Origin of the sequence: Streptomyces sp. CA-142005 (assembly GCF_050942335.1) — a bacterium.
Lineage (GTDB): Bacteria > Actinomycetota > Actinomycetes > Streptomycetales > Streptomycetaceae > Streptomyces.
The window spans coordinates 3,551,621-3,664,224 of the sequence record NZ_CP192078.1; the positions used below are offsets into that span (position 1 = coordinate 3,551,621).

Annotated in this window: 95 protein-coding genes, 3 tRNA genes and 3 pseudogenes (1 of these 101 cut by a window edge); 51 read left to right on the forward strand and 50 right to left on the reverse strand. The window is 71.8% G+C overall.

The genetic code is table 11. The annotated features are described in order from the left end of the window. Window positions 1-15: 15 nt before the first annotated feature. Entirely contained in the window at window positions 16-1,176 is a 1,161-nt protein-coding gene (locus ACQPXS_RS16835; RefSeq protein ID WP_433450096.1) for an aldose epimerase family protein, read from the forward strand. Window positions 1,177-1,296: 120 nt separating this feature from the next. Then, a complete protein-coding gene (locus tag ACQPXS_RS16840; protein WP_433450098.1) occupies window positions 1,297-2,952 on the forward strand; it encodes a pyridoxal phosphate-dependent aminotransferase in 1,656 nt (551 codons plus the stop codon). A 30-nt stretch (window positions 2,953-2,982) separates the two neighbouring features. Here the strand turns inward: ACQPXS_RS16840 and ACQPXS_RS16845 are convergent. The 4 genes and pseudogenes from ACQPXS_RS16845 to ACQPXS_RS16860 all read right to left on the reverse strand — a co-directional run. After that, window positions 2,983-3,096: pseudogene (locus ACQPXS_RS16845) on the reverse strand (arabinan endo-1,5-alpha-L-arabinosidase); the annotation flags it as partial. Window positions 3,097-3,111: 15 nt separating this feature from the next. Next, window positions 3,112-5,022 (reverse strand): multicopper oxidase family protein, encoded by a 1,911-nt coding sequence (locus ACQPXS_RS16850; protein WP_433450100.1) that lies wholly within the window; start codon window positions 5,020-5,022, stop codon window positions 3,112-3,114. Window positions 5,023-5,407: 385 nt separating this feature from the next. Further along, on the reverse strand, window positions 5,408-6,058 hold the full coding sequence (locus ACQPXS_RS16855; RefSeq protein WP_433450102.1) for a DUF4360 domain-containing protein: 651 nt from the start codon (window positions 6,056-6,058) through the stop codon (window positions 5,408-5,410). A 129-nt stretch (window positions 6,059-6,187) separates the two neighbouring features. Continuing rightward, the gene (locus tag ACQPXS_RS16860) at window positions 6,188-6,646 is read right to left on the reverse strand and encodes an RrF2 family transcriptional regulator (RefSeq protein WP_365325518.1); all 459 of its coding nucleotides are present in this window, start codon (window positions 6,644-6,646) and stop codon (window positions 6,188-6,190) included. 76 nt (window positions 6,647-6,722) lie between these two features. On the opposite strand from ACQPXS_RS16860, the gene ACQPXS_RS16865 reads away from it, so the two are divergent. Then, complete coding sequence (locus ACQPXS_RS16865; protein WP_433450103.1) at window positions 6,723-9,677, forward strand: glycoside hydrolase family 35 protein; 2,955 nt, start codon at window positions 6,723-6,725, stop codon at window positions 9,675-9,677. Here the strand turns inward: ACQPXS_RS16865 and ACQPXS_RS16870 are convergent. The 3 genes and pseudogenes from ACQPXS_RS16870 to ACQPXS_RS16880 form a co-directional block, all read right to left on the reverse strand. Beyond that, window positions 9,664-11,184 carry an alpha-N-arabinofuranosidase gene (locus ACQPXS_RS16870; protein WP_433450104.1) on the reverse strand — a complete coding sequence of 507 codons (1,521 nt, stop codon included), beginning with the start codon at window positions 11,182-11,184 and terminating at the stop codon, window positions 9,664-9,666. The genes ACQPXS_RS16865 and ACQPXS_RS16870 overlap by 14 nt on opposite strands. Window positions 11,185-11,198: 14 nt before the next feature. Beyond that, on the reverse strand, window positions 11,199-11,498 hold the full coding sequence (locus tag ACQPXS_RS16875) for a hypothetical protein (RefSeq protein WP_433456273.1): 300 nt from the start codon (window positions 11,496-11,498) through the stop codon (window positions 11,199-11,201). Between the two features lie 74 nt (window positions 11,499-11,572). After that, window positions 11,573-11,707: pseudogene (locus tag ACQPXS_RS16880) on the reverse strand (extracellular solute-binding protein); the annotation flags it as partial. Between the two features lie 207 nt (window positions 11,708-11,914). Here ACQPXS_RS16880 and ACQPXS_RS16885 point away from each other — a divergent pair. From ACQPXS_RS16885 to ACQPXS_RS16895, 3 genes are read left to right on the forward strand one after another with little or no spacing between them, the layout of a single operon-like run. Then, window positions 11,915-12,562 (forward strand): toxin-antitoxin system, toxin component family protein, encoded by a 648-nt coding sequence (locus ACQPXS_RS16885; RefSeq protein ID WP_433450105.1) that lies wholly within the window; start codon window positions 11,915-11,917, stop codon window positions 12,560-12,562. After that, on the forward strand, window positions 12,559-13,785 hold the full coding sequence (locus tag ACQPXS_RS16890) for an MAB_1171c family putative transporter (RefSeq protein ID WP_433450106.1): 1,227 nt from the start codon (window positions 12,559-12,561) through the stop codon (window positions 13,783-13,785). Before ACQPXS_RS16885 ends, ACQPXS_RS16890 begins: the two co-directional genes overlap by 4 nt. After that, on the forward strand, window positions 13,778-15,181 hold the full coding sequence (locus ACQPXS_RS16895; RefSeq protein WP_433450107.1) for an FAD-dependent oxidoreductase: 1,404 nt from the start codon (window positions 13,778-13,780) through the stop codon (window positions 15,179-15,181). Before ACQPXS_RS16890 ends, ACQPXS_RS16895 begins: the two co-directional genes overlap by 8 nt. 324 nt (window positions 15,182-15,505) lie before the next feature. Here ACQPXS_RS16895 and ACQPXS_RS16900 read toward each other — a convergent pair whose 3' ends face one another. Genes ACQPXS_RS16900 through ACQPXS_RS16910 form a run of 3 tightly spaced genes read right to left on the reverse strand, consistent with a single transcriptional unit; the run spans window position 15,506 to window position 17,371 of the window. Further along, window positions 15,506-15,733 (reverse strand): hypothetical protein, encoded by a 228-nt coding sequence (locus ACQPXS_RS16900; protein WP_433450109.1) that lies wholly within the window; start codon window positions 15,731-15,733, stop codon window positions 15,506-15,508. A 19-nt stretch (window positions 15,734-15,752) separates the two neighbouring features. Further along, the gene (locus tag ACQPXS_RS16905; RefSeq protein WP_433450111.1) at window positions 15,753-16,601 is read right to left on the reverse strand and encodes an SMP-30/gluconolactonase/LRE family protein; all 849 of its coding nucleotides are present in this window, start codon (window positions 16,599-16,601) and stop codon (window positions 15,753-15,755) included. Then, window positions 16,598-17,371 (reverse strand): IclR family transcriptional regulator, encoded by a 774-nt coding sequence (locus ACQPXS_RS16910; RefSeq protein WP_433450113.1) that lies wholly within the window; start codon window positions 17,369-17,371, stop codon window positions 16,598-16,600. Before ACQPXS_RS16910 ends, ACQPXS_RS16905 begins: the two co-directional genes overlap by 4 nt. A 162-nt stretch (window positions 17,372-17,533) precedes the next feature. Between ACQPXS_RS16910 and ACQPXS_RS16915 the strand changes: the two genes are divergently transcribed. Beyond that, entirely contained in the window at window positions 17,534-18,091 is a 558-nt protein-coding gene (locus ACQPXS_RS16915; protein WP_433450115.1) for a hypothetical protein, read from the forward strand. Window position 18,092: 1 nt separating this feature from the next. Here ACQPXS_RS16915 and ACQPXS_RS16920 read toward each other — a convergent pair whose 3' ends face one another. Further along, window positions 18,093-18,923: an oxidoreductase gene (locus ACQPXS_RS16920; protein ID WP_433450116.1), complete on the reverse strand. Its 831-nt coding sequence runs from the start codon at window positions 18,921-18,923 to the stop codon at window positions 18,093-18,095. Window positions 18,924-19,016: 93 nt separating this feature from the next. Between ACQPXS_RS16920 and ACQPXS_RS16925 the strand changes: the two genes are divergently transcribed. Then, window positions 19,017-19,916 (forward strand): LysR family transcriptional regulator, encoded by a 900-nt coding sequence (locus ACQPXS_RS16925; protein WP_433450118.1) that lies wholly within the window; start codon window positions 19,017-19,019, stop codon window positions 19,914-19,916. On the opposite strand, the gene ACQPXS_RS16930 is transcribed toward ACQPXS_RS16925, so the two are convergent. Next, window positions 19,913-20,809 carry an ATP-grasp domain-containing protein gene (locus tag ACQPXS_RS16930; RefSeq protein WP_433450119.1) on the reverse strand — a complete coding sequence of 299 codons (897 nt, stop codon included), beginning with the start codon at window positions 20,807-20,809 and terminating at the stop codon, window positions 19,913-19,915. The genes ACQPXS_RS16925 and ACQPXS_RS16930 overlap by 4 nt on opposite strands. Before the next feature lie 137 nt (window positions 20,810-20,946). Here ACQPXS_RS16930 and ACQPXS_RS16935 point away from each other — a divergent pair, with 137 nt between their 5' ends. The 4 genes from ACQPXS_RS16935 to ACQPXS_RS16950 are packed head-to-tail and all read left to right on the forward strand — an operon-like array spanning window position 20,947 to window position 25,455. Beyond that, a complete protein-coding gene (locus tag ACQPXS_RS16935) occupies window positions 20,947-21,963 on the forward strand; it encodes a MerR family transcriptional regulator (RefSeq protein WP_433455838.1) in 1,017 nt (338 codons plus the stop codon). 21 nt (window positions 21,964-21,984) lie between these two features. Then, window positions 21,985-22,590, forward strand: a complete 606-nt coding sequence (locus ACQPXS_RS16940; protein ID WP_433450121.1) for an O-methyltransferase — start codon at window positions 21,985-21,987, stop codon at window positions 22,588-22,590. A 41-nt stretch (window positions 22,591-22,631) separates the two neighbouring features. Continuing rightward, window positions 22,632-24,119, forward strand: coding sequence for an acyl-CoA synthetase (locus tag ACQPXS_RS16945; protein WP_433450123.1), 1,488 nt, complete (start codon window positions 22,632-22,634; stop codon window positions 24,117-24,119). Next, a complete protein-coding gene (locus ACQPXS_RS16950; protein WP_433450125.1) occupies window positions 24,112-25,455 on the forward strand; it encodes a carboxyl transferase domain-containing protein in 1,344 nt (447 codons plus the stop codon). The genes ACQPXS_RS16945 and ACQPXS_RS16950 overlap by 8 nt, the downstream gene beginning before the upstream one ends. Window position 25,456: 1 nt before the next feature. Here the strand turns inward: ACQPXS_RS16950 and ACQPXS_RS16955 are convergent, their stop codons facing one another. Further along, window positions 25,457-29,092, reverse strand: a complete 3,636-nt coding sequence (locus ACQPXS_RS16955; RefSeq protein WP_433450127.1) for a S8 family serine peptidase — start codon at window positions 29,090-29,092, stop codon at window positions 25,457-25,459. 217 nt (window positions 29,093-29,309) lie between these two features. Here ACQPXS_RS16955 and ACQPXS_RS16960 point away from each other — a divergent pair, with 217 nt between their 5' ends. Continuing rightward, a complete protein-coding gene (locus tag ACQPXS_RS16960; protein ID WP_433450129.1) occupies window positions 29,310-29,609 on the forward strand; it encodes a CU044_2847 family protein in 300 nt (99 codons plus the stop codon). Between the two features lie 480 nt (window positions 29,610-30,089). Then, a complete protein-coding gene (locus ACQPXS_RS16965) occupies window positions 30,090-31,127 on the forward strand; it encodes a rod shape-determining protein (RefSeq protein WP_351798032.1) in 1,038 nt (345 codons plus the stop codon). 244 nt (window positions 31,128-31,371) lie between these two features. On the opposite strand, the gene ACQPXS_RS16970 is transcribed toward ACQPXS_RS16965, so the two are convergent. The 5 genes from ACQPXS_RS16970 to ACQPXS_RS16990 form a co-directional block, all read right to left on the reverse strand. Further along, on the reverse strand, window positions 31,372-32,679 hold the full coding sequence (locus tag ACQPXS_RS16970; RefSeq protein ID WP_433450131.1) for a protein kinase domain-containing protein: 1,308 nt from the start codon (window positions 32,677-32,679) through the stop codon (window positions 31,372-31,374). Between the two features lie 233 nt (window positions 32,680-32,912). Further along, window positions 32,913-34,208, reverse strand: a complete 1,296-nt coding sequence (locus ACQPXS_RS16975; protein ID WP_433450132.1) for a TIGR02679 family protein — start codon at window positions 34,206-34,208, stop codon at window positions 32,913-32,915. Further along, a complete protein-coding gene (locus ACQPXS_RS16980) occupies window positions 34,205-38,359 on the reverse strand; it encodes a TIGR02680 family protein (RefSeq protein WP_433450133.1) in 4,155 nt (1,384 codons plus the stop codon). The genes ACQPXS_RS16975 and ACQPXS_RS16980 overlap by 4 nt, the downstream gene beginning before the upstream one ends. Then, window positions 38,356-39,582 (reverse strand): TIGR02678 family protein, encoded by a 1,227-nt coding sequence (locus tag ACQPXS_RS16985; RefSeq protein ID WP_433450134.1) that lies wholly within the window; start codon window positions 39,580-39,582, stop codon window positions 38,356-38,358. Before ACQPXS_RS16985 ends, ACQPXS_RS16980 begins: the two co-directional genes overlap by 4 nt. Further along, window positions 39,579-41,189: a TIGR02677 family protein gene (locus tag ACQPXS_RS16990; RefSeq protein ID WP_433450135.1), complete on the reverse strand. Its 1,611-nt coding sequence runs from the start codon at window positions 41,187-41,189 to the stop codon at window positions 39,579-39,581. Before ACQPXS_RS16990 ends, ACQPXS_RS16985 begins: the two co-directional genes overlap by 4 nt. Window positions 41,190-41,310: 121 nt before the next feature. On the opposite strand from ACQPXS_RS16990, the gene ACQPXS_RS16995 reads away from it, so the two are divergent. Both ACQPXS_RS16995 and ACQPXS_RS17000 read left to right on the forward strand, forming a co-directional pair. Continuing rightward, the gene (locus ACQPXS_RS16995) at window positions 41,311-41,565 is read left to right on the forward strand and encodes a type II toxin-antitoxin system VapB family antitoxin (protein ID WP_433450136.1); all 255 of its coding nucleotides are present in this window, start codon (window positions 41,311-41,313) and stop codon (window positions 41,563-41,565) included. Then, complete coding sequence (locus ACQPXS_RS17000; protein WP_433450138.1) at window positions 41,562-41,975, forward strand: PIN domain nuclease; 414 nt, start codon at window positions 41,562-41,564, stop codon at window positions 41,973-41,975. The genes ACQPXS_RS16995 and ACQPXS_RS17000 overlap by 4 nt, the downstream gene beginning before the upstream one ends. A gap of 47 nt (window positions 41,976-42,022) precedes the next feature. Here the strand turns inward: ACQPXS_RS17000 and ACQPXS_RS17005 are convergent, their stop codons facing one another. From ACQPXS_RS17005 to ACQPXS_RS17020, 4 genes are all read right to left on the reverse strand, one after another. Then, on the reverse strand, window positions 42,023-43,705 hold the full coding sequence (locus tag ACQPXS_RS17005) for an SWIM zinc finger family protein (protein ID WP_433450139.1): 1,683 nt from the start codon (window positions 43,703-43,705) through the stop codon (window positions 42,023-42,025). Window positions 43,706-44,073: 368 nt separating this feature from the next. After that, window positions 44,074-44,150, reverse strand: a tRNA-Ile gene (locus ACQPXS_RS17010). A 177-nt stretch (window positions 44,151-44,327) separates the two neighbouring features. After that, window positions 44,328-44,400: transfer RNA gene (locus ACQPXS_RS17015), tRNA-Asn, on the reverse strand. A 6-nt stretch (window positions 44,401-44,406) separates the two neighbouring features. After that, window positions 44,407-44,479, reverse strand: a tRNA-Asn gene (locus ACQPXS_RS17020). A gap of 159 nt (window positions 44,480-44,638) precedes the next feature. Between ACQPXS_RS17020 and ACQPXS_RS17025 the strand changes: the two genes are divergently transcribed. From ACQPXS_RS17025 to ACQPXS_RS17040, 4 genes are all read left to right on the forward strand, one after another. Then, window positions 44,639-44,944 carry a YtxH domain-containing protein gene (locus tag ACQPXS_RS17025; RefSeq protein ID WP_433450141.1) on the forward strand — a complete coding sequence of 102 codons (306 nt, stop codon included), beginning with the start codon at window positions 44,639-44,641 and terminating at the stop codon, window positions 44,942-44,944. A gap of 72 nt (window positions 44,945-45,016) precedes the next feature. After that, window positions 45,017-46,456, forward strand: coding sequence for an FGGY family carbohydrate kinase (locus ACQPXS_RS17030; protein WP_433450143.1), 1,440 nt, complete (start codon window positions 45,017-45,019; stop codon window positions 46,454-46,456). A gap of 142 nt (window positions 46,457-46,598) precedes the next feature. Beyond that, the gene (locus ACQPXS_RS17035; RefSeq protein WP_351798022.1) at window positions 46,599-48,332 is read left to right on the forward strand and encodes an ABC transporter ATP-binding protein; all 1,734 of its coding nucleotides are present in this window, start codon (window positions 46,599-46,601) and stop codon (window positions 48,330-48,332) included. Further along, window positions 48,332-50,260 carry an ABC transporter ATP-binding protein gene (locus ACQPXS_RS17040; RefSeq protein ID WP_433450144.1) on the forward strand — a complete coding sequence of 643 codons (1,929 nt, stop codon included), beginning with the start codon at window positions 48,332-48,334 and terminating at the stop codon, window positions 50,258-50,260. Before ACQPXS_RS17035 ends, ACQPXS_RS17040 begins: the two co-directional genes overlap by 1 nt. Window positions 50,261-50,291: 31 nt before the next feature. On the opposite strand, the pseudogene ACQPXS_RS17045 reads toward ACQPXS_RS17040, so the two are convergent. Continuing rightward, window positions 50,292-51,591, reverse strand: a pseudogene (locus ACQPXS_RS17045) (RNA polymerase sigma factor). A 111-nt stretch (window positions 51,592-51,702) separates the two neighbouring features. Between ACQPXS_RS17045 and ACQPXS_RS17050 the strand changes: the two are divergent. Further along, complete coding sequence (locus ACQPXS_RS17050; RefSeq protein WP_433450145.1) at window positions 51,703-52,329, forward strand: hypothetical protein; 627 nt, start codon at window positions 51,703-51,705, stop codon at window positions 52,327-52,329. Next, window positions 52,326-53,240, forward strand: a complete 915-nt coding sequence (locus ACQPXS_RS17055) for a nucleotidyl transferase AbiEii/AbiGii toxin family protein (protein ID WP_433450146.1) — start codon at window positions 52,326-52,328, stop codon at window positions 53,238-53,240. The genes ACQPXS_RS17050 and ACQPXS_RS17055 overlap by 4 nt, the downstream gene beginning before the upstream one ends. On the opposite strand, the gene dnaG is transcribed toward ACQPXS_RS17055, so the two are convergent. The 4 genes from dnaG to ACQPXS_RS17075 form a co-directional block, all read right to left on the reverse strand. Next, window positions 53,237-55,141 (reverse strand): DNA primase, encoded by a 1,905-nt coding sequence (gene dnaG / locus ACQPXS_RS17060; protein WP_356302801.1) that lies wholly within the window; start codon window positions 55,139-55,141, stop codon window positions 53,237-53,239. The genes ACQPXS_RS17055 and dnaG overlap by 4 nt on opposite strands. Before the next feature lie 38 nt (window positions 55,142-55,179). Further along, a complete protein-coding gene (locus tag ACQPXS_RS17065; protein ID WP_433450148.1) occupies window positions 55,180-56,445 on the reverse strand; it encodes an NAD(P)/FAD-dependent oxidoreductase in 1,266 nt (421 codons plus the stop codon). 104 nt (window positions 56,446-56,549) lie between these two features. Next, on the reverse strand, window positions 56,550-57,824 hold the full coding sequence (locus ACQPXS_RS17070; RefSeq protein ID WP_433450149.1) for a deoxyguanosinetriphosphate triphosphohydrolase: 1,275 nt from the start codon (window positions 57,822-57,824) through the stop codon (window positions 56,550-56,552). A gap of 112 nt (window positions 57,825-57,936) precedes the next feature. Then, window positions 57,937-58,797 carry a sirohydrochlorin chelatase gene (locus ACQPXS_RS17075; protein WP_433450150.1) on the reverse strand — a complete coding sequence of 287 codons (861 nt, stop codon included), beginning with the start codon at window positions 58,795-58,797 and terminating at the stop codon, window positions 57,937-57,939. 163 nt (window positions 58,798-58,960) lie between these two features. Here ACQPXS_RS17075 and ACQPXS_RS17080 point away from each other — a divergent pair, with 163 nt between their 5' ends. From ACQPXS_RS17080 to ACQPXS_RS17090, 3 genes are all read left to right on the forward strand, one after another. Next, window positions 58,961-59,641, forward strand: a complete 681-nt coding sequence (locus ACQPXS_RS17080) for a SanA/YdcF family protein (RefSeq protein ID WP_433450151.1) — start codon at window positions 58,961-58,963, stop codon at window positions 59,639-59,641. Window positions 59,642-59,742: 101 nt separating this feature from the next. After that, complete coding sequence (locus ACQPXS_RS17085; RefSeq protein WP_433450153.1) at window positions 59,743-61,845, forward strand: molybdopterin oxidoreductase family protein; 2,103 nt, start codon at window positions 59,743-59,745, stop codon at window positions 61,843-61,845. A gap of 57 nt (window positions 61,846-61,902) precedes the next feature. After that, on the forward strand, window positions 61,903-62,736 hold the full coding sequence (locus tag ACQPXS_RS17090; RefSeq protein WP_433450155.1) for an arylamine N-acetyltransferase family protein: 834 nt from the start codon (window positions 61,903-61,905) through the stop codon (window positions 62,734-62,736). Between the two features lies 1 nt (window position 62,737). Here the strand turns inward: ACQPXS_RS17090 and ACQPXS_RS17095 are convergent, their stop codons facing one another. Further along, window positions 62,738-63,193, reverse strand: a complete 456-nt coding sequence (locus ACQPXS_RS17095) for a gamma-glutamylcyclotransferase family protein (protein WP_433450156.1) — start codon at window positions 63,191-63,193, stop codon at window positions 62,738-62,740. 139 nt (window positions 63,194-63,332) lie between these two features. Here ACQPXS_RS17095 and ACQPXS_RS17100 point away from each other — a divergent pair, with 139 nt between their 5' ends. From ACQPXS_RS17100 to ACQPXS_RS17110, 3 genes are all read left to right on the forward strand, one after another. After that, entirely contained in the window at window positions 63,333-64,985 is a 1,653-nt protein-coding gene (locus tag ACQPXS_RS17100; protein ID WP_433450157.1) for a M4 family metallopeptidase, read from the forward strand. A 282-nt stretch (window positions 64,986-65,267) separates the two neighbouring features. Continuing rightward, a complete protein-coding gene (locus ACQPXS_RS17105; RefSeq protein ID WP_433450159.1) occupies window positions 65,268-65,774 on the forward strand; it encodes a hypothetical protein in 507 nt (168 codons plus the stop codon). Between the two features lie 164 nt (window positions 65,775-65,938). Next, window positions 65,939-66,577, forward strand: a complete 639-nt coding sequence (locus tag ACQPXS_RS17110) for a class F sortase (protein WP_433450160.1) — start codon at window positions 65,939-65,941, stop codon at window positions 66,575-66,577. A gap of 30 nt (window positions 66,578-66,607) precedes the next feature. Here the strand turns inward: ACQPXS_RS17110 and ACQPXS_RS17115 are convergent, their stop codons facing one another. Then, window positions 66,608-66,949, reverse strand: coding sequence for a winged helix-turn-helix transcriptional regulator (locus tag ACQPXS_RS17115; protein WP_433450161.1), 342 nt, complete (start codon window positions 66,947-66,949; stop codon window positions 66,608-66,610). Window positions 66,950-67,048: 99 nt separating this feature from the next. On the opposite strand from ACQPXS_RS17115, the gene ACQPXS_RS17120 reads away from it, so the two are divergent. From ACQPXS_RS17120 to ACQPXS_RS17140, 5 genes are all read left to right on the forward strand, one after another. Then, window positions 67,049-67,912 carry an NAD(P)-dependent oxidoreductase gene (locus ACQPXS_RS17120; protein ID WP_433450162.1) on the forward strand — a complete coding sequence of 288 codons (864 nt, stop codon included), beginning with the start codon at window positions 67,049-67,051 and terminating at the stop codon, window positions 67,910-67,912. 144 nt (window positions 67,913-68,056) lie between these two features. Then, the gene (locus tag ACQPXS_RS17125) at window positions 68,057-69,274 is read left to right on the forward strand and encodes an NAD(P)/FAD-dependent oxidoreductase (protein WP_433450163.1); all 1,218 of its coding nucleotides are present in this window, start codon (window positions 68,057-68,059) and stop codon (window positions 69,272-69,274) included. Beyond that, a complete protein-coding gene (nirB, locus tag ACQPXS_RS17130) occupies window positions 69,274-71,880 on the forward strand; it encodes a nitrite reductase large subunit NirB (protein ID WP_433450165.1) in 2,607 nt (868 codons plus the stop codon). Before ACQPXS_RS17125 ends, nirB begins: the two co-directional genes overlap by 1 nt. Then, window positions 71,877-72,230, forward strand: coding sequence for a nitrite reductase small subunit NirD (gene nirD, locus ACQPXS_RS17135; RefSeq protein WP_433450166.1), 354 nt, complete (start codon window positions 71,877-71,879; stop codon window positions 72,228-72,230). The genes nirB and nirD overlap by 4 nt, the downstream gene beginning before the upstream one ends. A gap of 113 nt (window positions 72,231-72,343) precedes the next feature. Further along, window positions 72,344-72,751, forward strand: coding sequence for a hypothetical protein (locus ACQPXS_RS17140; RefSeq protein WP_365325589.1), 408 nt, complete (start codon window positions 72,344-72,346; stop codon window positions 72,749-72,751). 78 nt (window positions 72,752-72,829) lie between these two features. Here the strand turns inward: ACQPXS_RS17140 and ACQPXS_RS17145 are convergent, their stop codons facing one another. Genes ACQPXS_RS17145 through ACQPXS_RS17155 form a run of 3 tightly spaced genes read right to left on the reverse strand, consistent with a single transcriptional unit; the run spans window position 72,830 to window position 75,826 of the window. Beyond that, complete coding sequence (locus tag ACQPXS_RS17145; protein WP_433450167.1) at window positions 72,830-73,663, reverse strand: carbohydrate ABC transporter permease; 834 nt, start codon at window positions 73,661-73,663, stop codon at window positions 72,830-72,832. Next, the gene (locus ACQPXS_RS17150) at window positions 73,656-74,558 is read right to left on the reverse strand and encodes a carbohydrate ABC transporter permease (protein WP_433450168.1); all 903 of its coding nucleotides are present in this window, start codon (window positions 74,556-74,558) and stop codon (window positions 73,656-73,658) included. The genes ACQPXS_RS17145 and ACQPXS_RS17150 overlap by 8 nt, the downstream gene beginning before the upstream one ends. Further along, window positions 74,555-75,826, reverse strand: a complete 1,272-nt coding sequence (locus tag ACQPXS_RS17155) for an ABC transporter substrate-binding protein (RefSeq protein ID WP_433450170.1) — start codon at window positions 75,824-75,826, stop codon at window positions 74,555-74,557. The genes ACQPXS_RS17150 and ACQPXS_RS17155 overlap by 4 nt, the downstream gene beginning before the upstream one ends. 446 nt (window positions 75,827-76,272) lie before the next feature. Between ACQPXS_RS17155 and ACQPXS_RS17160 the strand changes: the two genes are divergently transcribed. From ACQPXS_RS17160 to ACQPXS_RS17170, 3 genes are all read left to right on the forward strand, one after another. Further along, entirely contained in the window at window positions 76,273-76,662 is a 390-nt protein-coding gene (locus tag ACQPXS_RS17160) for a DUF4232 domain-containing protein (RefSeq protein WP_433450171.1), read from the forward strand. A 220-nt stretch (window positions 76,663-76,882) separates the two neighbouring features. Beyond that, window positions 76,883-77,521, forward strand: a complete 639-nt coding sequence (locus ACQPXS_RS17165; RefSeq protein WP_433450172.1) for an HAD family hydrolase — start codon at window positions 76,883-76,885, stop codon at window positions 77,519-77,521. A gap of 97 nt (window positions 77,522-77,618) precedes the next feature. After that, a complete protein-coding gene (locus ACQPXS_RS17170; protein ID WP_433450174.1) occupies window positions 77,619-77,891 on the forward strand; it encodes a helix-turn-helix domain-containing protein in 273 nt (90 codons plus the stop codon). Between the two features lie 56 nt (window positions 77,892-77,947). Here ACQPXS_RS17170 and ACQPXS_RS17175 read toward each other — a convergent pair whose 3' ends face one another. From ACQPXS_RS17175 to ACQPXS_RS17200, 6 genes are all read right to left on the reverse strand, one after another. Then, a complete protein-coding gene (locus ACQPXS_RS17175; RefSeq protein ID WP_433450175.1) occupies window positions 77,948-80,242 on the reverse strand; it encodes an FtsX-like permease family protein in 2,295 nt (764 codons plus the stop codon). Beyond that, complete coding sequence (locus tag ACQPXS_RS17180) at window positions 80,239-80,925, reverse strand: ABC transporter ATP-binding protein (protein ID WP_433455840.1); 687 nt, start codon at window positions 80,923-80,925, stop codon at window positions 80,239-80,241. The genes ACQPXS_RS17175 and ACQPXS_RS17180 overlap by 4 nt, the downstream gene beginning before the upstream one ends. Window positions 80,926-80,991: 66 nt before the next feature. Beyond that, a complete protein-coding gene (locus tag ACQPXS_RS17185; protein WP_433450176.1) occupies window positions 80,992-81,405 on the reverse strand; it encodes a hypothetical protein in 414 nt (137 codons plus the stop codon). A gap of 316 nt (window positions 81,406-81,721) precedes the next feature. Continuing rightward, window positions 81,722-82,138 carry a TIGR03668 family PPOX class F420-dependent oxidoreductase gene (locus ACQPXS_RS17190; RefSeq protein WP_433450178.1) on the reverse strand — a complete coding sequence of 139 codons (417 nt, stop codon included), beginning with the start codon at window positions 82,136-82,138 and terminating at the stop codon, window positions 81,722-81,724. A 191-nt stretch (window positions 82,139-82,329) separates the two neighbouring features. Then, on the reverse strand, window positions 82,330-85,050 hold the full coding sequence (gene ppdK / locus ACQPXS_RS17195) for a pyruvate, phosphate dikinase (protein WP_433450179.1): 2,721 nt from the start codon (window positions 85,048-85,050) through the stop codon (window positions 82,330-82,332). 422 nt (window positions 85,051-85,472) lie between these two features. After that, window positions 85,473-86,693 carry an ROK family protein gene (locus tag ACQPXS_RS17200; protein WP_433450180.1) on the reverse strand — a complete coding sequence of 407 codons (1,221 nt, stop codon included), beginning with the start codon at window positions 86,691-86,693 and terminating at the stop codon, window positions 85,473-85,475. A gap of 131 nt (window positions 86,694-86,824) precedes the next feature. On the opposite strand from ACQPXS_RS17200, the gene ACQPXS_RS17205 reads away from it, so the two are divergent. From ACQPXS_RS17205 to ACQPXS_RS17215, 3 genes are all read left to right on the forward strand, one after another. Beyond that, complete coding sequence (locus ACQPXS_RS17205) at window positions 86,825-88,375, forward strand: MGH1-like glycoside hydrolase domain-containing protein (RefSeq protein WP_433450182.1); 1,551 nt, start codon at window positions 86,825-86,827, stop codon at window positions 88,373-88,375. Then, window positions 88,372-90,309, forward strand: coding sequence for an amylo-alpha-1,6-glucosidase (locus tag ACQPXS_RS17210; protein ID WP_433450184.1), 1,938 nt, complete (start codon window positions 88,372-88,374; stop codon window positions 90,307-90,309). Before ACQPXS_RS17205 ends, ACQPXS_RS17210 begins: the two co-directional genes overlap by 4 nt. 114 nt (window positions 90,310-90,423) lie before the next feature. Continuing rightward, entirely contained in the window at window positions 90,424-92,208 is a 1,785-nt protein-coding gene (locus ACQPXS_RS17215) for a CDP-alcohol phosphatidyltransferase (protein ID WP_433450186.1), read from the forward strand. Between the two features lie 18 nt (window positions 92,209-92,226). Here the strand turns inward: ACQPXS_RS17215 and dusB are convergent, their stop codons facing one another. Beyond that, on the reverse strand, window positions 92,227-93,357 hold the full coding sequence (gene dusB, locus ACQPXS_RS17220) for a tRNA dihydrouridine synthase DusB (protein ID WP_433450187.1): 1,131 nt from the start codon (window positions 93,355-93,357) through the stop codon (window positions 92,227-92,229). 225 nt (window positions 93,358-93,582) lie between these two features. Here dusB and ACQPXS_RS17225 point away from each other — a divergent pair, with 225 nt between their 5' ends. Together ACQPXS_RS17225 and ACQPXS_RS17230 are read left to right on the forward strand one after the other, a co-directional pair. Next, a complete protein-coding gene (locus ACQPXS_RS17225; RefSeq protein WP_433450189.1) occupies window positions 93,583-95,034 on the forward strand; it encodes an MFS transporter in 1,452 nt (483 codons plus the stop codon). A gap of 144 nt (window positions 95,035-95,178) precedes the next feature. Continuing rightward, a complete protein-coding gene (locus tag ACQPXS_RS17230) occupies window positions 95,179-95,364 on the forward strand; it encodes a hypothetical protein (protein WP_433450190.1) in 186 nt (61 codons plus the stop codon). Here ACQPXS_RS17230 and ACQPXS_RS17235 read toward each other — a convergent pair. Further along, window positions 95,361-95,606, reverse strand: coding sequence for a hypothetical protein (locus ACQPXS_RS17235; RefSeq protein WP_433450191.1), 246 nt, complete (start codon window positions 95,604-95,606; stop codon window positions 95,361-95,363). The genes ACQPXS_RS17230 and ACQPXS_RS17235 overlap by 4 nt on opposite strands. Before the next feature lie 24 nt (window positions 95,607-95,630). Beyond that, window positions 95,631-96,530 carry a helix-turn-helix transcriptional regulator gene (locus ACQPXS_RS17240; RefSeq protein ID WP_433450193.1) on the reverse strand — a complete coding sequence of 300 codons (900 nt, stop codon included), beginning with the start codon at window positions 96,528-96,530 and terminating at the stop codon, window positions 95,631-95,633. 102 nt (window positions 96,531-96,632) lie between these two features. Between ACQPXS_RS17240 and ACQPXS_RS17245 the strand changes: the two genes are divergently transcribed. The 3 genes from ACQPXS_RS17245 to ACQPXS_RS17255 all read left to right on the forward strand — a co-directional run bounded on the left by ACQPXS_RS17245 (window position 96,633) and on the right by ACQPXS_RS17255 (window position 99,057). Beyond that, the gene (locus tag ACQPXS_RS17245) at window positions 96,633-98,060 is read left to right on the forward strand and encodes an MFS transporter (protein ID WP_433450194.1); all 1,428 of its coding nucleotides are present in this window, start codon (window positions 96,633-96,635) and stop codon (window positions 98,058-98,060) included. 136 nt (window positions 98,061-98,196) lie between these two features. Next, window positions 98,197-98,421 carry a hypothetical protein gene (locus ACQPXS_RS17250; protein WP_351797945.1) on the forward strand — a complete coding sequence of 75 codons (225 nt, stop codon included), beginning with the start codon at window positions 98,197-98,199 and terminating at the stop codon, window positions 98,419-98,421. Between the two features lie 147 nt (window positions 98,422-98,568). Next, on the forward strand, window positions 98,569-99,057 hold the full coding sequence (locus ACQPXS_RS17255; protein ID WP_433450196.1) for a hypothetical protein: 489 nt from the start codon (window positions 98,569-98,571) through the stop codon (window positions 99,055-99,057). Here ACQPXS_RS17255 and ACQPXS_RS17260 read toward each other — a convergent pair. Further along, window positions 99,038-99,634: a TetR family transcriptional regulator gene (locus ACQPXS_RS17260; protein WP_351797941.1), complete on the reverse strand. Its 597-nt coding sequence runs from the start codon at window positions 99,632-99,634 to the stop codon at window positions 99,038-99,040. The two genes, ACQPXS_RS17255 and ACQPXS_RS17260, sit on opposite strands and share 20 nt — an antisense overlap. 25 nt (window positions 99,635-99,659) lie before the next feature. Next, window positions 99,660-100,670 carry an aldo/keto reductase gene (locus ACQPXS_RS17265; RefSeq protein ID WP_433450198.1) on the reverse strand — a complete coding sequence of 337 codons (1,011 nt, stop codon included), beginning with the start codon at window positions 100,668-100,670 and terminating at the stop codon, window positions 99,660-99,662. Window positions 100,671-100,816: 146 nt separating this feature from the next. Between ACQPXS_RS17265 and ACQPXS_RS17270 the strand changes: the two genes are divergently transcribed. Beyond that, window positions 100,817-101,863 (forward strand): chitinase, encoded by a 1,047-nt coding sequence (locus ACQPXS_RS17270; protein ID WP_433455842.1) that lies wholly within the window; start codon window positions 100,817-100,819, stop codon window positions 101,861-101,863. 13 nt (window positions 101,864-101,876) lie between these two features. Here ACQPXS_RS17270 and ACQPXS_RS17275 read toward each other — a convergent pair whose 3' ends face one another. Continuing rightward, window positions 101,877-102,443 carry a TetR/AcrR family transcriptional regulator gene (locus tag ACQPXS_RS17275; protein WP_433450199.1) on the reverse strand — a complete coding sequence of 189 codons (567 nt, stop codon included), beginning with the start codon at window positions 102,441-102,443 and terminating at the stop codon, window positions 101,877-101,879. A gap of 88 nt (window positions 102,444-102,531) precedes the next feature. Here ACQPXS_RS17275 and ACQPXS_RS17280 point away from each other — a divergent pair, with 88 nt between their 5' ends. Beyond that, window positions 102,532-102,951, forward strand: coding sequence for a nuclear transport factor 2 family protein (locus tag ACQPXS_RS17280; RefSeq protein ID WP_433450200.1), 420 nt, complete (start codon window positions 102,532-102,534; stop codon window positions 102,949-102,951). A gap of 106 nt (window positions 102,952-103,057) precedes the next feature. Here the strand turns inward: ACQPXS_RS17280 and ACQPXS_RS17285 are convergent, their stop codons facing one another. Then, the gene (locus ACQPXS_RS17285; RefSeq protein WP_351203141.1) at window positions 103,058-104,440 is read right to left on the reverse strand and encodes a glycine--tRNA ligase; all 1,383 of its coding nucleotides are present in this window, start codon (window positions 104,438-104,440) and stop codon (window positions 103,058-103,060) included. Between the two features lie 184 nt (window positions 104,441-104,624). Between ACQPXS_RS17285 and ACQPXS_RS17290 the strand changes: the two genes are divergently transcribed. The 4 genes from ACQPXS_RS17290 to ACQPXS_RS17305 all read left to right on the forward strand — a co-directional run bounded on the left by ACQPXS_RS17290 (window position 104,625) and on the right by ACQPXS_RS17305 (window position 107,751). Then, entirely contained in the window at window positions 104,625-105,584 is a 960-nt protein-coding gene (locus ACQPXS_RS17290; RefSeq protein WP_433450201.1) for a metal ABC transporter substrate-binding protein, read from the forward strand. 11 nt (window positions 105,585-105,595) lie between these two features. Beyond that, window positions 105,596-106,366, forward strand: coding sequence for a metal ABC transporter ATP-binding protein (locus tag ACQPXS_RS17295; RefSeq protein WP_356302682.1), 771 nt, complete (start codon window positions 105,596-105,598; stop codon window positions 106,364-106,366). Next, window positions 106,366-107,268 carry a metal ABC transporter permease gene (locus ACQPXS_RS17300; protein ID WP_433450204.1) on the forward strand — a complete coding sequence of 301 codons (903 nt, stop codon included), beginning with the start codon at window positions 106,366-106,368 and terminating at the stop codon, window positions 107,266-107,268. Before ACQPXS_RS17295 ends, ACQPXS_RS17300 begins: the two co-directional genes overlap by 1 nt. A gap of 63 nt (window positions 107,269-107,331) precedes the next feature. Continuing rightward, entirely contained in the window at window positions 107,332-107,751 is a 420-nt protein-coding gene (locus tag ACQPXS_RS17305) for a Fur family transcriptional regulator (RefSeq protein WP_351797925.1), read from the forward strand. A 188-nt stretch (window positions 107,752-107,939) separates the two neighbouring features. On the opposite strand, the gene ACQPXS_RS17310 is transcribed toward ACQPXS_RS17305, so the two are convergent. Genes ACQPXS_RS17310 through recO form a run of 5 tightly spaced genes read right to left on the reverse strand, consistent with a single transcriptional unit; the run spans window position 107,940 to window position 111,317 of the window. Then, a complete protein-coding gene (locus ACQPXS_RS17310; protein WP_433450205.1) occupies window positions 107,940-108,158 on the reverse strand; it encodes a YcxB family protein in 219 nt (72 codons plus the stop codon). Then, entirely contained in the window at window positions 108,155-108,277 is a 123-nt protein-coding gene (locus ACQPXS_RS17315; protein ID WP_433450206.1) for a hypothetical protein, read from the reverse strand. The genes ACQPXS_RS17310 and ACQPXS_RS17315 overlap by 4 nt, the downstream gene beginning before the upstream one ends. 31 nt (window positions 108,278-108,308) lie before the next feature. Then, window positions 108,309-109,640: a histidine-type phosphatase gene (locus tag ACQPXS_RS17320; RefSeq protein ID WP_433450207.1), complete on the reverse strand. Its 1,332-nt coding sequence runs from the start codon at window positions 109,638-109,640 to the stop codon at window positions 108,309-108,311. A gap of 40 nt (window positions 109,641-109,680) precedes the next feature. Then, window positions 109,681-110,529, reverse strand: a complete 849-nt coding sequence (locus ACQPXS_RS17325; protein WP_351797917.1) for an isoprenyl transferase — start codon at window positions 110,527-110,529, stop codon at window positions 109,681-109,683. Between the two features lie 41 nt (window positions 110,530-110,570). Further along, a complete protein-coding gene (gene recO / locus ACQPXS_RS17330) occupies window positions 110,571-111,317 on the reverse strand; it encodes a DNA repair protein RecO (protein ID WP_433450209.1) in 747 nt (248 codons plus the stop codon). 47 nt (window positions 111,318-111,364) lie between these two features. Between recO and ACQPXS_RS17335 the strand changes: the two genes are divergently transcribed. Further along, window positions 111,365-112,604, forward strand: the 5' portion of a protein-coding gene (locus ACQPXS_RS17335) for an AMP-binding protein (protein WP_433450211.1). The gene runs 179 nt beyond the window's last position; only the first 1,240 of its 1,419 coding nucleotides appear in the window; it begins with the start codon at window positions 111,365-111,367; its stop codon lies off the right edge, out of view.

Here is a 112,604-nt window from a genome sequence, read left to right on the forward strand (position 1 = left end):
TCGGGAGCCGCATCCATGGAACTGAACAGACGCACGGTCATCGCGGGAGCAGCAGCGGCGGGCATCGCCACCACCCTCGGCTCGGGCAGCGCCCAGGCCGCGTCCGCTTCATCAGGGAGTCGCAAGCCGGTGAAGGAACTGTTCGGCACGCTCGCCGACGGCACGAAGATCTACCGCTGGTCGCTGGAGAACGGCGGCACACGGCTGAGGGTCCTGAACTACGGCGGCATCGTCCAGACCCTTCAGGTTCCCGACCGCCGCGGCCACTACGCCAACATCGTCGCGGGCTTCGACGACATCGCCGACTACGTCGCCAAGAGCCCGTACTTCGGCGCCCTGATCGGGCGGTACGGCAACCGCATCGGCAAGGGCCAGTTCACGCTCGACGGCAAGAGCTACCAGCTCTCCGTCAACGACGGCGTGAACAGCCTGCACGGCGGCACGCAGGGCTTCGACAAGCACGTGTGGGACGTCGAGCCGTTCGCCGCGGGCTCCGAGGTCGGCCTCCATCTGCACTACACCAGCGTCGACGGCGAGATGGGCTACCCGGGCACGCTCAAGGCGAAGGTGACGTACACCCTCACCCGGCACGGTGAGTGGCGCATCGACTACGAGGCCACCACGGACAAGGCGACCATCGTCAACCTCACCAGCCACGTCTACTGGAACCTGGCCGGCGAGGGCAGCGGCACGATCGAGGACCACGAACTCCAGATCGCCGCCTCCCGCTACACCCCCACCGACTCGGGCCTGATCCCGACCGGCGAGCTGGCGAAGGTCGCGGGCACCCCGTTCGACTTCCGCCACGCCAAGCCGATCGGCCGGGACATCCGCGCCGGGCACGTCCAGCAGGTGCAGGCCAAGGGCTACGACCACAACTGGGTCCTGGACAAGGGCATCACGGCACGCCCGGAACATGTGGTCACCCTGCGCGACCCGCGCTCCGGCCGCACCCTGAAGATCGCCACCGACCAGCCCGGCCTGCAGTTCTACTCCGGCAACTTCCTCGACGGCACCCTCACCGGCACCGGCGGCCACACCTACCGCCAGGGTGACGCCCTGTGCCTGGAGACCCAGCACTTCCCGGACTCGCCGAACCACGCGAACTTCCCGTCGACCGTGCTGCGGCCCGGGCAGACCTACCGGACGACGACGATCCACGAGTTCAGCGCCTGAAACGGCACCAGGGCGTGAACCGCCTCACACCACGGGCGAGTTGAACGCCACTGCCGTCACCTCCGTATCCAAGGGTGGCCCGTGCTCCCCCGCACGGGCCACCCGGAAACGGAGGTCCCTTTGGCCGGCAACGTCACCTCGTTGTTCCGCGGCACCGCCGCGCACAGCCCCTCCATGGCGGCGCTGACGCGGGAGGGCGGCGACGGAACCGGCCCGGTGGACTTCTGCATCCCGTGCAACCCGTACTTCCCCACCCCGGCCATGTACGACGAGCTGGCGGCCCGGCTGCGCGAGATCATCACGTACTACCCGAGCAGCGCCGACACCATCACCGCCGAGCTGTGCGGCCTCCTGCAGCTGCCGCCGCAGTGCGTGGCGATGGGCAACGGCTCCACCGAGCTGATCACCTGGATCGACCACCTCCTGGTCCGCGAGTCCCTCGCGGTCCCCGTCCCGACCTTCGGCCGCTGGACCGACCAGCCGATGGAGACCGGCAAGCGGGTCGACATGTTCCCGCTCCAGGAGGCGAGCGGCTTCGCGCTGGACCTCGCCCAGTACGCGGACTTCATCCGCGCCCGGGGCACGCGGGTGGCGGTGATCTGCAACCCCAACAACCCCGACGGCGGCTATCTGCGCAAGCAGCAGGTGGTGCAGTTCATGGACGCGATGGCCGACCTGGACCTGGTGATCGTCGACGAGTCCTTCCTGGAGTTCGCCGACGCGGAGGCCGAGCCGAGCGTCGTGCAGGAGGCCATGCTCCGCCCCAACGTCGTGGTGCTGCGCAGCCTCGGCAAGAACTTCGGACTGCACGGCATCCGCTTCGGCTACCTGGTCGCCAACCCGGCGCTCGCGGGGAAGGTACGCGGGATGCTCCCGAAGTGGAACCTCAACTCCTTCGCCGAGCACGTGGTGTTCATGCTGAAGGAGCACGGCCCCGAGTACGCCCAGAGCCTGCAGCAGGTCCGCCGCGACCGTCTGGAGATGGCCAGCCACCTGTCGGCGCTGCCCGGTCTGACGGTCTACCCCTCCCAGGGGAACTTCCTCTTCGTCCGCCTCCCCGTCGGCGCCGAGGGCACGGTGGTCCGGGACCGGATGCTCACCGAGCACCGGATCCTGGTCCGCGAGTGCGGCAACAAGATCGGCTCCTCCAGCCGCTTCCTGAGACTCGTGGTGCGCCCCCAGGTCGACGTGCGTCGCCTGGTGTCCGGCCTGGAGCAGGTGCTCTACGGGTCCAGGAGGGGAGCCGCCGTACCCGAGCTGGGCACCGGGACCAGCTACAGCTCGGGTACGGCGGCGGTGGACCGGCTGGTCAGCGAGACCAACGGGAGCGGTATGCGGGTGCCGGCGGCGCCTCAGCCGATGCCCGCGGCACCTCAGCCGGCCCCCGCTGCGATGCCGGCGGCGCCTCAGCCGGCGGTTGCGGCCGCCCAGCCCTTGCCCGCGGCGCCGCAGCCGGCGCCCGCGCCGCTGCCGGCGGCATCGCAGCCCTTGCCCGCGGTGGCTCAGCCGATGCCGGCTCCGGCCCAGCAGCCGATGGCGCCGGTACCGCAGCCGGCGCCGGCGCTCGCACCACCCGTCCCGGTACCGGCGCCCGCCCCGGCACCGGCGCCCGCCGCGGCTGTCGCTGTCGCGCCCACTCCGCCCGGTGTCCCGGCTCGTGGCGGGCTCACGGCGGCCCAGGTGCGCGGTATGACGGCACCGGCGACCGACCTGACCCCGGCCCCGGCCACGGGGTGGCCCAATGCGCAGAGCTGGCCGAACGCGGCGGGGGCCTGAGCGAGGGGGTGGCTGCGGCCCCGTCGTGGCTCAGTGGGCGACTGGCCGGCCGGTGCTCCAGCTCAGCACGCTGATGCCCGGCTTGGGTGTGCCGTTGTCGTTGCCGTCGTAGGAGTGGAAGACGATCAGGTCGCCGTCGGTGTCGGTCGATCGATCCCGTCAGTGGCCGTGGCCGTGGCCGCCGCCGTGGCCGCCGTGGCCGCCGTGGCCGCCGTGACCGACGATCGTCCACGGGCGCATCAGGTCGTCGTCCTCGTGTTCGAGAATGTGGCAGTGGTGGATGTACGTCGCCGGCAACTCGGCGCCGCTGCCGGGAATCGACGCGATCCTGCCGGTCGGCGGGGTGAATTCCTGAATGATGATTCTGGTCACCATCTGCGCATGGGCCTTGACCGTGTCCTTGTAGGACAGCGCTTCGTCCGGGTCCGGCGGAACCGGTGGGCCGGTGAAGTATTTCGCCAGTACCGGCCGGTCCTCGGGTCTGCGGTCACCGTAAACCCACTTGTCGTAATCCGCCTGGTAGCGGGCCGCGTCGATCGGCTGCCGGTTCAGCACCTGGAAGTTGACGAGGTGGACATGCATCGGGTGGGCGTCGTGGTTGGGATTGATGTACTCCCAGATCTCGGTCGAGCCCGCCTTGATGAAGTCCTGGGAGGGCTCCATGAATGGCACCGCGTTGAACGTCATGGTGCTGAAGAGCTTGTGCTGGTACACGACCCATTCCCGCCGACGGGTGTGCGGTTTCGGCTCGATGGGTGCGACCTTCGGCAGCTTGAGTTTCCTGGGCGGCTTCGTCCTGTCCCCACCTCCGGACGGTGGCTTGGTGACCTGGAATTGCATGATTTCCGCGATCTCCGGTCCGCAGCCGGGGATGCCGGGGAAGTGGGCCTGCGTTCCTGGGTAGTTCGTCAATGTGACGTTAGTGCCCATGGGCACCCGGCTGAAGTCGACGATCAGGTCGTACCGCTCGGCTGGACTGATCAGGACATCGAGCATCTGCAACGGAGTCCGAAAGCCGCCGTCCGTGCCGATCAGCCAGAACGGCAGTTGGGGCTCAAGAAGTACCTTTCTGGGAACGTCGAACCTCAGCCGCCAGAAACGCTCGTTCGAAGCGTTGAGAATGCGCAGCCGGTAGCGTCGCTGCTCGACGGCCAGGAAAGGGTATGCCTTCCCGTTGACGACCGGGGTGTCCTCGCCTTCCCTCTGGGTCATGGTGTAGGCGAGTGAGCCGTCCTGGTTGAAGGTCCGGTCCTGCAGGATGAGGGGGACCTCGAACTCCCCTCGCGGCAGCCCGAGCCGGTCGTCGGCGGGGTCACGAACGAGGTAGAGACCGGCAAGGCCCGCGTAGACGTTGACGCTGGTCATCCCCATGCCGTGATCGTGATACCAGAGCATGCACGAACGGTCATGGTTGGTGTAGCCGTAGATCGCTTCGTTGGGTTCGGCCCGGCTCGGGTCCAGGGTGGAGTAGGACTCGGCGTGGACTCCGTCCGGGCTGAACGACTGCAGCGGCATGCCGTCGGACTGCGGTGCTGTGAAACCGCCGTGCTGGTGTACGACGTTCCACACGTTGACATTCGGAGGAAAGGGCGGCTTGCTCTTGTAGGGAGGCGGAGCGATCGGGGCGAGCTGGGAGTCTCCATTGCGAATGCCGTCGATCACGAACTGGAACAGGTGCGTGGTCGGCAGCTCGTTGCGCCATTTGACGACCGTCGGGTGGTCATGGGTCGCCTTGATGGTCGGCCCGAGATAGCCCATGCCGATCGCCTTGTCAGGATCGTGCGGGTTCGTGGCCCAGTAACCCCACACGGTCGCCGGCCCGAGATCCCGGTGGAAGCGCCACGAACCCTGCCGCATCGTGATCTCGTAGTAGTCGGCGCCCGGATAGACGGAAGGATCCGGGATGGCTGTCATCGGCCTGGGCAGCGGGTCGACGTACTTCTCCAGAGGAGGGGTGTTCGGCGCCGAGGTTTCCGCACAACCCGTCGGCGGGTGAGTCGTCGCCGCATACGCCCGTGCTCCCAGAACACCCCGTGGCAGCATGGATGCAGCCCCCATGGCACCGGCCATGAGGAAATTCCTTCGTTCCATCACCGTCTCCAGCCTTCCGTCGCCTCACGTGAAGTCCAGGAGATACAGGGCTGGTTCGGTCCGTTGCTGCAGCACGCCGGTCCGTCCGGGAAAGCCACTCATTGAGCCGACCCCAGCAGCAATCGGCAGAAATCGGGGCGGAAGTCGAATTATCGCTGCCAGTCTGAATACATGTAATACGATCTCACCCGGTGCGGCCGAACTCGTTCATCCCGCTCCCGCCGCCGCGGACAACCGATCCGACCGCGCCCTCCGCGGTGCAGGATGCGAACGCAGCCGGCCCAAGGGATCAGCGAGCCCGAACCGGAAGCGGGCGGCCCCGCGGCGACTGAACCGCCCCGGTCGCCGCCCGATCCCCCTGTGTCTATCTGTTCGGGCACTCCTTCCAGGCCAGGTGGTACACCGTGCTGATGTCCCCGTCCGTGGAGTCCATGGTCATGAAGCTGACCTTGTCCGGGGACCGGGTTCCGGCGTTCACCCGCAGTTCGGTGTTGATGTTGAAGTTGCGCAGCACCCCGCAGGGCGCCCAGACCAGTTGCGCCCAGTCGGTGCTGTCGGTGGCCTGCCAGTCGTCGTTGTAGGCGCCGTTGAAGGGGTGGGTCTTGGGCACGGTCTGTGAGGAGCCCTGGAAGTAGTAGGAGGCCTTCTGCGTGGCGCTCGCGCCGGGCTGGAGCGAGAGGAAGCCGCGGTAGTCGGCGCTGGCTATCGCGTAGGTGAAGCCCTGGGGGACGTGAACCACCAGGTTGAGCTGGCAGTTCTTGCGGAAGGCCGTGGGGTCGGAGGTGCCGCCGGCCTGGGCCAGGTATTCGCTGTAGGTCACCGTGAACGCGGTGTTGTCCGGCGAGACGGCCACCGCGGCCGTACCCGCGGGACATCCGGAGCCGTTCACCGTCGCCACATCGATGACGATCTTGTCCGGGGGCGGGTCGTCGAACACCGGCGACGAGGACTGAGCGGGTAGCGCGGTAGTGAGAAGGGCGGCTACGGCGCCGCTGAGGAGGAGTCCACCAGCCATCGTTTCTCCTGGGGTCAGGTGTGGGGGGTCTGTGTGGAACCTGTGAAGCGTTCCGCATCGTAGGAAGCCCCCGTCGCCCCCGGGAGGGTCAACTCCGGCCATTCACAACCGGCCGTTCACACCCGACCCTTACGGGTTCTCCCAGGCCGCCGGTTCCGCCGCCAGCGCCCGCACCGGCTCCGGCAGCGCGTCCGCCGCGAGGTCGGCGATGGTGACGCCCTCCAGGATCCGGCGGACGTTCGCGCGCAGCGCGATCCACAGCGGAAGGAGGGGCTGTGCGGTGCCGGTGTAGGCGAGGCCCGTCGGGCGTTCGCCGCGGACCGAGACGATCGGGCCGTCCACCGCGCGGATCACGTCGGCGACCGTGACCTCGGCCGCGTCCCGCGCCAGCCGGTAGCCGCCGCCTCCGCCCCGCCTGCTGTCCACGATCCCGCCCCGCCTCAGGTCGCCCAGGATCCCTTCCAGGAACTTGTGCGGGATGCCCTGGGCGGCGGCGATTTCCTCCGCCTTCACCGGGCCGTTACCCTGCCGTACGGCCAGTTCCAGTACCGCCCGTACCGCGTAATCCGCCCGCGCCGAGATCCTCATGAGTCCATTGTGGGGCGTCGCCGCATGGAGAATGGCCTGCACCCGCGCCCCGTAAGATCGCCCGGGAGGATCCACCTTGGCGCTCAGCAGACGTACTTTCAGTGCCCTGGCCGGCTCGACCGCGCTCGGGCTCGCCCTGGGCGGCAGCGGCGGGCCCGGGGCGCCCTCGGCGTACGCGGCGCGCAGTGTGCCGACCGGCCCGGCACCCGCCCCGCCGAGCGCCGACGGCCACCGGCACACCATCGGCTACGACCGCTACTCGCTGCTCGTGGACGGCAGGCGGCTGGTGGTGTGGTCCGGCGAGATGCATCCCTTCCGGCTGCCCAGTCCCTCTCTGTGGCGGGACGTGCTGCAGAAGATGCGGGCCCACGGGTACAACGCCGTGAGCATCTACGTGGCCTGGAACTACCACTCCCCCGCGCCCGGCCAGTACGACTTCACCGGCGTCCGGGACCTGGACCTGTTCCTGCGCACGGCCGCCGAGACGGGCCTGTACGTCATCCTGCGGCCCGGCCCGTACATCAACGCCGAGGTGGACGGCGGCGGCTTCCCCGGCTGGCTGACGGCGACGAAGGGGACGGCCCGGACCGACGACCCGGCCTATCTGTCGCACGTCGACGAGTGGCTGACCCAGGTGAACCGGATCGCCCGCCGGCACCTGTTCACCCAGGGCACCGGCACGATCCTGCTGTACCAGATCGAGAACGAGTACGACGCCCACGCCGGCGACCCCACCGGCCGGGCCTATATGTCCCATCTGTACAAGAAGGTGCGGGCGGACGGCATCGACGTCCCGCTGTTCCACAACGACAAGGGCAGGAACGGGTACTGGGTGCCCGGCTCGTTCGGCACCGGCGGTGAGAAGGGCGGCTGGCTGTACGGCTTCGACGGGTATCCGTCGCCGTCGCAGACCCCGCCGGACTGGGGGACGTTCGGGCCCGGCGGGGCGAAGGGCGGGTCCAGTGCCTCGCCGTCCACGCCCGGGTTCGTGCCCGAGTTCGGCGGCGGCTGGTTCGACCCGTGGGGCGGGGCCTGGTTCGACGGCAAGGGGTACGCCGAGTCCCGGCGCACCCGGGACGCCGCGTACGAGCGCCGGTTCTATCTGACCAACCTCGCCAACGGGCTCACCCTGCACAACGTCTACATGACCTTCGGTGGGACCTCCTGGGGCTGGCTGCCCGCGCCGGTCGTCTACACGTCGTACGACTACGGCGCCGCCATCGACGAGGGACGCAACGTCACCGACAAGATCGCGCCGATGCACCAGCTCGGGCATCTGCTCCAGCGCGTGCCCGACTTCGCCAAGCTGGACCGGGCGGCGGACGTGAAGGCCGCGGGGCTGAAGGTCTACCACCTGACCAACCCCGACACCGGCGCCCACGTCTACGTCGCCCGCAACGACGGCACAAAGGCGGTCACCACCGATCTGCCGACCGACGCGGGCCGGGTGCGCGTCACCGTGCCCGGCAAGGACGCCAAGCTGCTCACGACCGGGCTGAAGCTGGGCAAGCGGACGCTGAGGTACTCCACCGCCGAGCCGGTGCTGTGCCTGACGGCCGGCCGGCAGGACATCGCGCTGTTCTCGGGGCGCCGCGACGAGATGGCCGAACTGGTGCTGAACTGCCCGGCCGAGCCGAACGTCATGCGGCTCGACCCGGAGGCCGCCTGGGTCCTCGACGACGACTCACTGCATGTGAACGTCCCGCTCGGCCAGGGCGGGCTGACCCGGGTGCTGGTGCAGAAGGGCGAGAGCGAGACCCCGCTGCTGCTGCTCTTCGCCGACGACGCAACCCTCGTGCGCCTGTTCCCGTACGACACCCCGTCCGGGACCCTGCTGGTGTACGGCCCGGAGCTGCTGCGCCACGCCGAGCTGCGCGGAACCGAGGTGCACCTGACCGGTGACGTCAGCGAGACGACCACCATCGAGGTGTGGGGGCCGCGCGGGATCGCCGCCCTGGTGTGGAACGGCCGCACGCTGCCCACCCGGACCACCCTGTCCGGCAGCCTGATGACCACCGGTCTGCTGCCTGCCGTCCCCGAGGTGAGGCTGCCCGAGCTGGGCGGCTGGCGGATGCGCACGGAGAACCCGGAGGCCGGCCCCGGCTTCGACGACTCGGGCTGGAAGACCGCGGACAAGGAAACGTCGTTCAGCACCACGCCGGTGCCCGAAGGTCAGCCGGTGCTCTTCGCCGACGACTACGGCTTCCACTACGGGGACATCTGGTACCGCGGCTCCTTCACCGACGCCACCGGCCTCCAGGAGGTCTCGCTCGCCTACAGCACCGGCACGCAGGGCCTGTTGATGGCCTGGTTGGACGGCGAGCCGCTGGGCACCCACCGGATGCCGGTGCCGGACAAGAACACGACCGTGCGGAAGGGGAGTTGGGCGGAAACAGCCGTCTTCCCCGTCCGCGAGCGGCTGCGCTCTCCCGGCCGGCATGTGCTGTCGGTCCTCGTGCGGCGCATGCAGCACGACCAGGACGGCAAGGGGCTCGACACCCACAAGGTGGCGCGCGGACTGACGGCGGCGGCCTTCAAGGGCGCCTCGCCCAAGGTGAGTTGGCGGATCCAGGGCGCGGCGGCCCCCGACCCCGTGCGCGGCCCGATGAACAACGGCGGCCTGTACGGCGAGCGGGAGGGCTGGCATCTGCCCGGCTTCCGGGACGACGACTGGGAGCGGGCGGCCTTCCCGCGCGCCGCCCGGTACCAGGGCGTGACCTGGTACCGGACGAGCTTCCGGCTGTCGGTGCCGGCCGACATCGACGCCTCGATCGGCCTGACCCTGGAGGACGACCCGTACCGCGCCTACCGGGTCCAGATCTTCCTCAACGGCTGGAACATGGGCCAGTACATCAACAACGTGGGTCCGCAGCACACCTTCGTCCTGCCGAACGGCGTCCTGCGCACCCGGGGCGCGAACACCCTCGCGCTGGCGGTCCTTTCGGAGTTCACCACGCTGTCGGGGCCGGGCCGGGTGAGCCTGACGCTGCTCGGCAGGGCAGCGGGTGGGCTACCGGTCACGCCAGTCTGATCACGTTCCAGGACAGCGGTTCCAGTACGGCGGTGAGGGTGCCGTCCGCAACGGCGGTGCCCTCGACCGGGTGCGGGACGACCCGCTCGGGGTCGTCGAGGGTGTTGCGGGCGTCGGGGTCGGCGTCGGCGAGCGCGCTGTGCTCGGCGACGGTCGTCGACTCCAGTCCGTGGAGGGCGGCTTCGAGCGGCAGGGCGTCCGTACGGCTGCGGTTGACGGCGAACACCGTGACCGTGCCGTCGGCCGCGCGGACGGCCGTGGCGTGCAGCAGGTCCGTCTCGCCGTACTTCTTCGTCTCGTACGTCGGCGAGTCCACGCGCACGTCGAGGACCTCGCCCCGGCCGTACCTCGACGCCTGCGCGAACGGGAAGAACGTCGTCTGCCGCCAGGCCGGGCCGCCCGGCTCGGTCATGATCGGGGCGATCACGTTGACCAGCTGGGCCAGGCAGGCGACGGTGACGCGGTCGGCGTGCCGGAGCAGGGCGATGAGGAGCGAGCCGAAGACGACGGCGTCCGTGACGCTGTAGTTGTCCTCCAGCAGCCGGGGCGCCTCGGGCCAGTCCGCCTGGTCGAAGGTCTTCGCGTGCTCCTCCCAGCGGGAGAGGTACCAGACGTTCCACTCGTCGAAGGAGAGGTTGATCTTCTTCTTGGACTTGAGTTTCGCGCCGATGTGGTCGGCGGTGGCGACCACGTTCTCGATGAATGACTCCATGTCGACGGCCGAGGCGAGGAAGGAGTCCACATCGCCGTCGGTGGGCTCGTAGTAGGCGTGCAGGGAGATGTGGTCGACCAGGTCGTACGCCTCCTGCAGGACGGTCGCCTCCCACTCGGCGAAGGTGGGCATGGCCTGGCTGGAGGAGCCGCAGGCGACGAGTTCGACGCCCGGGTCGGCCTGGCGCATGGCCCGTGCGGTCTCGGCGGCGAGCCGGCCGTACTCCTGTGCCGTCTTGTGGCCCGTCTGCCAGGGGCCGTCCATCTCGTTGCCGAGGCACCACAGCCTGATCCCGAAGGGCTCCTTGTCGCCGTGGGCCGCGCGGAGGTCGGAGAGGGCGGTGCCGGAGGGGTGGTTGGCGTACTCCTGGAGTTCGAGGGCCTCGGCCACGCCACGGGTGCCGAGGTTGACGGCCATCATCGGCTCGGCCTCGGGGCCGAGCTTCCTCAGGAACCCGATGTACTCGGACAGTCCGAAACGGTTGGTCTCGGTGGAGTGCCAGGCGAGGTCGAGCCGGCGGGGGCGGTCTTCGACGGGGCCGACCGAGTCCTCCCACCTGTAGCCGGAGACGAAGTTGCCGCCGGGGTAGCGGACGGCGGTGACGCCGAGTTCGCGTACGAGGTCGAGGACGTCGGTGCGCAGGCCCTGGGCGTCTGCCGTGGGGTGGTCCGGCTCGTAGATGCCGGTGTAGACGCAGCGGCCCAGGTGTTCCACGAAGGACCCGAAGATCCGGGCGTTGACCTGGCCGACGGTGAAGGCGGGGTCGAGGGTGAAGCGGGCGGTGCGCTTGCTCATGGGGTCCTTTCGCGTCACTTCGGAACAGGCCAGTCGGAACGCCGGCCCAGTTGGTTCAGGCCGAGCTTCGGGGTGCCGTTGTCGTCCGCGTCGTAGTAGTGGCACGTCAGCCACGTCGTGCCGTGCGTGCGGAACGCCGACTCTCCGCCGGGGCCGATGTAGCGGCCGTGGCGGACGATGGCCGCGCCCTCGACCGCGTACGGGGCGTCGGGGCGGGTCGCCAGGTGGTGGACCTCGGCTCCGGGGACCGCCTTGCCGGTCCCGGGGTCGAGTTCGACCATGCGGATGCCGGTCCAGTAGGAGCCGAACGCCATCCACAGCCTGCCGCCGGCCCTGATGACCGCCGGGTCGATGGCGTTCCAGGTGTCGGTCTTCTCGGAGCTGAACGCCTTGCCGTGGTGCGCGCGGTGGAGGCGAGCGCGTCGGCTCCGGTGCCGAGTGCGGCGAAGCCGAAGCTCGCGGCCACCGCCAGTCCCCCGGCTGCTCCCAGCAGTTGCCTTCGATTCAGGCCAGGTTGTCCCATACCTTGCCCCACAGTCCCCGGTTGTTCGGCTTATTCGGTATATCGAATACTGCCCGCAACTTCGAACGGGACCGTAGATAGAAAGCGCTTCCGCGTCAATGGGTGGGACACAAGCTCACAGGTGGTTTTCTCTTGGACCACGGTCACCGCATCCCATGACGGGGACACGCCCAGCCGCGTAGGCTCTGCCCAGCGGAAGGGGAGGCGATGGGCATCGCGGGCGCGCGTGAGCAGGCGACACGCCTGGCCGCACGGCTACGGCGGGGCCGTCCGGGCTCGGCGATGCGCGCGCTGGCCGGCGACCTCGCCGCCGCCGTCCACGCCCGGCCCGAAACGCCCCGCGACGTAGGCGAGTTGTGCCGGGCGGTGTGCGAGGAGATGAGCGCACTGCGCGGTGGACGGCCGGTCGAGGTGCGCTTCGAGCGCTTCCCGGACGAGATCGAGGTCACCGGGCTGTGGCTGGAGTTCGCCGACTTCGACCTGGTGATCGTGGAGGAGCGGGCCGAGGCCGTGCAGCAACTGGTGATCCTGGGACATGAGTTGTGGCATCTGCACACCGGGCTCCGGCACCCCCGGCTGGCCGGCGACGCGGCGGCCCGGGCGCTCGCCGACGCACCCGGCTGGCGGGGCATGCCGCTGACGGTGGCCGCCCGCAACGGCTCCCGGGCGGCCGACGAGGCCGAGGCGGACGACTTCGGGCACCGCCTGGCCGCCCAGTTCCGGGCCCACGCCACCGGCTCCGGCACCCCTCTCGGCCCGGTGCACCGGTCCCTCAGCCCCGTACAGCGGACCCTCGGCTATCGCGGACGCGACGAGGCGAGGCGAGCGTCGAAGAAGGGGGGAGCCACGCGGTGACCCTGGCGCTCGGTCTCTCCGGACTCCTCGACGAGGTCTCCGTCTCCTTCTGGATCCCCACGGCCGTCCTCACCGCCGCCCTGGTGATCAAGCTGCCCGGCATCATCAGGATGTGGCGGGACCCGATGCTGCGGGCCGTCGGCGGTCTGCTGCTGTTCGCCTGCGCGGTGTTCGTCTTCGCGGCACCGCGGACCATCGCCTGGACCAACCGGGTCACCGGGGTGCCGAACATCTCCGCGCCCTGGGTGTACTCCCTGCTCACCGCGCTCTGCGCGTCCTGGCTGCTGCTGATCATCGCCTGGCGCAACGGCCGCTCCGACTCGGCCCAGACCCGCCGGGTGACCCGCTGGGTCGTGGCCGTCTACGCGGGCGTGGTCGTCGCCCTGTGGGTGCTCTTCGCGCTCGCGGACGTGCCCGTGGAGCGGCTGCAGGACCTGGACACGTACTACGCCAACACCCCCTTCATGCGCGAGGAGATCCTGCTCTATCTCGTCGCGCACACCGTGGCCTGCTCGATCACGGCCCGGCTGATCTGGAACTGGATCCGCACCGACGGCCTCGACGCCTGGCTGCGCTGGGGACTGCGGCTGCTGGGCGTCGGCTATGCCACGAACCTGTTCTTCGACGCGGCCAAGCTCACCGCCGTCGTGGCCCGGTGGACCGGCCACGACCTGGACTGGCTGAGCACCAACGTGGCACCGGCCGGCGCGTGCGTCTCCGCCACCCTGGTCGCGGTGGGTTTCATCGTCCCGCACGTCGGCCAGTACCTGCACGAGCGCTGGCACGTCCGGTTGCGCCACCGCGCTCTTCGCCCCCTCTACCAGCTGACGCGGACCGTCACGGGCGAGCGCGAGCCCTTCGCCCCGCACGCCCCCGCCGAACTGCGCCTGATCCGCCGCGAGACCTTCATCCGCGACGCCCTGCTGCCACTCTCCCGGCACCTCGACGAGGACCTGCGCGAACAGTCGTACCGGGCCGCCCTCGCCCTCGGTTTCGAGCCCGGCCGGGCCAGGGCCCTCGCCGCCGCCGTGACGCTGCTGGACGCGGCCGGCGGCGAGCGGCCGCCGCGGGCCGACGGCATCGGCTCCCCGTCCGGCCCCGACACGGCGTATCTGCTCCAGGAGATCCAGGCCGTCTCCCAGGCCCTCCGCCACCCCCACGAGATCACGGCGGTACGCGCCCGCGTGGCCGCCCCGGCAGAGAGCGTGCCCGCGCATGAGTGAACCCTCCTCCCCCGCCGGAACAGCCGTCGTGCTCGGGGGATCCCACACCGGCATGCTCGCGGCGCGGGCGCTCGCCGAGTCCGCCGACCGGGTCGTCGTCGTCGAGCGCGACGTCCTGCCCGAGGGGCCCGAACCCCGCAAGGGGCTGCCGCAGGCCCGGCACGCCCACATGCTGTGGTCGGGCGGGGTGCGGGCGGTGGAGGAACTGCTGCCGGGGATCACCGACGCGCTGAAGGCCGCCGGGGGCCGCCGGCACCCGTTCACGACCGGCGTGGTGGCCCTCTCCGCACAGGGCTGGTTCCGGCGCTGGCCGGAGTCCCACCATGTGATCCTGGCCGGCCGGGACCTGCTGGACGCGACGATCCGCGCCCAGGTCCTCGCCGACGAGCGGATCGAACTCGCCGACGGCACCGAGGCGCTCGGCCTCACCGGCACCGGCGCCGCGGTCACCGGCGTACGGATCCGCACCCGGGACGGCGCCGAGCGCACCCTGCCGGCCGGCCTCGTGGTCGACGCCACAGGCCGCGGCTCACGGGCCCCGCGCTGGCTGGCGGACCTCGGGCTGCCCGCGCCGCAGGTCCGCGAGATCGACCCGGGCCTGGTCTACGCAAGCCGGCTCTTCCTCGCCCCGGAAGCGGCGAGGGAGGGCTTCCCGGTGGTCAACGTGCAACTCGATCCGCGGGGCGAGGGCCCCGGCCGCTCGGGCTTCCTGCTGCCCATCGAGGACGGCCGCTGGATCGTCACCCTCGCCGGCGCCCGGGGCGGCGAACCCACCGCCGCCGACGAGGACTTCATCCCCTTCGCCCGGGAGAAGCTGCGGCATCCGCTGCTGGGCGAGCTGCTGGAGCGCGCCGAGCCGCTGTCCGACGTGTCGCTCACCCGCTCCACGGTCAACCGCCGGCACTTCTACGAGCGCATGCCGGCCTGGCCCGAGAACTTCACCGTGCTCGGCGACGCGCTCGCCGTGTTCAACCCCGTCTACGGCCATGGCCTGTCCGCCGCCGCGCAGAGCGCGGTGCTGCTCCGCGAGGTGATACGACGGCACGGCTGGGGCACACCGGGGCTGGCACGCCGCGTGCAGCGTGCGGTCGCCCGTCCGGTGCGTGCGGCCTGGGACCTGGCCCTCGGCCAGGACGTGTTCTACCCCGGCGCGACGGAAGCCGGTCCCACCGTGCGGGACCGGCTGCTGTCCGCCTACGTCGGCCGGCTGATGTACACCGCGACGGGGAACGGCCGTATCGCCCGCCGGGTCACCGACGTGACGTCCCTGGAGCGCGGGGCACAGGTGCTGCTGACGCCGGGTGTGCTGCTCGCGGCGGCGGTGGGCCCGCTGCAACCCCCCTTGACGGAACCGCCGTTGACCGCGGAGGAGCGGAAGGCGGCGGGGGTGGTGTAGGCCGAGGTCCGGCTACGGGTGGGTGGGGGCTGGTCGCGCCCACGCGGCGGCAGCCGCATACGGACACAGCCCCGCGCCCCTGGGGAACTGCAGCCCCGTCGGCTTTGCGGCCCGGCTCAGCCCCTGAACGCCGGTTGGAGCGGATCCTTGCCCGCCCCCGGAACCACCAGCAGCGAGCCCGACAGCGGATGCGGGCGAGCCCCGGACGGGTGGTCCGGGGCTCGTCGTATCAATGCCGGTAATGCGCGAGGCCTCACGTCCCGGGCTCGCCCCTGGGGTCCAAGGCGTAGCTGACCCTTTCTCCGACCCGCACCGCAGCCTCGATCATTCTCCGGCGCTCGTCCCCGAGTAGAGGTCGGCGCAGGCGCTGATCGCCGGGTACAGCTCCGAGAGGATGAGGGCGGCCGATTTCGGGATGGCCTCGGATGTCCGCCACCGATGCCCGAACCGGTCGATCTGCCTGCACAGCTCGTCCAGCGCGAGCTGGTCGAAGCCGTCGTTCAGGCGCAGGGGGACGACGAATCGCTCGGCCGCGTCGTCCAGTTGCGACACGAGTTCCTCATCCACCGGATCAGCCCTGGAACGCCGGTTGGGGCAGGCCCTTGCCCGCCCCCGGAACCACCAGCAGCGAACCCGACAGCGGATGCGGGGCCGACAGGCCGACGCGGGCTGTCGTGATGTACAGGTCGGTCAGGTCGGCGCCGCCGAAGGCGCAGGCCGTCGTGCGCGGGGCAGGCAGCTGGATCACCCGGTCCAGGGCGCCGTCAGGCGTGTAACGCCGTACCGCGCCCCCGTCCCACAGCGCCACCCACACACAGCCCTCCGCGTCGACCGTCAGGCCGTCCGGGAAGCCCGCGCCCTCCTCGATCTCCACGAACGGGCGGCGGCCGTGGACGCGCTCGCCGTCGTGGTCGAAGACGTCCACCCGGCGGGTGGGGGTGTCGACGTAGTACATGAGGTGCCCGTCCGGGCTCCAGCCCGTGCCGTTGCTGACCGTGACGTCGGACAGGACCGTCTGAGCCGTGCTGTCGCCGGTCAGCCGGGTCAGCGTGCCGCCGCCCGGCGCCTCGTCGTACCGCATGGTGCCCGCCCACAGCGAGCCGTCGGGCGCCACCGCCGCGTCGTTCGCGCGACGGCCCGCGACCGGCTCGTGGTGCAGCCAGCGGAACGTGTCGTCGGGGTCCAGCAGGCCCACGCCGTCCCGGAGGTTGAGGACCAGGCCGCCGCCCGCGCGGGGCTTGACCGCGCCCACGTGCTGCTCCGTCGTGCGCACCGTGCGCCGGCCCGTGGCCGGGTCGTAGGTGTGGACGCGCATGCCCAGGATGTCCAGCCATATCAGCCGGCCCGTCGCCGGGTCCCAGGTCGGGCCCTCGCCCAGCTCCGCCTCCGCCCGTACGGCGACCTCGTAGCCGGCGCTCACGCCGCGCTCCGGTGGCCCAGCCGCTCCGACAGCTCCGCCGCGCCCTTCGCCGCCAGCTGCTCCAGCTCGGCCCGGCGCTCGTCGCTCCAGCGGATCATGGGGACCGAGATCGACAGGGCCGCGACCACCTGGCCCGTGCGGTCGCGCACCGGAGCGGCCACACAGCTCACGTCCGGGTTGGACTCGCGGCTCTCCACCGCGATGCCCCGCTGCCGGACCTCCGCCAGGGCCTCGCGCAGCGCGGCGGGGTCGGTGATGCTGTTCGGGGTCATCGCGGTCAGCTCGGCGTCGTCCGCGATCCGGGCCGTGAGCTCCTGCTCCGGCAGCGAGGCCAGCAGCATCTTGCCGACCGAGGTGCAGTGGGCGGGCAGCCGGCGCCCGGCGGCCGAGACCATGCGGACGGCGTGCGTGGAGTCGACCTTGGCGATGTAGATGACGTCGGTGCCCTCGAGGATCGCCACGTGCACCGTCTCGTCGCAGGTCTCGGCGACCGAGCGGGCCACCTGCTGGCCCTCGGCGGCGAGGTCGAGCTGCTCGGCGTAGCGGCTGCCGAGCTGGTACGGGCGTACGCCGAGCCGGTAGCGTCCCGGCTGTCCCGGCACTTGCACGATGTACGACCGTGCGGCGAGCGTGGTGACCAGTTCGTGCACGGTGGTGCGCGGCAGCTGGAGCTTGCGCACGATGTCGGGGGCGGAGAGCGTCCCGTCCCCGTCGAGGAACAGCTCAAGAATGTCGAGAGCCCGGGTCACGGCAGGCACGAGGCGTCCCACGTCCGGCCCCCTCCCTTGGGTCTAAGCGCCCATTCCGGCATCTCGACGAGACGTTCGAGATATCAACAGGCGATCGGCATGACGAACACAGGCTAGTCATGCGGGGTTGCGCGGGCAATGGGTCGGGGAGGACACCCGGGTGCGCCGGGCACCATGGGTGCCATGGATCTCGACTTCCAGCTGGTGCTGCTGCGCCGCATGGCCGACCACAACCCGGACCTGGTCGAGGACGCCCGGCACCGGCTCGGGGTGTCCCTCGCCGAGATGCGGGAGACCAACAAGCGCTGGCAGGCGATGGTCCGCTCACCGAGGGCCCGATCCGCCGCCGCCCGCTACCGCTCGGTTCTGGGCGAGCCGGAATCCGTCCTCCGCCGCCGGCTCGGGGACGTCGACTGCGAGGCCCGGCGCTGGGCCCTGCCGCTCTGGCCCGACCTGCGCTTCGAGGTGCTGGTCGGGCCGGGCGGGGCGGTGTGGAACGAGTGGCTGGTGCGGGCTCCGGGCGCCCCGGCACCCAGGCTGGAGACCCTGGAGGACCTTCTCCCCTGGTCCTGCACGGTGGACGAGGCCGCCCGCGCCTTCGCCCCGGCCCGCCCGCTGGAGGGCACCGCGCCGACCCGGTGGGGGCTCGCCTTCACCGCGCCCGGCCCGGACGGCGTACGACACGAGCTGGTCGCCGAGTTCACCTGGGGGCTGCTCCAGCGGACGGCCGTACTGACGTAGCTCAGGCGTCGAAAGCGGTGGCCCGGGTGCGCTTCTCCCAGGCGGTGACCTCCTCGCGGACCTGGTCGAGGTGGCCGAGGACGGCGCTCACCCCGTCGTCGCCGAGCGGCAGCCGCAGCGGGGTGTCCTCCGCGTCCAGCGCGGCCAGGATCAGGGCCGCCGCCTTGGCCGGGTCGCCGGGCTGGCCGCCGTGGCCGCCGGCGACGAAGCCGCGGGTCTCGCCGACCTTGGCGTACGCCCCGCTGTCGGAGCTGGCCCCGGCCCGGCCGGCCTCGAACAGCGAGGTCCGGAACGCGCCCGGCTCGACGATCAGCACCTTGACGCCGTACTCCCGCACCTCGTCGGCGAGCGCCTCGGACAGGCCCTCCAGGGCGAACTTCGTCGCGCTGTACGCCCCGAAGCCCGCGAAGGACATCTGGCCGCCCATGCTGCTCATCTGCACGATCGCGCCCGAGCGCCGCTCCCGCAGGTGCGGCAGCACCGCCCGGACGAGCGCCGCCGGACCGAAGAAGTGCAGGTCGAACAGGTCGCGCAGCTCACCGTCGGTGGTCTCCTCGACCGCGCCCACGTGGGTGCGGCCCGCGTTGTTGACCAGCACGTCGATCCGCCCGTGCCGGGCCACGACGTCCCGGACCGCCTCCTCGACGGCGGCCACGTCGGTGACGTCCAGCCGCAGCGCCTCCACCTGGTCGGGATGGGCGGCCACCAGGTCGCCCAGGGCCTCGGGGCGCCGGGCCGCGCCGACTACCACGTCACCGGCGGCGACGGCCGCCTCGGTGATCGCCCGCCCGAAACCGCTGCTCGCCCCGGTCACCAGCCATACCTTGTTCATCACAACTCTCCGTGGGTCCGTCGGGTTCGACACGAACAACACTGCGGCCGCACGCCGTTGCCCGTCCAAGACCCACGGTGATAACCAACGGCTATGACCATGGACGTCCACGCCCGCGATCTGCGCTACTTCGTCGCGGTCGCCGAGGAACTGCACTTCACGCGCGCCGCCGAGCGGCTGTACGTCTCCCAGCCCGCGCTGAGCAAGCAGATCCGGGCGCTGGAGCGGCAGCTGGGGGCGGACTTGTTCCGGCGCGACCGGCACGGGGTGGCGCTGACGAGCGCGGGCGAGGCGCTGCTGCCGCACGCGCGCGCGGTGCTGGCCGCGTGGGAGGCGGGCGCGGCGGCCGTGGAGGCGGCCAAGGCGGCCCAGAGCAGCACGCTGACCGTGGGCATGAGCACCAGTCCGGGCCGGGGCGGACTGCTGCCGGCCATCCGCTCCCGCTTCACCGCCGCACACCCGGAGACGACGGTCCGGCTGCGCCAGATGAGCTGGGACGATCCGACGGCGGGCCTGGCCGACGGCACGGCGGACGTCGCCTTCGTCTGGCTGCCGCTGCCCGACGAGGAGCGCTACGCCTGGACGGTGGTCGCCGAGGAACCCCGGCTGCTCGCCCTGCCCGAGTCCCACCCGCTCGCCGCCCGTCCCGAGATCGACTTCGCCGACCTGCTGGACGAGCCGTTCCTGGCCCTGCCCGAGAGCGCGGGCCGGCTGCGGGACCACTGGCTCGCCCTGGACGCCCGCGCCGGCCGACCGCCCCGGATCGGCGCGGAGGTCTCCGGCGCGGAGGAGACGTACGAGGCGCTGGTCGCGGGCCTGGGCCTCTGCCTGCTCGCCGAGGGCAACGCGCCCCTGCTCACCCGGGGCGGCGTCACCACCCGCCCGGTCCGGGGCATCGGCCCGAGCCGCTATGTGCTGGCGTGGCGGAGGCAGGACGGGAGCCGACCGCTGGTACGGACGTACGCGGAGGCATGCCGAAAGACGGTGCGCTAAGCGCCCGAAGCCGCAGGAGGCGCCTGTTCGGCCGTCTCCACGATCGCCTCCACGACCCGCTCCAGCGACCCCGGATGCAGCCACAGGAACAGATTCGGCTCCACCAGCTCCAGCTCCATCAGCCGGGGCTCACCGTCCTCCCCGTCCACCAGGTCCACCCGCGCATACAGCAACTCGGAACCACCGGGCACCGAACCCAGCGCCTTCTCGGCGACCGCCACCTCCGCATCCGTCGGCCGCCACCGCTCCAGGCCCGGGTGGGCCACCTTCTCCGCGTCGTACGGCGTTCCGGGCGCGAGGACCGCGCCCTTGCGGCTGGCGTGCAGCAGCCGGCCGCCGAAGAACTGCAGCGCCCGCTCCCCGCTGACGTCGATGCGGCGCACATACGGCTGGACCATCGCGGTGAAGCCCTCGGCGTGCATCCGGGCGAGCTGCCGCACCGCCGTCTCGTGCCGGTCGGGCGTGTAGCGGGCGGCGAACCGGGCGCCGGCGCCCGAGGTCGGCTTGATCACGTACTCGTGGTCGTCGGGCAGGTCGGCCGGCTCGCCCGGTGCTATGTAGCGCGTGGGGACGGTGGGCACGCCGACCGCCGCCAGCTCGCCGAGGTAGCGCTTGTCGGTGTTCCAGCGCACCACGGGCGCCGGATTGGCGAGCCGGGTCAGCACGCCGACCCGGTCCACCCAGGCCCCGAACTCCGCGGCCCGCCAGCTGTAGTCCCAGGTGGACCGGATGACGACGAGGTCGTAGCCGCCCCAGTCGGCGTCCGGGTCGTCCCAGTACCGCGCCTCCGCCTCGGCCCCCGCGTCCCTGAGCGCCCGCACCAGCTCCGGCAGATCGGTGTCCTTGCCGGGTGCGGCGCCGGGGTCGTAGGTGGCGAGGGCGATGCGGGGCACGGCGGACTCCCTGTCGTACGACGGTTCGGTCGGCAGCGAGGCTAACAACCGCCGGGGGAACCGGAACACGGCGGTTGACCTTCACCTTCGGTGAAGCCCCAGCATCGGTGGCGGACGACGAGGAGCGCGAGGTGGTCATGGAGCTGCTGACGATAGGCGCCTTCGCGAAGGCCTGCCGGCTCTCGCCGAAGGCGTTGCGGTTGTACGACGAGCTGGAGTTGCTGCGGCCCGCCCGGGTCGCCCCGGACACCGGCTACCGGTACTACGCCGTCGAACAGCTGCGGCAGGCCCGGCTCGTGGCCTGGCTACGGCGGCTGGGCATGCCGCTCGCCGAGATCCGCGCCGTGTGCGCCCTGGAGCCGGGTGATGCCGCGCGGGCGATCCGGGCGTACTGGGCGCGGGTCGAGGCGGAGACGGCCGTGCGGCGGGACCTCGCCGCGTTCCTCGTGGACCAGCTGACCGACGAGTCGAGAAGGGACCACACCACCATGCTGGAACTTCGCTATTCCACCCACTCCGACCGCGGGCTCGTCCGCCCGGCCAACCAGGACGCCGTGTACGCGGGCCGCAGGCTGCTCGTCGTGGCCGACGGCTTCGGCCCGGCGGGGGCGCCCGCGAGCAGTGCCGCGGTAGAGGCCCTGCGGTTCCTGGACGAGGCCGAGGAACTGCCCGCGGACGGTGTGCTGGGCGTGCTGGAGGACGCCGTGCGCTCCGCGGGTGAGGCCGTGTGCGACGTGGCCGAGGGCACCCGGGAGGTCGGCACCACGCTGACGGCACTGCTGTGGACGGGGGCGCGGCTCGCGCTGGCCCACATCGGGGACTCGCGGGCGTATCTGCTGCGGGACGGGGAGTTGATCCGGATGACCCGGGATCACCGGGTCGAGGCGCGGTCGCTGCTGCTGCTCAAGGCACTGGCCGGCGGGATGGATCCCGTGCCGGACGTGCGGTTGCAGGAGGTCCGGGAGGGCGACCGGTATCTGCTGTGCTCCGACGGGCTCACCGAGGTGGTGCCGGATGCCCGGATACGGGAGGCGCTGCGCACGTCCGCCGTACCGGGCGAGGCCGTGCAGGCGCTCATCACGGCGGCGAACGAGGCGGGTGGCCCCGACAACGTCAGCTGCGTCGTGGCCGACATCGTGGAGGCGGCCGCCTAAGACAGGGCAGGATGCGGTGCCATGGCATTGACCGGTACCGACGCGTACACCGGAGTCGGCGGACTCCCGGCTCTCGTCTCGGACGCCCTCGCCGCCGCCCGCGCCCACCGCTTCCCGCACTCCTGCCGCCCCGAACAGGGCCGTCTGCTGCAGGCCCTGGCGGGCGGGGCCCGGGTCCGGATCGGGGAGACCGGGACCGGGCTCGGGGTGGGGCTGGCCTGGCTGGCCTCGGGGGCGGCGCCGGGGGTGCGGCTGTACAGCGTGGAGCGGGATCCGGACCGGGCGCGGGCCGCCGCGCGGGTGTTCGCGGGACGGGCCGAGGTCACCGTGTCCGCCGGCGACTGGCGGCGGATCGAGGAGTACGGGCCCTTCGACCTGCTCGTCCTCGACGGGGGCGGGCAGGGCAAGGCACCCGGGGACGAGCCCGCGGACGTCGAGGCGCTGCTCGTGCCCGGCGGCACGGTCGTCGTGGACGACTTCACCCCGGCGACCGGCTGGCCGCCGCTGCACGACGGCGAGGTGGACCGGGCCCGGCTGCACTGGCTGGAGCATCCCGCGCTGCGCGCGACCGAGCTGCGGCTCGCGGCCGATCTGAGCACGGTCGTCGGGAGCAGACTCCTGGTGTAGGAAGGGTGGCGACGGTCGACCGACAGTTAGGAGTGCGCCGCGTGTCCTCCCTCTTCCCCGCTCTGACGGAAGGCCCGGGCCAGCGCAGCGAGATGGGGGTCCCCCCGGACGAAGTCTGGGGGAAGGTCGCCCTGCGGTTCGGCGAACGGTCGCTGACGTACGGCGAGCTGGCCGGGGCCGCCGGCGCGCTCGCCGCCCGGCTGGGCGGTGCCGGGCGGGTGGCCGTGTGGGCCACGCCGGAGCTGGAGACCGCCGTCGCCGTGACGGGCGTACTGCTCGCCGGGGCGGCCGCGGTGCCGCTGAACCCGAAGTCGGGCGGGAAGGAACTCGCGCACATCGTCTCCGACAGCGCGCCGAAGCTGGTGCTGGCCGCACCGGGCGCCCAACTTCCGGATGCGCTGGGCGGGTTGGAGCGGATCGACGTCGACGCGTCCGCCGCACCCAGTGCCGTACCGGAGGAGTCGGCCACCGACGAGGACCCGGCGCTGATCGTCTACACCTCCGGCACCACCGGCCCGCCCAAGGGTGCCGTCCTGCCCCGCCGGGCCCTCGCCACCACCCTGGACGCGCTCGCCGACGCCTGGCAGTGGACGGCGGACGACGTGCTGGTGCAGGGGCTGCCGCTGTTCCATGTGCACGGGCTCGTCCTGGGCGTCCTCGGTCCGCTGCGGCGCGGCGGCGGCGTCCGGCACCTGGGGCGGTTCTCCACCGAGGGCGTGGCGCGGGAGCTGAACGCCGGCGCGACCATGCTGTTCGGGGTGCCGACGATGTACCACCGCATCGCCGAGGCCCTGCCCGGGGACCCCGAGCTGGCCGAGGCGCTCACCCGGGCCCGGCTGCTGGTCTCCGGCTCGGCCGCGCTGCCCGTCCACGACCACGAGCGGATCGCGGCGGCGACCGGGCGGCGGGTGATCGAGCGGTACGGCATGACGGAGACGCTCATGAACACCAGCGTGCGGGCCGACGGCGAGCCGCGCGCGGGCACCGTGGGCGTGCCGCTGCCCGGTGTCGAGCTGCGGCTCGTGGAGGAGGACGGGACGCCGATCACCGCGTACGACGGGGAGAGCGTCGGCGAGATCCAGGTGCGCGGGCCGAACCTGTTCACCGAGTACCTGAACCGGCCCGACGCCACGGCGGCCGCGTTCACCGCCGACGGGTTCTTCCGCACCGGTGACATGGCGGTGCGCGAGCCCGACGGCTATGTGCGGATCGTCGGACGCAAGGCCACGGATCTGATCAAGAGCGGCGGGTACAAGATCGGGGCCGGTGAGATCGAGAACGCGCTGCTGGAGCACCCGGGAGTGCGGGAGGCGGCCGTCACCGGGGAGCCGGACGCGGACCTGGGTGAGCGGATCGTCGCCTGGATCGTCCCGGCCGACCCGCGGACGCCGCCCGCCGCCGAGGAGTTGGCGGACCACGTGGCCCGTCGCCTCGCGCCGCACAAGCGGCCCCGCGTGGTCCGCTACCTGGACGCGCTCCCCCGCAACGACATGGGCAAGATCATGAAGCGGGCGCTGGCCGATGTCTGAGCGCCGCTCGGCCCGCGAGGTCCTGGCCCTGGTCGCGGACCCGGGAAGCTTCGGCGAACTCCCTTACCCGGCAGGGCGACCGAAGCCGGACGGCCCCCTCGGCTGGCGCGGATACGACGCCTCGCGCGCCCGTGCCGCCGAACGCACCGGCGAGGAGGAGTCGGTCGTCTGCGGCACCGCGCGCGTCGCGGGCACCCCGGCCCTGCTGATCGCCTTCGAGTTCGGCTTCCTGGGCGGCTCGCTGGGAGAGCGCACCGGAGACCGGCTGGAGGCGGCGTACACCCACGCCCGCGCCCACCGGCTGCCGGTCGTGCCGTTGATCGCGACCGGGGGCAGCCGGATGCAGGAGGGCATGCTCGCACTGAGCCAGCTCCAGCGGGTGGCCCGGCAGTCGGCGCTCACCCGGGAGGCCGGCCTGCCGCAGATCGCGGTGGTGCGGGACCCGACGACCGGCGGCGGCTGGGCCACGCTCGGCGCGGGCGCGGACGTCGTCCTGGCCCTGCCGGGCGCCCAGGTGGGCTTCGCCGGGTCCCGGGTCCGGCCCGCGGACGCCGACCCGGCCGCCTACACCGCCGAGGGGCAGGTGGCAGTGGGCTCGGCGGACGCGGTCGTACGGCCCGGGGAACTGCGGGAGACCCTCGGGCAGTGGCTCCGGCTGCTCACCACCCCCGCCCAGGAAGCCCCCGCGCCACCGGCCCTCGGCGCCCCTGACCTGCCCGACACCGGCTGGGAGGCCGTCCGGCGGGCACGCTCCCCCGAACGCCCACGCGCAACCGCCTACCTGGACGCCTACTTCACCCACCGCCGCGACATCAGCGGCGACCGGTGCGGCGGTACGGACACCGACGGCATGCTGTGCGGGTTCGGTGAGCGGAACGGCCGTACCGTCGCGTACGCCGCGCAGACCGGAACCGCGACCCGGCCCGCCGGGTACCGCACCGCCGCCCGGCTGATCCGGCTCGCGGACCGGCTCGACATCCCGGTGCTGACGCTGGTGGACACCCCGGGCGCGGCCAATGACGCCGAGGCGGAGCGGCAGGGCGCCGGCGCGGCGATCGCGGAGGTCTTCGGGGCGGTGGCCGCCGCCCGGGTCCCGATCACCACCCTCGTCATCGGCGAGGGCGGCTCCGGCGGGGCCCTGGCACTGTCCGCGCCGGGCAACACCTGGGCCACGCCGGACAGTTACTTCTCGGTGATCGCCCCCGAGCTCGCGGCCGCCATACTCAAACGGCGGGAGGAGGACGTGGAGGCGACCGCCGAGCAGCTGCGGATCCGGCCGCAGGATCTGGTGGAGCTGGGGGTGATCGAAGGGATCGTGCGCCACCCCCGGCCGTAGGTCACTTCACCCCCACCGCCCGGATGAGCTCCTGCGTCACGGACCCGTCCTTGTCGTCGTGGGCGGAGGCCCGCAGCGAAACGGAGGCCGCGCCGCGCGGCACGGTCAGCGTGCCGTGCCAGGAGGCGCCCGCACCCGTCAGCGGAACGGCCCGCCACGTCCTGCCGTCGTCGTACGACACCTCCAGCCGGCCCCCGCTCAGCCTGCCCGTCCCCGCGGCCTGCGCCACGTACTCCGCGCCGAGCCCGACCGGAACCCGCTGCCCGCCCCGCACGGTCCCGGCGAGGTCGGTCCCGATGTCGTACGCGAGGTTGATCAGCGGCAGACAGGTCCAGTGGTCCTCCGCGGTGGCAGCCGAGCGGAACGTCCACTCGGAGTGCCCCCGCGAAGCCAGTGGCCAGCGCCCCGCGTCGAGCGTGGTGTCAGTGACCACCTTGTAGGTGTGCTCGTCGGCGGGGGCGTCCCAGACGTACGCGGCGGAGCCGTTGCCCTGGTCGACGAGCGTGCCGTCGAGGTAGACGGCGGTGGTCTGGCTCATGCCGCTGTCCGGGCTCCACACGTCGCCGAACCCGGTGTGGTCGGGCCCGGAGTCGCCCCAGCCGGGGGTGTTCAACTGGATCTCGTTCCCGGCGCGTTGCTGCCCCCAGCCGAGCCCGGTGCCGAGCCACGGGTGCCACACCGGCCGGAACCAGTTCAGCACCTGATGCGAACCGCCCTCGTACCGCACCAGTCCGCTGCGCTCCTCCAGCGTTCCGTCGCCGATCGCCACGGACTCGTGCCACAACTGGCCGGGGCCGGTCGAGACGTAGTCGGTGCGCTCGGCGGGCAGGTGGATCCGCTCCTGGAAGCCCAGGCCGATCGGGAAGGTGTCGGTGAGCGAGTAGCGGAACTCGCCCCCGCTCACCGGCCGGGCCGAGTGGAACCTGACGTGGAGGCCGGACAGTCGGCGGTCCGTCGGCCGGTAGGTGAGGTCCCGGTCCGGGATCGCACCCCGGTGCCCCTCGGACAGGTCGTACACGTACGGCGAGTCGGCGGTGCCGGTCATGTCGACCGTGCGCAGGGCGCGCAGCCGGGCCGCGTCCGCCGTGTTCACCGTGGCGATCTGCAGCGGCCGGTCGGCGTTGTCGTCGGTGCCCCACCAGGCCATCAGCCGGCCGGGGGCGTCGTCCGTCACGAACAGCGCCCTGGCGCCGGCGTCCTGCGCGGCCTGGGCGAGCGCGGCCGGGTTCGTGCCGTCGGCGAGGTGTGCGAGGACCGCCTTGCCGGAGACACCGGTGAGGGGTCCGTCGCCGACGTCCACCAGGGGCAGCCTGGTCCGGCCCTCGGTCAGCGTGCCGCCGGCCTGGACGGTCGCCTCGCCGACGCCCTCGACCTCCAGCTGCGGCTTGGCCAGCCGCCACACGGTGCGGTACTCGAAGCCGCCCTGGGTGACCTCGGCCGTGGGTGCGGCGAAGACGCTGTCGTAGGTGAGGGGCACCTGGACCGCGCCGAAGAGGTCGGCGCCGTTCGCCTGCCGGTCGTACTCCATGAGGAGCTGGTGGGTCTCGGTGCGCCGGTCGACATGGGCCTTGAGCTCGCGCAACGTCCGGCCGTCGAGGGTGACGTCCTGGTCGTGGTCGAGGGTGATCTCGGGTGCCGCGAGGAAGCCGAGGCCGAGGGAGTCGGCGCCGTGGCTGCCGTGCACGTCGAGGAAGGTGGCGAGGGAGTAGGTGCCGGGCTTCAGGCGCAGCCGGAGCGTGCCGGAGTCGCCGACGTGGGCGGGTTGGGCGTCCTCGCCCGCCGCGAGCCGCTGCACGGTGAGGTCGGCGGCGGTGGGCGCGCCGGAGCGGTCCTTGACGTGGACGGTGAGCGTGTACCGCTCCTCCTCCTTGACCAGCCCGAACGCGGTGTGCGCGACGACATCGCCGGAGGGGCTCGTGGCCACGATCTGCCCGCTGGTCTCGCCGACCGGCGCCTTGGAGCCGTCGCCGGTCACCGTGGTGGAGGCGGTGCCGTGGGCCGGGACGGTGAGGGAGGAGTCGGCGAGGGTGGCGACCCCGTCCGGGGCGCCGGTCACGGACAGCATCAACTCGGCATCCTGATCGGAGGAGTTGGTGTAGGTGACGGTCCGGGTGACGGGCTTGTTCCGGTCGTACGGCCAGCTGTAGAAGCCGAGGTCCGCGCTGCCGGTGGCGGTGATGCGGGCGTTGACGGCGTCCGGCACGCTCACCCGGCCCGCGCCCGACAGGTAGGCCGGGGCGTCCAGTCGCTTCGAGCTGGACATCAGCGCGTCCTTCAGCTGCGTGCCGGTCCAGTCGGGGTGCTCCTGGGCGAGCAGGGCGGCGACACCGGCGACGTGCGGGGTCGCCATGGACGTACCGCTCAGCGAGGTGTAGTAGCCGCTGCCGTCGATGAGTTGGGAGCGGGCGGCGATGATGTCCACGCCGGGCGCCGATAGGTCGGGCTTGAGGGCGTTGTCGCCGTAGCGGGGTCCGGCGCTGGTGAAGTAGGCCGCCTGGTCGGCGGAGTCGACCGCGCCGACGGTGAGGGCGGCGTCGGCGGCGCCGGGCGAGCCGATGGACGACGGGGCGCCGGTGTTGCCCGCGGCGACGACGAAGAGCGCGCCGGTCTCCTCGGAGAGGGTGTTCACCGCCTGAGCCATGGGGTCGGTGCCGTCGCTGGCCTCCGTCGATCCCAGGCTCATGGAGACGATCCGGGCGTGCACGTCCCGTGCCGCCCACTCCATCCCGGCGATGATCTGCGACTCGCTGCCCGAGCCCTGGTCGCTGAGCACCTTGCCGACGGCGAGGGCGGCGTCGGGCGCGACCCCCTTCTCCGCGCCGTCGGAGGCGGCACCACTGCCACCGACGGTGGAGGTGACATGCGTGCCGTGCCCGTTGCGGTCGGCGACCTCCTGGCCGTCGATGAAGCTCTTGGTGGCGCTGACCCGGTCCTTGAGGTCCGGGTGGGTCAGGTCGACGCCGGTGTCGAGGACGGCGACCGTGACGCCCTTGCCGGTGAGCCCCGCGTCCCAGGCCGCCTGGGTGCCGATCTGGGCGTTGCTCTCGGCCATGTCGGCCTTCACCCGGCCGTCCAGCCACACCTTGTCGACGCCGTCGCGGTGGGTGAACGACCGCCAGAAGGCGCGCCCCTTGCCGGCCTCGACGGCGGCCCCGCGCAGACTGGGCAGGTTCCGCTTCCGCTCGGTCCCGGAAGGGGTGGCGGCCCGCACGCCCTTGCCGTAGGTCACGATGAGCGGCGTCGCGGCGGCCTTGGCGTCGGTCAGCCCCTGCCGGATCAGCCCGCTCACGTCGAACAGCCGCCGGTCCAGCGTCCCGGCCCGCAGATACGGCAGCGCCTCGTCCGGTACGACGCTGATCTCCCCGTCGCTCCGCTGCGTCCGCACGACTCCGGTGGCCCCCTTGGGCCGCTGCACGGTGACCGTCCTCTTCCCGTGCCCGAGGTCGGTGACGGTCACCTTGTCGCCGGTGACGAGGGTGACGGTGACGGGAGCCGCGGAGCGGGGAACGGGGGTGCCCGGGGCCGCCGTGGCGAGGGGCGTCCTCGGGGCGGCGGCTGCCGGGCCGTACGGCAGCAGGGCGCCCAACAGCCCCACCGCCACCAGGGCCGCCGAGCGTCTGACTGGTCCTGTGGTCATCCACGCCTCTTCTCGTGTGGTTCGAGCGGGTCGCGTGCTGGGACGAGTGTCATGTGCCCTGTGGTGCATGGGTGTTGACCGGTGCTGGCGGGAAGGTGCCGTGACGGCTTCCCGCCAACGCCGCCACCCGGCACGGCGGGAGGCGTGGAAGGCCTCAGTCTCCTTCCGTGGCAATGGAGTTGGCAGATGAGACCGAGCCCGGGACCGGGACCTCGCCATGAGCAGGCCGGTGGAGTCCGCGACGGAGGACGGTGCCGTGGTCGTGGCGGAGACCGCGGATCCGGTGGGCGGCACCCGTCCCGTCGCCCGCGGTGACGGACCGGCCGCCCAGGCCACGCGCACCGTCGAGGGCGCGTGGGACGGCGTGCGCGCGGCGGCCCACCCCGCCCCGCACGTCTTGCGCGACGGCGCCCTGCGCCCGAACCCCGTCGAACCGGGTCTCCCCGCGAAGCCGGCCGCGGAGGCGCGCACTGCAGTCGCCGGCCGGGCGGGTGGGAGGCGCCACCGATCCCGGTGACCCGGCCGTCTTCGGACTGTCCCGGGACGTGCCGCTGACCCCGGCCCAGTTTGTCCCGCTGACACCGGACAGATCGCCCCTGTCCGGCCCGACGACTGCCCGATCGCACGGGCCTCCTACGCGGCCCCGCTGATCGTCCTCGGGCAGAACCGGCAGGACGGCCGCGACCGGGTCAACCTGGAGCAGGTCCGCGAGCAGAACGAACTACCCGGGAGATCGCCGCGCTGCGCCCGGGCCTCGGCGAGGTCGCGACCCGCGGCTGGATCCGTTCGGAGCTGTCCGCCGCGGGCCGCGCATCACGCGGACCGCGCCCGACCAGGCGACACACGGGGTTACCGTCGGGAACCCCCCGTTCGGCCGCACCCCGCCCGGCCCCCTCCAGAAGGCGTACGCCACCGGCCCGCGCGCAGGATGCAGGGAGAGGAAGACACCCGCCGACCGGGCGGGCGCCCAAGGCCCGCGCACTCGGGAGGATCCGCCGTGACCGTCAGTCTGGAGCAGTTGCGCCGCTGCCACTTCGCCGTCGACCTGGGTGCCGCCCGCACCCGCGTGTACGTGAAGGGCGCCGGACTCGTCGTCGACCAGCCCTCGGTCGCCGCCGTGAACACCCGTACCGGGGCGCTCATAGCCGTGGGCGAGTTCGCGGAGAAGATGACGGGGCGGACGCCGGGGTACATCCGGGTCGTCCGGCCCATCTCCGGCGGCACGGTGGTCGACATCGAGATGGCCCAGCGCATGCTGCGGCAACTGCTCGGCGACAAGACGCGCCGGCAACTGCGTCGCAACCTCCGGCTGCGGGCGGCGGCCTGCACCCCGCACGACGCCGATCCGCTGGCCCAGCGGGCGACCATCGAGACGCTGGTCGGGCTGGGCGCCAGAAGGGTCGAGCTGGTGGACACGCTGATCGCCGCCGCGGTGGGGTGCGGGCTGCCGGTGGAGCGCCCCGAAGCCTCGATGATCATGGTGTGCGGGGCCGCCGCCACCCAGGTGGCCGTCCTCTCGCTCGGGTCCATCGTCACGGCCGAGCGGATCCCGGTGGGCGGTGAGGCCGTCGACCACGCCATCGTGCAGCTCCTGCGGCACGAGCACGAGCTGATGCTGCCCAGCCAGTCGGTACGGCCGCTGCAACTGGCCCTGTCCGGCAACGGGCTGACCGCCCAGGGCCCGGAGACCACGGAGATCCACGGCCGGGACGTGGCCACCGGGCTCGCCCGCAGCGTGCACGTCGACACCGCCACCGTGCGGGACGCGATCCATACCCCGCTGACCGCCGTCCTCGACGGCATCGGCAAGGTGCTGCGCGAGTGCCCGCCCGACCTGGTCGCCGACCTCGCCGACAGCGGGATCACGATGGTCGGCGGCTCCGCGCTGCTGCCCGGCTTCGACCAGATGGTGCGCGAGGCCACCGGGATGCCGGTGCACATCGCCGACCGCCCCGACATCTGCGCGGCCCAGGGCCTCGGCGCGATGCTGGAGGGCCGGATCGAACCCCTGGTCCTGAACCCACTGGCCGCCTAGCGCTCCGCGGGGGAGGGCCGCGGTCGGTCGTCCTTCGCGTGCCGAGGACCGCAGCCCCGAGAGCCCCGGTCCGGCGGATGCCGTTGAGCGCACCTTGGCTGGCTGCCGCGTACTCGGCCGGTGCCCCTTGCGCGGTCACGATCGGCGGCAGCGGCGGAAACCGCCCGTCGCGCAGGCCGGGCAGCGCCCCGGTGAGGACGGCGGCGGACATGGCGGAAGGCACCACCGGCCCGAGAAGGAGGCATCACACAGCCGTACCGCGAGTTGGTACGTGCCGCCGAAAGAGGCGAAGCAGGACACCACGGCGGCCACCGCGGCGAGCGGAAGCGTGTCCAACACAGGCCGCCGAAGGCCCACTTGGGGGGTGAGCTGTGTCAGTACGGCAGGATGCGTCCCGACGGCGTCCTGCGGTCGATCTCCCGGTCGCGCGGGGCGGCGGGGCGCCGGATGACGCGTACCCGGATGCGACGGTCCATGACGCCCTCCCTCTGCCGAAGCGGCCCGGCTGTCGACGCCGGTAGGAGGTGCGTGCCCAGGACAGGGGCCGTTCAAGCATGTACGGGTCAAGCACCTGTTCGGATACCGCTGTCGGCGAACAGGCCGGCCGGGCCGACCGCCGGGCGTTCAGCTCGCAGTCGTACACACCACCGCCCCACAGCCGTACGACCACCGTGAGATGGTGGCCTCGCTGGCGCGCCCGGCGTGCGCGATCTCCGCCCATTCGAAGTCCGCGGCGGCGCCCGCCACTTCGAGGACGACTCCCGGTGGCGTTGACGACGACACGGGACTCCCCGTCGGCGAGTTCGACCTCCGGCACGACGTACGGGACCGACGGGCCGAACCCCGGGACGGCCTGCTGCGCGGGTGCGGTCAGGGTCGGGCTGTACGGCGTCCACGCCGCGATGGCGGTCGGCCCGGCCACCGGGTCCTTCGCCGGGCAGCGCGCGGCCAGGCCGGCGAGCGGGGCGGGTACGGCGGCCAGGTCCGGCGGTTCGTGCACGGACCGGTACATCAGCCCCATCGCCGTGCCCTCGCCCCAGGCGCTGCCGCCCGCCGCCGCGACCAGCACCGCGCCGAGGGCGAACATGTCGGCGGCGCCGGTCACATCGTGGCCCAGGGCCTGTTCGGGCCCGAGGAAGCCGGGCGTGCCGAAGGCGGTGCCGGTGGCGGTGAGCCGGGTGGACTCGACGGCCCGGGCGATGCCGAAGTCGAGGACGCGCGGTCCGTCGGCGGCCATGATGATGTGGCCGGGCTTGAGGTCGCGGTGCACCAGACCGCAGCAGTGGATGGCCTCCAGCGCCTCGGCGAGCGCGGCGGCCGGCGCCCGTAGCCGCGGCTCGTCCATCGCGCCCTCGGCGGCCGACCGGGCCGCGAGGGCCGGTCCGGGGATGTAGGCCGTGGCCGGCCACAGGGGGTGGCCGTCGAGGTCCGCGTCCACGACCGGCGCCGTGTGGAAGCCGCCGACCGCGCGGGCCGCCTCGGCCTCGCTGCGGAACCGCTCGCGGAAGACCGGGTCGGCGGCCGGCTCGGCCCTGGCGACCTTCACCGCCACGGCTCGCCCCGCCGCGCGTCCGTGCGATACACGGTGCCCATCCCACCGGTGGGACTCGAACCCACGGCCCGACGGATCATGAGTCCTTTCATGATCTTCCGATCAGTCCCCGGTATTGCCTCGATCTCCTTGTAGCCGCAGGTCAGAGACCTTTGGCTGCTCTGGCTCTGCGTCGGCTTTCCTGATTCTTCCGGGTCCTTCCGTCCCCTGCGTGTCCACTGGCGCGCCCTCGCTCAGTGGCCGAGGTCGGCCAGCAGGTCGTCGAGCACTGTCTCCTCCTCGATGCGCACGCCGAGTTCGGTGAGGGCCGCGGGCAGGTCCGGGTCCCACGCGGCGGTGGTCGGCGTGCCGGTCAGGCGCGGGGCCAGTGAGGCGGCGGCGACCGCGCTGCGATAGTCGGCGGCCGTGTAACGCCAGGGGTGCCAGGGGATGCGGCGCAGCAAGGCTGAGGCGATGCGCAGGCCGCCCCAGTCGAAGTCACCGTGGTAGCGCAACGTGCTTCCTTGGGTGTGCAGGTGGCGCAGCAGGGTGAGGGCGGCGGCCGAGGGCTGACCCTGGAGGCAGACCAGGGGCGGGCAGGCAGTGCCCAGGGCGTCGGCTGCGGTGGCCAGGACGGCCGGGTTCTCGCAGACGCGGACAACGGCGGGTGCCGTGCGTGGCGGGTGCCGGATGAGTTGCCGCAGCGTCAGGACCGCGGGTTCGCTTTCGTCGGCCGACCAGTCAAGGGCGGGGGAGCCGCGGAGGCCCAGGGTCAGGACTGTGGCGGACAGGGCGTCCCTGAGGAGCCCGGCCGACGCCCATGCCTCGCGGCGCCACTCGGCTCCGCTGCCGTCCGGGAAGCCGGTCAGCGCGCGGATGCCGGACAGGACGAGGGTGGCGAGCGGGGTGCCGTCGTCGAGGGCGTGAGCGTCGCCGAAGGTGGCGCCTGAGAAGACGGGCAGGGACACGGCGGGATCGACGGGCAGCCGACGCAGGGCCTGGGCAGCGTTGTCCAGCAGGTTCTTCGCCACCTGTGGGGTGCGGGCGAGCCGGCGTACGAGGCCGTCCGAGACGACCCTCTCCGCCCAGCCGTCCAGTTGGGGCCTGTCAGTGCGGACGAGTTCATCGAGCGGCGTGTACGCCTCCCGCCAGGCGCGCTCCTCCCGCTCGCGTACGTCGGCCAGCCGAGTGACGGGTCCCGTGAGGGCGGTGATGGCGGCGCCCAGCCCGTCAGGGCTGACGCCGGAGCGGCGCAGGACGGCGTCCACGGCCTCGAGGCGAACGCTCAGCCCACGTCCTGCGCCGGGCGCGCGGCCCAGCAGCCGTTCGACGGCGGCCCGCTGAGCGGAGGTGGGGGCGGTCAGCGTGACCGAGCCGGTGAGGTGTTCGTCCCGCGCCATACGGTGGCGTACGCGGTCGATCAGCCAGGCGAGGTCGGCCCCGCCGAGCAACCGGGTCAGCCGGTCGCGGTCGACGGGTGCGGCGGGCTGCCGGGGGGTGCTCGTACACTCCCTGATGTCCTGCCGCTCGTTCGTGCCCCTCTCGCTCATGCCCACGCGGCGTCCTCGCTTCCGGCCACCTCCGGAATCGCCCGTGGACCGGTCTGCTCGGGAATGCCTCCCGTCGGGCGACCCGGTTCACTGCCCCTGCCCCGTGCGGTGCCGTCCCACTCCCAGCGGGTCACCAGGACCGCCGGGATCTCGTCGACACGGGAGAGCTGGGCGATGGCGATGCCGGGGACCTGCGGGTAGCAGGCCCATTCACGTTCGGACGTCATCACCACGTCCAGGTCGAAAGCGTGGAGCAGGCCAAGGCACTTGGCGCGGGAGTCGTCGTCGACGCCGGCGAAGGCCTCGTCCAGGGTGACCAGCCGGGGGGCGTCGGGGGCGGCCGTGGCGTAGTGGGAGGAGGCCGCGGCGAACAGCGGCACGCTCACGGCCAGGACGCGCTCGCCGCCGGAGGCGGGCCCGGTGGCGGGAACCCACTTGCCGTGCTGGTGGCGTTCGATGCCGAACTCGTGCCAGGCGCGGTAGTCGAGGGCCGCGGTGAGCACCTCCAGCCAGCTGCCCGCGGTGTCGTCGGCCTGCCGGCGGGCGATCTCGGCCTGGAGGAACTCGCCGACCGCGGCCCGGTCCTCGGCCGTCCAGGCGTCGGCGGACTGGCGCAGCCGCTCGCGAGCCTGCGTCAGACCCGTTGGCGCCTTGCGCGAGGGGCGCCAGACGAGCCGCAGTCGCATGCCGGTGGAGGTGGGCCGCTCCTTCAGTTCTTCGTTCATGGCCTGCACCTGGCGCTCGGCGGCGCCGATCAGCTCCTGCAGGGTGCCGGCGACCTCGGTCAGCAGGTGGGTTTCGAGGATCTCCCGCTCGTGCGCGGACAGGATGCGGGTCAGCTCGGCGACTTCCACGGCGAGGGCCTCGGTGAGGTCGGGGACGGCCCGAGTACGGCCCTGGTAGACGATCTCGACGACCATGCCATCCTCGGTCATCCGGGCCGAGGCGCTGTGACCGCCGCGGGATAGCGCGTCCTGGAGCTTCTTGTACTCCTCGCTGAGCCGCTTCTGCACGCGCTGCCAGGCGCCGTCGGAGTCGTCGGTGGCGGACAGGTCGCTCTCGATCGCGCGGGCGAGCGCGATGGCCGGGGTGGCCGCCCAGGATCCGGTGTCCAAGGGCGGTACGGCCGTCTCGGGCAGGGCGACGGCGAGCAGCCCGGTGGCCGCGAACCGCTGGAGTGCGGCGATGGCCACGGCACGGGCCGCGGTGGCCTCGCGGACGTCCACCTCCAGGCGTTCGATGTGTCCGAGTGCCAGGTGGGCGCGCCGGTCCGCGGCCGTCATGTCCTCGCGGGCCCGGCGCTGCTCGCGGTCGCACGCCGTGAGCGCGTCGGCGGTGTCGGCGAGGCGCCGCTCCAGCTCGGCCACGGCGGCGCCGACGGTGGAGCGCAGGGTGGCGTGACGCTCGTCGGCGGCGGTGGCGATGCGGGCCGCCTCCTCGGCGCGCCGGGCCAGTTCCGCCACCTTTTCCCCGGCCCGCTGGGCTTCGGCGTGCTCGTCGGCAAGGGCCCGTGCCGCGTCGGCGCGCTCGCCGAGCGCGGGCCACAGCCCGGCGAGGACGACGGTGTGGTCGCTCAGGGCCTGGCGGACGGCGGCGAGGTCCGCCCGGCCCCTGGGCAGGTTCACCGCGGCGGCGGTGTCGGCGAGTTCGGTGGTGGCCTCGGCCTCCTGCCGGGATGCCTCGGCGTGTTCGGCGGCGCGTTCGTCACGGCGGACCCGAGCCCGGTGGGCGGTGTCGGAGGCCGCGGCGGCGAGGGCGTGCGCGTGGCGCAGGCCTGCGTCGTCCGGCAGGCCGGTCAGTTCGGCGTCCAGGGTGCCGCGTCGCCGTGCGACCGTGGCGCGTTCCGCGTCGAGGCGTGCCAGGTCCTCGGTGTATGCGGCGAGTTCGCCGTGCAGGGCGGTGATACGGGCCCGGCGGGCCTCCTCGCGGGCGCCCTCACCGACGTACACGGCGACCTGCTTCGACCAGCTGCCGGTCAGCGCGCCGACGCGAAAACGACCGTCCGCGCTCACCCAGGTGTCTCCCCCACTCTCGACTTCGCTCGAGCGGGGGGACCCCCATCCCGAGCCGAGCCCCACACCGGTCAGGAGACGGGCGACGGTCTGCTCCCCGACCGCCGCGGCCCGGGGATCGCCGTGGTCCACGGCCGGGCGGAGTACGTCGGCGAGCGTGCTGCCTGGCAGCGGGCCCGCGGGTGACAGCGGGGACAGCAGGATGTCGTGCCCGTCCGCACGCAGGGCGGTACCGTCCGGGCACACCCAGGCGTCCAGAAGCCCGGACGCCTCCAGCGCGGCCTCCAGACCCGCCCGTTCACCGGCGGTGACATGGTCCCGGAACTCGACCAGCCGCCACAGGGGCGCGCCCGGGACCTGCTCACGCAGGCCAGGGGTACGGGTGTGCGGAGCCGCCGGCCCGCGCTGGCCGCCCGCCTCCAGCTCGGCCAGTTCCCGCTCGGCCTCGGCGCGCCGGGCCTTCAGGCCGGCCAGTTCCTGTCCGAGGACGGCGGCCTGATCGGCGAGGTGTGCCGCGCGTGCGCGATGGGCCTGACCGGCTGCCTCCCGTGCCGGGTACGGGCCCTGGCAGTGGGTCACCCAGTCCTGGGTCGCGTCGAGCAGCCCGGCGGCATCGGGGACGGCGAGTTCCTCGCAGGCGTCCAGGTGAGCGCGGACGCGGGCGACGAGGTCCGTGCCCGCCGCCTCGGCGGCTTCTTCCGCCTCGGCCTGCCGCCGTGCGGTGTGTCCCGCCTCGGTCTCGGCCTCGTCCAGGCGGCGAGCGGCGGAGCGCCGCTCGGCGGCGGCCCGGTCGGTGCGGTCCGCCAGTTCCTCCACATGCTCGATGGTGCGCCGTCTGCGGGCCACCGCCTCCTCGGCGGCCCGCCGCAGTTCGGCCTCCGGCGCCCCGTCGGTGCGCGGCGCTTCGTCGATGCGAGCCGCCGCGGCCGTGTCCCGGGCGCGCGCGGCCAGGTCCCGGATGCGGTCCTCGGCGGCCGCGAGGCGTCGCTCGGCCGTGCCGAGCCGGCCCAGGGCCCGGGTGTGCGCCTGGGCTGCGTCCTGGCGGTCGGCCTCGGCGCGCTTCAGATCCTCAGCACTGCGGCGCGCCTCGGCCGCCGCCTGCTCCAGCTCCCGGGCACTGCGCATCTCGGGGCCCTCGCGCAGCGCGGCCTGCTGTGCCTTCAGCCGCGTGGCCGTCTCCTCCAGTTCCGCGATCCGCCCGGCCGCCGCCTCCCGGTCCGCCTCGGCCTGCTCCCGCTCGGTCCGGGCCTGGGCCAGGTCGCGGTGCAGCTGCTCGTAGCGGGCGTGCTCGCTTCGGGGCAGCCGGGCCCGGCGGCGTGCTGCGACCCGGGCGTAGCGCCGGTAGTGGTCCAGGAAGGCGGAGGCGGCCCGCTCGGCCTCGCTCGCCGCGCGCAGCTCGTCCTTCTCCTCGTCCAGGGAGCGGAACGCCTCCGCCACGTCGGCGATCACTGCCTGGTCCATCGGGGGCAGCGCCTCGGTCAGGGCACGGGACAGGGCGGCCTCGTTGGGCCGTTTCGACAGCTGCGGCTGGCGCAGCTGGATGAGCAGATCGACCAGGGCGGCGTAGCGTCGCTCGCCGAGGCCGAACAGCGCCTCGTCGACGGCCCGTCGGTACGCCGTTGCAGTGTCGTACACCATGCCGTGCCCGGCGAGAGCCTCCGCGAGCCGGTCACGCGACAGTGCGGTGCCGGTCGCGTCGAGGAGGCTGAGGTCCTGGCCGATCCGCTGGTGGGTGACGGCGTACCAGTGGCGGGCGATGCCGCGGCCCGCGACGGCCTTCAGCCCGCAGGCGAGGGTACGGAAGTGGGTCTGTCCGGTGTCGGTGTCGACGCGGCCGAACTCGATCCAGGTGTATCCGAGCCGCTCGGGGTGGGGGTGCTCCCCACCGAGCAGCAGGTTCCACTCCATGCGCTTGCCCGGGTCGGCGTCGGGCTCCACCCGGCGCGGCGACAGGTCGCCGTCCAGCAGGAACGGGAGCGTGAGAGCGAGCACCTTGGACTTGCCGGTGCCGTTGTTGCCGCGCAGCAGGAGGCGGCCGTCGCGGAACCAGAACTCCTCGGTGTCGTAGTAGAAGAGGTCGACCAGGCCGAGGCGCAGCGGCCGCCACCGGCCGGGCGTGGGCTGGGGCAGGGCCGTCACGGTCGTGGTGCCTTTCGTTGGGGGCGGCTCGAGGATTCGACGACGACGGTCTCGCCAACCGCGTACCGGGCGAGCGCGGGCAGCGGGGTCGCGCCGGCGGGCGTGCGCTTGACCAGGCCGAGCGCGCTCAGTCTGGCCAGCGCCTGCTCGACCAGCTCGCCCTCCGCGCCCGGCTGCTTGGCGCTCTTGGACCAGAACGCGCCGTGGACGGCCGCCAGTTCGCGCACGTGCAGTTCCAGTTCGGTCCGGCTCACCTCGCCGTCCGCGGCGGCGAGGTGCTCGGCGAGCAGCAGGGTGACGTGCCCGTGGGTGCCCTGTTCGGGCATGCGTACGTCGGTGAGGTCGTCGTGGGGGTCGACCATGGCGATACCCTCGGCCCGCACCTCGGGCAACAGGCCGGTCAGTTCGCTGACGCGTGCGGTGAGGAAGGCGCGCTGGCGGGTGAGGTAGACCAGCTCGTCGTCGGTCAGCTCGTCGTAGTACAGCACCGGGTCGTCGAGGAGTCGGCGGGTGAGCTTCTGGCGGATCGCGCGGAACCGCAGCTCGTCGCTGTCCAGGGCGCTCTCCGCGGTGAGTGCTCCCAGCCGCTCCTCGAATCCGACCGCGTCGATCAGCGACGGGCCGTGGCGGGCGGCCAGCAGCCCGGCCAGGACGCGGCGCTCCACGTCGTAGAGCACGTCGCCCGCCCCGCTAACGTAGGCATCCTCGTCCCCGGCCACCCGGCGCAGCACCCCGTACCGCAGCAGCAGCCGTACGACAGCGGCGAGGTCCAGGCGCTCGTCGCGCCGTTCCAGGGTGAACTCCACGCCGGCGGCGGCCAGATGCGGGTCGGCGGCGTCCAGCACCACCTGTTCGGCGAGGCGGCCGAGCGCGATCTGGGCCTCCCCGCGTTCCAGTGCGGCCAGCGCCAGGCACAGCAGGACATAGCGGCGGCGGGTGAACGGCACTCCGGCGCGGGACGCCTCGCGCGCCGGGTGGGTCGCGTCGGCCAGGGTCCCGGGCGTCCTGCGCAACCGCGCGGACTCCGCGTCCACCCGCAGCGACCAGCCGGTGTTGCGGTCGAACCAGTCGCGCAGCTCGGCGGCGTACCGGCGGACCAGGCGGTAGGCGTCGGCGCTCGGGCCGCGGGCGAGCAGCAGCGGCTCCTTCAACAGGGCGCGGGCGGCCTTGTGGAACTCGGCGGTGCGCCGGTTGTCCAGCACCTCGCCCAGGGAAGTGGTCATCGCACCTCCCAAGCAGGGATGCCCTGTGTGAGGTCGGTGATCTCAACGGTGTGGTCGGGGCCCCGGAACACCCCGCCCGGCGTGCGGATCTCGGCCTTCGTCCCGTCGTCGAGAGCGGTGAGGCGGATCTCCATCGTGCCGTCGTTGCTGGTCGCCGCGGTCGTGGTCGTGCCGGGCCGCCAGGTGGCCAGGGCGTCGCCGAGCAGCCGGAGGAACAGGGCGAAGGCCACCGGGTCCAGCTCGCCGAGCGCGGACAGCCGGGTGGTGCCGTCCGTGGCCAGCCGGGCGCGGGCGGCAGCGATCTCCTCCGCCTGTTTCGCGGCGAGCTCGGCCAGCTGCCGCCGCTGCTCGGAGCGGTCCTGCACTCTGCGGGGCTTGCCGCGCCGCTCGTAGCTACCGGTACGGCGCAACTGCGGGCTGATCCGCAGCGGTTCGGCCTCGGCCCAGGGGGTGGCCGGGGGTACCGGACGCGCCGCGCGGTCGGCGAGGGTATCGGCGTCGACGGTGAAATGACGGGCGGAGTAAAGGCCGAAGGCGGCGCGCCACAGCCGGTGCCGCGCGTCGTCGTCCGGGGCTTCGGCGAACCAGCGCGCCAGAGCGCGGAAGTCCGCCGACCGGTCCGAGCGCCCGGCCCGCCGCTCGTTCAGCTGCCGTACGACCGCCAGGAGTTGCGGGATCGCACCAAGTGCGCGGCTGCGCAGCAGGCGGGCCTGGGACTCGCGGCCGTCCGCCGACACGAACCAGGCGGCGAGTCCGGCCCAGCGCCCCGCCCACCGCTCGTACGCCTGCGCCTCGGCGGTGTCCGCCTCGTCCGGAGCGGCATCGGCCGCCTCCCGCGCGGCCGCCAGCCGCAGCAGCAGGCCCACCCTGTCCCGGTCCTCCAGTTCCGCGATGAGCAGGGCGATCCGCCCGCCGAGCGTGATCAGGTCCTGGATGAACCGCTCCAGGTACTGGATCAGCCGGTCCTTGTAGGCGAGGAACACCTCCACCTCGACGCCGTGCAGGTCGATGGTGCGCTGCAGCGACCCCATGAACGCCCGCGCGTTCGCCGCCAGCGCCTCGAACCGACCCGTCAGCGCGGACAGCGCGAGGTGTGCCTTGGCCGCGTCCGGCTCCTCCTCCGCGGCGAGCACGAGCAGCGCCCGCAGGTGCGTGACGATGTCGTGCAGCGCCACCGCCTGGAGTGCTCCGCGCCGCCCGAGCGCCTCGTCGTACGCGGACAGCGCCTGCTCGGCGGCTTCGCCGCCCTGGGTGAGCTGATAGATGAAGCGTCTGCGGTAGAAGTCCTCGACCGCGGTGACCCGGGAGGTGTCCGGATCCGCCCGCAGATTGCCCCATCCGACGAGGCTGTCCAGCGCCTTGACGACGGCGTCGGGGCCGGCGGGGCGGTGCTCCGGCGGCAGCGCGGCGTGCACGTCCTCGGGCCGCAGATGCACCGCGAACCGCTCCTTGGCCGTCAGGAACACGCGCATCACCTGGCGGTAGAGGGTGGCGTTGGGTGCGGTGAGGTGGGCGAAGGGGGCGTACGGGGTCTCCGTGGAGGACCCCGCAGAGTGGGCGGCCTCGGCGGGGCCGACGCGGTCCGGTTCGACAGGGCGTGACGTCATCGTCCCGGCATTCTTCCCAATCGGTGCTTGCGACGGCAATCGCGGCCCCCGTCCTCAGCCCTCGCTCAGACATCAAGGATCATGTATATTGATATACGACTACGTATATACAGGGGGCGCCATGAGCCGCACCGTGATCGATCTCGACGACGAGGCGCTGGAGGCCGCGGCCAAGGAACTCGGCACCACGACCAAGCGCGACACCATCAACACCGCCCTGCGGGAGGTTACGGCTCGCTACCGGCGACTGCGCGCGCTGACAGAAGCCCGCGAGCTGGTCGCCGAGGGCGCACTGGACGTGAACGTCCTCCTCGACAAGAGCACATACCGGCCGACCGGCGGGGCCGGTGTCCGTGACGCAGGAGCAGATGCGTGACCGTCGCCGACTACCTGATCGACACCTCCGCCCTCGCCCGCGTCCTGCTCGGCCGGACCACGGCCGAGTGGGACGACAGGATCGGCGCGGGACTCGTCGCCCTGTGCGACATCACCGAACTGGAAGTCCTCTACTCAGCCCGTTCGGCAGTGGATCGGGAGCGCGTGAAGCGCGCGCTGAACGCCCACTACACCTGGTGCCCCGTGCCCGACGGCATCTACCGGCGCGCACGCGTCGTCCAGGAACTGCTCACCGCCAAGGGCGAGCACCGCAGTGCCGGCCCCGTCGACCTGCTGGTCGCCGCTGCCGCGGAAGAGGCGGGGCTGACACTGCTCCACTACGACCGCGACTTCGAGACGATCGCCCGTACGACCGGACAGCCGGTAAGGACGATCGATCTCAAGGACTGACAGACGCCGTCCCGCACGCAGTGAGCGGGCGCCGGGTCCGCCCGCCTTCACAGCCCATGCCGGTCGAGGATGCTCATCAGCTTGCGCCTGCGTTTCAGTTCCGCCCGCAGGCCGACGAGATGTGCGGTGAACGCTTCCTCGGTCCCCAGGGCACGATGGCACTCACGTGCACCCAGCAGCAGCCGTGCCAGATGCTCGTAGGCGCGGTCCCCGGTCGGCTCCTTCGATCGATCGACCAGCCGCAGGTACACGCCGAGCGCCTCGGCCGGACGTGTCCGGCGCGACAGGTCGGCGAGCTGCTCCCACTGCCGGTCGTCGGCGCGGCCGGCGGCCTCCCGCCAGGCGGCGTCCAGGTCGCCGTCGTCGAGCAACGCGTCGATCAGCAGGGGCCCGCCGTGCCGGCCGCCGCGCGCACGACGGGCGTCCTCCTCCAAGGTGGCCAGCGCCGCCGCGCGCTCAGCCTCCCAGCAGTCCGCAGCCCGGGCGGCGGAGCGCAACTGCCGGTAGGCGGCCAGGGACCGCTCGACACGGAACCGGTCCCGCCGCACCGCGACCACGTCGTCCGCCCGTCCCGCCTTCGCGTACCGGGCGCAAACATGGTCGACCAGACGACCGTCGATGTGTGTTTCGGCGGCGCAGTCCCGCAGCCCCCGCTCCGCCCAGGCGAGTGCCTCGTCCGAGCGGCCCGCCGATTCCAGTTCCTCGGCGATGAGCAGATGTGTGGCGCCGGACGGGTCGAGGTCCTGCGCGTGCAGCGCGACCAGCGCGTCGGCATCGCCCTCCGCCTTGAGCAGGCGTTCCATCAGGTACCGCGCCGCCCAGCCGGACGGCCCGCGACGGAATGCCTCGGTCGCCAGCTGCCGCATGCGGGCCAGTCCGCTCTGCCCCAGCACGTCGGCGTAGTCGAGCGGATCCAGGTCCGTCACGTCGGTCCTGTCATCGAGCACCGAGCCGGCCAGCCACTCGGCCAGCCGCTTCGGATCAGGGCGGGCGACTCGGCAGGCCTCCAGATGGGCCTCGGCCACCGCGGCAGCGGCCTGTCCGACCACCCCGTCGGAGTCGTCGATCTCCCCGTACGCCTCCCCCAGCACCCGGAGCGCCTCCTCTGCCAGACCGACCACCTGCGCCGCCTGCCCGTCGGCGGTCAGAGCGCGCAGCGCGGCCGCCGCCTCGTCCACCTGTCGCCCATACCCTGCGGCATCCGCGTACCCGACGTACCCGTACCGAGCGAACGGCCGAGGATCGATGAGCGCGATGATCCGGCCCCGGATCGCACCGAAGTCGGAACGAGCAGCGGCGGCTCGCAGCTCCAAGCGCCGACGCAGTTCCCGGTCCTCGGCGATCTGCTCCCGCACCAGCGCCAGGAGTTCGTCACGCGACAGCGCCGAAAGCCACGCCTCCAGGCCGGAAGCTCGTGCCCGCGCTTCGGCCCGCTGGCTTGGAATCACCGTCGCCCGCTGCAGCACGGTCAGCCCGACCGCAACACAGTGCTTGCAGAAGTTGCTCTCCTGCCCGTACGGGCAGTCGCACCACCCAGAGATCCCCTCGTCGCCGCCGAAGTTGAGCTCCACCTCGTAGACGTCTGTACCGTGCACCACGGCGGTGACCGAACTCTCTCCCACCTCAAGACCGTTCACCGCGTCCAGGTAACCCAGCCCCCGCTCGAACGACCGAGCCCCGGCCAGCTCCCGCAGATCGTCCTCGCCGAACCCCACAACGTTCCGTGCCACACCGGCTATTCAACCGCGGAGCGGCACATCAGGGAGCCCAAAGACCCCGGTCGCCCCGGATCGGTGGGACACCACCGTCGCCGGCTTGCCTCGGTGACGCTCTCCCGCCCCGTCGACCCCGACACGCGGGCGCCTCGCACTCCGGCTCTGAAACCCCGCGTCCCCTGCGCGTCCCCTGGCCCTGCTTCCGTGGCGACCTGCTGCCTCTGCAGCCACTGCATCACCGCAGGTCACAGCCCCAGCAGCAACTGCTGACCCAGACGCACGCCGAAATAACACCCAACGGGTTCACTCCGTCGGGTCAGAGTCCGAATCCGGCAGCCCCAAAGCGCATTTCCGCAGGTCAGAACGTTTCTCTGACCTGCACTTGGTGGGGCGGGTGGGACTCGAACCCACGGCCGACGGATTATGAGTCCGCTGCTCTAACCGGCTGAGCTACCGCCCCATAGCGGCGTGTCGCGTACAAGTGTGCGCGCCGTCTGCCGCAGCATAGCCGCTCATACGATCTCCTGCTTCAGGATGGTCGGCTTCTGCGCTGCTCATGACCTTGAGGACAGCGCCGCAGGCACGGCGGTTCCCCGGGGCATGAAAAAGGACCCCCAAGGGGTCCTCGTTCATCGCGCTCCCCCGACTGGACTCGAACCAGTAACCTGCCGGTTAACAGCCGGCTGCTCTGCCAATTGAGCTACGGAGGACCGAAGCTCCCCCGACTGGACTCGAACCAGTAACCTGCCGGTTAACAGCCGGCTGCTCTGCCAATTGAGCTACGGAGGATCGCCTCGTTTGCATCGAACGTACCTCCCCGGGTATTCGCCAGGGGGCGCTCGCTCGCTGCGACACATACATTAGCGCAAGCAGGGGGGTGGTCCGCCAATCGGTTCGCCCCGGCGCCCACGTCGGACCGCAGACCTAGGCAAGGGAAGGGTGGCAGCCATGCGCTACCGGCTCACGTTCGTCGCCGGACTGGCCCTCGGTTACGTACTCGGTACGAGGGCCGGACGCGAGCGCTACGAGCAGCTGAAGAAGTCCGCTCGGCGGATCGCGCAGAACCCGGCCGTCCGCAACACGGCCGAGACCGCCGCCCAGCAGGGCCGCCAGTACGCCGGCAAGGCCTTCCACACGGTCAGCGACCGGGTCGGCGACCGGGTCCCGGAGACGGTGGCCCAGCGGGTGCGTTCCCTTCGGGAGCGGAACCTGAACGGCACGCCCGAGGACGACTGGGGCTCCAGCAACACGTAGGCGTGCGCGCATCCCCACCCCCTTGGGCGCCCCGGGCCACCGCATCCACAGGAATGCTGCAAAATTCAGGGCATGGGGATAGTCGCCGGCTTGGACAGCTCACCGGACTTCACGCGCATCGTGGTCTGCGATTCGGACACCGGTGCCGTACTGCGGCAGGGGTACGCCCCGCATCCAGTGGAGGGCCGGCCCAGCGACGTGGACCCGCAGGCGTGGCTGCTCTCCCTCGGTGAGGCGGCCGGCGGCGGCCTCCTGGAGGGTGTGCAGGCCATCGGCGTGTCGGCCCAGCAGAACGCGCTGGTCCCGCTGGACGCCCAGGGCAACACCGTGCGCCCGGCGCTGGTCGGCGGCGACAAGCGGGCGCAGGTCGCGGCGGCGGATCTCGCCGACGCCCTCGGCGGCCGGGAGGCCTGGGCGCAGGCCGTCGGCTGCGTACCGGCCGCCGCGCAGCCGGTCACCAAGCTGCGCTGGCTCGCCAAGAGCGAGCCGGAGAACGCCCGCCGCACGGCCGTACTGCTCCAGGCGCACGACTGGCTGGTCTGGCAGTTGCTCGGACGGCCGGTCAGAAGGACCACCGATCGCGGTGGGGCGTCCGGTACCGGGTACTGGTCGGCGGCCACCGGCGCCTACCGGCCCGACCTGGTCGAGCTGGCGCTCGGCCATCAGGCGATGCTGCCGGAGGTGATCGGCCCGTCGGACGCGGCCGGCACGACCCCGGAGGGGCTGCTGATCTCCGCCGGGACCGGGGAGACCATGGCCGCCGCGTTCGGGCTCGGGATCGGTCTGGGGGACGCCGTCGTCTCCCTCGGTGCCTCCGGGTCCGTGATGGCCGTGCACCCCGAGGCCCTCGCCGACCAGTCCGGGATGATCACCTCGCTCGCCGACGCCACCGGCATGCACCTGCCGGTCGTGACCACCCTGAACGCCGTGCGGACCCTGCGCGGGACCGCCGAACTCCTCGGGCTGCCGGACCTGGAGAGCCTGTCCGAGCTGGCGATGAAGTCCACGCCCGGCGCGCACGGACTGGTCCTGCTCCCCTACCTGGAGGGTGAGCGGACGCCGAATCTGCCGCACACCGCCGGGACGATCGCGGGCCTCAGGCGCGAGTCGATGAAGCCCGAGCATCTGGCGCGGGCCGCGTTCGAGGGCATGCTGTGCGGGCTCGGCGACGCGCTGGACGTGCTGCGCGGGCGGGGCGTGGACGTGCGGCGGATCTTCCTGCTCGGCCCGGCCGCCGAGCTGCCCGCCGTGCAGGCCTCGGCGCCCTCGCTGTTCGGCGCGCAGGTCGTCGTACCGCAGCCCGCGGACTACGCGGCGATCGGCGCGGCCCGGCAGGCGGCCTGGGCGCTCGGTGTGTCGCAGGGCGCGCTCGATCCGCGTACCCCGCCGGCCTGGCAGGGCGCGGCGGCACAGGTGCTGGAGCCGGGCGACGAACTGCCCGTGGGCCAGGCGGTGCGGCAGCAGTTCACGGCGGTACGGGAGCAGACCCACCCGGGGGCGTTCCGCGTGTGAGATGTAGGGCCGGCGGCCGAGGCACCGTCGGTCCTTGGTCCGCTGTCGGGTTAATCGGTTGAGGTAACGCGGGTGGAGTGTCCGACGATAGGGGCCAAGGGCAACCGACCAGCCCCCACCCGCCGACTCCGAGAGACGCAACGTGCTCATACGACTTCTGCGGACCTATCTCAGGCCCTACAGGAAACCCATCGCCCTCCTGGTGCTGCTGCAGTTCCTCCAGACCTGCGCCACCCTCTACCTGCCCACGCTGAACGCGCACATCATCGACAACGGTGTCGTGAAGGGGGACACGGACTACATCCTGTCCTTCGGCGCCCTGATGATCGGCATCTCGCTCGCGCAGGTCGTCTGCAACATCGGCGCCGTGTACTTCGGCGCGCGGACCGCCTCCGCGCTCGGCCGGGACGTGCGCGGTGCCGTCTTCGACCGCGTGCAGTCCTTCTCCGCGCGCGAGGTGGGCCACTTCGGGGCGCCCTCGCTCATCACGCGTACGACGAACGACGTACAGCAGGTCCAGATGCTGGCCCTGATGACGTTCACGCTGATGGTGTCGGCGCCCATCATGTGCGTGGGCGGCATCGTGCTGGCGCTCGGCCTGGACGTGCCGCTGTCCGGGGTGCTCGTCGCCGTCGTGCCGGTGCTGGCGATCTGCGTGACGCTCATCGTGCGCCGGCTGCGCCCGCTGTTCCGGTCGATGCAGGTCCGCCTGGACACGGTGAACCGGGTGCTGCGCGAGCAGATCACCGGCAACCGGGTGATCCGCGCCTTCGTGCGCGACGAGTACGAGCAGGGCCGGTTCGGGAAGGCCAACGGCGATCTCACCGAGATGCAGCTGGCCACCGGCCGGATGCTCGCGCTGATGTTCCCGATGGTCATGACGGTGGTGAACCTGTCGTCCATCGCGGTGGTGTGGTTCGGCGCGCACCGCATCGACAGCGGCGGGATGCAGATCGGCGACCTGACCGCCTTCCTCGCCTATCTGATGCAGATCGTCATGTCCGTGATGATGGCGACCTTCATGTTCATGATGGTGCCGCGCGCGGAGGTGTGCGCCGAGCGCATCGACGAGGTCCTCGGGACCGACTCCAGCGTGGTGCCGCCCCTCGCGCCGGTCACCGAGCTGCGCCGGCACGGCCACCTGGAGATCCGGGGCGGGGGCTTCCGCTATCCGGGTGCCGAGGAGCCGGTGCTGAAGTCCATCGACCTGGTGGCCCGGCCCGGTGAGGTGACGGCCGTGATCGGCTCCACCGGCAGCGGCAAGTCGACGCTGCTCGGGCTGGTCCCGCGGCTGTTCGACGCCACCGAGGGCGAGGTGCTCGTCGACGGCGTGGACGTCCAGGAGGTCGACCCGCGGCTGCTGGCGAAGACGGTCGGACTGGTGCCGCAGAAGCCGTACCTGTTCGCGGGGACGGTCGCCACCAACCTGCGCTACGGCAACCCGGACGCCACCGACGAGGAGCTGTGGCACGCGCTTCAGGTGGCGCAGGCCAAGGAGTTCGTGAGCAAGCTGGAGGGCGGCCTCGACGCGCCGATCGCGCAGGGCGGCACGAACGTCTCCGGCGGCCAGCGCCAGCGGCTCGCCATCGCCCGCACCCTGGTGCAGCGACCGGAGATCTACCTCTTCGACGACTCCTTCTCCGCGCTCGACTACGCCACCGACGCGGCCCTGCGCAGCGCGCTCGCCCGCGAGACCGCCGAGGCGACCGTCGTCATCGTCGCCCAGCGGGTGGCGACCATCCGGGACGCGGACCGGATCATCGTGCTGGACGAGGGCCGGGTCGTCGGCTCCGGCCGGCACCACGAGCTGATGGCGGGCAACGAGACCTACCGGGAGATCGTGCTCTCCCAGCTGACGGAAGCGGAGGCTGCCTGATGGCCGGGCCCATGGGACGCATGATGGCCGGGGGCGGCCCCGACCAGCGCTCGATGGACTTCAAGGGGTCGGGCAAACGGCTCGTCTCCCTTTTCAGACCGGAACGGGTCACGATCTACGGCCTGCTGCTGTGCGTGGTCGTCAGCGTGACCCTCAGCGTGATCGGCCCGAAGATCCTCGGCAGGGCCACCGACCTGGTCTTCGCCGGCATCATCGGCCGGCAGATGCCGGCCGGGGCCACCAAGGAGCAGGTCCTCGACCGGATGCGGGCCCATGGCCAGGGCTCCATCGCGGACATGCTGAAGAGCACCGACTTCACTCCCGGCAAGGGCATCGACTTCGGTGCCGTAGGGAACGTCCTGCTGCTCGCGCTGTGCACGTTCATGGTCGCCGGCCTGCTGATGGCGGTGGCCACCCGGCTGGTCAACCGGGCCGTGAACCGCACGATGTACCGCATGCGCGAGTCCGTGCAGACGAAGCTGTCGCGGCTGCCGCTGTCGTACTTCGACAAGCGCCAGCGCGGCGAGGTGCTCTCCCGGGCGACCAACGACATCGACAACATCGGGCAGACGCTCCAGCAGTCGATGGGGCAGCTGATCAACTCGCTGCTGACCATCATCGGCGTGCTCGTGATGATGTTCTACGTCTCCTGGATCCTGGCGCTGGTCGCCCTGGTCACCGTGCCGCTGTCGTTCCTGGTGGCCACCCGGGTCGGCAAGCGCTCGCAGCCGCACTTCGTGCAGCAGTGGCGCTCCACCGGCAAGCTGAACGCGCACGTCGAGGAGATGTACACCGGGCACACCCTGGTGAAGGTGTTCGGCCGGCAGGAGGAGTCGGCGCAGCAGTTCGCCGAGCAGAACGAGGCGCTGTACGAGGCCGCGTTCAAGGCGCAGTTCAACAGCGGTGTCATGCAGCCGCTGATGATGTTCGTGTCGAACCTGAACTACGTGCTGGTGGCGGTGGTCGGTGGCCTCCGCGTCGCCTCGGGTGCCCTGTCCATCGGTGACGTCCAGGCCTTCATCCAGTACTCGCGGCAGTTCTCGATGCCGCTGACGCAGGTCGCGTCGATGGCGAACCTGGTGCAGTCCGGTGTCGCCTCGGCCGAGCGGATCTTCGAACTCCTGGACGCGGAGGAGCAGGTGGCGGATCCGGTGCCGGGCGAGCGGCCCGCGGAACTGCGCGGCCGGGTGCGGCTGGAGCACGTGTCCTTCCGGTACGACCCGGAGAAGCCGCTGATCGAGGACCTCTCGCTCACGGTGGAGCCCGGTCACACGGTCGCGATCGTCGGCCCGACGGGCGCGGGCAAGACCACGCTGGTCAACCTGCTGATGCGGTTCTACGACGTGTCGGGCGGCCGGATCACCCTCGACGGGGTCGACATCCGGAAGATGTCCCGGGACGAACTCCGGTCCGGGATCGGCATGGTGCTGCAGGACACCTGGCTGTTCGGCGGCACGATCGCGGAGAACATCGCGTACGGGGCGTCCAGGGAGGTCACCCGCGGGGAGATCGAGGAGGCGGCACGGGCGGCGCACGCCGACCGGTTCATCCGCACCCTCCCCGACGGGTACGACACCGTGATCGACGACGAGGGCACGGGCGTCAGCGCGGGTGAGAAGCAGCTCATCACCATCGCGCGGGCCTTCCTGTCCGACCCGACGATCCTGGTGCTGGACGAGGCGACGAGTTCGGTCGACACCCGGACCGAGGTGCTGATCCAGAAGGCGATGGCGAAGCTGGCCGCGGGACGGACGTCGTTCGTGATCGCGCACCGGCTGTCGACGATCCGCGACGCGGACACGATTCTCGTCATGGAGAACGGGTCGATCGTGGAACAGGGCGCGCACGCCGAACTGTTGGCGGCCGACGGTGCGTACGCCCGGCTGTACAAGGCCCAGTTCGCGCAGGCCGTGGCCGAGGTGGACTAGGCACGGGGGGCCGCCGTCCGGCGGCCCCCTCTCAGTCCAGGTAGCCCCTGAGCTGGTCCGCGAAGGCGTGGTCCCGGAGCTTGTTGAGGGTCTTGGACTCGATCTGCCGTATCCGCTCCCGGGTCACCCCGAACAGCCGGCCTATCTCCTCCAGCGTGCGGGGGCGGCCGTCGATGAGGCCGTAGCGGAGCTGGACGACCTTGCGCTCCCGCTCACCGAGGGTGGACAGCACGGCCTCCAGGTGCTGCCGGAGCAGCAGGAAAGCCGCGGACTCCACCGGGCTCGCCGCGTCGCCGTCCTCGATCAGGTCGCCGAGGGCCACGTCGTCCTCCTCGCCGACCGGGGCGTGCAGCGAGACCGGTTCCTGGGCCAGGCGCAGCACCTCGGAGACCCGCTCGGGCGGCAGGTCGAGGTGCGCGGCGACCTCCTCGGGCGTCGGCTCGTAGCCCCGCTCCTGGAGCATGCGGCGCTGCACCCGGACGACCCGGTTGATCAGCTCCACCACGTGCACCGGTACGCGGATGGTGCGGGCCTGGTCGGCGAGGGCCCGGGACATGGCCTGGCGGATCCACCAGGTGGCGTACGTCGAGAACTTGTAGCCGCGGGCGTAGTCGAACTTCTCCACCGCCCGGATCAGCCCGAGGTTGCCCTCCTGGACCAGGTCGAGCATGGTCAGCCCGCGTCCGACGTACCGCTTGGCGACGGAGACCACGAGCCGCAGATTGGCCTCGATCAGCCGCCGCTTGGCCATCCGGCCCATCACCACGAGCCGGTCCAGATCCAGGGCCAACTGGCTGTCCAGATCAGGGGTGTTGCCCAGCTTCTCCTCGGCGAACAGGCCGGCCTCGACGCGGCGGGCGAGTTCGACCTCCTCGGCGGCGGTGAGCAGCGGGATGCGGCCGATCTCGCGCAGGTACTGGCGGAACAGGTCGGCCGAGGGGCCACTGGTGTCGGCCCGGGCCGCGACCGGTGGCTCGACGGGCTCGGCGGCCTCCAGCGGTTCGCCGTCCTCCTCGGGCTCGTCCACGAGCGCCTCCGCCGGTGGTTCCGCCGGCTCGGCGGGCACCGCCTCCGGGTGGAGGGCGGAGCGGCTCTGCGGGGGCACGGCCACGAGGACGTCCAGCTCTGCGTCCGGCTCGTCCGCGGTCGTGCCGGTGGTACTGGTGGCACTGGCGGCGCTGTCGGTCTGGGTGAGGGTCTGGGTCTGCACGGGGGCGACCTCCAGGATGATCGCTGCTGAAGGTGTGCGGCAGCGGTACTTCGGGAGCGGAGAGTCGACGGCCTGCGCACCGAGGACTCGGGCACCGGACCCAGTGTGGAGTACGACACATCCCCGCCACGAGGGGCTTGCGGTGACTTTTTGCGTCCGGTTCGTGACCGGACGGTGATCGGCGCAGGAAAACCGGGGGCCGTGTCCGGCCTTGATCTGGGAGGATTCCCGGGTGTCCGGACTTCTGTACGAAAGCCATGTCACCGTCCGCTGCGCCGACCCCGCCGAGACGGAGCGGCTGCGCGGCTGGGCGGACGCGGCCGGGCTGAAGCTGACGCACATCGTGCTGGCCCGCGGGCGGATGCGGGAGCAGCCGATGCTGACCCTGGCCGGTTCGGCCTCGTACACCGAGCAGTCGGCGCGGGCGGACCGGACGGTGGCGGCGCTGCGCTCGGCGGGTTTCACTCCGGTCCGGGTGAAGACGGAGTCGGTGCCGTGGGCGCCGGAGGTGCCCGACGGGCCGTGCGGGGGCGCGCACTATTTCGAGCACCATGTGAAGCTCCTGCTGGACGCCGGCACGGACCTCGCCGCACTGGCCGCGCGGGTCGTCCCGCACGGCGCGCACCTGTCGTGGAACGCGCGCCGGGTGCGCGAGGGCGGACGGCACGAGCGGTTCGTGACGCAGCGCTGCCGGGGCGTGCGCGACGCGGAGGCCGAGGAGGCGCTGCGGCGGCTGCTCGCGGAGCTGGACGGGCTCGACGTGCTGGGCGTGGAACGGGAGTTCGTGCTGTACGACAGCGACGAGTCGGTGGACGACGGATGGATCGAGGAGCCGGTGGTTCAGGGGGTGCGGGGATGAGCGGGACGCGGCGGGAACGGCCGACCGGGGATGCGCCCCGGACACTGATCTGGATACCCGGCGACGACGTGACCCAGCGCCACGTCTTCGAACCGGCCCTCAAGCAGTACCCCAACGCCTACCGCGCCGCCGACCCCGTCTTCACCGATCCGGCACGCGGCGAGGCCTGGCGTACGGCCCGGCGGCGGGCGCTGCACCTGGTCCTGGCCGCGATCGCCGACTCGGAGTGGGCGGACGCGCTGGTGCTGCGCGGCAGCCTGCTGATGTCATTGTGGTTCGGGGAGGCGGCCCGCGAGCCCGGTGACCTGGACTTCGTCGTCGTACCGGCGGACTGGGGAATCGAGGAGGCGCGCACGAACCGGATGATCCGGGGGATTGCGGAGGCCGCGCAGGCCTGCGGGGGTGAGGTCGGCTTCTCGGCGCGGGACGCGGTCGTGGAGGACATCTGGACCTACGAGCGCGTCCCCGGCCGCCGCATGGTCCTGCCCTGGTCGGCGCCCGGACTGCCCGGCGGGCACGTGCAGCTGGACTTCGTCTTCAACGAGGCGCTGCCCGAGCCGCCCGAGCCGGTCGAACTGCCCGGCGGCACCGTGCTGTCGGCCGCTTCGCCCGCGCTGTCGCTGGCCTGGAAGCTGATGTGGCTGATCGACGACATCCATCCGCAGGGCAAGGACCTCTACGACGCCGTGCTGCTGGCCGAATCCCACCCGCTCCCCCACGACCTGCTGCTGCGGGTGTTCGAGCTCTCGGGCGGCGACGGCTCGACCGGCACCCTGCACGAGGTGGCACAGGCCGCGCGGTACGTGGAGTGGGACCACTTCGTCACGGAGTACCCGCAGTTCGCCCACCGCGCGGACGAGTTCGCGAAGCGCCTGGTGCGGGCGGTGACACCGACCTTCGCGGGCCGCTAGAGCGCCTCCGCCCCCCGCTCCCGCAACGCCTGGTCGTACTGCTGCAGCACCCACATCTCGTTCTGCACGGCGGCCAGCCGGGCGGGGTCGCCGCCGGTGGCGAGGCGGGTCAGCTGGGACTGGATGTCGTGGATGCGGCGCTCGACGGCGCGGCGGCGGATCTGGACCAGGACCGTACCGGCGTAGGTCTCGTCGACCGTGCGGCGCAGGATCGGCTCGACGGCCAGCTCGGTGACCATCGCGCGGACGGTGTCGTCCGGGGCCGCCTCCCGGACCCTGACCAGGTACTCCTGCGGGTCGGACACGCCGTACTCGGCGCCGCCCGCCTCCGCGATCGCCTGGCGCACGGCCGCGTACGGCGGCGCGGTGAACTCGTCCACGCCGTAGGCGTCGAAGGCCGGGGAGACCAGCTCGGGGCGCTGGAGGGCGAGTTTGAGCAGTTCGCGTTCGGCGGCGTAGACGGGGTTGCGCAGGGTGAGGGCCGGGCCGCTGCTCGCCGGGCGCGGCGCCGCCGCCCACTGCTGGTCGGCCGGGCGGGAACGGCCCTGCTGCTGCGAGCCCTTGCCCTCCCGGGCCCAGCGGGCCAGCTGGGCCACGCGCCGGACCACGAACTGGGTGTCGAGGATGCCGAGCATGCCGGCCAGCTCGACGGCGACCTCATGCTGAGCGCCGCTGTTCTTGATGCGGGCGACGATCGGCGCGGCCTCGTCCAGCGCCGCCGCGCGGCCGGCCGGCGTGTCCAGGTCGTAGCGGCTCACGATCTGGCGGAGCGCGAACTCGAACAGGGGAGTTCGCGGTTCGGCCAGGTCCGCCACCGCCTCGTCACCCTTGGCCAGGCGCAGCTCGCAGGGGTCCATGCCGTCGGGCGCGATGGCGATGTAGGTCTCGGCGGCGAACTTCTGGTCGTCCTCGAAGGCGCGCAGGGCCGCCTTCTGGCCGGCCGCGTCGCCGTCGAAGGTGAAGATCACGCGTGCGCTGCCGTTGTCCATCAGCAGCCGGCGGAGGATCTTGATGTGCTCGCCGCCGAAGGCCGTGCCGCAGGTCGCGATCGCGGTCGTCACTCCGGCGAGGTGGCAGGCCATGACGTCGGTGTAGCCCTCGACCACGACCGCTCGGCTGCTCTTGGCGATGTCCTTTTTCGCCAGGTCGATGCCGTACAGCACCTGGCTCTTCCGGTAGATCGCCGTGTCGGGCGTGTTCAGGTATTTCGGGCCGTTGTCCGCCTCGTACAGTTTGCGGGCGCCGAAGCCGACGACCTCGCCGCCGATGTCGCGGATGGGCCACATCAGACGGCCCCGGAACCGGTCGATGGGGCCGCGGCGGCCCTCCTGCGACAGCCCGGAGAGGATCAGCTCCTTGTCGGTGAATCCCTTGCCGCGCAGGTAGCGGGTGAGGTGATCCCAGCCCTGGGGGCTGTAGCCGACGCCGAAGTGGACGGCGGCGGCCTGGTCGAAGCCGCGCTCGGCGAGGAAGACCCGGCCGGTCTCGGCCTCGGGGCTGGTGGCGAGCTGCTCCGCGTACCACTGCGCGGCGATCTTGTGTGCCTCGACCAGGCGGATGCGCTCGCCGCGCTGGTGGGCGGGGTTGTACCCGCCCTCCTCGTAACGCAGGGTGATGCCGGCCTGGGCGGCGAGCCGCTCCACCGCCTCCGAGAAGGAGAGGTGGTCCACCTTCATCACGAAGGTGATGGTGTCGCCGCCCTCCTGGCAGCCGAAGCAGTGGAAGAGCCCCTTGCTGGGGCTGACCTGGAAGGACGGCGACTTCTCGTCGTGGAACGGGCACAGGCCCTTGAGGTTGCCGCCGCCCGCGTTGCGAAGCTGGAGGTACTCGGAGACCACGGCGTCGATCGGGACCGCGTCCCGTACCGCCTTCACGTCCTCGTCGTTGATCCGTCCTGCCACGCGTGAATTCTACGGGGGTGCCGTGACAGTCCCGGTCCTCAGGAGGTGAGGCTGTCCAGCGGCACGTGCGGGTCGGCCAGGGCCTCCGTGTCCACCTGGGCCTTGGCCCGGATCAGCTTCTGGATCTGCTCTGTGACATCCCACACGTTCACGTTCATCCCGGCCAGCACGCGTCCCTCCTTCACCCAGAACGCGATGAACTCGCGCTTTCCGGCGTCGCCCCGGATCACCACCTGGTCGTACGACCCGGCCGGCGCCCATCCGCTGTACTCCATGCCCAGGTCGTACTGGTCGGTGAAGAAGTAGGGCACACGGTCGTACGTCACGTCCTGGCCCAGCATCGCGCGGGCCGCCGCCGGGCCGCCGTTCAGCGCGTTCGCCCAGTGCTCGACCCGCATCCAGGTGTCGAACAGGCCGAGGGGGAAGTTCGCCACGTCGCCGGCCGCGTAGATGTCCGGGTCGGAGGTGCGCAGCCGCTCGTCGACGACGATGCCGCCGCCGTGCGTCCGGTCGGCGATCTCCAGGCCGGCCGCCTCCGCGAGGCCGACCCGGGGCGCCGCCCCGATCGCGGCCAGGACGTCGTGCGCCGGGTGCTCCTCGCCGTCGTCGGTGCGGGCCGCGAGGACCATGCCGTCCTGGCCGACGATCTCGGTGAGCTGCCGCCCGAAGTGGAAGCGGACGCCGTGCTCGCGGTGCAGTTCCGCGAAGACCCCGCCCAGCTCGGGGCCGAGCACGCCGTGCAGCGGGGTCGGCGCCGGTTCGATCACCGTGACCTCCGCGCCGTACTCACGGGCCGCCGCCGCGACCTCCAGGCCGATCCAGCCGGCGCCCGCGATCACGATGTGCCCGTTGTCCCGGCCGAGCGAGCTCAGCACGCCCTTGAGCCGCTCGGCGTGCGCGAGCCGGCGCAGATGGTGCACGCCCGCCAGGTCGGTGCCCGGGATGTCCAGGCGGCGGGGTTCGGCACCGGTGACCAGCAGCAGCTTGTCGTAGCGCACGAGGGTGCCGTCGTCGCCGAAGCGGACCGTCTTCGCGCCGCGGTCGATGCGGTCCACGAACTGGCCGAGGTGCAGCTCGATGTCGTTCTGCGCGTACCAGGCCGGTTCGTGCACGAAGACGCTGTCGCGCTCCTCCTTGCCGAGCAGATACCCCTTGGACAGCGGCGGTCGCTCGTAGGGGTGGTCGCGCTCGTCACTGATCAGTATCACCCGGCCGGTGAAGCCCTCCGCCCGGAGCGTCTCGGCCGCCTTCGCGCCGGCGAGTCCGCCCCCGACGATGACGAATGTCTGATCCGCGTCGACCACTTGATGCCTCCTCGTAAGGGTGCCGCCACATGCGAGCGTCCCGCACCGCGCGTGCTGCGGGAAGAGGGAGTGACCCGATCAGGCCACGGACGGTCATGTTCCTCTCACATATGCCCCGTAAGTCTCGCGTGCAGCGAGCGCGCGGAGGCGTCGGTGAGGGAGGCGATCTGGTCGACGATCACCCGCTTGCGTGCGTGGTCGTCGCCTGCCCCGTCGAACAGTGCCCGAAACTGGGGATCCAGCCCGTCCGGCGCGCGGGCCGTGAGCGCCTCCGCCAGTTCCGCCACGACGACCCGCTGGTCCGCGCGCAGCCGCTCCTGCTCGGCGCGCTGCATCACGTAGCGGTCCGCGACCGCCTTCAGCACCGCGCACTCCATGCGGGCCTCGCGGGGTACGACGAGCTCGGCGTCGTACCGGGTGAGCCGGCCGGTGCCGTACGCGGCGCGGGTGGCGCCCTCGGCGGCCAGGCAGAACCGGCCGATGAGCTGGCTGGTGGCGTCCTTCAGCCGGGCCTGGGCGACCGCCGTGCCGTCGTAGCCATGCGGCCACCACTCCTCGTCCTGGAGCCGGTCGAGGGCGGCGGAGAGTTCGGCCGGGTCGGTACCGGCCGGGACGTACCGGCCGATGGCGACCATGAACACCGCCTGCCGCTCGGGCTCGGCGTGCAGGCAGTTGGGGTCGATGTGGCCGGCGTGCAGGCCGTCCTCGACGTCGTGCACCGAGTACGCCACGTCGTCCGACCAGTCCATGACCTGGGCCTCGAAGCAGGTGCGGGTGCCGGGGGCGTGCGCCCGGACCCAGTCGAACACCGGGCGGTCGTCCTCGTAGACACCGAACTTCCTCGACGCAGGGTCGGTGGGGTGGGCTCCGCGCGGCCAGGGGTACTTGGTGGCGGCGTCGAGGGTGGCGCGGGTGAGGTTGAGGCCGACCGAGCGGTCCTCGGTGAACCGTTTGGGCTCGATGCGGGTGAGGAGCCTGAGGGACTGGGCGTTGCCCTCGAAGCCGCCGCAGTCGTCGGCGAAGGCGTTCAGGGCCTGTTCGCCGTTGTGGCCGAAGGGCGGGTGGCCGAGGTCATGGGCCAGGCAGGCGGCCTCCACCAGGTCGGGGTCACAGCCGAGGGCCGCGCCGAGCTCCCGGCCCACCTGGGCGCATTCGAGTGAGTGGGTGAGCCTTGTCCTGGGGCTGGCGTCCCAGGCGCTGGCGCTGCGCTCGCCCGGCGTGACGACCTGTGTCTTGCCGGCGAGGCGCCGCAGGGCCGCACTGTGCAGGATGCGGGCGCGGTCGCGTTGGAAGGCGGTGCGGCCGGGGCGTTTGTCCGGCTCGGGGGCCCAACGCTCCGCTGAGGTCGGGTCGTAGGTTCCGTTGGGTGTGCCTTCCATGATTCGACAGTAAGCGTCGGCAGTGACAAAAGGGTGTTGGCGGTGCGCCCAATCGTCTGCCGGGGTGTGTCGTTCGGCGGTGCGGGTGCGGGTGCATGCCCCGCGGGTTTCCTCAAGCCGAAGCCAGTTCCGCCTGCCTGGTCACCCGTGCCTGGTCGTACCGGTGCAGGATCAGCCGGGCCATCGCCGGGTGGGCGCCCAGAGGAGCCGAGGCTGTCCACGGTGCTCGGTCCGCGCACTGCGTCGCGAAACGTCCCGGAGCCGTGAAGTACGAGGCGATCGCCACCCGGTGCCGGCCCCTCGCGGCCAGGGCCCGTACCGCCGTCGGGACGGTCGGGGTCGCCGCGGAGGCGTAGGCCGGGACGACCGGCACCCCCAGCCGATCCGCGAGGAGGCGGGCCGTGCGGCGGGTGTCGGTGGCCGAGTCGGGGTCGCGGGAACCGGCGGCGGCCAGGACGACCGCGCTCGCACGGCGCGTGGCCGGGTCCATGGCCGTGGGCCAGCCGGCCTCGACCAGGCGGTCGTAGAGGGTCTCCACCAGCAGCGGGTGCGGGCCGAGCGGGGCGGCCAGGCGGGTGGGGCCCGGGGCGGCGGCGGCCATCTCGGGGATGTCCTGCTTGACGTGGTAGCCGCGGGAGAGGAGCAGCGGGACGAGGACGGCGGAGGTGTCGCCGAGCGCGGCGAGCGTGTCCGGGAGCAGGGGCTCGTTCAGCTCGATGTGGCCGAGGTGGACGGGGAGGGCGGGGCGCAGTTCGCGCACCCGGTCCGCCAGCGTCCGTACGGTATCCAGCGCGCGCGGGTCGCGGCTGCCGTGGGCGACCAGGACGAGGGCGGGCGGGGCCGTGCGGCGGTGGCCGAGCGGCGAGACCAGCCGGAGCCGGCCGGCGAGCTGGCTGCTGATGCTCTCCATGAGGTGCGCCGTGCTGTCGAGGTGGACGCGGGACTCGGACCGGGGAGGATGCGACGCCGTCATGAAAGGATCCTGACGGCGCCAGGTTGCGTGGCCGTTGCCGGGCCGTCACGACCGTTTTCCGCCCCTTCACGTCGTACGGATGCCCGATGTGAGGCGAACCGGACGGCCGCCGGTGACGTCCTCCATGGTCGGAACCGGTCGGAGCCGATCCCTGGGGGGCCGTATGAAGATCCGTCGACCGCGGCTGCCGCGCACCCGCACGGGGCAGCGGCGGCTGGTGCAGGCCGTGATGGCCGGGTGTGTGCTGGCGCTGCTGCCGGCGACCTGGCTGTTCGTGTCCACGGCGGACCGGCTGCGCACGACGGCCGACGCCCCGCGGACGCAGGTCGCCATGGTGTTCGGCGCCGGGCTGTGGAACGGGGAGCCGTCGCCGTATCTCGCGCACCGGCTGGACGCGGCGGCGAAGCTGTACCGGGCGGGGCGGGTCGAGGTCGTCCTCGTGACCGGGGACAACAGCCGCAAGGACTACGACGAGCCCGACGCGATGCGCGCCTACCTCAGGAAGCACGGGGTGCCGGACCAGCGGATCGTCAGCGACTACGCCGGGTTCGACACCTGGGACTCCTGTGTACGGGCCAGGAGGATCTTCGGCGTGGACCGGGCCGTGCTGATCAGCCAGGGGTTCCACATCCGCCGGGCGGTGGCGCTGTGCGAGGCGGCGGGGGTGGACTCGTACGGGGTCGGGGTCGACGCCAAGCACGATGTGACCTGGTACTACGGCGGGACGCGCGAGGTGTTCGCGGCGGGCAAGGCGGTGCTGGACGCGGTGTTCCACCCGGATCCGACGTTCCTCGGGCCGAGGGAGAACGGGGTCGCCAGGGCGCTGGCGGGGGCGCGGGGCTGACAGGGACCTCACCGCGTCACCGGCCCTGCGGGGAGGTCGCCGTGCCGGGCGTGTAACGGGAAGCGGTCGGGGCCGTAACACGCCTGACGCACCCTGGCGGCATGGAACCGATCGCCTCGACGCCCACCCACTGCCCGTACTGCGCCCTGCAGTGCGGGATGAACGTCACGCCCCTGCCGCAGGGGGGCGTCGAGGTGACCGAACGGACGGACTTCCCGGTGAACCGGGGCGCGCTGTGCGGCAAGGGCCGTACGGCGGCCGAGGTGCTGTCGCCGGCGGTGCGGCTGACCTCGCCGCTGGTGCGGTCCGGGGGCCGGCTGGTCGAGGCGGGCTGGGCCGAGGCCCTGGACCGGATCGCCGAGCGGCTCGGGAGCGTACGGCGGGAGTACGGCGCCGACGCGCTGGGCGTGTTCGGCGGGGGCGGGCTGACGAACGAGAAGGCGTACGCGCTGGGGAAGTTCGCCCGGGTCGCGCTCGGCACCTCGCAGATCGACTACAACGGCCGGTTCTGCATGTCGTCGGCCGCGGCGGCGGGCACGAAGGCGTTCGGGCTCGACCGTGGCCTGCCCTTCCCCCTCGAGGACATCCCGAAGACCGGGTGCGTGATCCTGGTCGGCTCCAATCTCGCCGAGACCATGCCGCCGTCCCTGCGCTTCTTCACGGAACTGCGGGAGAACGGCGGCACGTTGATCGTCGTCGACCCGCGCCGCACGAGGACGGCCGAGCAGGCGGACCTGCACCTGGCCCCCCGCCCGGGCACCGATCTCGCCCTGGCCCTCGGCCTGTTGCACCTGGTGGTGGCCGAGGGCCGTACGGACGAGGAGTACATCCGGGAGCGGACCACCGGCTGGGAGCAGGCCCGAGCGGCGGCGATGGCGCACTGGCCGGAGCAGGTGGAACGGATCACGGGGGTGTCCGTTCCCCAACTCCGGGAAGCAGTACGGCTTTTCTGCGAGCCGGAGTCGGCGATGGTGCTCACCGCCCGCGGGCCCGAGCAGCAGTCCAAGGGCACGGACACGGTGGGCGCGTGGATCAACCTGTGCCTGGCGACCGGGCGGGCGGGACGGCCGTTGAGCGGTTACGGCTGCCTGACCGGGCAGGGCAACGGGCAGGGCGGCCGCGAACACGGCCAGAAGGCCGACCAGCTGCCCGGCTACCGCAAGCTGGACGACCCGCAGGCGCGGGCGCATGTGGCCGGAGTGTGGGGCGTCGACCCGGACGCGCTTCCCGGCCCCGGACGCAGCGCGTACGAGCTGCTCGACGCCCTGGGTACGGACATCAGGGCGCTGCTGCTGATGGGCTCCAACCCGGTGGTGTCGGCGCCGCGCGCGGCCCATGTCGAAGAACGCCTCAAGTCCCTCGACTTCCTGGCCGTCTGTGACGTCGTGCTGTCGGAGACGGCCGAGCTGGCGGACGTGGTCCTGCCGGTGACGCAGTGGGCGGAGGAGACGGGCACGACGACCAGCCTGGAGGGCAGGGTCCTGCTGCGCCGCCAGGCGGTCACCCCGCCGCCCGGGGTCCGCAGCGACCTGTACGTCCTGCACGAGCTGGCGGCCCGCCTCGGCGTGGAGAAGGGCTTCCCGACCGACCCCGAGGAGGTCTTCGAGGAACTGCGCCGGGCGAGCGCGGGCGGCCCGGCCGACTACTCGGGGATCAGCTACGGGCGGCTGGCGGAGGAGAACGGGGTGTTCTGGCCGTGCCCGCAGCCGGCCGAGGACACCACGGCCGAAGCCCACCCGGGCACCCCCCGCCTCTTCCTGGACCGCTTCGCCACGCAGGACGGCCGGGCCCGGTTCGTCGCCGTGGCGCACCGGGCCACGGCGGAGGAACCGGACGCCGACTACCCGCTGCTGCTGACCACCGGCCGGGTGGTGTCCCAGTACCAGTCGGGGGCGCAGACGCGACGGGTCGCCGAGCTGAACGCCGCCGCTCCCGGCCCCTTCGTGGAGCTCCACCCCCGACTCGCGGCCCGTATCGGCGCGACCGAGGGGGATCCGGTGACCGTGACCTCCCGCCGGGGCCGGGCGACCGCCCCCGCCCGGATCACGTCCGCCATCCGCCCCGACACCGTCTTCATGCCCTTCCACTGGCCCGGTGAGGGCCGCGCCAACACCCTGACCAACCCGGCCCTCGACCCGACGTCACGGATGCCGGAGTTCAAGTCGTGCGCGGTGCGGGTGGAGGTCGTAGGGCCACGGCAGTAGCGCGGATCGGTCCGCGGGTGGCGGCGGGCAGTGACCGGAGCGCGTTAGGTTCGCTGTATGTCCGACTTCGAGCAGACCGACCTCGACGCCTACCTGGACCGCATCGGCTGGAAGGGCGGCCGGCGACCCGACCTGGAGACCCTGCGCGGGGTGCATCTGGCACACGCGCTGTCGCTGCCCTTCGAGAACCTGGACGCCGTCTCGGGCCGGGCCCCTTCACTCGCCCCGGCCGATCTGCTGGCCAAGATGATCCACGGCCGGCGCGGCGGCTACTGCTACGAGCACAACACCCTGCTCCGGCTGGCGCTTCAGGCGCTGGGGTTCGGGGTGACGCCGCTGGCCGGACGGGTGGTGGTGGGCGCGGACACGCCCGAGAGCCGTCCGCGCACCCACGCGATGCTGCGGGTCGCGGTGCCGGGCGAGCCGCAGCCGTACCTCGCGGACGTCGGCTTCGGTGCGGTCGGGGCGCTGCTGCTGCCGGTGCCGCTGGTCATCGGCGAGGAGTCCGAGGGCGCCGGGCGCCGGCACCGGCTGGTGCCGCTGCCGCACGAAGGCCCGCTGGAGCTGTGGGAGTTGCAGGCGTACGACCGCAGGGCGCGGGAGTGGGCCGGACAGTACGCCTTCACTCTGGAGCCGTTCGCCGCCTCGGACCTGGAGGTGTTCAACTGGTACGTCAGCACCAGCCCACACTCCCCCTTCACCCGCCGCCCCTACCTCCAGCGGACCACCGCCGAGCGCCATCTCTCCCTGGACGGCACCCGCTTGACCGAGAACCGCCCCGACGGCACGGCGACCGAACGCAAGCTGACGGACGAGACGGAGGCGCGACGGGTGGCGGAGGAGGAGTTCGGCATCGATGTGCCCTCGGGGCTGACGCTGCTCGGCGGCTGACTCAGCGCCGGGACACCCAGTCCCCGCCCTCGATCGGCTTGCCCTCGGCACGCAGCCGGGCGGCGACAGGTGGGGCGGCCAGGTAGACCCAGGCGAGGGTGGTGGTGCCGTCGGTGGTGCGGATGACGTTGCGGGCCGCGCGTTCGTAGAGGTTGCGGGGGCCGCCCGGGGTGTACTCCTCCAGGCGGTCCAGGGCTGCGAGCAGTTCGGCGTACGACTCCGGCCGGGCCGTGACCAGTTCGCCCCGGATCTCGCCGCCCGGCCGCTCGACGGCGTAGGGGTAGCCGGGGCCGTCGTACAGCAAGGCGCCCGGCAGGCGGGCCGGTTCCTCCGACGCGGTGCGGCCCCGGAGGAACAGGTCGTGGTTGGGCTCGCCGGGGCGCAGGGTGCCGTAGACGAAGAAGGGCAGCGGGGTTCCGGGCTCCTCGGGGTCGTTCTCGTTCTTCTCGGTGATCACGGAAACGATTCTGTACCCCCTTCGGCTCCTCACACATCTCCATGAAGGGACTATGGACATGACATGTCATGGCCCCTTAAATCTCTGGGGACATCAGCGCCGCCCCCACGCCTAGTCGGGCGCTTCCCCGAGGAGACCGATGAGCCGGATACGCCAGCACGTCCGAGGATCACGTCGTCTCGCCACCACCGCCGGCGTCGCCGTCACCACCGCGACCCTGCTGTCCCTGGCGCTCTCCCCCGCCGCCCACGCCGACGCCAGACCCACCAGGGCCACCGCGATCCAGAACGCCGCGTCGGCGCTCCTGGCCCATGCCGCGAGCCTCGGCCTGACCTCCGCCGAGGACACCAGCGTCCGCGACGTGGTCGTGGACAAGGACGGCACCCAGCACGTCCGCTACGACCGCACCTACCACGGACTGCCCGTGCTGGGCGGCGACTTCGTGGTCCACCTGACCCCGGACGGCGCCTACCGCAGCGCGAACCGCGCCACCCGCGGCACGATATCCCTCGCCTCGATCCTGCCGAACATCTCGGCACCCAAGGCCGCCGACCTCGCCGTCAACGCCCTGCGCGCCGCCAACCTCGGCGATGCGCTCAAGCAGGTCAAGGCCAAGCCCGAGTTGATCGTCGACGCCCTGCACGGCACCCCGAGGCTCGCCTGGCGCACCAACGCGGCCGGCCTGGACTCGCTCGGCAACCCGGTCGCCCGGACCGTGCTGACCGACGCCCGCACCGGCCGGCAGATCGACGCCTGGGACAGCATCGAGACCGCCGCCGGCGACGGCAAGTCGCTGTACAGCGGGACGGTGCCGCTGGAGACGACCCAGTCGGGATCGTCGTACCAGCTCAAGGACCCGACGCGCGGCAACACCTACACCGGTGACGCCGAGGGCAAGACGGACCTGTGCTTCTTCGGCATCTGCTTCAGCCGGGCCCCCGCGACGCTGTTCACGGACGCCGACAACCACTGGGGCAGCGGCACCACCTCCGACCGCACCTCGGCCGCCGTCGACGCCCAGTACGGCACCAACGAGACCTGGGACTACTACAAGAACGTCCACGGCCGCAACGGCATCGGCGGCGACGGCAAGGGCTCGTACAACCGCGTCCACTACGGCAGCAACTACAACAACGCCTTCTGGGACGACAGCTGCTTCTGCATGACGTACGGCGACGGTGACGGGACCACCTTCGGGCCGCTGGTCGCCCTCGACGTCGCCGGGCACGAGATGACCCACGGGGTGACGTCGAAGACCGCGGCGCTGACCTACTCCGGCGAGTCCGGCGGGCTCAACGAGGCCACCTCGGACATCCTCGGCACGATGGTGGAGTGGTACGCCGACAACTCCTCCGACACCGGTGACTACCTCATCGGCGAGAAGATCGTGAAGCCCGGCTTCGGCCACACCGCCCTGCGCTTCATGGACAAGCCGTCGAAGGACGGCAACTCGGCCGACTACTGGAGCAGTTCGGTCGGCAACCTCGACGTCCACTACTCCTCGGGCGTCGCCAACCACTTCGCCTACCTGCTGGCGGAGGGCAGCGGCCCGAAGACCATCAACGGCGTCAGCTACGACTCCCCCACCTACAACGGCTCCACGGTCACCGGCATCGGCCGCGACAAGGTCGGCAAGATCTGGTACCGGGCGCTGACGGTCTACATGACCTCCTCGACGAACTACGCGGGGGCCCGCACGGCGACCCTGAACGCCGCCAAGGACCTCTACAACGCGGGCAGCACGGAGTACAACGCGGTGGCGGCGGCCTGGAGCGCCGTCAACGTGAACTGACGGTCCCGGGGGTCGGCCGGTCACCTCGCCGTGTATCGGCGAGGTGACCGGCCGACGCTCGTTCAAGGCGGCGTCACTCCATTCGTGTTCTTTTCATACTTATTGCTCCTGCGGTGCGGGGTACGCCCGTGACCTGCCCGAACCCGGCGGGGGCTAGACCGTGTGGGGGTCGGGGGCGACACCCGTTCACCGCATTTCTGACGAATCATCAGGGAGCGGAACTCCCGGACTGCGGCTTACCTCGGTAACGAAGAGACCGAGACGAGAGCCCTGGGAGCCACCATGCGACGCATCGCTCGTCTGCTGACCGGCGCCGCGCTCGTCGTGGCCGCCGGGGCGCCCGCCTGGGCCGGCACCGGCAGCCTGGACGTGTACCCCTCCAGCGTGGCGCCCGGCGGCCAGGTCACGGTGAACACCGCCGCGTGCGGCGAGAAGGGCTCGGCCGTCGGGGACGCCGGCGCGGTCGGCGCCGGCACCTTCACGCTGGCGCCCAGCTCGCACAAGGGCGAGGCGATCGGGCAGTTCCGGGTGCCGGAGAGCGCACAGCCGGGAACGTACGAGATCCTCGCCAAGTGTGCCGAGGGCGACCGGCAGGTGAGCGGCGACCTGCTGGTGGCGTTGGGCGCGGCGCACGAGCAGGTGCAGCCGCGAGGAAGCATGAAGACGGGGGTCGGCGGCGCACTCGGCGCCGACCCCGTGCAGACCGCGGCGGGTGTGGCGGCGCTGGCCGTCGCCGCCGCGGGCGGTACCTGGCTCCTGCATCGCCGGGCGAGAGGCGACGGGTACTGACCGGACACCCTCCGCTGTCCGTCAGCCGGTACCGCACATCCCGCCCCCTCCGGGTCCGACGCCCCTCGCGGCCCGGAGGGGGAGGGGGTGGTCATGGGGACCGCCCCCGGTCTTCGGGGGTCCGCCCCGGGTCTTCGGGGGTCCGCCCCCGGGAGAGGGTTCGTATGCGCAGCAGAAACAGGCGCGACAGGCTCGGCGACACCGCGATAGCCGCCGTCACCTTCGTGGCGCTCGGCTCCGGGGTGTGGCTGCTCGGCAGCGGCTCCGGGACGCACACGCCGCCCCAGCCCGCCGCGGCCGAGGGACACCCGGAGGCGAGTGGCGAACGGCTCGCGGCCCCCGCCCTCGCCCCGTCCATACCCACCCGCATCCGCATACCCTCGATACGCGTGAACGCCCCGCTGATGGGCCTCGCCCTCACCCGCTCCGGCAGCCTGGACGTCCCCCCGGCCCGGAACAAGAACCTGGCCGGCTGGTACGAGGCCGGCACCATACCCGGCGAGACGGGCACCGCGATCGTCGCCGGCCATGTCGACAACACCGAGGGCCCGGCCGTCTTCTACGACCTGGGCGCGCTGAAGCGAGGCGCCCACATCGAGGTGGACCGCCGGGACGGCTCCGTGGCCGTGTTCACCGTGGACGCGGTGGAGGTGTACGCGGCGAACAACTTCCCCGACGAGAAGGTCTACGGCGCGGCGCCCCGCCCCGAACTCCGCGTCATCACCTGCGGCGGCGGCTACACCAAGACCACCGGCTACCTGGGCAACGTGGTGGTGTTCGCGCATCTGACCGGGAGCCGATAGCAGGCGCGGCTCCCCGCGCCCCCCGGGCCGCTAGTGCGCCGACTCCCCGCCGAGGACGTGTTCCCTGCCCCACGCCCCGAGCGGCGCCAGTGCCTCGTTCAGCAGGGCGCCCCGGTGGGTCAGCGAGTACTCGACCCGCGGCGGCACCTCCTCGTACTCCTCGCGGTGCACGATGCCGTCGGCCTCCAGCTCGCGCAGCTGCGCAGCGAGCACCTTCTCCGTCACACCGGGCAGGGATCTGCGCAACTCGCCGAAGCGGTGCGGGCGTTCCCGCAGGGCCCACAGGACGAGCCCCTTCCACTTGCCGCCGATGACGTCCATCGCCGCGTCGATCCCGCAGACGTACGCCCCGGGCCGTCGTCCGACCGGCATGCCCTCCCCCTTCGCGGCCTGCACGCTTTCCTCCCGGTAACCACCCACTTCCAAGTAGGTACTTACGTCGGGCGGTCCCCACCGGAAACCCTAGCCGTCATGACCGACAACGCACCCCTGACCCTGCTCGGCACCGGCGCGATGGGCACCGCGCTCGGCCGGGCCTGGCTGGCCGCCGGGCACCCCCTGACCGTCTGGAACCGCACCCCCGAACGCACCGCCGCCCTCACCACCGAGGGCGCGGTGGCCGTCGGGAGCGCGGCGGAGGCGGTGGCCGCGAACCGGCTCACCGTCGTCTGCCTGCTGGACGACGCCTCCGTGGGCAGCGCCCTGGCGGACACCGACCTGACCGGCCGGGACCTGGTGAACCTCACCACCGGCACCCCCGACGACGCCCGCGCCCGGGCCGCCTGGGCCGGGGAGCGCGGCGCGCGCCTCCTGGACGGCGGGATCATGGCCGTACCGCCGATGATCGGCACGCCCGGCGCGTACGTCTTCTACAGCGGCCACCGGGAGCTGTTCGAGGAACACCGGGACGCGCTCGCCGTGCCGGCCGGCACCCGGTACATCGGCGCCGACCCCGGCCTCGCCGCGCTGCACGACGTGGCCCTGCTGAGCGCCATGTACGGCATGTTCGCCGGCATCACCCACGCCTTCGCCCTGGTGCGCGGGGCGGACGTGGCGCCCCGGGAGTTCGCGGAGGTGCTCGTGCCCTGGCTGGACGCGATGGCCGGCACGGTCCACCGGACGGCCGAGCGGCTGGCGAGCGGCGACCACACGAGCGGGGTGGTCTCCCACCTGGCCATGCAGGTCGCGGGCGCCGGAACCCTGCTGCGTACGGCGCAGGAGCAGAAAGTGAGCGCGGAGCTGATCACCCCGTTCCTGGACCTGATGGCACGGCGCCTCGCCGACGGGCACGGGCAGGAGGACATCTCCGGCCTGGTGGACCTGCTGCGCCGCTGAGGACCGGTCCGCGTCTCCTCACAGCGCTCCCCGGCGGGCCCACGGGACCCTCACACCCCCCGCCCGCCCCCGCTGAGGGCAGCGTTCCCCACGGGAAACAGGTGTGATGCGGCCGGGTAACGTCGGGACCGCACGCTCAAGGGCATGACCTCGAATACGCGTGTGGTGGTGATCGGCGCCGGCCTCGCGGGCGTACGGCTCGCCCGGCGGCTCGGCGAGCTGGGCACGCCCGCGCTGCTCGTCGGCGAGGAGGAGCACCCGCCGTACAACCGGGTGCTGCTCGCCGAGGTGCTGGCCGGCCGGTACGCCCCCGAGGTGATCGGCCTGCCGGCGCCCGAGGGCCTGCTGCGGGCCCGGGTCACCGGTATCGACCGGGCCGCCCGGACCGTCGAGTGCGCCGACGGCTCCTCGATCGCATACGACACGCTGGTTCTCGCCACCGGGTCCAACCCGGTGCTGCCACCGCTGCGCGGCCTGTTCACGCCCGACCACCAACTCCCCGAAGGCGTCCACGCGTTCCGCACGCTGGACGACTGCCTGGGGCTGGCCAAGGCGGTCCGGCCGGGTGTGCGCGCGGTCGTCATCGGGGGCGGGCTGCTCGGTGTCTCCGCCGCCCGCGCGCTCGCCGTGCGCGGCGCCCAGGTCGTCCTCGCCCAGCAGTCCGAGCGGCTCATGGAACGCCAGCTCGACCCGGACGCCTCCCGGCTGGTGCTGCGGCACCTGACCGACCTGGGCGTCGAGGTGCACACCGAGTGTCGGGTGCGGGACGTGCGCTGCGTCGCCGGCGCGGTCCGCTCGGTGGAGATGGCCGACGGATACGCCCTGGACGCCGACCTCGTCGTCCTCGCCTGCGGCGTGCACCCGCGCACCTCGCTCGCCGAACAGGCCGGTCTCGCCGTGCACAAGGGCATCCTCGTCGACGACGAACTGCGCACCTCCGACCCGCGGATCCACGCCGTCGGCGACTGCGTCCAGCACGAGGGCACGGTCTACGGCCTCGCGGTCCCCGCGCTGGAACAGGCCGACGCCCTAGCCGAACTGATCGCCGGAGACCCGGACGCGCGCTATCGCGGCACCCGTTCCCTGACCCGGTTGACCCTCACCGGCCCGGGCTCCCCCTTCGACCTGGCCGCCTTCGGCGAGACCGAGGCGCGCCCCGGCGACGACGTCGTGCGGCTCGCCGACGCCACCCGCGGCACCTACCGCAAGGTCGTCGTCCGCGACGACCGCCTGGTCGGCGGGGTCCTCGTCGGCGAACTCGGCACCGTCGGCGCGCTCGCCCGCGCCTGGGAGGGAGCAGAGCCGCTCCCCTCCGACGGCGGCCCCCTGCTCCACCTGCTCACCAACGATGGAGGCTCCTGATGACCACCGCCCTGGGGGCCACCCCCACGATCGTGCTCGTCGGCCACGGCATGGTCGGCCAGCGCTTCCTCGAAGCGCTCGCCGAGCGCGGCCTGACCGCCACGCACCGCGTGGTCGTGCTGTGCGAGGAGCCGCGTCCCGCGTACGACCGCGTCGCCCTCACCTCGTACTTCTCGGGCAAGACCCCCGAGGACCTGTCCATGACCGACATGGAGTTCATCCAGGACCACGGCATCGAGCTGTACGTCGGCGACCCGGCTGAGACGGTCGACCGCGCGGCGAGGACGGTCACGGCCAGGTCCGGCCGGGTCTTCGCGTACGACACCCTCGTCCTGGCCACCGGCTCGTACCCGTTCGTGCCGCCGGTCCCGAACAAGGACGCCGAGGGCTGTTTCGTCTACCGCACGATCGAGGACCTGCTCGCCATCGAGGAGTACGCGAAGACGAGGGCGACGACCGGCGCCGTGGTCGGCGGCGGGCTGCTCGGCCTGGAGGCGGCAGGTGCGCTGAAGGGGCTCGGACTGACCACCCACATCGTGGAGTTCGCGCCGCGCCTGATGCCGGTGCAGGTCGACGAGGGCGGTGGCGCGGCCCTGCTGCGGACCATCGAGGGCATGGGCCTGACCGTGCACACGGGCGTGGGCACCCAGGAGATCCTCACCGGTGAGGACGGCTCGGTCAGCGGCATGAAGCTGTCCGACGGCTCCGAACTCGGCGCCGACATGGTGGTGTTCAGCGCGGGCGTGCGCCCCCGCGACCAGCTGGCCCGGGACTGCGGCCTCGCGGTCGGCGAGCGCGGCGGCATCACGGTCGACGAGCAGTGCCGTACGGTCACCGACCCGCACGTCTTCGCGATCGGCGAGTGCGCGCTGGCGGCGGACGGCCGGGTGTACGGCCTGGTGGCGCCCGGCTACGAGCAGGCGCAGACGGCCGCCGCGACGATCGCTTCCGACGAAGCCGCCTTTGTCGGCGCCGACCTGTCCACCAAGCTGAAGCTGCTCGGCGTGGACGTGGCGTCCTTCGGCGACGCGCACGGCACCACCGAGGACTGCCTGGACGTCGTCTACTCCGACTCCCGCGCCGGCCTGTACAAGAAGCTGGTCATCGGCGCCGACGGCACGCTGCTCGGCGGCATCCTCGTCGGTGACGCGGAGGCGTACGGCACCCTGCGCGCGCTGACCGGCTCGGTGCCCCCGATCTCCCCCGAGTCGCTCGTCCTGCCCGCCGGAGCCGACTCGGGGGCCCGGCTCGGCCCGTCCGCGCTGCCGGACGAGGCGGTCATCTGCTCCTGCCACAACGTCAGCAAGGGCACCATCCGGGGTGCGGTGACGGAGCACAAGTGCACCACCGTGCCCGAGGTGAAGAAGTGCACCAAGGCCGGCACCGGCTGCGGCTCCTGCGTCAAGGTGCTCGGTCAGCTCGTCAACGCCGAGCTGGAGGCGTCCGGCGTCGAGGTCGACAAGGGCCTGTGCGGCTGCTTCGCCCAGACCCGCGAGGAGCTGTACGAGATCGTCCTCGCCCTGCGCATCACGTCTTACCGGGATCTTCTCGACCGCTACGGCCGTGAGGGCGCCCGGGGCGGCGACGGCTGCGAGGTCTGCAAGCCGGCCGTCGGCTCGATCATCGCCTCCCTCGCCCCGACGATCGGCGCGAGCGGCTATGTCCTGGACGGCGAGCAGGCCGCCCTGCAGGACACCAACGACCACTTCCTGGCCAACCTGCAGAAGAACGGCTCGTACTCGGTGGTACCGCGCATCCCCGGCGGCGAGATCGCGCCCGAGAAGCTGATCGTGATCGGCGAGATCGCCCGCGACTTCGGCCTCTACACGAAGATCACCGGCGGTCAGCGGATCGACATGTTCGGCGCGCGGGTCGAGCAGCTGCCGCTGATCTGGGCCCGGTTGGTGGACGCGGGCTTCGAGTCGGGCCACGCGTACGGCAAGTCGCTGCGCACGGTGAAGTCCTGCGTGGGCCAGACCTGGTGCCGCTACGGCGTGCAGGACTCGGTCCGGATGGCGATCGACCTGGAGCTGCGCTACCGGGGCCTGCGCTCCCCGCACAAGCTGAAGTCGGCGGTCTCCGGCTGCCAGCGCGAGTGCGCCGAGGCCCAGTCGAAGGACTTCGGGGTGATCGCCACCGCCGGCGGCTGGAACCTGTATGTCGGCGGCAACGGCGGCGCGACCCCGCGCCACGCGGACCTGCTGGCCCAGGACCTGTCCGACGCCGAACTGGTGCGCCTCATCGACCGGTTCCTGATGTTCTACATCCGCACCGCCGACCGCCTGGAGCGCACCTCGACCTGGCTGGAGCGGATCCCCGGCGGCCTGGACCACGTACGGGACGTGGTGGTGCACGACTCGCTCGGCATCTGCGACGAGCTGGAGCAGCTGATGCGGGCGCATGTCGCGCACTACCGCGACGAGTGGGCGGAGACCATCAACGACCCCGAGAAGCTGGCCCGGTTCGTGTCCTTCGTGAACGCCCCGGACACCCCCGACCCGGTCGTCGCCTTCGTCCCCGAGCGCGACCAGATCAAGCCCGACCTGCCGCTGCTGTCCATCGGCCTGCGGCCCGCAGACGACGTCCTGGAAGGAAGCGCCCGATGACCCTGGCTGTCGAGACCACCGACCTGAAGGTCCAGCTCCGGCTCGCCGACGACGACTGGTTCACGGCCTGCGACCTGAGCGCGCTCACCCCGGGCCGCGGGGTGGCCGCCCTGCTGCCGGACGGCCGCCAGGTGGCCCTCTTCCGGGACCGCGCCGACCGCCTGTACGCCATCGACAATCGCGACCCCTTCACCGGCGCGGCCGTCCTCTCCCGCGGCCTGACCGGCACCCACGTCGGCCGCCCGTTCGTCGCCTCCCCTCTGCTCAAGCAGCGCTTCGACCTGGTCAGCGGGGAGTGCCTGGACGACGAGGGGGTCCGGGTGGCGGCGTACGAGGTGCGGGCCGCCTAGCCGCTGAAAGCGCGGTGAGGCCGCCGTGAAACCGGGCGGGCGCAGGCTCTGTGCCAGAAGCAAGGCGACGGAGCCCCGCCCCGGGGCCACGACGGATCAAGGAGCACACGACCATGTCTCTCACCCTCACCGACCAGGACAAGCTCACCCTGCGGACCGCCGCGTACGGCGCCGTGTCGCTGTTGACCGCCGCCGACGCCGCCGGCTCGCCCCACAGGGTCGCCACCCACGGCAGCATCGCCCTGGCCTCCGCGACCGGCCCGGTCGGGCACGTGCTCGCCGAGAAGTCCAAGGTGCAGAACCTGGACGGCAAGTCCGTGGCCGAAATCGCCGACCACGTGCTGCCGGCCCTGACCGCGGCCATGAGCCTGCTCAAGAAGCAGGATCCGGCGGAGGCCGACAACTTCCGCAGCACCGTTCTCGTCGCCCTCGAAGCAGCCACCCGGGCCCACAAGGGCGAGCCCGGCCCCACCATGGCCGAGATGACCCGCAAGATCACCGCGGCCCTCGACGCGGCCTGACGGGCCGGGGGCGGCCGGGGCGGACATGGCTCGCGCCTGCCCCGCCCCGGCCGCCGGCGCGGCGCACGCACGCACCCTCTAGTCGATCCCCGACCGCTCCACCCCCGCCACGATCCACCGCTGGAAGCACAGGAACACCACCAGCAGCGGAAGGATCGACACGACGGCCGCGACGAACAGCTCGTGCAGCCGGATGACCTGGGACGTGGTGAAGGACGACAGGGCCACCTGCACCGTCCAGGCGCTCCGGTCCTGCCCGATGACCAGCGGCCACAGGAAGGAGTTCCACGCGCCGAGGAACACGATCGTCCCCACGGCGGCGAACACCGGCCGCGCGTTCGGCACGACGACGAGCCAGTACGTCCGCCAGTACCCGAGCCCGTCGACCTGCGCCGCGTCCTCCAACTCCCGTGGGAAACCCAGGAAGTACTGCCGGAAGACGAAGCAGGCGAAGGCGGAGAACAGGGTCGGGACGATCAGACCCCGCAGCGTGGAGATCCAGCCCAGCGACGACACCAGCACGAAGCTGGGTACGAAGGTGACGGCGGCCGGGACCAGCAGGGTGCCCAGGATGCCGTAGAAGACCTTGTTCGCGTGCCGGTAGGGGATGCGGGCGAGGCCGTAGCCCGCGAGGGACGCCGGGAGCAGGGTGCCCAGGGTGGTCGCGACGGCGATCAGCGCGGAGTTGACCAGCGAGCGCGCGAACGGGACGGACGGGTCGTCGAACAGCTCCCGGACGTTCCCCCACCTCACCTCGCGCGGGAAGAAGGTCCATTCGGGCGAGGTGATGTCCTGCTCACTGGACAGGCCGTTGCGCACCAGCAGACAGAAGGGGATCAGGAACAGCAGGGCGAGCGCGATCAGCAGCACCAGCCTGAGCGCCCGCCCCACCCGTACCAGGGCGTCATCCATCGGCGTCCGTCCTTCCCAGCCGCAGCCAGCGCGCCTGCCCCACCGTGACGACCACGATGATCAGCGCGAGGATCACCGCGCCCGCGCTGCCCAGCCCGAGGTTCTGCCCCTGCCCGAGGGCGGTGTAGTAGAGGTAGACCAGCGGTGGCCGGGCGTACGGCGGATAGCCCCGCGCGTCCGACAGCAGGTTGTAGAACTCGTCGAAGGCCTGGAAGGCGTTGATGACGAGCAGCAGCACCACCGCGACCGAGGTGGCCCGCAGCTGCGGCAGGGTGATGTGCCGCAGCACGGTCCAGCCCGGCCGGGCCCCGTCCACGGCGGCCGCCTCGTACAGCACCGGGTCGATCCGCTGCAGCCCGGCGAGGAAGAGGATCATGTAGAAACCGGCCTGCAGCCACAGCCGTACGGTCACGATGACCAGCCAGTACCAGGGCGGATCGGTGCCGGCCAGCCAGGCGACGGGATCCTGGCCGACCCACCCGAGGACGGTGTTGGCGAGCCCGAACCGCACCCCGTTGAAGATCGACATCTTCCACACCAGCGCGGCGACGACGTAACTGCACGCGGCCGGAAGGAAGAAGACCGACCGGAAGAACGCGCGGGCGCGTCCGAGGCGGTTGACCATCAGGGCGAGGGAGAGGGAAAGGAGGTACGTGACCGGCACGATGAAGGCGGTGAAGAGGAGAAAGGTCCACAGGCTGTCGACGAACGCGTCGTCCTTCAGCATCGCCGTGTAGTTGTCCAGCCCGACGAAGTGCGTGGGCGTGACGGTGTTGTGCGCGTCGAAGAAGCTCAGGCCCACGCTCCACAGCAGCGGAACGTAGGTGAACAGAGCGAGCCCGAGCGCGAACGGCCCCACGAACACCCAGAACCAGAGTGCCCTGCGCCGCCTCACGACGCCTTCTTCACCTTCTTCGCGCTCCGCAGGCGGTCGAGCTCGGCGGCCACCTTCCGTACGACGGCCCGCAGTTCGTCCTCCGGACTCGCCCCGCCACTGATGATCCGGCTCAGCGCATCCTGGTAGGCGGTCTGGGCGGCCGGCGTCCACAGCAGCGGCTGGGCGTAGCCGTGGTCGGTGGTGAAGCGCACGGCGTCGGCGGCGGCCCCCGACCGCAGCGCGGTGGCCTTCCTGGCGAGGGAGATCCGGGCCGGGATGTGAAAGCCGTAGGACAGCGCGAAGTCCTCCTGGTAGTCGGTGCGTTGCACCCACAGCCACCGCACGAACTCCTTCGCGGCCTCCTTGTGCCTGCTGCGCGCGCTGACGGCGGCGCCGTACGCCCCGACGGGTACGGCGGGCCTCCCCTGACCCCCGTCCTTGGGAAACGGCAGCACCCCGAAGTCGTCCCCCAGCTCCTTCTTGATCTGCGGCAGCGCCCACAGCCCGGACCACTGCATCGCGGTCAGTCCCTGGATGAAGGCGGACGGGTCGGACCAGTCGGCGGGCGCGCCGAGGAGGAGGGACTTGTCGGCGTACAGCCGGTGCAGCTTGCCGAGGGTGCGGGCGGCGCCGGGATCGTCGAAGCCGACCTTGCCGTCCTCGGTGACGAGCTGCAGCCCGGCGGCATACAGGGGCGTGCCGCCGAGCACGCCGGCGCCCCCGTCATTGCCCAGGAACAGCCCCTTGACCTCGCTGTCGGTGAGCTTCCGCGCCGCGTCCACGAGGGCGTCCAGCGTGTCCGGCGGCTCGACCCCGGCGTCCCGCAGCAGGCTCTTCCGGTAGTACAGCATCTGCATGTCGACGACCTGCGGAATGCCCCAGACCCGGCCGTCGTACGTCTTCGGCGCGAGCACGGCCGGATCGAAGTCGTCCTCGACGCCCCTGACGAGCTCGGTCAGGTCCACGACGTGACCGCCCTGGATCTGGTCCAGCGTCGGCCCGTTGACCTCGAAGACGTCCGGCCCGGAGTCGGTGAGCAGGGCGGCGGCGGTCTGCTGGTCGTAGTTCCCCGGCCGCCACTGCACCGTGACCCGCGCCTTGCGATAGGCACCGGCATACCGCTCGACGGCCTGCTCGGTACCGGCCTCGCCGTACTGGTGATACCACTGCGACAACTCCGCCGAACTCCCGCTCCCGCGCCCCGTATTGCCCCCGCAGGCGCTGAGCAACCCGCCACCTGCCAGCCCGGCCCCCGCGACCAGCGCTCCCCTACGGATCATCGTCATCGTCGGTGCCCCCTGACGTCGGTCGATCTTCGTCATCGATGCACGGCCCAACGATCAACCATGCGGGTCGATTACGAAAGGCGCATTGCGGCCGTGTGCCGGCGGGGGCGGGCGGGCACTCGGATCGGTGCGCAGTGCACCATGCACCGGACGGTGGAGGCCAATACACAACTTTTCCGGCCCGGGGTGCATCCCACACAGTGACCTTCATCCCCCATTCGCCCGATGGAGGCGGATGTGCCATGTATCCGAACCCTCTGAAACCTCTGAGCCCTCTAAGCTCTCTGACCCCTCCGAAGCCTCGGAGATTCCTCCGGACGCTCCCCAGGCGCGGCCCGGCGGCCGTACTGACCGCCGCTCTCCTGGGCCTCACCGCCGCGGGAGCCGCGTGGAGCGCGACCCCGACGGCGGCGGCACGGACCTCGACCGGGACACGCACCTGTGCCGTGAGCGACCTGTACCTCTCCATGGGCCGCAAGGAAGGCGCCGCGGGGTCGCTGTACTGGCCGATCCGGTTCACCAACACCAGCCCGACCAGCTGCGCCCTGCGCGGCTACCCGGGCGTCAGCGTCCTGGACACCGCGCACCACCAGATCGGTCCGGCCGCCACCCGCAGCGGCCGTTCGTACGGCACGGTCACCCTCGCCCCCGCCCACTCGGCGTCGGCGGTCGTCCGCACCACCAACGGCCCGGTCGGCGGCCCCTGCCAGCGCACCGGCACCTACCTGCGGGTCTACCCACCGGCCTCCCACACCGCAACCCTGATCCCGGCCCCCTGGACAAGCTGCTCCGGCGTCTTCCAGGTGGGTCCGGTGAACGCCGAGGGCGCGTTCTGAGAGGGGGCGGGGCGCCTTCCGAAGGGGGGCCGGCAGTGCCGAAGGGGCGGCACCCGCACCGGGTACCGCCCCGAGCGGGTCCCGCGGCTCTCAGTCCCGCCGGATCAGCACCACCTGCGGCAGCTGGAGAAGAAGGGCGTCATCCTCCGCGAACCCCGGCAGTCGCGCAGCATCCGACTCACACAGTGACGCCCTCACCAGGCCCCGTAGGCTCCTTTGCGTGATTGAAACCGTTGTGCTGGACGTAGGCGAGACCATCACCCGAGACGACCGATACTGGGCCTCGTGGGCGGACTGGCTGGGCGTTCCCCGCCATACCCTGTCCGCGCTCGTCGGTGCCGTCGTCGCTCAAGGCCAGGACAACGCGGAGGCGCTGAGACTTCTGCGCCCTGGTATCGACGTCACGGCCGAATACCGTGAACGGGAGGCAGCCGGCTGCGGCGAGCGCTTGGACGAGACCGACTTGTACGACGACGTCCGTCCGGCCCTGACCGCACTGCGTGAGGCAGGCGTCCGAGTAGTCGTTGCCGGCAATCAGACCGCGCGCGCCGCCGACCTGCTGCGCGCGCTCGACCTGCCCGTAGACCTGATCGTCACATCGGGCGAGTGGGGCGTGGCCAAGCCCCGGCCGGAGTTCTTTCAGCGAGTCATCGAGGTTGCCGAGGCACCGGCCGACCGAATCCTCTACGTGGGCGACCATCCCGCCAACGACGTGCACCCGGCCAAGGCGGCGGGGCTGCGCACCGCACACATCCGCCGCGGTCCGTGGGGGTGCCTTTGGGCCGACGCGCCCGAAACGGTTGCTGCCGCGGACTGGCGGATCAACGGACTCATGGACCTGGTCAGCATTGTCCGGTGACAACAGCGGAGCGGCCCGGCCAGGTTGGCGGGCCGCTTCCAGTACACGCGGCCTGTGACGCGAGTACCGTTCGGTGTGGATGTCCGAACGGAGACAGATGCCCGCGAACACCGACGGAGGAGTGGGCCGGCGGATCGCCTACTACCGGAGCGTCGTCCGGCCCAAGATGACTCAGGCCGAACTGGCCACCGCCGCCTGCGTTGCCCTGGGCACGGTCCGGAAGATTGAGCGCGGCGAACGCGGCGTCACCGACGACACTCTTCAGGCCATCGCCGACGCGCTCGGCGTCGATCCGTCACGCCTGCGCCATGACCGCGGCCCCTCTGATGTGCAGGGCCCGGTTGACGGTCTCTTGACCATCCCCGCCTGACCAATACGTCGGGGCGGCGCCCAGACTGGACACCGCCCCGCCGCTCCTGCTCCCTCTCAGTCCCTCCCGATCAACTCCGGATCGATCCTCCGCCCGACGAGCGGCAGTGAGCCGGCCACGGCCACGGCGACGGCCCCAAGCGAGCAGGCGAGCAGCAGCGGCACGCCCTTGCCGTCCCAGAAGATCGCACCGCCCCCCGTGACGAGGTAACTCGACTCGGCGGCCTTTCCGGTGACGACGGCCAACATCAGTCCCGCCGTCAACGGCACCACGACCTGCGCGACCTGCGCGGCCCGCAGGGTGCGCGGCCGTGCCCCGAGCAAAGCGAGCGCCGTGACCTGCGGCTTCCGTTCCATGGCCCGGTCGGTGGCCGCGACCAGGTAGGCAGCCACACCGATGATCAGGCCGAGCACCATGCCGATGGCAAGCAGGGTTTTGACGACAGCGATCTGCTGGAGGGCGGTTACGTTGATGCCGTAGGGATCCACGGCGATCGTGGGATCGACGCCGCCGATCCCGTCCAACACCGCTCGCACGGTTGCTGGGTCCGAGTCGCTGACCAGGACCAGGGTGGCACCGTCAGGACGGTAACCGGCGGGGACGAAGGACGGTGGCAGAAGAACGTCCGCGTTCATCGCCTGGATATCGTCCCAGTCGCGGTACCGAAGGATGCGTTCCGGCACTTTCAGTTGCTGGACGCGGCGGTGTCCGCCCTTCCAGAAGTGGAACCGGAAGGTCGTTCCCGACTTGATGTCGTCGTGAGGATATCCGTTGACCGCGTCCAGCAGCCGAACGGGACGGCCGTCGACGCAGCCGTCGACCTTCGACACCGACTCGCGCAGCTGGCCGCATGTGGCGATCACCGCGCCGAGAACGGGTTGGTACGCATCGACGCGGAGATCCGTCCATGAGCTCATTCGGACGGCATGCCCCCGAACACCCCTGATGCTTTCCAAAGCGTGCTGTTGCTGGGCCGTCATACCGTCGAGCCCGACGCTGTAGATCTGCACGGGTGAGTTGTGCTTGGAAATCTGGTCGAGTTCGATGAGAACGCCCTGGACGAGCGAGGCCGCGTACACCAAAAGGACCAGGCCGGTCGCCACGCGCAGGGCACCGCCGGGTTCTGCCTCGTTCCGACGCATGGCCAGGCTCAAGGACAGCGAGCCGCTCGAGCGGGCCACACTGCGGGCAAGGGCCTGTGAGAGGAGCGGAAGCGTCAGTACAAGACCGACCCCGACCAGTACGACGGCGAGTGGCATGAGGACGGCGGACACTCGAGTCTCCCGCGGCGCATGACCTGTCGCACCCGCCACGCAGTACCCGACGACGACACCCAGCCCAGGAACGAGTGGAAGCAACCCCCACATGGCGGGTGGTTTCTGCACGGCACTGCGCCGCACTGCCAGCGGGTTCGCCGCCGCCCTCCGAGCACTCGCCCGCCCCACGAACCATGCGAGGGCGGGACAGCCGAGCAGACAGACGAGGACCGTCGAGAGACTGAGGGCGCCATCACTCGGATACCACTTGAAGCCGGGGAGGCCCGCACGACTGATCATTTGGTTGACCAACTCGTAGATTCCGAGACCGACCACGGCACCGAGCAGTACGGCAGCCACTGTCTCGGCCGCATTGACCCGCTGAACTGCCTTCGTACTCAGGCCGAGAAGTCGTAGCGCGGCCAACCGCCGTACTCGTGCGGCCGCGGAGAGCCTCGCGCAGACCGAGAGGAAGACCGCCAGTGGCAGCAGTACGACACCGGTCAGCGTGAACCGCACGATGTCGAGGGTCGACTTCTCCACTGTGCGGTTCGGCGGATAGGGCTCACCGAAGACGGTAACGACGTCGGCGTCCCTGAGCTGGTGCGGGGACACGCCGATGTACGCGTACAACTCATCGGGGTGTGCGAGGCCTTGGGCGCCGATGAGTCCTCGTTCCCGTCCTGGGAGGAGTTGGGCGAGCCCTGGCTCCCTACGAAGCGCCTCGTGCAACCGCGGAGACAGAAAGATCTCGCCCTGGCGCGGGAGTGCCATCAGTCCCGGTGGCGGTTCGATGTCCTTGGTACCGACTGCGATGAAGACACGGGTCATGGGCCGGGAGCCGAGCGGGTCCGTCCTGGTCAGTTCCCGTGGCGCCCCCTTGATGCCGGTGCAGTGCCCGTGTGAGTCCCTGGCGCAGGTCGGCTGGCGCGCTGCCATGCGGGCGTCCTGGGCAGCCAGGATCCCCGGGATGGTCAGGACTACGGCAAGGCAGCTCACGCCGATTGCGCTGCCCAGGGCCATCAGGAGGAACCTCGCCCGGTTCCCTCGCCCACTACCCAGGAGCAGGCGCAGCCCGAGGAGCAGTTCTCTCACGTCGCCTCCCGACCCTGAGTGGCGAGAACACCGTCGCACATCGTGTAGTGAGTATCCGCTCGAGCTGCCACCTGCTGGTCGTGCGTGACGAGAACCACGGCCGTCCCCTGGGACCGCGCAAGCGCCAGGAACTCCTCCAGTACGGCCGAGGCGTTGGTGCTATCGAGAGAGCCGGTTGGCTCGTCGGCAAACACGACGGCCGGCTGGTGGACCAACGCCCGTGCCACGGCTACGCGTTGGTTCTGCCCTCCGGACACCTGCGAGGGCCGACGGCGCCGCAGATCCGCGAGGCCGAGCCGACTCAGAACCTCGCCCGCGGCGGCGAGCGCGGGGGCCTTGCGCTGTCCGGCCAAGCGAAGAGGCAGGGCTGTATTTTCCTCGATGGTCAGCTCGGGGAGCAGTTCACCGTACTGGAAGACGAACCCGAACCGCTCGCGGCGGAGCGCGCTGAGTTCCTCGTCGGGCAGCTGAGCGAGGACGCGCCCCTCGAATCGGACCTCGCCGCGCGCGACGGGCAGCACTCCGGCCAGGCAGTAAAGCAACGACGACTTGCCCGAGCCGCTCTGCCCGCTGATCGCCGCGACCTCACCACGACGGAGGGAGATCTTCGCGTTCCGGACCGCGGGGGTGTCACCGTAGAAGAGGTCGACGTCCGCGGCGGACAGGACTTCTGACGTATTGATGGCGTTCCCCTAGGGAAAGTGCGAGCCCGGACGCGGAGATCCGGGCTCTGGATGCTCGGACAGGTCCTAGTGGTTGGCGAAGTGCTGCCCGGGAGAGCAGTTGTCCGGGCGGAGGCTTCCCCGGTCGCGACACGCACGCATATAGGCATCGATGGTGTAGCGCTGAGCACCGTCCCAGTTGGAGTGGTGCATCCACACGGACCGCTTCTGCTCGCCGTAGTACCGGACCCAGTCGTGGCCCTCGACACGGACCTGCATGTAGACGTTGTGGCCGTCACCTCCATTCGCGTCGCGAAGCTTGCCGGCCCATTCGAAGGCGCCGTGGTTCACTTCCGCGGGGTTGAACTTGTACTCGCCCTCCAGGAACTCGACGCCTCCTGACCTGAGCACAGGGATCGACGCGGACCAGGCTGCGGCCGCCGTCCCCGCAGCGGTGAGGATCAGACCGGCCGCCGCCAAGCCCGCCAACGCCTTCTTCATCTCCGTACCTCCGTCATCACCGGCAGCTCCGACAGCCACCGCGTGATCACGGAATGTAACGCCATGAAAGCGCAGGGAAACGATCTGCCCACCCCATCACCACCACATCAGGTGATCAGAATCCAGACACCGGCCGAAATAGGGCACACAGGCGCCGCTTCGCTGAGCGTTTTGGGCCCGTAGCCCTCGGCCACCCGCACTTCCGGCCCGCGCACTCGCTCCCGGCCCGTGCTGGAGCGGGCCGCAGTCAAGGGTCGGACGAAGGTGACGCGGCACGCAGAACGAGGCCGCCGGAGAAGCGGGCGGCACCGCAGGGCTATGCGAAGGCCCAGCCCGTCCACCGCTCGACCCGGACGGCGACCGCAGGGCCCTGGGGCGGGGACTGCTTGTACTGGTCGTACTTGCCGCACAACAACCTCAGCGCCCGCAGGCGCTCTTCACCTTCCTCCAGGACTTCGCCGCGGCCGTCGGCGCGGACCCACCACAGCTTCGTCCAGTCGTCGTCGTAGTGGTCGACCAGCACGGTTACCGCTGGATTGTCCCTGATGTTGCGCAAGCGCCGCAGGTTCCAGGTGCTCTTGGGCTTGTGGTCGACCGCGAAGTACAGGACGTCGTCCTGGACCACGAAGGTCACGGGAACCGCATGAGGCACTCCGGAGCCGTCCACGGTCGCCAGCCGGGCGACGGATGAGGAGACGAAGCGTTCCCGGGCGACGGACGGTGAGAGCCTCATGCATTCCACGATAGTGAGGGCTCGGGGCCCTGGCCGTCGGGCGGCTCGTCGAGCAGCGGCCCGCAGGACGCCGGAGAGGCGGCACCCCCGCACAGGGTGCCGCCTCTCTTCTTTCGTGCGCCGGAGCCGTCGCCGATCGGTGAGGGTCGGGGACCAGCGACGGCTCCGGGGTTCGGGTGGCCGTGAGGGGCCTAGCGGTGGTCGCTGCCCGCCGACTGCGTCGCCGCGCGGCCTGCTTCGAGGCGGGCCACCGGGATGCGGAAGGGGGAGCAGGAGACGTAGTCCAGGCCGACCTCGTGGAAGAAGTGGACGGACTCGGGGTCACCGCCGTGTTCGCCGCAGACGCCGAGCTTGAGGTCGGGGCGGGTGCGCCGGCCCGCTTCCGCCGCCGACTTCACCAGGGAGCCGACGCCGTCCTTGTCGATCGTCTCGAAGGGGCTGACGCCGAAGATGCCCTTTTCCAGGTACGCGGTGAAGAAGGAGGCTTCGACGTCGTCGCGGCTAAAGCCCCACACCGTCTGCGTCAGGTCGTTCGTGCCGAAGCTGAAGAACTCCGCCGCCTCGGCGATCTGGCCCGCCGTGAGGGCGGCTCGCGGGAGTTCGATCATCGTGCCGATCGCCAGCTTCAGCGCCGTACCCGTCGCCGCCTCGACCTCCGCGATGACCTTGTCGGCCTCGTCGCGGACGATCTCCAGCTCCTGGACCGTGCCGACGAGCGGGATCATGACCTCCGCGCGCGGGTCGCCCTTGGCGGACTTGCGTTCCGCCGCCGCCTCGGCGATCGCGCGGACCTGCATCGTGAACAGGCCGGGGATGACCAGGCCGAGGCGCACGCCGCGCAGGCCGAGCATCGGGTTCTGCTCGTGCAGGCGGTGCACCGCCTGGAGCAGGCGGAGCTCGTTCTCGTGCGGCTCCTGGCGGGACTCGGCCAGCGCCACGCGGACCGACAGCTCGGTGATGTCGGGGAGGAACTCGTGCAGCGGCGGGTCCAGGAGACGGATCGTCACCGGGAGGCCGTCCATCGCCTCGAAGAGTTCGACGAAGTCCTTCTTCTGCAGGGGGAGCAGCTCCGACAGGGCCGCCTCGCGCTCCTCCTCCGTGTCCGCGAGGATCAGCTTCTCGACCATCTCACGGCGCTCACCGAGGAACATGTGCTCCGTGCGGCACAGGCCGATGCCCTGGGCGCCGAAGCGCCGGGCGCGCAGGGCGTCCTCGGCGTTGTCCGCGTTGGCGCGGACGCGCAGGCGGCGCTTGCGGTCGGCGAAGGCCATCATGCGGTGGACCGCCTCGACCAGCTCGTCCGCGTCGTCGGCGCCGGGGTGCATCCGGCCCTCGAAGTACTCCACCACGGGGGACGGGACCACCGGGACCTCGCCCAGGTAGACCTTGCCGGAGGAGCCGTCGATGGAGATCACGTCGCCTTCCTCGACGACGTGGCCGCCGGGGACCGTCATGCGACGGCGCTTGGTGTCGACCTCCAGCTCCTCCGCGCCGCACACGCACGTCTTGCCCATGCCCCGGGCCACGACGGCGGCGTGGGAGGTCTTGCCGCCGCGTGAGGTGAGGATGCCCTCCGCCGCGATCATGCCGTCCAGGTCGTCCGGGTTCGTCTCACGGCGGACCAGGATGACCTTCTCGCCCGAGCGGGACCACTTGACGGCCGTGTAGGAGTCGAAGACCGCCTTGCCGACCGCCGCACCGGGGGACGCGGCGATGCCGCGCGCCACCTGGTCGACCTTCGCCTGCTCGTCGAAGCGCGGGAACATCAGCTGGGCCAGCTGGGCGCCGGTGACGCGCTGGAGCGCCTCCGTCTCGTCGATCAGGCCCTGGTCGACCAGCTGGGTCGCGATGCGGAAGGCGGCGCCCGCCGTGCGCTTGCCGACCCGGGTCTGGAGCATCCACAGCTGACCGCGCTCGATCGTGAACTCGATGTCGCACAGGTCCTTGTAGTGGTTCTCCAGCGTCTCCATGATCTGCATGAGCTGGTCGTACGACTTCTTGTCGATCGACTCCAGCTCCGCGAGCGGGACGGTGTTGCGGATGCCCGCGACGACGTCCTCGCCCTGGGCGTTCTGCAGGTAGTCGCCGTAGACGCCCTGGTGGCCGGAGGCGGGGTCACGGGTGAACGCGACGCCCGTGCCGGAGTCGGGGCCGAGGTTGCCGAAGACCATCGAGCAGACGTTGACGGCCGTACCGAGGTCGTGCGGGATGCGCTCCTGGCGGCGGTAGAGCTTCGCCCGGTCGCCGTTCCACGAGTCGAAGACCGCCTTGATGGCGAGGTCCATCTGCTCGCGCGGGTCCTGCGGGAAGTCCCGGCCGGCCTCCTTCTTGACGATCTTCTTGAAGGTGGTGACCAGCTTCTTCAGGTCGGCGGCCTCCAGGTCGGTGTCGACCGTGACCTTCTTGGCCTCCTTGGCCGCCTCGAGGGCCTCTTCGAAGAGGTCGCCGTCGACGCCGAGGACGGTCTTGCCGAACATCTGGATCAGGCGGCGGTAGGAGTCCCAGGCGAACCGGTCGTCGCCGGCCTGCTTGGCCAGGCCCTGCACCGACTTGTCGGAGAGGCCGATGTTCAGGACCGTGTCCATCATGCCGGGCATGGAGAACTTGGCGCCCGAACGGACGGACACCAACAGCGGGTTGTCGGCCTGGCCGAGCTTCTTGCCCATGCGGGACTCGAGGGCGTCGAGGTGCGCACTCACCTCGTCACGCAGTGCCGCGGGCTCCTCGCCGCTGTCCAGGTAGACCTTGCAGGCCTCGGTGGTGATGGTGAAGCCGGGAGGGACCGGAAGACCGAGGTTGGTCATCTCGGCGAGGTTGGCGCCCTTGCCGCCGAGGAGGTCTTTGAGGTCCTTGTTGCCCTCGGTGAAGTCGTAAACGAACTTCACTACGTGGGGTTCTTTGTTTTCCGACACGGGTCTCGACTCCTTGAGGCCGCGGTGGCTGCCCTGACGGCGAGGAACATACCCAGATCGAAGGCGCATGGGTACGTCCACTTGCGCGTCATGAGCCCGTAACCACTCGTCCGCCAGCGGATCGAAAGTCAAGGCTTGGCAAGCCGGCACCGCCAGATGTCTTCACTTCTTGAATGCAAACACCTCTCAGCGGCGGGTTTTTCGCTCAGGTGAGCGGGCATCCCGCACGTCTGATTTCGAACGATGAACGATCAAGGGGTGGCACCCAGTGCCACCCCTTGGAGAAGTGCAGTCGCTCAAGATCCGCTCATCTGAGCGCAACCCTTATCAAGGGTGGCGAGAATCACGCTGCCACAGCCCGCCGGATTTCACCATGCGGACCGCTCCCCGGTACCCGGAAACACCCACGTCACACCCCCGTGTCAGAGGCCCAGCGCCCGCAGCCGCTCCTCCGCCCGCTCCGGCGCGTAGAGGTGTTCCACGACCAGTGCCCCCGCTCCGATGAGCGCGGCCCGCTCCCCCAGCCGGGAGGTCACGACATGGAGGTGGGCCGTGGAGCGCGGCAGTGCCCGCTGGTAGAGGAGTTCCCGGACGCCGGTGAGGAAGGGCGTCCCGGCCAGGTCGCCCGCGATCATCAGCACCCCGGGGTTCAGCAGGGTCACCACCGTCGCCAGTACGTCACCGACCCGCCGCCCGGCCTCCCGGGCGAGCGCCGCCGCCTCCGGATGCCCGGCGGCCAGCAGGTCCCGTACGTCCGCGCCGGAGGCGGCCGGCACCCCGCTCTCGGCCAGCCGCCGGGCCACGGCGCCCCCGCTCGCGACGGCGGCGAGACAGCCGTACGAACCGCAGCGGCACAGCGCGTCCGTGCCGACCCGGATGTGCCCGATGTCGCCGGCGCCGCCGTCGATCCCCCGGTAGATCGAGCCGTCCACGACCACCCCGGCGCCGATGCCCGTGGACACCTTGACCAGCACGAAGGCCGCGCAGTCGGGGTGGCCGGCGCGCTGTTCGCCGTACGCCATGAGGTTGGCGTCGTTGTCCACGAGGACCGGGACCGTTCCCGCGCCGGTGTGCTCGCCGAAGGCGCGGGAGAGGCGGCCCGTGATGTCGTAGCCGTCCCAGCCCGGCATCATCGGCGGCTGCACCACGCGGCCGGTGCCGGTGTCCACCGGGCCGGGCACGGCGAGCCCGATGCCGCAGACCTCCGCCGCCGGGCGCCCGGCCTTCTCCAGCAACTCGCCGAACCAGAGGCCCAGTTCGGACAGTACGGCCTCCGGGCCGTCCCCGATCAGAAGCGTCCCCGCGTGCTCCGCGAGGATCTCGCCGGTCAGGGAGAGGACGGCCGCGCGGGCGTGCCGGGTGTCCAGGTCGGCGGCGAGGACGACGGCGTGGGAGTCGTCGAACTCCAGGGTGATGGAGGGGCGCCCGCCGAGCGGCGAGTCGACCGGACCGCCGGCGCCCTCGCGCAGCCAGCCGGCCCTGAAAAGGCGGTCCAGGCGCTGGCCGACGGTCGTGCGGGACAGTCCGGTCGCCTGCTGGAGCGCACCCCGCGTCACCGCCCGTCCGCTGCGGACCAGTTCGAGCAGCTCTCCGGCGCCGGCCGGACCGCCGCTCTTTCCGAGTCTTCCCGGATGTCCGGTCATGCGCACCCCCTTGTGTTTCCCAAGCCTGCCTTACATATTGAGTTTTGCGTGTTAAATAGACGTAACTCTACGACGGTTACCGCCAAACCCGGTCGGCACGGCCGGGCGTCTTCGTCTTCGGGGAGCCCCGAGTGGATCGCAGCAGCACGCAGCTCACCGTCCGTCCCGCGAAGCCCGTGGCGGACGAGACCGCGGGTGATTCCCCCGTTTCCGGCGGGTCCCTGCGCGTCAGGGCGGCCCAGGTGCTGGACGCGAACTGGACGGGCGGCTCGACGGTCCCCTCCCGGAGCCTGTATCCGCACCAGTGGTCCTGGGACTCGGCGTTCATCGCGATCGGCCTGAGGCACGTCTCACCGCTGCGGGCCCAGACCGAGCTGGAGACCCTGCTGACCGCCCAGTGGGCCGACGGGCGCGTCCCGCACATCGTCTTCAACCCCTCCGTACCGCTCGACGCCTACTTCCCCAGCCCCGACTTCTGGCGCTCCTCCACCGCCGGTCGCGCGGCGGGCGCCCCGCGCACGGTACAGACGTCGGGGATCGTGCAGCCACCGGTGCACGCGCTCGCGGCCTGGCTGGTGCACCGTGCCGACCCCGGGCTGTCGCGCGCCCGTGGCTTCCTGGCCCGGATGTACCCGCGGCTGGCCGCCTGGCACCGCTATCTGCTGCACCGCCGTGACCTGGGCGGCGCCGGGCTGGTGTCGGTGGTCCACCCCTGGGAGGGGGGTATGGACAACAGCCCCTGCTGGGACGCCCCGCTCACCCGGATCACCCCCGCCCCGGCCCGCTCCTTCCGCCGCGCCGACCTCGCCCACGGGGCGCCCGAGGACCGGCCGACGGATCTGGACTACGGACGGTACGTGCGGCTGGCCGCCGACTACCGGGACGCGGGGTACAGGGACGCGGGGTACAGGGATGTGGCGGCTGGGAGGCAGGGGGAAGCGGCGGGTGGAGGGCAGGAGGACGCGGCAGGTGGGCGGCACGGGGCCGGCGGCGGTGGATTCGCCGTGGAGGACCCGGCGTTCAACGCCCTGCTCATCGCCTCCGAACACGCGCTGGCCCACATCGCCGAGGAACTGGGCGCGCCCGGCGCGGCACGGCGCACACGCGCCGAACGGCTGACCGAGGCGCTGGTGGAGCGGCTGTGGGACCCGGCGTCCGGCATGTTCCTGTGCCGGGACCTGCGCGCCGGCGGACCGATCCCCGAGCGGAGCGTGTCCGGGCTGGTGCCGCTGCTGCTGCCCGGGCTGCCGCGCGAGGCCGTGGCCGCGCTCGTGCGCACGCTGTGCGGGCCGCACTTCGGGCTCGGCGAGCGCACCCGGCTCGTGCCCAGTTACGACCTGCTCGGCGAGGCCTTCGATCCGCACCGGTACTGGCGCGGCCCGGCCTGGTTCAACACGAGCTGGCTGCTGGAGCGGGGTCTGCGGGTGCACGGCGAGCGGGAGCGGGCCGACGCGCTGCGCGCAGCCGTCCTGCACCTCGCCGAGGTCACCGACTTCGCGGAGTACGTCGATCCGTACACCGGCGAGGCCTGCGGCGCGACCGGCTTCGGCTGGACCGCCGCCCTCGCCCTGGACCTGCACCACGAGCTGCACAAAGACCTCCTCAAGGGCGCCCGCGGGGGCGTGTCCGAGGCGGGCACCGGCACGTTCGACAGAAGTGATGAAGGAGGCGACCGGGCATGACGGACCGGCATCATCTGCTCGTGCACGGGGCGACGTTCGCCACCGTGGGCGACCGGGGCGACATCAGCGGGGTCCGGGGCAGCGGCTCCCCGGACGGGTTGTTCGTACGGGACGCCCGGCACCTCAGCCGCTGGCAGCTCACCGTCGACGGCGCCGTGCCCGAGGTGCTCACCCCGGTCACCGACGGTGACGCGGCCCGCTGTGTGCTGGTCCCGCGCGGCGGCCGGCAGGAACCCCCGGCACACACCCTCTTCCGCCGGCAGGCGGTCGGCGACAGCTCGTTCGTCGAATCGCTCCGGGTGACCAGCAACCGCCCGGTGCCGACCACCGTCCGGCTCGCGCTCACCGCCGACGCCGACTTCACCGACCAGTTCGAACTCCGCTCCGACCACCGCACCTACGCCAAGCCCGGCGCCGTACGCTCCCGCCAAGTCCTCGACGACGGTCTCGAGTTCACCTACCGGCGCGCCGAGTGGCAGTCCCGTACGACCATCACCGCCGACCCGGCCCCCGGCGCCGTGGAGGAGACCGGCACGGGGGCCCGCCGCCTGGTGTGGACCCTCGACCTGGCACCGCACGGCACGACCGAGCTGCTGCTGCGGGTGATCGCCCGCCCGCACGGCGAGAAACGCGCCCTGCGCGTGCCCCGCGACCCGGCGTCCGTCGACAAGCAACTCCGGGCATTGGAAGGGCAGTTCGCGGAGGGCGTGGCCTTCCCGACCGGCTGGCCGGAACTGTCGGCGGCCTGCGCGCGGGGCTTGGCCGACCTGGCCGCGCTCCAGGTGCCGGCGCGCGGGCCCGACGGCGAGGAACTGCGCGTCCCGGCCGGCGGCGCCCCCTGGTTCCTCACCCTCCTCGCCCGGGACGCCCTGCTCACCTCCCTGTTCGCGCTGCCGTACCGCCCGGAACTGGCCGCCGCCACACTCCCCGCGCTCGCCGCGACCCAGGCGACCGGCGCCGGCCCGTCCCCGCTCGCCCAGCCCGGCAAGATCGTGCACGAGGTACGGCACGGCGAGCTGGCCCACTTCGGGCAGGTGCCGTTCGGGCGGTACTACGGCTCGGTCGACGCGACCCCGCTGTTCCTGATCCTGCTCGGCGCGTACGTCGAGCGGACCGGGGACACCGGCCCGGCCCGGCGCCTGGAGCCGCACGCGCGTGCCGCCGTCGGCTGGATGCTGGACCACGGCGGCCTCACCTCGCGCGGCTATCTCGTCTACCGCGCCGACGAGGGCGGCCTCGCCAACCAGAACTGGAAGGACTCCCCCGGCGCGATCTGCTGCGCCGACGGCACCCGGCCCACCGGCGCGGTGATGGCCGCGGGCGCGCAGGGCTACGCGTACGACGCGCTGCGCCGCACGGCGTGGCTGGCGCGGACGGTGTGGGGCGACGCGACGTACGGCGCCCTGCTGGAGCAGGCAGCCGCCGATCTGCGGGACCGGTTCCAGCGGGACTTCTGGATGCGGGAGCACTCCTTCCCGGCGCTCGCGCTGGACGGCGAGGGCCACCGGATCGACGCGCTGGCGTCCGACGCCGGGCATCTGCTGTGGTCCGGGCTGCTGGACAAGGAGTACGGCGAGGTGGTGGGCCGGCGGCTGCTGGAGCCGGACTTCTTCTCCGGCTGGGGGGTGCGGACGCTGGCCGCGGGGCAGGCGGCGTACCACCCGCTGTCGTATCACCGGGGTTCCGTGTGGCCGCATGACAACGCGCTGATCACGTTGGGGCTCGCGCGGTACGGGCTGCACGACGAGGCCCGTGCGGTGGCGCATGCCCTGGTGGACGCGGCGGTCGTCGCCGGGCATCGGCTGCCGGAGGTCCTGGCCGGGTACGGGAGGGACACACATCCGGAGCCGGTGCCCTATCCGCATGCGTGTGTGCGGGAGTCACGGTCGGCCGCGGTGCCGCTCGCGCTGTTGACGGCCGTGGGTGGGGTCTAGCGCAGCCGACGTTTGCCAGGTGTTTGCCCGGTGCTTGTGAACAGGCCTGGGGAAGTGGCCGTACGGGACGGCAGATCGGGTCTCGCAGGGAAGGACGCCGGGTTGTCCCAGGACATGAGCACGCGCGAATCAGCTGTAGCGGAAGCCGAAGAGGCCGAGCCGGAGCAGCCCGCCGTCCCCGTCCCCCGCCCGCGCCGCACCTTCCCGCGCCCCTGGACCGCCTGCTCGGCGTGGGCGCGGCGCTGGCGCGAGGGGCATCCCGGGGCCGCCCGGGTCTTGTCCGTCACCGTCACCGTGCTCGCCGCCGCCCTCGTCGTCGCCGCGCTGGTGATGCCGAACTCCGTGGTGCGACTGAAGCCTTCCGCGTTTGTGCGGATACCGGCGGAGGCGGTGATCGGGGCGGCGGTGATGATCGCGCTGCCACGCCGGCCGCGGGTGGTGCTGGCCGCCGTGTCCGGAGTGGCGCTGGGCGCGATGACCGTGCTGAACGCGCTCGACATGGGCTTCAAGCAATACCTCGGCCGCGGCTTCAACGTCGTTCTCGACTGGAGCCTGTTCGGCGACGCGGAGTCGTATCTGGAGGACTCCCTCGGCCGCACGGAGACCCTCGCGGCGGTGGCCGGGGTGATCGCCGCCGTCCTGCTCCTCTTCGTGCTGCTGGCGCTGTCCATGGTCCGGCTGAGCGCCCTGCTCGCCCGGCACACCGGCATCGCGACCCGGGGCACGCTGATCGCCGGGGTGGTCTGGATCACCTGCACCTCGCTCGGCCTGCGGGTCTCCGGCGTACCGCTCGCCTCCGACAGCACCGCCACCGCGCTGAAGGCCCAGGCCCACCTGGTGTCGGCCACGCTCAAGGACGAGGCGGAGTTCCGGAAGGTCGCGAGGGTCGACGCCTTCGGGAACACCCCGGGCAGCCAGCTGGTCCCGGATCTGCGCGGCAAGGACATGATCTTCACGTTCATCGAGAGCTACGGCCGCAGTGCGATCGAGGACCCGATCATGGCGCCGGGTGTGGACAGCACGCTCGACGCCCGCACCAAGGCGCTGGCCAAGGCCGGTTTCCACGCCAAGAGCGGCTGGCTGACCTCGGCGACCTACGGCGGCAGCAGCTGGCTCGGCCACTCCACCACCATGTCGGGCCTGTGGATCAGCAACCAGCAGCGCTACCGCACGGTCATGGCCAGCGACCACCTCAGCCTGACCGAGGCGTTCGAGAAGACCGGCGCGTTCGACACGGTCGGCGTCATGCCGGGCGTGCAGAAGGCGTGGCCGGAGCAGAAGTGGTACGGCCTCGACAAGGTCTACAACGCCTTCGAACTCGGCTACAAGGGACCGAAGTTCAGCTGGTCGACCATGCCCGACCAGTACGCGCTGCAGCAGTACCAGGAGCGGGTGCACAGCAAGAAGCCCACCGACGGCAAGGCGCGGATGTCCCTGCTCATCCTCACCTCCAGCCATCAGCCGTGGGCGCCGATCCCGAAGATGGTCGGCTGGGACCAGCTGGGCGACGGCTCGGTCTTCAAGGGCATCCAGGCGGCGGGCAACAAGCCGGCCGACGTCATCGCCGACACCACCAGGTCCCGCCAGGAGTACGGCAAGTCGATCCAGTACTCGGTGACCGCGCTGACCGAGTGGCTGACGCGCTACGGCAGCAAGGACACCGTGCTGGTCTTCCTCGGCGACCACCAGCCCATCGCCCGGGTCAGCGGCAACCACGCCAGCCGTGACGTGCCGGTCTCGATCGTCGCCAAGGACCCGAAGGTGCTGGACAAGATCGCCGGGTGGGGCTGGACGGACGGCCTGCGCCCCGCCCACAACGCCCCGGTGTGGAAGATGAGCGCGTTCCGGGACCGGTTCCTGACGGCGTACGGCTCGACTCCGCACCCGAAGAAGGGCTGACGAGCCCCTGGAGGCCGCTCAGCCGCCGGAGGTGTCCAGCTCCGCGTCCTCGCTGATCCCCGCGCAGTCGTAGGGGTCCTTCAGCCAGCCGTCCGGCAGCACCACCCGGTTGTTGCCGGACGTACGGCCGCGCGGACCGTCCGCGCCGGCCGGCCACGGCTGGTCGAGGTCCAGCTCGTCGAGGCCGGCCCGCAGCTCCTGCAGCGAGGAGGTGATCGCGAGCCGCTTGCGCATCTCGGAGCCGACCGCGAAGCCCTTCAGGTACCAGGCGACGTGCTTGCGGAAGTCGACCACGCCCTTGGACTCGTCGCCGATCCACTCCCCCAGGAGGGTGGCGTGGCGGACCATGACGTCCGCGACCTCCCGGAGCGTCGGCCGCCGGAAATCGGCCCGCCCCTCGAACGCCGCCACCAGGTCCGCGAACAACCACGGCCGCCCCAGGCACCCGCGCCCGACGACGACCCCGTCGCAGCCGGTCTCCCGCACCATCCGCAGCGCGTCCTGGGCCGACCAGATGTCGCCGTTGCCGAGCACCGGGATCTCCGGCACGTGCTCCTTCAGCCGGGCGATGGCGTCCCAGTCGGCGGTGCCGCCGTAGTGCTGGGCTGCCGTGCGGCCGTGCAGGGCGATCGCCGTGACGCCCTCCTCGACGGCGATGCGGCCGGCGTCGAGGTAGGTGATGTGATCGTCGTCGATGCCCTTGCGCATCTTCATGGTGACCGGCAGGTCACCGGCACCGCTCACAGCCTCCCGGAGGATCGCCCGCAGCAGGTTCCGCTTGTACGGCAGGGCCGAGCCGCCGCCCTTGCGGGTCACCTTGGGGACCGGGCAGCCGAAGTTCAGGTCGATGTGGTCGGCCAGGTCCTCCTCCGCGATCATGCGGACGGCCTTGCCGACGGTGGCCGGGTCGACGCCGTACAACTGGATCGAACGCGGCTGCTCGCTCGCGTCGAACCTGATCAGCTGCATGGTCTTCTCGTTGCGCTCGACCAGCGCCCGGGTCGTGATCATCTCGCTGACGAACAACCCCTTGCCGCCGCTGAACTCCCGGCACAGGGTGCGGAAGGGCGCGTTGGTGATCCCCGCCATGGGTGCGAGCACGACGGGCGGCGTCACGGCGTGCGGGCCGATGGAGAGCGGGTGGGTCATCAGACGACTCCGGGACGGACGGACAGCACGGGGCAAGCACCCATTGTCCCTCACGCGGCCGACAGCTCGGGACGGCGGTCGACCGTGGGCCGGCGGTGCTTGGGCTTCGGCCGTCCCGGGTACTGGGACAGCCACTGGAGGGGGCTCACGGTGATCGTGTAGCACACACCAATTAGACACACTATTAGTTAGACGCACTATCGAAATAAGCGTACGATTCGTTCCATGCCCGAGTTGAGCCACCGCCGTCGTCTCCTCGTGCTCGCGATCTGCTGCATGAGCCTGCTGATCGTGAGCCTGGACAACACCGTGCTGAACGTCGCGCTGCCGTCCATGCAGCGCGATCTGCACGCCACCACCTCCGGCCTGCAGTGGACGATCGACGCCTACACGCTGGTACTCGCCTCGCTGCTGATGCTCGCGGGCTCGACGGCCGACCGGATCGGCCGCAAGCGGGTCTTCATGACCGGCCTGGTGGTCTTCTCCGTCGGCTCGCTGCTGTGCTCGCTCGCCCCGAACCTGTCCCTGCTGGTGGTGTTCCGGATGGTGCAGGCGATCGGCGGCTCGATGCTCAACCCGGTCGCCATGTCGATCATCACCAACACCTTCACCGACGCCCGGGAACGGGCCCGGGCGATCGGCGCCTGGGGCGCGGTGGTCGGCATCTCCATGGCGGCCGGCCCGCTGGTCGGCGGCCTGCTGGTGCAGTCGGTGAACTGGCGCGCGATCTTCTGGATCAACCTCCCGGTCGGTCTCGCGGCCCTCCTGCTCACCCTCCGCTTCGTCCCCGAGTCCCGCGCGCCCAAGGCCCGCCGGCCCGATCCGGTCGGCCAGCTCCTGGTCATCGCCCTGTTCGGCTCGCTGACGTACGGCATCATCGAGGCGCCGGACTCGGGCCTGACCGCCGTGGCCCCGTTCATGGCGATCGCCTTCGTGGCCCTGCTCGGCCTGCTCTGGTACGAGCCCCGCCGCACCGAACCCCTCATCGACCTGCGCTTCTTCCGCTCGGCTCCGTTCAGCGGCGCCACGGTGATCGCGATCAGCGCGTTCGCGGCACTGGGCGGCTTCCTCTTCCTGTCCACGCTCTACCTGCAGAACGTCCGCGGTCTCGACGCCCTGCACGCGGGCCTGTGGATGCTGCCGATGGCCGCGCCGACCTTCCTGTGCGCCCCGCTGTCCGGCCGCCTGGTGGGCAGCCGCGGTCCCCGCCTGCCGCTGCTGATCGCGGGTACGGCGATGACGGTGAGCGGCGTCCTCTTCGCGGCCTTCGAGGCGGAGACGTCGAACACCACCCTCCTCATCGGCTACGTCCTGTTCGGCATCGGCTTCGGCTTCGTGAACGCGCCGATCACCAACACGGCCGTCTCCGGAATGCCCCGCGCCCAGGCCGGGGTCGCCGCGGCGGTCGCCTCCACGAGCCGGCAGCTGGGCCAGACGCTCGGTGTCGCGGTGATCGGCGCGGTCCTGGCCTCCGGTATCGGCTCGTCGCCCATGAAGCAGGCCTTCGTCTCGGCGGCCCGCCCCGGCTGGTGGATCCTCACCACCTGCGGCCTGGCCGTCCTCCTCCTCGGCCTCCTCACCAGCGGCCACTGGGCCCACCGCACCGCGGAACGCACGGCCGAGACCCTGGAATCCGCAGAGATCCGCCAGACGGTCTCAGTCGCCGGACGCCGCTAGCCGCCACCCCCGTCCAGACGGAACGGCGAACCCGGGCTCATCGGATACCAGCCCACCCGCAGCGCACGCCGGACGGCGACGGCCACATCGGCGGGACGCGGGCGTGGCCGAGGCGGTTGCCGGGGTGGGCGTGGCCCGTCGCCCATGAAGCAGGCCTTCGTCTCGGCGGCCCGCCCCGGCTGGTGGATCCTCACCACCTGCGGCCTGGCCGTCCTCCTCCTCGGCCTCCTCACCAGCGGCCACTGGGCCCACCGCACCGCGGAACGCACGGCCGAGACCCTGGAATCCGCAGAGATCCGCCAGACGGTCTCAGTCGCCGGACGCCGCTAGCCGCCACCCCCGTCCAGGCGGAACGACGAACCCGGGCTCATCGGATACCAGCCCACCCGCAGCGCACGCCGGACGGCGACGGCCACATCGGCGGGACGAACCGGGGAGTCGGCTTGTTCGACCGCAAAGGTGCCCGGTGTCCACGCCATGGACTGGGCGGAGGTCGACCTGCGGCGCAGCCGCCACCGGTAGGTCGTGCCGTCGACGACGACGTGGCGGGCTCCCTTGCGGGACAGCGCCATCGGTCCCCCTCCCCCGCGGCGTTCTCAGGCCTTCGCGGTGGCCCCGCGGGCCAAGTCGTGCAGCCTGACCAGGCGCTCGCGGGTCTCCTCGTCGGCCGGGGTGTACGTCACCATGCGGGCGCCCTGTTCGGGGCCCAGCCACAGGTCCGTGTGCTCCAGCTTGAGGTGGCCCACGTGGGTGTTGAGGAACTCCTTGGTCTTGGTGCGGGCCGCGACGACCTCGTAACGCTCCCAGTTCTCGCAGAAGTCGGGGGATTCCGTCTGCAGGCGCTTGAGCAGCATCTTCCAGGCCGGCTCGCCGAGATGCCCGGCCATGGACGCGCGCAGCCGGGCGGCCATCAGCCGCTGGGTCTCCTCGAGGTGGACGACCGACGACTGCCAGTCCTTGTTGGTGTACGTGAGGAGGATGCAGTTGCGGTCCTCCGCCGGTATCGCGTCCAGGTCGCCGAGCAGGCGGCCGTAGGTGAGGTTGTAGGCGAGGATGTCGTACCGGCTGTTCTGGACGCAGGCCGGGATCGGCTCCAGCTGGCGCAGCATCGCACGCAGGGCCGGGGTGACGCTCGGGCAGCTCGCGGCGGGCGTCGGGTCGACGGCGCCGGCCAGCTGGAAGAGGTGGGCGCGTTCGCCGGCGTCCAGCATCAGGGTGCGGGCCAGGGCGTCCAGCACCTGCACGGAGACCTGGATGTCGCGGGCCTGTTCGAGCCACGTGTACCAGGTGACGCCGACCGCGGAGAGCTGGGCGACCTCCTCCCGGCGCAGTCCCGGCGTACGGCGCCGGGCCCCGCGCGGCAGGCCCACCTGCTCGGGGCTGATGCGCTCGCGGCGGCTGCGCAGGAACCCGGCCAGCTCGTGCCGCCGGATCTCCGAGCCCCGGGGCGTCGGCTGCGGGGCGGGCGTCTTGCGGTCCGTGGCCATGGTGGTCATGGGTTCCAGGGTGCCTGCCTCCTCATCCTGTTGCCAGGTACTTCTTGTACCAGGATGAGGACACTCTGGTACCAGTCTGCGCGGCGGCGCAGGCTCGGGGTCATGAGTGAAACCGTCACCACCCCGGCCGTCCGTACGACGGCCGCACCGCCCGCACTCGGCGGGCTCGGGCTGTTCACCGTGCTGCTGGCCGCGGCACTGCCGCTCGTGGACTTCTTCATCGTCAACGTCGCCCTGCCGACCATCGGCACCGACCTCGCCGCGGGCGAGGCCGTGCTGGAGCTGGTGGTGGCCGGGTACGGCGTCGCGTACGCCGTGCTGCTGGTGCTCGGCGGGCGGCTCGGCGACCTGTTCGGGCGGCGCCGGCTGTTCCTCGGCGGGATGGCCGCGTTCGGACTGACCTCGCTGGCCTGCGGGCTGGCGCCCGACGCCTGGAGCCTGGTCGCGGCGCGGGTCGCGCAGGGCGCCTCGGCGGCCGCGATGCTGCCTCAGGTGCTCGCCACCATCCAGGCCACCACCCGCGGCGCGCGCCGCGCGAAGGCCATGAGCCTGTACGGCGCGACCGCCGGACTGTCCATGGTCGCCGGGCAGATCCTCGGCGGGGTGCTGGTCGCCGCCGATGTCGCGGGGACCGGCTGGCGCGCGGTGTTCCTCGTCAACGTGCCCGTGGTCGCCCTCGGTCTGCTCCTCGCCGTGCGGGTCGTACCGGACACCCGGTCGCAGCACCCCGAGCCCGTCGACGGGCCCGGCACGGTCCTGCTCGCGGTGTCCCTGCTGACGCTGCTCGCCCCGCTCACCGAGGGCCGGGCCGCGGGCTGGCCGCTGTGGACGTGGCTGTCGCTGGCCGCGTTCCCCTTCGCCGCCGGCGCGTTCTGGGCCGTGGAGCGGCGGGCCGACCGGGCGGGGCGGACCCCGCTGGTGCCGCCGAGTCTGCTGGCGCTGGCCTCGCTGCGGCGCGGTCTGATCCTGATCCTGCCGTTCTCGATCGGCTTCAGCGGGTTCATGTTCGTCATCGCGCTGGCCCTGCAGAAGGGTGCGGGACTCGGTCCGGTGGCGGCCGGGCTCGCGCTCGCGCCGATGGCCGTGGTGTTCCTGTTCGTCTCCCTCGCCGGGCCGCGGCTGACGGCCCGTCACGGCACCCGGGTCGTCACCGCGGGCTCGGTGGTCCAGGGTGTGGGCGTGCTGCTGATCGTGCTGGCCGCCTGGCGGGACTGGCCGCACCTGGACTTCGGCTCGCTGCTGCCGGGCGCCGCCGTGGCCGGTGCCGGGCAGGCGCTCCAACTGCCCAACGTCTTCCGGATCGTGATGTCCGAGGTGCCGCCGGCCCGGGCCGGTGTCGGCAGCGGTGTGATGGTCACCACCCAGCAGTCCGCGCTCGCCCTCGGCGTGGCCACGCTCGGCACCCTGTTCCTCACCCTCGCGTCGAGCACGGGCATGCGGGACGCGCTGGTCATCACGCTGCTGGTGCAGTTGGCCGGGGTCGTGCTGACCGGACTGCTCAGCCTGCGGCTGCCGCGCGAGGTCGGCTGAGGCGGCGCCCGGCCGGGGTGGCTCTGGCCACGGCTTGGACAACTCCATGTGAAGCTCCCCCTGTTGATGTTCGTCTTGCTGCACACTCCTGTCCCGGCCGGGGTGTGCCACAGGAGCCGAGGAGACGTGAGGCGTCATGCCGCAGGGCAACAGCACGAGCAAGGTCAGCCGCTGGGACCAGCACGGCCGGGAGCACGTCGTCCGGGTACAGCGCACGGGGGTGCAGCGCACGATCAGATGCGACACCTGCGGCTGGCGCAGAGGCGCCCAGTTCCTGCCGTGGCTGAAGGCGGAGGAGCATCTGGCCGAGGCCCATCAGGCGACGATCGATCCGGTGGCGGACCGGCAGCCCTCGCGTTGAGTCCGCGGGTCCGGAGAGGGTCCTGGACATCCGCGCTGACCTGCGCACTTGACTGATCGGACGGCCGGTTACGCAGCGTCCCGAGTGGCCGACGCAGCGAAGTCGGGTCAGCCTGGGAGACGTCCGATCGAGCGACAGGAGATGACCATGACCTCCGCACCCCGCCACCGCCGCTACGGCCGCGCCCTGGGCGCCGGCACCCTGTCCGTGGCGCTGCTCTCCGGCGGTACGGCCGGAGCCCACGCCGTGACCAGCGCGAAGCCCCCCACCCCCTCGCCGACCCGCAGCAGCATGCCCGTCAGGCCTCCGGTGATCGCCGGCACGCCGAGCATGAAGCCGTCGCGGGTCCCGATGGCGATGGGCTCGATCACCATCTCTCCGAACCGCAGGGCCATCAAGGCCGGCGACACGGTGGTGTTCACCGGCCGGGTCACGGGCGCAAAGCGCGGCTCCACACTGGTGCTCCAGCACCTGCACAACGGCAAGTGGACCACGCTCCGGACCACGACGGTGGTCGGCAACAGCGGCCGCTACACGATCAAGCGGACCTTCACCAGCAAGGGCACCGAGCAGGTGCGGGTGGCGGTCAAGTCCGGCATGGTCCACTCCTCGCCGGTCACCGTGAAGGTGAGCTGAGCCCCCGTATCAGCAGGTCCACAACGGCCGTGAACTCCTCGTCCACGCCGGGGGCGGTCCACTCCCGGGCGTAACAGGGGTCGTGGAAACGGCCGGTGGCCTGGAAGACGGCTCGCGCAGCGGCGGCCGGGTCGAGCACCGGGAAGGTGCCCGACCCGGCCCCGTCCGCGATGATCCGGGTCAGCTGCGCGGTCAGGTCGGCGAGGTGCTCGCCGACCGCCGTGCCGCTCTCGTCGGTCAGCACCGTGTAGGTGGCGAAGAGTTCGGGGTCGTCGCCCGCCTTGTGCCGCTTGGCCTCGAACAGCGCCGCGAGCCAGGCCCGCAGCCGCTCCTCGGGAGTGCCGTCCGCGGCGACGATGACGGCCAGTTTTTCCGACGTCCGGTCCAGCCAGCGCTTGGTGACCGCCTCGCGCAGGGCCGCCTTGGTGCGGAAGTGCCGGTAGACACTGCCATGGCTGACGCCGAGCGCGCGGGCCACGTCGACCACGGTGGCCTTGGCCGGGCCATGGCGGCGCAGCACCTCCTCGGTCGCTTCGAGGATGCGCTCGGCGGTCAGGGTCTCGGTGGGCGGTGCCATGCCTAGACCGTACCCGGAGCCACGGTCAGCGCTCGCTGTCGAGGTGTGCCATCTGCGCGGTCGGGTAGCGGTCGCCGGCCGCCGCGTCCGCCGGCACGGCCTCCTCGATCGCCGCCAGGTCGGCCGCGTCCAGGGTCACGTCCAGCGCGCCCAGCGACTCGTCCAGCCGCTCGCGGGTGCGGGCGCCGACCAGCGGCACGATGTCCTCGCCGCGCGAGAGCACCCAGGCGATGGCGATCTGCGCGACCGTGACGCCCTTCTGCTCGGCGATCTTGCGCAGGGCCTCGACCAGGTTCAGGTTGTGCTGGAGGTTCTCGCCCTGGAAGCGGGGCGAGTGGGCGCGGAAGTCGTTCGCGGCCAGCTGCCGGTCGCGGGCGAAGTGGCCGGAGATCAGGCCGCGGGACAGGACGCCGTACGCCGTGATGCCGATGCCCAGTTCGCGGGTGGTCGGCAGGATGTCCCGCTCGATGCCCCGGCTGATCAGGGAGTACTCGATCTGCAGGTCGGCGATCGGGGCGGTGGCGGCGGCCCGGCGGACGGTCTCGGCGCCGGCCTCGCTCAGGCCGACGTGCCGGACGTACCCCTTCTCGATCAGTTCGGCGATCGCGCCGACGGTCTCCTCGATCGGCACGTCCGGGTCGATCCGGGCGATCCGGTAGACGTCGATGTGGTCGACGCCGAGGCGCTGCAGCGAGTAGGCGGCGAAGTTCCGCACGGCGGCGGGGCGGCCGTCGTAGCCGCTCCAGTTGCCCTCCGGGTCGCGCAGGGCGCCGAACTTCACGCTGGTCAGGGCCTGCTCGCGGAGGGCGGCCGGGGCGGTGCGCAGGGCCTCGCCGATCAGCATCTCGTTGTGCCCCATGGCGTAGAAGTCGCCGGTGTCCAGCAGGGTGACGCCCGCTTCCAGGGCGGCGTGGATGGTCGCGATGGACTCCGCGCGGTCGGCGTCGCCGTAGAGCGCGGACATGCCCATGCAGCCGAGGCCGAGGGCGGAGGTGTGGGGGCCGGTGGTCCCGAGGGTTCGGGTGTGCATCGTCATGCCTTCACCATGACATGACAGCTGACAGATTTCAATATCTGTCATTCCATACATGTCAGCGCGGTCCGGACCTCTTGACGAAAGGTCTGGACCAATCCACTGTCATGTCTACGACACCTCACCCGCACCCCCACCGGGAGGCCCGCATGCTCCGCCGCACGCTGTCCCTGCTCACCGCCGCCCTCGCGACCGCCTGTCTCACCCAGCTCCCGGCCGCCCCCACCGCCTCCGCCGCCGACACCTGCGCGGTGAAATCCCGGCCGGCCGGGAAGGTCCTCCAGGGCTACTGGGAGAACTGGGACGGCTCCGCCAACGGCGTCCACCCGCCCTTCGGCTGGACCCCGATCACCGACTCCCGCATCCCCGCGCACGGTTACAACGTGATCGACGCGGCCTTCCCGGTCATCCGCTCCGACGGCACCGCCCTGTGGGAGGACGGCATGGACACGGGCGTGAAGGTGGCGACGCCCGCGGAGATGTGCGCGGCGAAGGCGTCGGGGCAGACGATCCTGCTCTCCATCGGCGGCGCGGCGGCCGGCATCGACCTGAACTCGTCCGCCGTGGCCGACCGTTTCGTCGCGACGATCGTCCCGATCCTGACGAAGTACAACTTCGACGGCATCGACATCGACATCGAGACCGGCCTGACGAACAGCGGGAACATCGGCCAACTGTCCACGTCCCAGGCCAACCTGATCCGCATCATCGACGGCGTCCTGGCGCGCATGCCCGCGGACTTCGGCCTGACGATGGCCCCCGAGACCGCGTACGTCACCGGCGGCAGCATCACCTACGGCTCGATCTGGGGCGCCTACCTGCCGATCATCAAGAAGTACGCCGACAACGGCCGGCTGTGGTGGCTGAACATGCAGTACTACAACGGCAGCATGTACGGCTGCTCCGGCGACTCCTACCAGGCCGGCACGGTCGCGGGCTTCACCGCCCAGACCGACTGCCTCGACAAGGGCCTGGTGGTCCAGGGCACGACGATCAGGGTGCCGTACGACAAGCAGGTCCCCGGCCTGCCGGCCCAGCCCGGCGCGGGCGGCGGCTACATGTCACCGTCCCTCGTCTCCCAGGCGTGGAACCACTACGGCACCTCCCTCAAGGGCCTGATGACCTGGTCGATCAACTGGGACGGCTCGAAGAACTGGACCTTCGGCGACAACGTCAAGGCGCTGCAGCACCGTTGAGCGGCACCGGCGGTCAGCCCGCCGGTTCCGCCAGCGCCTTGACGGCCGGCCGGAGCAGGGCGGCGACCCGGTCGGCCGGGGCCTCACGCAGCGGGGCCAGGCCCAGGAGCTGGTGGCCGATCGTGACGCCCAGCAAGGTGGTGACGACCAGGGCGGCGCGCAGCTCGCGGTCCTCGGCCCCGGGCAGCGCGCCGCCGACGCCCTCGATCTGCCGGCCCAGGGCCTCGCGGGCGTACTCGGCGGCGGCCGGGTCGGTGAGCATGGAGCGCATCATCGCCAGGGTGCCCTCGGGAAGGCCGCCCAGCTTGAGACCGAGGGTGGCCAGCAGCCGGTCGACGAGCGCGTCGGCGTCGGTGGCCGCCGGCAGCGCGGGGACCGTCTGCACGGCCCGGGTGAACAGCTCGCGCTTCGAGCCGAAGTACTGCATGACCAGCGCCGGGTCGACACCGGCCGCGGTGGCGACGGCGCGGATGGTGGTGCGGTCGAAGCCCTTCTCGGCGAACAGCTCCCGGGCACGGTCGAGGATGCGCGCCTCGGTGGCGCGGCGGCGTTCGGCGCGGGTCTGGTGAGGAGCGGGCACGAATTCACTCTACAGCCGTTGACCGAACGTCCGGCGGGCTCCTACCGTGGTTGTGTCAACGGTTGTTGAGCGAGTGGAGTGAGCCGGCATGCCGGACCGTCAAGACCCTCGGACCCCGCGCGACGTGCTGGCCCGCTACTACCGGGCCATGCTCGACAAGTCCGCGGACGATCTCGCCGACCTGTACGCCGTGGACGCGGTCCACGAGTTCCCGTTCACCTCCCCCGGCTTCCCGCCGCGCTTCGAGGGGCGCGAGGCGGTGCGCGCGGGCTATCGGGCGGCGTGGGGCGCCGGCCCCGCGCAGGTCGAGGAGATCGAGCAGATCGCGATCCACGACACCGCCGACCCCGAGGTCGTCATCGCCGAGCAGGTCGTACGGGGATCACTGCCGGCCACCGGCGCCTCCTTCAGCGTTCCCGGCCTCCTGGTCCTCCGTGTCCGCGACGGACTGCTCACGCGGGTGCGGGACTACATGGACAGCGCGGGGGTGGCGGCGGCCAGGTCGTGACGGCAGGGGCCGGCCGTACCCCTCACCCAGAACGCCCGCCCTCCAGCCGACTGGGTCGGCTGGAGGGCGGGCGCAGGCAGGCCTGGGGCCTCGGCGAGGGCGGGGGTCAGCAGCCCAGCAGGCGGCCGGCCAGGTACCCCTCGATCTGGTCCAGCGACACGCGCTCCTGCTTCATCGAGTCACGCTCACGCACGGTCACGGCGTTGTCCTCGAGCGTGTCGAAGTCGACGGTCACGCAGTACGGCGTACCGATCTCGTCCTGGCGGCGGTAGCGGCGGCCGATGGCGCCGGCGTCGTCGAACTCGATGTTCCAGTGCTGCCGCAGCGCCTGGGCGAGACCCTTGGCCTTCGGGGACAGCTCGGGGTTGCGGGACAGCGGCAGCACGGCCACCTTCACCGGAGCCAGCCGGTGGTCGAGGCGCAGCACCGTCCGCTTCTCCATCTTGCCCTTGGCGTTCGGCGCCTCGTCCTCGACGTAGGCGTCGAGCAGGAAGGCCAGCATGGTGCGGCCGACACCGGCCGCGGGCTCGATGACGTACGGCGTCCAGCGCTCGCCGGCCTCCTGGTCGAAGTAGGAGAGGTCCTGGCCGGAGGCCTTGGAGTGGGCGCCGAGGTCGTAGTCCGTCCGGTTGGCGACACCCTCCAGCTCGCCCCACTCGCTGCCGCCGAACTGGAAGCGGTACTCGATGTCGGCGGTGCGCTTGGAGTAGTGGGAGAGCTTCTCCTTCGGGTGCTCGTACCAGCGCATGTTCTCAGTGCGCAGGCCGAGGCCCGTGTACCAGTTCCAGCGCTGCTCCATCCAGTACTCGTGCCACTTCTCGTCCTCGCCCGGCTTGACGAAGAACTCCATCTCCATCTGCTCGAACTCACGGGTGCGGAAGATGAAGTTGCCCGGCGTGATCTCGTTGCGGAACGACTTGCCCATCTGGGCGATGCCGAACGGCGGCTTGCGGCGCGAGGTGGTCTGCACCTGGGCGAAGTTGGTGAAGATGCCCTGGGCGGTCTCCGGGCGCAGGTAGGCGACGGAGCCGCTGTCCTGGGTCGGGCCGAGGTGCGTCGACAGCAGACCCGAGAACTGCTTGGGCTCGGTGAACTGGCCCTTGTTGCCGCAGTTCGGGCAGTTGATGTCGGCCAGGCCGTTCGCCGGGGCGTGGCCCTTCTTCTCCTCGTACGCCTCTTCCAGGTGGTCGGCGCGGAACCGCTTGTGACACGCGGTGCACTCGGTCAGCGGATCCGTGAAGGTGGCGACGTGGCCGGAGGCGACCCAGACCTCGGAGGCCAGGATGACGGACGAGTCGATACCGACGACGTCCTCGCGCGACGTCACCATGTAGCGCCACCACTGGCGCTTGATGTTCTCCTTGAGCTCGACACCCAGCGGTCCGTAGTCCCAGGCGGCACGCTGTCCGCCGTAGATCTCACTGCACGGGAAAACGAAGCCACGGCGCTTGCTCAGGCTGACGATGGTGTCGATCTTGTCGGCGGCCACGGTGCTCTCTTCATTACGACGACGGGCGTTGAAGCGAGATGCTTCCAGCGAATGATTCAGGTTACCGGCGCAGGCTCCCCCCGGACCAAATCGGCCCCCTCCCCGAGTCCCTCCCCCGGGCTCTCACCGGGGCCTTACCGGCGTTTATTGACAACGGTTTCCATGTTAGTTGAAAATGACTGTCATGAACGTACGACGACGCCTCATACCCGCCGCCGCGATCACCGCCGTGACCGCCCTCGGCCTCGGCACCCTCACGGCCTGCTCCGGCGACAGGGCGGAGGCGGCGAACACCGGCAAGTTCGACGTCATCGCGTCCTTCTACCCCATGGCGTTCCTCGCCGACCGGATCGGCGGGGACCACGTCCACGTCACCAGTCTCACCTCCCCCGGCCAGGAGCCGCACGACCTGGAGCTCAGCCCCCGGCAGATCGCCTCCCTCCAGGACTCCGACGCCGTCCTGTACCTGAGGAACCTCCAGCCCTCCGTCGACGACGCGGTGGCCCAGTCCCCCGTGAAGACGAAGATCGACGCGGCCTCCCTGACCACGCTGGAGGAGCACGGCAACGAGGTCGGCGGCCACGCGGCCGCGCACGACACGCACGAGGGCGAGGAGTCCGGCGGCAAGGACCCGCACATCTGGCTCGACCCGGTGCGCTACGCCCAGGTCGCCGAGGGCGTCGGCAAGGCCTTCGAGAAGGCCGACCCCAAGCACGCGGCCGACTACCGCGAGAACACCGCCGCCCTGGTCAAGCGGCTGACCGACCTGGACCGGCAGTTCAAGAGCGGCCTCGCGCACACCAGGACCAAGGTCTTCATCACCACCCACGCCGCCTTCGGCTACCTCGCCGAGCGCTACGGCCTGACCGAGGAGGCCATCAACGGCCTGGACCCCGAGTCCGAGCCCAGCGCCGCACGCGTGAAGGACCTGGAGACGATGGCGAAGGCCGACGGCGTCTCCACCGTCTTCTACGAGACGCTCGTCAGCGACAAGACCGCGAAGACCATCGCGCACGACGCGGGCCTGAAGACCGACGTGCTGGACCCGATCGAGGGCATCACGGCCAAGTCCCGCGGCAAGGACTACTTCTCCGTCCAGGAGGCCAACCTCAAGGCGCTCCAACAGGCCCTCGGCTCGAAGTGAGGGGACCCGAGATGACCAGCGATTCCGTCATTTCCCTGCGCGGGGTCACCGCCGAACTCGGCGCGCGCCCCGTGCTCCGGGGCATCGACCTCACGGTCCGCCGCGGCGAGGTCGTCGCGCTGCTCGGCGCCAACGGCTCCGGCAAGTCCACGGCGATCCGCGCCGTCATCGGCCAGGTCCCGGTCACCGGCGGCGCCATCGAGCTGTTCGGCACCCCGCGCCGCGCCTTCCGCGACTGGGCGCGCGTGGGCTACGTACCGCAGCGGACGACGGCCGCGGGGGGCGTCCCCGCGACGGTGACCGAGATCGTGTCGTCCGGCCGGCTCTCCCGCACCCGCTTCGGCGTCTTCCGCAGGGCCGACCGGGACGCCGTGCACCGGGCCCTGGAGCTGGTCGGGATGGCCGACCGCGCCAAGGACTCGGTGAACGCCCTGTCCGGCGGCCAGCACCAGCGCGTCCTGATCGCCCGCGCCCTCGTCGCCGAGCCCGAACTGCTGATCATGGACGAGCCGATGGCCGGCGTCGACCTGGCCAGCCAGGAGGTGCTCGCCCGCACGCTGAGGCAGCAGGTCGACTCCGGTACGACGGTCCTGCTCGTGCTGCACGAGCTGGGTCCCCTGGAGCCCCTGATCGACCGGGCGGTGGTCCTGCGCGACGGCTGCGTCCTGCACGACGGCCCGCCACCGCAGGCCGTCGGCCAGCATGCCCTGCCCGGCCACGACCACGTACACCCGCACGCACCGGCGGGCACCGAACCTCTGCGGACGGGACTGCTGAGCTGATGGACCTCCTGAACTACGCCTTCATGCAGCGGGCGCTGCTCGCCGCCGTCCTGGTCGGCATCACCGCGCCCGCGATCGGCATCTATCTCGTCCAGCGCCGGCAGCCCCTGATGGGCGACGGCATCGGCCACGTCGCGATGACCGGCGTGGGCCTGGGCTTCCTGCTGCACACCTCGCCGGTGTGGATGGCCACGGCCGTCTCCGCCCTGGGCTCGGTCCTGATGGAACTGATCCGCTGGTACGGCAGGACGCGCGGCGACATCGCCCTCGCGATGCTCTTCTACGGCGGTATGGCGGGCGGCGTGATGTTCGTCAACATGGCGCCGGGCGGCTCCAACGCCAACCTCATGTCGTACCTGTTCGGCTCGTTGTCGACGGTGGCGCCCTCGGACGTGATCGCGATCATGGTGCTCGCCGCGTTCGTCGTCGCGGTGACTCTCGGTCTGCGCCGCCAGCTGTTCGCCGTCAGTCAGGACGAGGAGTTCGCCCGGGTCACCGGGCTGCCCGTGCGGGCGCTGAACCTGCTCGTCGCGGTCACCGCCGCCGTCACGGTCACCGTGGCCATGCGGGTGGTCGGCCTGATCCTGGTGTCCGCGCTCATGGTCGTACCGGTGGCGGCGGCGCAGCAGCTCACCCGCAGCTTCGCCGTGACCTTCGCGATCGCCGTCGCCATCGGCGTGTCCGTGACGGTCGCCGGCACGATCACCTCGTACTACCAGTACGTCCCGCCCGGCGCGACGATCGTCCTGCTGACCATCGCCGCGTTCGTCGCCCTGACGGCCCTGGCCACGCCGCTCGCCCGCCGACGCGCCCGCGCGGCGGCCGCCGCACAGCCCGCCGGGGATCCGGCAGAGTGCACGATTCCGGCCACTCGGCCGGCCGGGGACGAGATCATCGTCTGACCGCCGACAGCCCGGGCTGGCACAATGGCCGCCCGGGCAGAAGCGAGACGTGAGGAGACAACGGTGACGACCGCTGGACCGCCCGTGAAGGGCCGCGCGACCCGCCAGCGTGCAGCCGTGGCGGCGGCCCTGGACGAGGTCGAGGAGTTCCGCAGCGCGCAGGAACTGCACGACATGCTCAAGCACAAGGGCGACTCGGTCGGCCTGACCACGGTGTACCGCACCCTCCAGTCCCTCGCCGACGCCGGCGAGGTCGACGTCCTGCGCACGTCCGACGGCGAGTCCGTCTACCGCCGCTGCTCGACCGGCGAACACCATCACCACCTCGTCTGCCGCGCCTGCGGCAAGGCGGTGGAGGTGGAGGGCCCGGCCGTGGAGAAGTGGGCGGAGGCGATCGCCGCCGAGCACGGCTATGTCAACGTGGCCCACACGGTGGAGATCTTCGGCACGTGCGCGGACTGCGCCGAGCACTCCGGCGGCTGACCATCGGCCGGCCTCAGCCCCGGTCGTGGCAGGAGGAGGAGCCGTCGTCGTTCCGGCCCACGCTGTCGTGCTGCCGGCAGTGCAGCATCGGCGCGAGCGTCCACAGCCTCAGCGCGGCAAGGGCGCCCACGAGGATGACGGCCCACCCACCCGCCGTACGACCGCGGCACAGCAGTCCCGGGCGGTGCTCATACGCGCGTGAGATGGCGGTCGAGTATCGCCCGCAGCCGGTCGGCGGCCGACGGGTCGCTCCGGCCGTGCTTCGGCAGCAGGGTCAGGCACCGCGCCTTCTTGCCGTCGCTGAACAGGACGAACAGCTCCGGCGTCTCCCGGTACACCGGCCGCGCACCCCACCCCTGCGTGACGGTGATGTGTTCCCCGCGGATCGTCACCCCGGTGTCCGTCACCGTCGTACTGTGGGCAGGTCGATGTCCCCGTCGGAGGCCAGGAGGGCGCACCACAGCACCCCTACGGCCACCGCCGCCACCAGATGCCGGACCGCGTCCTGCCCCATGTCCATGACCATGAGGCGGGATCATACGGGGCCGAACAGCGGCTCAGTCCCGTCCGAAGCAGCGCTCCAGTTCGTCCAGATCGTAGAAGGCGCTGCCCTTGGCGACGGGACGGCAATCCGCCTTGAACGGCGTCTCGCGCTCGTTGTAGAGCATGCGCACGAGGTAACGGCCGTCCTTCTCGTACACGTCCCACTGGACGTTGGCGCCGAGCGGGGCCACCGACGCCCCCCGCCAGGGGTTGTCGGCGTAGGTGTACGGCTTACTGGGCGTCGCCGGCTTCGTGCTGCCGGGCAGGCCCATCAGCGCGGCCAGGGGGATGATCTCCTCGGCGTGGGTGAAGCGCAGCTCGGCGCCGAGGTGGCTGGTGCCGGCGCGCTTGGCCTCCACCTGCTTGAAGAGGTCGTCCAGGAGGACGCCGGCCATCTTGTAGGTGATGTCGCTGGCGGAGAAGCCGGGGCCCTTCTCGTAGAAGTCCTCGGCGTCCCCGAGGTAGCCGAACCAGGCGGCGTCCGAGCGGGAGATGTAGCGGTCCATGCCCCAGCCCCCGCCGTCCGGGTCCGGGCTCTCGTCGTTCATCGCCGGCGCGATGGCGTACAGGTTGTAGACGGCCTGTGCGGCGCCGACCTGGTCGCTGATCCCGTCGACGAACGGCGCCTTGAAGATCCGCCGCAGCACGCTGCGCGCGGCCTCGTGCGTCCTGGGCTGGTCGCTGATCGCGTTCAGCGTGTCCTTGAGCCGCTGGTCGTTCGCGATGTAGTCCCGGTACGCGGCACCACCCGCCGCCTTGTGGAAGTACAGCAGGTCCTTGTCCGTCCGGGTCGCCCCGATCAGCGGCTTCAGCGCGGGGTCGGCGGCGGCGAGGGCGCCGGTGTACTCGCTCGCGCTGTCCACGGCCCGCCCCTGCCCGGAGCTGACCACGTCGATCTTCTCGCCCTGCTCGGCGATGTCTTTGAACAGGGCGGGCAGGCGCTGCTCCATGCGCGTCGCCGTGTCCCGCATCTCCTGCCGGCCGCGTCCGCTGAGGTTGCCGTACCCGACCTTCTCCATGGCGGCCATGAGCGCCCGTACGGTCGGCCCGAACTCCTCGTCTTTGCCGGTGAGTTGGCCCTCCTCCCGCGCCTTGTCCCACAGCCCGAGGATCAGGTCGCCGTCCTCGCTGCCGGTCGCCGCACGGGAGCCGTGCCGGGAGACGTTCTCGGTGAAGACGGCGGTGTAACCGGCCGGGGGCCGCTGGTAGCCGCGCGGGTTCTGTCCGGGTGCGTACGGGGCCTTGGTGCCGTAACTCTCGCGGTGCGCGGGGCCGTCGGCGGCGTGCGCCGGCAGCGCGGTGAGCAGCAGGGCGCCGAGGGCGAGAACAGGCGTGAGACGTCTCATAAGACCCCCATCCTCGGCGGCCCGCGTGAACCGCCGGTGGCTACGAAGTGGAATCACCCTTCATCGCGGCCTCCATGGCGAGGAGCTCCTCGTTCGGGACGGCGCCGCCGAACCGCCGGTCGCGGGAGGCGAATTCGACACAGGCCCGCCACAGGTCACGGCGGTCGAAGTCGGGCCACAACACGTCCTGGAAGACCATCTCGGCGTACGCGCTCTGCCAGAGCAGGTAGTTGGAGGTGCGCTGCTCCCCGCTGGGGCGCAGGAAGAGGTCGACGTCCGGCATGTCCGGGTAGTACAGGTACTTCTGGACGGTCTTCTCGTTGACCTTCGCCGGGTCCAGCCGCCCGGCCGCGACGTCCTCGGCCAACGCCTTCGCCGCGTCCGCGATCTCGGCCCGCCCGCCGTAGTTCATGCAGAAGTACAGCGTGAGCAGGTCGTTGTCCTTGGTCTGCTCCTGGGCGACCTGCAGCTCCTTGGCGACGGACTTCCACAGCCTGGGCATACGGCCCACCCAGCGCACCCGGATGCCGAGCTCGTCGAGCTGGTCCCGCGTCTTGCGGATGAAGTCTCGGTTGAAGTTCATCAGGAAGCGGACCTCGTCGGGCGACCGCTTCCAGTTCTCGGTGGAGAAGGCGTAGAGGGAGATGTTGCGCACGCCGACCTCGATCGAGCCCTGGAGCACGTCCAGCACCCGCTCGGCCCCGACCTTGTGGCCCTCGGTCCTGGGCAGCCCGCGCTCCTTGGCCCACCTGCCGTTGCCGTCCATGACGATGGCCACGTGGTTCGGGACCAGCTCGCCGGGGAGCTTGGGCGCGCGGGCGCCGGACGGGTGCGGCTCCGGCGCCTTGTACTCGCGCCGCTGGCGCCCCAGGATCCCGCGTACGACCATGTGCTTCTCGTCTCCCTCTTGCTTCTCGACGTACCTGAGCGTTACTTCTCGACGTACCTGAGCGAACGCAGCCCGCGCTCCAGATGCCAGTGCAGGTAGGCGGACACCAGGCCGCTGCCCTCGCGGACGTACCGCGCCTCGCACGTGTCCGCCGTCTCCCAGTCTCCCGTAAGCAGCGCCCCGAGGAGTACCAGGGTCTGCGGCGACGGTACGACACTCCCGGGCACCCGGCAGTCGACGCAGACGGACCCACCGGAGGCCACGGAGAAGAACCGGTTCGGTCCGGGCATCCCGCACTTCGCGCAGTCACCGAAACTCGGGGCGTACCCGTTGACGGCGAGGGAGCGGAGCAGGAAGGCGTCGAGGACCAGGTGGGGCGCGTGCTCGCCCCGGGCGAGGGTGCGCAGGGCGCCCACGAGCAGCAGGTACTGCTGCACCGCCGGCTCCCCCTCGTGATCGGTGAACCGCTCGGCGGTCTCCAGCATCGCCGTCCCGGCGGTGTACCGCGCGTAGTCGGTGACGATCCCGCCGCCGTACGGCGCGATGGTCTCACTCTGCGTGCACAGCGGCAGCCCGCGCCCGACCAGCTCGCTCCCGCGCGCGAAGAACTGCACGTCGACGTGGGAGAAGGGCTCCAGCCGGGCCCCGAACTTCGACTTCGTGCGCCGCACGCCCCGGGCCACGGCCCGCACCCGCCCGTGACCGCGCGTGAGCAGCGTGATGATCCGGTCCGCCTCACCCAGCTTCTGGGTGCGCAGCACGATGCCGTCGTCGCGGAACAGACTCATGGGCACCATTCTCGCCCAAGCGCTCCCCTGCACGCGCCCTTAACAATATGTTGAAGCCCGGCAAGGAGCACAACGTGGGGAGAAGGTGCGCCTGCCGCCCTCGCCTATCGCCGCGCCGGCTACTGGCGGGGCCGGTCCCTGCCCGAGCTGCTGCACGACTGGGCACGCGAGCACGGCCCACGCACCGCGCTCGTGCACGGCACGACCCGCCTCACCTACTTCCGGCTGGACCGCCGGGTGAGCCGGATGGCGGCCGGCCTGCGGCTGCGGGGTGTCCCGAGTTCGTCGTCGCGGTGTTCGCGCTGATGCGGCTCGGCGCGATCCCGGTGCTCGCGCCGACGGCCCACCGGGAGACGGAGATCGCCCACCTGGTCGCCGAGAGCGAGGCGGCCGGCTACGTCGGTCCGTCGCTGCGCCGGGTCTTCACCCTCACCGCGCCCGGCGAGCAGACGGGCGGCTTCTCGTTGCTGCCGGGGGGCGCGCTGGCCTTCCCCTTGCACACCGTGGACGAGGCACCGGTACCGGACCGCCGCCTGGACGCCTCGGACGTGGCGTTCTTCCTGCCGTCGGGCGGCGGCACGGCGACACCGCCGAGGCTCGTCGGCCGCACCCACGACGACTACGCCTACCAACTCCGCGCCACGGCGGAGCCACTCGCTCTCGGCCCCGAGGACGTGTACCTGGCGACGCCGCCCGCCGAGTCCACCTTGACCCTCGGCTGCCCCGGCATCCTCGGCACCCTGGCGGTGGGCGGCACGGTCGTACTGCTCGACGACCCGGCGCCGGAGGCGGCCTTCCACACGATCGCGCGGGAGGGGGTGACCGTCACGACGGTGACACCGGGCATCGCCGCCCGGTGGCTGGACGCCCTGGACGGCGCCGAGGCCGACCTGGCCTCACTCCGGGTGATGCAGATCGGCGGCGGCACCTCCCGCCTCGACCCCGCCTGGCCGCACGTATCGAGCCCGGTTTCGGCTGTCGGCCGAGGGCAACCTGGCCGTGGACGACTGCCCCCAACCACCCCACTTCGCAGGCCCCGCCGATCAATGATCGGCAGCTTTGTACCACTCTCCGGCCGCATGGTTGCTGCTCAGGTGAGCGAAGGACTGGGCGGGGTGGAACAAACCTGCCAATCCCCTCCTGACGAGTGGCTGCCGGGGCCTCTGTGGCAACGCGCCGCTCCCGCCCCTCCTCCCCTCCCACCCACCACAAGCCGCAAGCCGCCCAACCCACCCGGCATGCGTGCGGGACGGCGCCGGAAGCCACGGCATCGCGCCACCAGCTTTC

What these genes read in the sequence shown, in the direction of transcription:
- ACQPXS_RS16835 (WP_433450096.1), top strand. Translation starts at nt 16, where the DNA reads ATGGAACTGAACAGACGCACGGTCATCGCGGGAGCAGCAGCGGCGGGC.
- ACQPXS_RS16850 (WP_433450100.1), bottom strand. Translation starts at nt 5,022, where the DNA reads ATGGCCGGTGCCATGGGGGCTGCATCCATGCTGCCACGGGGTGTTCTG.
- ACQPXS_RS16855 (WP_433450102.1), bottom strand. Translation starts at nt 6,058, where the DNA reads ATGGCTGGTGGACTCCTCCTCAGCGGCGCCGTAGCCGCCCTTCTCACT.
- ACQPXS_RS16860 (WP_365325518.1), bottom strand. Translation starts at nt 6,646, where the DNA reads ATGAGGATCTCGGCGCGGGCGGATTACGCGGTACGGGCGGTACTGGAA.
- ACQPXS_RS16870 (WP_433450104.1), bottom strand. Translation starts at nt 11,184, where the DNA reads ATGAGCAAGCGCACCGCCCGCTTCACCCTCGACCCCGCCTTCACCGTC.
- ACQPXS_RS16875 (WP_433456273.1), bottom strand. Translation starts at nt 11,498, where the DNA reads ATGGCGTTCGGCTCCTACTGGACCGGCATCCGCATGGTCGAACTCGAC.
- ACQPXS_RS16885 (WP_433450105.1), top strand. Translation starts at nt 11,915, where the DNA reads ATGGGCATCGCGGGCGCGCGTGAGCAGGCGACACGCCTGGCCGCACGG.
- ACQPXS_RS16895 (WP_433450107.1), top strand. Translation starts at nt 13,778, where the DNA reads ATGAGTGAACCCTCCTCCCCCGCCGGAACAGCCGTCGTGCTCGGGGGA.
- ACQPXS_RS16915 (WP_433450115.1), top strand. Translation starts at nt 17,534, where the DNA reads ATGGATCTCGACTTCCAGCTGGTGCTGCTGCGCCGCATGGCCGACCAC.
- ACQPXS_RS16920 (WP_433450116.1), bottom strand. Translation starts at nt 18,923, where the DNA reads ATGAACAAGGTATGGCTGGTGACCGGGGCGAGCAGCGGTTTCGGGCGG.
- ACQPXS_RS16925 (WP_433450118.1), top strand. Translation starts at nt 19,017, where the DNA reads ATGACCATGGACGTCCACGCCCGCGATCTGCGCTACTTCGTCGCGGTC.
- ACQPXS_RS16935 (WP_433455838.1), top strand. Translation starts at nt 20,947, where the DNA reads ATGGAGCTGCTGACGATAGGCGCCTTCGCGAAGGCCTGCCGGCTCTCG.
- ACQPXS_RS16940 (WP_433450121.1), top strand. Translation starts at nt 21,985, where the DNA reads ATGGCATTGACCGGTACCGACGCGTACACCGGAGTCGGCGGACTCCCG.
- ACQPXS_RS16950 (WP_433450125.1), top strand. Translation starts at nt 24,112, where the DNA reads ATGTCTGAGCGCCGCTCGGCCCGCGAGGTCCTGGCCCTGGTCGCGGAC.
- ACQPXS_RS16955 (WP_433450127.1), bottom strand. Translation starts at nt 29,092, where the DNA reads ATGACCACAGGACCAGTCAGACGCTCGGCGGCCCTGGTGGCGGTGGGG.
- ACQPXS_RS16960 (WP_433450129.1), top strand. Translation starts at nt 29,310, where the DNA reads ATGAGCAGGCCGGTGGAGTCCGCGACGGAGGACGGTGCCGTGGTCGTG.
- ACQPXS_RS16975 (WP_433450132.1), bottom strand. Translation starts at nt 34,208, where the DNA reads ATGAGCGAGAGGGGCACGAACGAGCGGCAGGACATCAGGGAGTGTACG.
- ACQPXS_RS16985 (WP_433450134.1), bottom strand. Translation starts at nt 39,582, where the DNA reads ATGACCACTTCCCTGGGCGAGGTGCTGGACAACCGGCGCACCGCCGAG.
- ACQPXS_RS16990 (WP_433450135.1), bottom strand. Translation starts at nt 41,189, where the DNA reads ATGACGTCACGCCCTGTCGAACCGGACCGCGTCGGCCCCGCCGAGGCC.
- ACQPXS_RS16995 (WP_433450136.1), top strand. Translation starts at nt 41,311, where the DNA reads ATGAGCCGCACCGTGATCGATCTCGACGACGAGGCGCTGGAGGCCGCG.
- ACQPXS_RS17025 (WP_433450141.1), top strand. Translation starts at nt 44,639, where the DNA reads ATGCGCTACCGGCTCACGTTCGTCGCCGGACTGGCCCTCGGTTACGTA.
- ACQPXS_RS17030 (WP_433450143.1), top strand. Translation starts at nt 45,017, where the DNA reads ATGGGGATAGTCGCCGGCTTGGACAGCTCACCGGACTTCACGCGCATC.
- ACQPXS_RS17040 (WP_433450144.1), top strand. Translation starts at nt 48,332, where the DNA reads ATGGCCGGGCCCATGGGACGCATGATGGCCGGGGGCGGCCCCGACCAG.
- ACQPXS_RS17055 (WP_433450146.1), top strand. Translation starts at nt 52,326, where the DNA reads ATGAGCGGGACGCGGCGGGAACGGCCGACCGGGGATGCGCCCCGGACA.
- ACQPXS_RS17070 (WP_433450149.1), bottom strand. Translation starts at nt 57,824, where the DNA reads ATGGAAGGCACACCCAACGGAACCTACGACCCGACCTCAGCGGAGCGT.
- ACQPXS_RS17075 (WP_433450150.1), bottom strand. Translation starts at nt 58,797, where the DNA reads ATGACGGCGTCGCATCCTCCCCGGTCCGAGTCCCGCGTCCACCTCGAC.
- ACQPXS_RS17080 (WP_433450151.1), top strand. Translation starts at nt 58,961, where the DNA reads ATGAAGATCCGTCGACCGCGGCTGCCGCGCACCCGCACGGGGCAGCGG.
- ACQPXS_RS17085 (WP_433450153.1), top strand. Translation starts at nt 59,743, where the DNA reads ATGGAACCGATCGCCTCGACGCCCACCCACTGCCCGTACTGCGCCCTG.
- ACQPXS_RS17090 (WP_433450155.1), top strand. Translation starts at nt 61,903, where the DNA reads ATGTCCGACTTCGAGCAGACCGACCTCGACGCCTACCTGGACCGCATC.
- ACQPXS_RS17100 (WP_433450157.1), top strand. Translation starts at nt 63,333, where the DNA reads ATGAGCCGGATACGCCAGCACGTCCGAGGATCACGTCGTCTCGCCACC.
- ACQPXS_RS17105 (WP_433450159.1), top strand. Translation starts at nt 65,268, where the DNA reads ATGCGACGCATCGCTCGTCTGCTGACCGGCGCCGCGCTCGTCGTGGCC.
- ACQPXS_RS17110 (WP_433450160.1), top strand. Translation starts at nt 65,939, where the DNA reads ATGCGCAGCAGAAACAGGCGCGACAGGCTCGGCGACACCGCGATAGCC.
- ACQPXS_RS17115 (WP_433450161.1), bottom strand. Translation starts at nt 66,949, where the DNA reads ATGCCGGTCGGACGACGGCCCGGGGCGTACGTCTGCGGGATCGACGCG.
- ACQPXS_RS17120 (WP_433450162.1), top strand. Translation starts at nt 67,049, where the DNA reads ATGACCGACAACGCACCCCTGACCCTGCTCGGCACCGGCGCGATGGGC.
- ACQPXS_RS17125 (WP_433450163.1), top strand. Translation starts at nt 68,057, where the DNA reads ATGACCTCGAATACGCGTGTGGTGGTGATCGGCGCCGGCCTCGCGGGC.
- nirB (WP_433450165.1), top strand. Translation starts at nt 69,274, where the DNA reads ATGACCACCGCCCTGGGGGCCACCCCCACGATCGTGCTCGTCGGCCAC.
- nirD (WP_433450166.1), top strand. Translation starts at nt 71,877, where the DNA reads ATGACCCTGGCTGTCGAGACCACCGACCTGAAGGTCCAGCTCCGGCTC.
- ACQPXS_RS17140 (WP_365325589.1), top strand. Translation starts at nt 72,344, where the DNA reads ATGTCTCTCACCCTCACCGACCAGGACAAGCTCACCCTGCGGACCGCC.
- ACQPXS_RS17145 (WP_433450167.1), bottom strand. Translation starts at nt 73,663, where the DNA reads ATGGATGACGCCCTGGTACGGGTGGGGCGGGCGCTCAGGCTGGTGCTG.
- ACQPXS_RS17155 (WP_433450170.1), bottom strand. Translation starts at nt 75,826, where the DNA reads ATGACGATGATCCGTAGGGGAGCGCTGGTCGCGGGGGCCGGGCTGGCA.
- ACQPXS_RS17170 (WP_433450174.1), top strand. Translation starts at nt 77,619, where the DNA reads ATGCCCGCGAACACCGACGGAGGAGTGGGCCGGCGGATCGCCTACTAC.
- ACQPXS_RS17185 (WP_433450176.1), bottom strand. Translation starts at nt 81,405, where the DNA reads ATGAAGAAGGCGTTGGCGGGCTTGGCGGCGGCCGGTCTGATCCTCACC.
- ACQPXS_RS17190 (WP_433450178.1), bottom strand. Translation starts at nt 82,138, where the DNA reads ATGAGGCTCTCACCGTCCGTCGCCCGGGAACGCTTCGTCTCCTCATCC.
- ACQPXS_RS17200 (WP_433450180.1), bottom strand. Translation starts at nt 86,693, where the DNA reads ATGACCGGACATCCGGGAAGACTCGGAAAGAGCGGCGGTCCGGCCGGC.
- ACQPXS_RS17210 (WP_433450184.1), top strand. Translation starts at nt 88,372, where the DNA reads ATGACGGACCGGCATCATCTGCTCGTGCACGGGGCGACGTTCGCCACC.
- ACQPXS_RS17215 (WP_433450186.1), top strand. Translation starts at nt 90,424, where the DNA reads ATGAGCACGCGCGAATCAGCTGTAGCGGAAGCCGAAGAGGCCGAGCCG.
- dusB (WP_433450187.1), bottom strand. Translation starts at nt 93,357, where the DNA reads ATGACCCACCCGCTCTCCATCGGCCCGCACGCCGTGACGCCGCCCGTC.
- ACQPXS_RS17225 (WP_433450189.1), top strand. Translation starts at nt 93,583, where the DNA reads ATGCCCGAGTTGAGCCACCGCCGTCGTCTCCTCGTGCTCGCGATCTGC.
- ACQPXS_RS17230 (WP_433450190.1), top strand. Translation starts at nt 95,179, where the DNA reads ATGAAGCAGGCCTTCGTCTCGGCGGCCCGCCCCGGCTGGTGGATCCTC.
- ACQPXS_RS17235 (WP_433450191.1), bottom strand. Translation starts at nt 95,606, where the DNA reads ATGGCGCTGTCCCGCAAGGGAGCCCGCCACGTCGTCGTCGACGGCACG.
- ACQPXS_RS17240 (WP_433450193.1), bottom strand. Translation starts at nt 96,530, where the DNA reads ATGACCACCATGGCCACGGACCGCAAGACGCCCGCCCCGCAGCCGACG.
- ACQPXS_RS17245 (WP_433450194.1), top strand. Translation starts at nt 96,633, where the DNA reads ATGAGTGAAACCGTCACCACCCCGGCCGTCCGTACGACGGCCGCACCG.
- ACQPXS_RS17250 (WP_351797945.1), top strand. Translation starts at nt 98,197, where the DNA reads ATGCCGCAGGGCAACAGCACGAGCAAGGTCAGCCGCTGGGACCAGCAC.
- ACQPXS_RS17255 (WP_433450196.1), top strand. Translation starts at nt 98,569, where the DNA reads ATGACCTCCGCACCCCGCCACCGCCGCTACGGCCGCGCCCTGGGCGCC.
- ACQPXS_RS17260 (WP_351797941.1), bottom strand. Translation starts at nt 99,634, where the DNA reads ATGGCACCGCCCACCGAGACCCTGACCGCCGAGCGCATCCTCGAAGCG.
- ACQPXS_RS17265 (WP_433450198.1), bottom strand. Translation starts at nt 100,670, where the DNA reads ATGACGATGCACACCCGAACCCTCGGGACCACCGGCCCCCACACCTCC.
- ACQPXS_RS17270 (WP_433455842.1), top strand. Translation starts at nt 100,817, where the DNA reads ATGCTCCGCCGCACGCTGTCCCTGCTCACCGCCGCCCTCGCGACCGCC.
- ACQPXS_RS17280 (WP_433450200.1), top strand. Translation starts at nt 102,532, where the DNA reads ATGCCGGACCGTCAAGACCCTCGGACCCCGCGCGACGTGCTGGCCCGC.
- ACQPXS_RS17290 (WP_433450201.1), top strand. Translation starts at nt 104,625, where the DNA reads ATGAACGTACGACGACGCCTCATACCCGCCGCCGCGATCACCGCCGTG.
- ACQPXS_RS17295 (WP_356302682.1), top strand. Translation starts at nt 105,596, where the DNA reads ATGACCAGCGATTCCGTCATTTCCCTGCGCGGGGTCACCGCCGAACTC.
- ACQPXS_RS17300 (WP_433450204.1), top strand. Translation starts at nt 106,366, where the DNA reads ATGGACCTCCTGAACTACGCCTTCATGCAGCGGGCGCTGCTCGCCGCC.
- ACQPXS_RS17315 (WP_433450206.1), bottom strand. Translation starts at nt 108,277, where the DNA reads ATGGTCATGGACATGGGGCAGGACGCGGTCCGGCATCTGGTGGCGGCG.
- ACQPXS_RS17320 (WP_433450207.1), bottom strand. Translation starts at nt 109,640, where the DNA reads ATGAGACGTCTCACGCCTGTTCTCGCCCTCGGCGCCCTGCTGCTCACC.
- ACQPXS_RS17325 (WP_351797917.1), bottom strand. Translation starts at nt 110,529, where the DNA reads ATGGTCGTACGCGGGATCCTGGGGCGCCAGCGGCGCGAGTACAAGGCG.
- recO (WP_433450209.1), bottom strand. Translation starts at nt 111,317, where the DNA reads ATGAGTCTGTTCCGCGACGACGGCATCGTGCTGCGCACCCAGAAGCTG.